103 protein-coding genes, 2 pseudogenes and 1 riboswitch (2 of these 106 running past the window's edge) are annotated in these 115,343 nt (G+C 36.6%); of the genes and pseudogenes, 80 read left to right on the plus strand and 25 right to left on the minus strand.

The genetic code is table 11. The features are described 5' to 3' along the window. From IGJ18_RS00570 to IGJ18_RS00600, 7 genes are all read left to right on the plus strand, one after another. Positions 1-723 carry the 3' portion of a Cof-type HAD-IIB family hydrolase gene (locus IGJ18_RS00570; RefSeq protein WP_161652151.1) on the plus strand. The gene continues 87 nt to the left of window position 1, outside the view, so only the last 723 of its 810 coding nucleotides appear in the window; its start codon lies off the left edge, out of view; its stop codon occupies positions 721-723. Between the two features lie 10 nt (positions 724-733). Beyond that, on the plus strand, positions 734-1,735 hold the full coding sequence (ftsY, locus tag IGJ18_RS00575; RefSeq protein ID WP_010720411.1) for a signal recognition particle-docking protein FtsY: 1,002 nt from the start codon (positions 734-736) through the stop codon (positions 1,733-1,735). Between the two features lie 261 nt (positions 1,736-1,996). After that, positions 1,997-4,276 carry a bifunctional glutamate--cysteine ligase GshA/glutathione synthetase GshB gene (gshAB, locus tag IGJ18_RS00580; RefSeq protein ID WP_438842719.1) on the plus strand — a complete coding sequence of 760 codons (2,280 nt, stop codon included), beginning with the start codon at positions 1,997-1,999 and terminating at the stop codon, positions 4,274-4,276. A 310-nt stretch (positions 4,277-4,586) separates the two neighbouring features. After that, positions 4,587-5,300, plus strand: coding sequence for a hypothetical protein (locus IGJ18_RS00585; protein ID WP_368016479.1), 714 nt, complete (start codon positions 4,587-4,589; stop codon positions 5,298-5,300). A 109-nt stretch (positions 5,301-5,409) separates the two neighbouring features. After that, a complete protein-coding gene (locus IGJ18_RS00590) occupies positions 5,410-6,423 on the plus strand; it encodes a WxL protein host-binding domain-containing protein (RefSeq protein WP_438842720.1) in 1,014 nt (337 codons plus the stop codon). 152 nt (positions 6,424-6,575) lie between these two features. Then, a complete protein-coding gene (locus IGJ18_RS00595; protein WP_438842721.1) occupies positions 6,576-6,782 on the plus strand; it encodes a hypothetical protein in 207 nt (68 codons plus the stop codon). Positions 6,783-6,802: 20 nt separating this feature from the next. Then, positions 6,803-9,178, plus strand: coding sequence for a BspA family leucine-rich repeat surface protein (locus tag IGJ18_RS00600; RefSeq protein WP_438842722.1), 2,376 nt, complete (start codon positions 6,803-6,805; stop codon positions 9,176-9,178). A 219-nt stretch (positions 9,179-9,397) separates the two neighbouring features. Here the strand turns inward: IGJ18_RS00600 and IGJ18_RS00605 are convergent, their stop codons facing one another. Then, complete coding sequence (locus IGJ18_RS00605) at positions 9,398-9,844, minus strand: YueI family protein (protein ID WP_010720405.1); 447 nt, start codon at positions 9,842-9,844, stop codon at positions 9,398-9,400. Between the two features lie 145 nt (positions 9,845-9,989). Between IGJ18_RS00605 and IGJ18_RS00610 the strand changes: the two genes are divergently transcribed. The 5 genes from IGJ18_RS00610 (at position 9,990) to IGJ18_RS00630 (ending at position 15,099) form a co-directional block, all read left to right on the plus strand. Further along, positions 9,990-10,940 (plus strand): ABC transporter permease, encoded by a 951-nt coding sequence (locus IGJ18_RS00610; RefSeq protein WP_010736816.1) that lies wholly within the window; start codon positions 9,990-9,992, stop codon positions 10,938-10,940. Then, the gene (locus IGJ18_RS00615; protein ID WP_409534684.1) at positions 10,933-11,889 is read left to right on the plus strand and encodes an iron chelate uptake ABC transporter family permease subunit; all 957 of its coding nucleotides are present in this window, start codon (positions 10,933-10,935) and stop codon (positions 11,887-11,889) included. The genes IGJ18_RS00610 and IGJ18_RS00615 overlap by 8 nt, the downstream gene beginning before the upstream one ends. Next, positions 11,886-12,641, plus strand: coding sequence for an iron ABC transporter ATP-binding protein (locus IGJ18_RS00620; protein WP_228197267.1), 756 nt, complete (start codon positions 11,886-11,888; stop codon positions 12,639-12,641). The genes IGJ18_RS00615 and IGJ18_RS00620 overlap by 4 nt, the downstream gene beginning before the upstream one ends. A gap of 21 nt (positions 12,642-12,662) precedes the next feature. After that, positions 12,663-13,616 (plus strand): siderophore ABC transporter substrate-binding protein, encoded by a 954-nt coding sequence (locus IGJ18_RS00625; RefSeq protein WP_081128351.1) that lies wholly within the window; start codon positions 12,663-12,665, stop codon positions 13,614-13,616. Positions 13,617-13,893: 277 nt separating this feature from the next. Further along, positions 13,894-15,099, plus strand: coding sequence for a hypothetical protein (locus tag IGJ18_RS00630; RefSeq protein ID WP_438842723.1), 1,206 nt, complete (start codon positions 13,894-13,896; stop codon positions 15,097-15,099). Positions 15,100-15,424: 325 nt separating this feature from the next. Here IGJ18_RS00630 and IGJ18_RS00635 read toward each other — a convergent pair whose 3' ends face one another. Beyond that, positions 15,425-15,721 carry a hypothetical protein gene (locus tag IGJ18_RS00635; RefSeq protein WP_010720399.1) on the minus strand — a complete coding sequence of 99 codons (297 nt, stop codon included), beginning with the start codon at positions 15,719-15,721 and terminating at the stop codon, positions 15,425-15,427. Positions 15,722-15,958: 237 nt separating this feature from the next. Here IGJ18_RS00635 and IGJ18_RS00640 point away from each other — a divergent pair, with 237 nt between their 5' ends. From IGJ18_RS00640 to IGJ18_RS00650, 3 genes are all read left to right on the plus strand, one after another. Then, positions 15,959-16,528, plus strand: a complete 570-nt coding sequence (locus tag IGJ18_RS00640; protein WP_010720398.1) for a GNAT family N-acetyltransferase — start codon at positions 15,959-15,961, stop codon at positions 16,526-16,528. Between the two features lie 72 nt (positions 16,529-16,600). After that, positions 16,601-16,957: an iron-sulfur cluster biosynthesis family protein gene (locus IGJ18_RS00645; protein WP_438842724.1), complete on the plus strand. Its 357-nt coding sequence runs from the start codon at positions 16,601-16,603 to the stop codon at positions 16,955-16,957. 25 nt (positions 16,958-16,982) lie between these two features. Further along, on the plus strand, positions 16,983-17,882 hold the full coding sequence (locus IGJ18_RS00650; RefSeq protein ID WP_438842725.1) for a metallophosphoesterase: 900 nt from the start codon (positions 16,983-16,985) through the stop codon (positions 17,880-17,882). A gap of 159 nt (positions 17,883-18,041) precedes the next feature. Here IGJ18_RS00650 and IGJ18_RS00655 read toward each other — a convergent pair whose 3' ends face one another. Continuing rightward, positions 18,042-19,178: a hypothetical protein gene (locus IGJ18_RS00655; protein WP_438842726.1), complete on the minus strand. Its 1,137-nt coding sequence runs from the start codon at positions 19,176-19,178 to the stop codon at positions 18,042-18,044. Between the two features lie 153 nt (positions 19,179-19,331). Then, positions 19,332-20,066 carry an MIP/aquaporin family protein gene (locus tag IGJ18_RS00660; protein WP_010720393.1) on the minus strand — a complete coding sequence of 245 codons (735 nt, stop codon included), beginning with the start codon at positions 20,064-20,066 and terminating at the stop codon, positions 19,332-19,334. Positions 20,067-20,380: 314 nt separating this feature from the next. Between IGJ18_RS00660 and IGJ18_RS00665 the strand changes: the two genes are divergently transcribed. The 6 genes from IGJ18_RS00665 to IGJ18_RS00690 all read left to right on the plus strand — a co-directional run bounded on the left by IGJ18_RS00665 (position 20,381) and on the right by IGJ18_RS00690 (position 24,761). Beyond that, on the plus strand, positions 20,381-20,797 hold the full coding sequence (locus IGJ18_RS00665) for a CidA/LrgA family protein (RefSeq protein ID WP_010720392.1): 417 nt from the start codon (positions 20,381-20,383) through the stop codon (positions 20,795-20,797). Continuing rightward, positions 20,790-21,491: an LrgB family protein gene (locus tag IGJ18_RS00670; RefSeq protein ID WP_010720391.1), complete on the plus strand. Its 702-nt coding sequence runs from the start codon at positions 20,790-20,792 to the stop codon at positions 21,489-21,491. Before IGJ18_RS00665 ends, IGJ18_RS00670 begins: the two co-directional genes overlap by 8 nt. Positions 21,492-21,554: 63 nt before the next feature. Continuing rightward, positions 21,555-23,090: a helix-turn-helix domain-containing protein gene (locus IGJ18_RS00675; RefSeq protein ID WP_161652145.1), complete on the plus strand. Its 1,536-nt coding sequence runs from the start codon at positions 21,555-21,557 to the stop codon at positions 23,088-23,090. After that, entirely contained in the window at positions 23,080-23,301 is a 222-nt protein-coding gene (locus IGJ18_RS00680) for a DUF2829 domain-containing protein (protein WP_010720389.1), read from the plus strand. Before IGJ18_RS00675 ends, IGJ18_RS00680 begins: the two co-directional genes overlap by 11 nt. Further along, positions 23,298-24,059 (plus strand): 3-oxoacyl-ACP reductase, encoded by a 762-nt coding sequence (locus IGJ18_RS00685; RefSeq protein WP_161652143.1) that lies wholly within the window; start codon positions 23,298-23,300, stop codon positions 24,057-24,059. Before IGJ18_RS00680 ends, IGJ18_RS00685 begins: the two co-directional genes overlap by 4 nt. A 192-nt stretch (positions 24,060-24,251) precedes the next feature. Further along, positions 24,252-24,761: a QueT transporter family protein gene (locus IGJ18_RS00690; RefSeq protein ID WP_161652142.1), complete on the plus strand. Its 510-nt coding sequence runs from the start codon at positions 24,252-24,254 to the stop codon at positions 24,759-24,761. 327 nt (positions 24,762-25,088) lie between these two features. Here IGJ18_RS00690 and IGJ18_RS00695 read toward each other — a convergent pair. From IGJ18_RS00695 to rpsD, 3 genes and pseudogenes are all read right to left on the minus strand, one after another. Continuing rightward, positions 25,089-25,241 (minus strand): annotated as a pseudogene (locus IGJ18_RS00695) (transposase); the annotation flags it as partial. 244 nt (positions 25,242-25,485) lie between these two features. Beyond that, the gene (locus tag IGJ18_RS00700; protein WP_010736828.1) at positions 25,486-26,034 is read right to left on the minus strand and encodes a biotin transporter BioY; all 549 of its coding nucleotides are present in this window, start codon (positions 26,032-26,034) and stop codon (positions 25,486-25,488) included. A 324-nt stretch (positions 26,035-26,358) separates the two neighbouring features. After that, positions 26,359-26,970 (minus strand): 30S ribosomal protein S4, encoded by a 612-nt coding sequence (gene rpsD / locus IGJ18_RS00705; protein WP_010720384.1) that lies wholly within the window; start codon positions 26,968-26,970, stop codon positions 26,359-26,361. Positions 26,971-27,417: 447 nt separating this feature from the next. On the opposite strand from rpsD, the gene IGJ18_RS00710 reads away from it, so the two are divergent. The 7 genes from IGJ18_RS00710 to IGJ18_RS00740 all read left to right on the plus strand — a co-directional run bounded on the left by IGJ18_RS00710 (position 27,418) and on the right by IGJ18_RS00740 (position 35,548). Then, positions 27,418-28,053: a DNA alkylation repair protein gene (locus tag IGJ18_RS00710; RefSeq protein WP_438842728.1), complete on the plus strand. Its 636-nt coding sequence runs from the start codon at positions 27,418-27,420 to the stop codon at positions 28,051-28,053. Positions 28,054-28,074: 21 nt separating this feature from the next. Continuing rightward, on the plus strand, positions 28,075-28,848 hold the full coding sequence (locus IGJ18_RS00715; protein ID WP_438842729.1) for an HAD family hydrolase: 774 nt from the start codon (positions 28,075-28,077) through the stop codon (positions 28,846-28,848). 167 nt (positions 28,849-29,015) lie between these two features. Further along, entirely contained in the window at positions 29,016-29,813 is a 798-nt protein-coding gene (locus tag IGJ18_RS00720) for a TIGR00282 family metallophosphoesterase (protein ID WP_010720381.1), read from the plus strand. Positions 29,814-29,828: 15 nt separating this feature from the next. Beyond that, positions 29,829-30,203 carry a YlbF family regulator gene (locus tag IGJ18_RS00725; RefSeq protein ID WP_010736830.1) on the plus strand — a complete coding sequence of 125 codons (375 nt, stop codon included), beginning with the start codon at positions 29,829-29,831 and terminating at the stop codon, positions 30,201-30,203. Then, positions 30,187-32,799 carry a DNA mismatch repair protein MutS gene (mutS, locus tag IGJ18_RS00730; RefSeq protein WP_438842730.1) on the plus strand — a complete coding sequence of 871 codons (2,613 nt, stop codon included), beginning with the start codon at positions 30,187-30,189 and terminating at the stop codon, positions 32,797-32,799. The genes IGJ18_RS00725 and mutS overlap by 17 nt, the downstream gene beginning before the upstream one ends. Positions 32,800-32,862: 63 nt before the next feature. Then, positions 32,863-34,962: a DNA mismatch repair endonuclease MutL gene (gene mutL / locus IGJ18_RS00735; protein ID WP_088745094.1), complete on the plus strand. Its 2,100-nt coding sequence runs from the start codon at positions 32,863-32,865 to the stop codon at positions 34,960-34,962. A 28-nt stretch (positions 34,963-34,990) separates the two neighbouring features. Continuing rightward, a complete protein-coding gene (locus IGJ18_RS00740; protein ID WP_438842731.1) occupies positions 34,991-35,548 on the plus strand; it encodes a Maf family protein in 558 nt (185 codons plus the stop codon). A 224-nt stretch (positions 35,549-35,772) separates the two neighbouring features. Here IGJ18_RS00740 and IGJ18_RS00745 read toward each other — a convergent pair. The 5 genes and pseudogenes from IGJ18_RS00745 to treP form a co-directional block, all read right to left on the minus strand. Continuing rightward, positions 35,773-35,914, minus strand: a pseudogene (locus tag IGJ18_RS00745) (putative holin-like toxin). 295 nt (positions 35,915-36,209) lie between these two features. Beyond that, positions 36,210-36,332: a putative holin-like toxin gene (locus IGJ18_RS00750; protein WP_161306430.1), complete on the minus strand. Its 123-nt coding sequence runs from the start codon at positions 36,330-36,332 to the stop codon at positions 36,210-36,212. A gap of 313 nt (positions 36,333-36,645) precedes the next feature. Next, positions 36,646-36,765, minus strand: coding sequence for a putative holin-like toxin (locus IGJ18_RS00755; RefSeq protein WP_080704594.1), 120 nt, complete (start codon positions 36,763-36,765; stop codon positions 36,646-36,648). Between the two features lie 319 nt (positions 36,766-37,084). Further along, complete coding sequence (locus tag IGJ18_RS00760; RefSeq protein ID WP_161638016.1) at positions 37,085-37,171, minus strand: putative holin-like toxin; 87 nt, start codon at positions 37,169-37,171, stop codon at positions 37,085-37,087. Between the two features lie 59 nt (positions 37,172-37,230). After that, positions 37,231-39,216, minus strand: a complete 1,986-nt coding sequence (gene treP / locus IGJ18_RS00765) for a PTS system trehalose-specific EIIBC component (RefSeq protein WP_438842732.1) — start codon at positions 39,214-39,216, stop codon at positions 37,231-37,233. 233 nt (positions 39,217-39,449) lie between these two features. Here treP and treR point away from each other — a divergent pair, with 233 nt between their 5' ends. From treR to IGJ18_RS00805, 8 genes are all read left to right on the plus strand, one after another. Continuing rightward, positions 39,450-40,163, plus strand: a complete 714-nt coding sequence (gene treR / locus IGJ18_RS00770; protein WP_063626425.1) for a trehalose operon repressor — start codon at positions 39,450-39,452, stop codon at positions 40,161-40,163. 77 nt (positions 40,164-40,240) lie between these two features. Further along, positions 40,241-40,684: a peptide-methionine (R)-S-oxide reductase MsrB gene (msrB, locus tag IGJ18_RS00775; protein ID WP_034698687.1), complete on the plus strand. Its 444-nt coding sequence runs from the start codon at positions 40,241-40,243 to the stop codon at positions 40,682-40,684. A gap of 307 nt (positions 40,685-40,991) precedes the next feature. Further along, positions 40,992-41,594: a Holliday junction branch migration protein RuvA gene (gene ruvA, locus IGJ18_RS00780; RefSeq protein ID WP_010720373.1), complete on the plus strand. Its 603-nt coding sequence runs from the start codon at positions 40,992-40,994 to the stop codon at positions 41,592-41,594. A gap of 12 nt (positions 41,595-41,606) precedes the next feature. Continuing rightward, positions 41,607-42,608: a Holliday junction branch migration DNA helicase RuvB gene (gene ruvB, locus IGJ18_RS00785; protein WP_010720372.1), complete on the plus strand. Its 1,002-nt coding sequence runs from the start codon at positions 41,607-41,609 to the stop codon at positions 42,606-42,608. Between the two features lie 92 nt (positions 42,609-42,700). Continuing rightward, complete coding sequence (locus tag IGJ18_RS00790; protein ID WP_010720371.1) at positions 42,701-43,282, plus strand: TetR/AcrR family transcriptional regulator; 582 nt, start codon at positions 42,701-42,703, stop codon at positions 43,280-43,282. A 13-nt stretch (positions 43,283-43,295) separates the two neighbouring features. Continuing rightward, positions 43,296-43,760 carry a low molecular weight protein-tyrosine-phosphatase gene (locus IGJ18_RS00795; protein WP_010720370.1) on the plus strand — a complete coding sequence of 155 codons (465 nt, stop codon included), beginning with the start codon at positions 43,296-43,298 and terminating at the stop codon, positions 43,758-43,760. Between the two features lie 136 nt (positions 43,761-43,896). Next, entirely contained in the window at positions 43,897-44,271 is a 375-nt protein-coding gene (locus tag IGJ18_RS00800; protein ID WP_010720369.1) for a hypothetical protein, read from the plus strand. A gap of 160 nt (positions 44,272-44,431) precedes the next feature. Beyond that, entirely contained in the window at positions 44,432-44,767 is a 336-nt protein-coding gene (locus IGJ18_RS00805) for a hypothetical protein (protein ID WP_178306259.1), read from the plus strand. Positions 44,768-45,373: 606 nt separating this feature from the next. Here the strand turns inward: IGJ18_RS00805 and brnQ are convergent. From brnQ to IGJ18_RS00830, 5 genes are all read right to left on the minus strand, one after another. Next, positions 45,374-46,729: a branched-chain amino acid transport system II carrier protein gene (gene brnQ, locus IGJ18_RS00810; RefSeq protein ID WP_010736841.1), complete on the minus strand. Its 1,356-nt coding sequence runs from the start codon at positions 46,727-46,729 to the stop codon at positions 45,374-45,376. A gap of 407 nt (positions 46,730-47,136) precedes the next feature. Beyond that, entirely contained in the window at positions 47,137-48,492 is a 1,356-nt protein-coding gene (locus IGJ18_RS00815) for an amino acid permease (protein WP_034698690.1), read from the minus strand. Between the two features lie 271 nt (positions 48,493-48,763). Continuing rightward, positions 48,764-49,504 (minus strand): amino acid ABC transporter ATP-binding protein, encoded by a 741-nt coding sequence (locus IGJ18_RS00820; RefSeq protein WP_010720365.1) that lies wholly within the window; start codon positions 49,502-49,504, stop codon positions 48,764-48,766. A gap of 12 nt (positions 49,505-49,516) precedes the next feature. Further along, positions 49,517-51,112: an ABC transporter permease subunit gene (locus IGJ18_RS00825; protein ID WP_010720364.1), complete on the minus strand. Its 1,596-nt coding sequence runs from the start codon at positions 51,110-51,112 to the stop codon at positions 49,517-49,519. 249 nt (positions 51,113-51,361) lie between these two features. After that, positions 51,362-51,536, minus strand: a riboswitch (Lysine riboswitch). A 325-nt stretch (positions 51,537-51,861) separates the two neighbouring features. After that, the gene (locus IGJ18_RS00830) at positions 51,862-52,164 is read right to left on the minus strand and encodes a hypothetical protein (RefSeq protein WP_010736843.1); all 303 of its coding nucleotides are present in this window, start codon (positions 52,162-52,164) and stop codon (positions 51,862-51,864) included. A 221-nt stretch (positions 52,165-52,385) separates the two neighbouring features. Between IGJ18_RS00830 and IGJ18_RS00835 the strand changes: the two genes are divergently transcribed. The 6 genes from IGJ18_RS00835 to IGJ18_RS00860 all read left to right on the plus strand — a co-directional run bounded on the left by IGJ18_RS00835 (position 52,386) and on the right by IGJ18_RS00860 (position 57,207). Then, a complete protein-coding gene (locus IGJ18_RS00835; RefSeq protein WP_010736844.1) occupies positions 52,386-53,111 on the plus strand; it encodes an NAD-dependent protein deacylase in 726 nt (241 codons plus the stop codon). Next, on the plus strand, positions 53,101-53,952 hold the full coding sequence (locus IGJ18_RS00840; protein ID WP_081204151.1) for a chorismate mutase: 852 nt from the start codon (positions 53,101-53,103) through the stop codon (positions 53,950-53,952). Before IGJ18_RS00835 ends, IGJ18_RS00840 begins: the two co-directional genes overlap by 11 nt. Then, positions 53,945-54,466 carry a transcription repressor NadR gene (locus IGJ18_RS00845; protein ID WP_034698694.1) on the plus strand — a complete coding sequence of 174 codons (522 nt, stop codon included), beginning with the start codon at positions 53,945-53,947 and terminating at the stop codon, positions 54,464-54,466. The genes IGJ18_RS00840 and IGJ18_RS00845 overlap by 8 nt, the downstream gene beginning before the upstream one ends. Before the next feature lie 257 nt (positions 54,467-54,723). Further along, positions 54,724-55,437 carry a hypothetical protein gene (locus tag IGJ18_RS00850; protein WP_438842733.1) on the plus strand — a complete coding sequence of 238 codons (714 nt, stop codon included), beginning with the start codon at positions 54,724-54,726 and terminating at the stop codon, positions 55,435-55,437. Positions 55,438-55,772: 335 nt separating this feature from the next. Next, positions 55,773-56,015, plus strand: a complete 243-nt coding sequence (locus IGJ18_RS00855) for a hypothetical protein (RefSeq protein ID WP_242694072.1) — start codon at positions 55,773-55,775, stop codon at positions 56,013-56,015. A 115-nt stretch (positions 56,016-56,130) separates the two neighbouring features. Next, positions 56,131-57,207: a hypothetical protein gene (locus IGJ18_RS00860; RefSeq protein ID WP_438842734.1), complete on the plus strand. Its 1,077-nt coding sequence runs from the start codon at positions 56,131-56,133 to the stop codon at positions 57,205-57,207. Positions 57,208-57,351: 144 nt separating this feature from the next. Here the strand turns inward: IGJ18_RS00860 and def are convergent, their stop codons facing one another. Beyond that, positions 57,352-57,915: a peptide deformylase gene (def, locus tag IGJ18_RS00865; protein ID WP_010720354.1), complete on the minus strand. Its 564-nt coding sequence runs from the start codon at positions 57,913-57,915 to the stop codon at positions 57,352-57,354. A 248-nt stretch (positions 57,916-58,163) separates the two neighbouring features. Between def and rpsO the strand changes: the two genes are divergently transcribed. From rpsO to IGJ18_RS00885, 4 genes are all read left to right on the plus strand, one after another. Next, positions 58,164-58,433, plus strand: coding sequence for a 30S ribosomal protein S15 (gene rpsO, locus IGJ18_RS00870; RefSeq protein WP_010720353.1), 270 nt, complete (start codon positions 58,164-58,166; stop codon positions 58,431-58,433). 182 nt (positions 58,434-58,615) lie between these two features. Further along, positions 58,616-60,739: a polyribonucleotide nucleotidyltransferase gene (gene pnp / locus IGJ18_RS00875; RefSeq protein WP_063626433.1), complete on the plus strand. Its 2,124-nt coding sequence runs from the start codon at positions 58,616-58,618 to the stop codon at positions 60,737-60,739. A gap of 234 nt (positions 60,740-60,973) precedes the next feature. Beyond that, a complete protein-coding gene (locus tag IGJ18_RS00880; RefSeq protein WP_010720351.1) occupies positions 60,974-61,231 on the plus strand; it encodes a GlsB/YeaQ/YmgE family stress response membrane protein in 258 nt (85 codons plus the stop codon). 126 nt (positions 61,232-61,357) lie between these two features. Then, the gene (locus tag IGJ18_RS00885; protein ID WP_339087488.1) at positions 61,358-63,352 is read left to right on the plus strand and encodes a KUP/HAK/KT family potassium transporter; all 1,995 of its coding nucleotides are present in this window, start codon (positions 61,358-61,360) and stop codon (positions 63,350-63,352) included. 199 nt (positions 63,353-63,551) lie between these two features. On the opposite strand, the gene IGJ18_RS00890 is transcribed toward IGJ18_RS00885, so the two are convergent. Then, positions 63,552-64,457 (minus strand): hypothetical protein, encoded by a 906-nt coding sequence (locus IGJ18_RS00890; RefSeq protein WP_438842735.1) that lies wholly within the window; start codon positions 64,455-64,457, stop codon positions 63,552-63,554. Between the two features lie 401 nt (positions 64,458-64,858). Here IGJ18_RS00890 and IGJ18_RS00895 point away from each other — a divergent pair, with 401 nt between their 5' ends. Beyond that, positions 64,859-66,184 carry a hemolysin family protein gene (locus tag IGJ18_RS00895; protein WP_088775177.1) on the plus strand — a complete coding sequence of 442 codons (1,326 nt, stop codon included), beginning with the start codon at positions 64,859-64,861 and terminating at the stop codon, positions 66,182-66,184. A gap of 336 nt (positions 66,185-66,520) precedes the next feature. After that, the gene (locus tag IGJ18_RS00900; RefSeq protein WP_438842736.1) at positions 66,521-67,378 is read left to right on the plus strand and encodes a DUF2382 domain-containing protein; all 858 of its coding nucleotides are present in this window, start codon (positions 66,521-66,523) and stop codon (positions 67,376-67,378) included. 122 nt (positions 67,379-67,500) lie between these two features. On the opposite strand, the gene IGJ18_RS00905 is transcribed toward IGJ18_RS00900, so the two are convergent. The 3 genes from IGJ18_RS00905 to IGJ18_RS00915 all read right to left on the minus strand — a co-directional run bounded on the left by IGJ18_RS00905 (position 67,501) and on the right by IGJ18_RS00915 (position 70,302). Then, on the minus strand, positions 67,501-68,886 hold the full coding sequence (locus IGJ18_RS00905) for an MATE family efflux transporter (RefSeq protein ID WP_063626437.1): 1,386 nt from the start codon (positions 68,884-68,886) through the stop codon (positions 67,501-67,503). A 268-nt stretch (positions 68,887-69,154) separates the two neighbouring features. Continuing rightward, a complete protein-coding gene (locus IGJ18_RS00910) occupies positions 69,155-69,478 on the minus strand; it encodes a DUF960 domain-containing protein (RefSeq protein ID WP_010720345.1) in 324 nt (107 codons plus the stop codon). A gap of 215 nt (positions 69,479-69,693) precedes the next feature. Further along, positions 69,694-70,302, minus strand: a complete 609-nt coding sequence (locus tag IGJ18_RS00915; RefSeq protein ID WP_010736853.1) for a 50S ribosomal protein L25/general stress protein Ctc — start codon at positions 70,300-70,302, stop codon at positions 69,694-69,696. Positions 70,303-70,629: 327 nt separating this feature from the next. Between IGJ18_RS00915 and IGJ18_RS00920 the strand changes: the two genes are divergently transcribed. The 14 genes from IGJ18_RS00920 (at position 70,630) to IGJ18_RS00985 (ending at position 83,268) form a co-directional block, all read left to right on the plus strand. After that, positions 70,630-71,346 (plus strand): 16S rRNA pseudouridine(516) synthase, encoded by a 717-nt coding sequence (locus IGJ18_RS00920; protein WP_095454108.1) that lies wholly within the window; start codon positions 70,630-70,632, stop codon positions 71,344-71,346. Between the two features lie 10 nt (positions 71,347-71,356). Beyond that, positions 71,357-72,052 carry a YjjG family noncanonical pyrimidine nucleotidase gene (locus tag IGJ18_RS00925; protein ID WP_010720342.1) on the plus strand — a complete coding sequence of 232 codons (696 nt, stop codon included), beginning with the start codon at positions 71,357-71,359 and terminating at the stop codon, positions 72,050-72,052. Between the two features lie 83 nt (positions 72,053-72,135). Continuing rightward, positions 72,136-72,765 (plus strand): uridine kinase, encoded by a 630-nt coding sequence (gene udk / locus IGJ18_RS00930; protein ID WP_010720341.1) that lies wholly within the window; start codon positions 72,136-72,138, stop codon positions 72,763-72,765. A gap of 144 nt (positions 72,766-72,909) precedes the next feature. Then, a complete protein-coding gene (locus IGJ18_RS00935) occupies positions 72,910-73,509 on the plus strand; it encodes a TVP38/TMEM64 family protein (RefSeq protein ID WP_034698710.1) in 600 nt (199 codons plus the stop codon). 23 nt (positions 73,510-73,532) lie between these two features. Continuing rightward, the gene (locus IGJ18_RS00940) at positions 73,533-74,024 is read left to right on the plus strand and encodes a GNAT family N-acetyltransferase (RefSeq protein WP_010736856.1); all 492 of its coding nucleotides are present in this window, start codon (positions 73,533-73,535) and stop codon (positions 74,022-74,024) included. A 428-nt stretch (positions 74,025-74,452) separates the two neighbouring features. Beyond that, positions 74,453-75,829, plus strand: a complete 1,377-nt coding sequence (locus tag IGJ18_RS00945; RefSeq protein WP_094940636.1) for a hypothetical protein — start codon at positions 74,453-74,455, stop codon at positions 75,827-75,829. Continuing rightward, positions 75,813-76,277, plus strand: a complete 465-nt coding sequence (locus tag IGJ18_RS00950) for a YaiI/YqxD family protein (protein WP_088745039.1) — start codon at positions 75,813-75,815, stop codon at positions 76,275-76,277. Before IGJ18_RS00945 ends, IGJ18_RS00950 begins: the two co-directional genes overlap by 17 nt. Positions 76,278-76,403: 126 nt before the next feature. Continuing rightward, positions 76,404-76,769: a DUF2512 family protein gene (locus IGJ18_RS00955; RefSeq protein WP_034698720.1), complete on the plus strand. Its 366-nt coding sequence runs from the start codon at positions 76,404-76,406 to the stop codon at positions 76,767-76,769. 169 nt (positions 76,770-76,938) lie between these two features. Continuing rightward, positions 76,939-78,015, plus strand: a complete 1,077-nt coding sequence (locus tag IGJ18_RS00960; protein WP_010720335.1) for a D-alanine--D-alanine ligase — start codon at positions 76,939-76,941, stop codon at positions 78,013-78,015. 76 nt (positions 78,016-78,091) lie between these two features. Beyond that, positions 78,092-79,444: a UDP-N-acetylmuramoyl-tripeptide--D-alanyl-D-alanine ligase gene (locus IGJ18_RS00965; RefSeq protein WP_438842737.1), complete on the plus strand. Its 1,353-nt coding sequence runs from the start codon at positions 78,092-78,094 to the stop codon at positions 79,442-79,444. A gap of 322 nt (positions 79,445-79,766) precedes the next feature. After that, the gene (cshA, locus tag IGJ18_RS00970) at positions 79,767-81,278 is read left to right on the plus strand and encodes a degradosome RNA helicase CshA (RefSeq protein WP_010720333.1); all 1,512 of its coding nucleotides are present in this window, start codon (positions 79,767-79,769) and stop codon (positions 81,276-81,278) included. Positions 81,279-81,407: 129 nt separating this feature from the next. After that, positions 81,408-81,758 carry a holo-ACP synthase gene (gene acpS / locus IGJ18_RS00975; protein WP_010720332.1) on the plus strand — a complete coding sequence of 117 codons (351 nt, stop codon included), beginning with the start codon at positions 81,408-81,410 and terminating at the stop codon, positions 81,756-81,758. Positions 81,759-81,773: 15 nt separating this feature from the next. Beyond that, positions 81,774-82,895 (plus strand): alanine racemase, encoded by a 1,122-nt coding sequence (gene alr, locus IGJ18_RS00980; RefSeq protein ID WP_010720331.1) that lies wholly within the window; start codon positions 81,774-81,776, stop codon positions 82,893-82,895. Between the two features lie 10 nt (positions 82,896-82,905). Further along, positions 82,906-83,268 carry a type II toxin-antitoxin system PemK/MazF family toxin gene (locus IGJ18_RS00985; protein WP_010720330.1) on the plus strand — a complete coding sequence of 121 codons (363 nt, stop codon included), beginning with the start codon at positions 82,906-82,908 and terminating at the stop codon, positions 83,266-83,268. Between the two features lie 323 nt (positions 83,269-83,591). On the opposite strand, the gene rpsN is transcribed toward IGJ18_RS00985, so the two are convergent. Continuing rightward, positions 83,592-83,861 carry a 30S ribosomal protein S14 gene (rpsN, locus tag IGJ18_RS00990; protein ID WP_010736862.1) on the minus strand — a complete coding sequence of 90 codons (270 nt, stop codon included), beginning with the start codon at positions 83,859-83,861 and terminating at the stop codon, positions 83,592-83,594. A gap of 222 nt (positions 83,862-84,083) precedes the next feature. Here rpsN and IGJ18_RS00995 point away from each other — a divergent pair, with 222 nt between their 5' ends. From IGJ18_RS00995 to IGJ18_RS01015, 5 genes are all read left to right on the plus strand, one after another. After that, positions 84,084-85,028 carry an NADP-dependent oxidoreductase gene (locus IGJ18_RS00995; RefSeq protein WP_161637979.1) on the plus strand — a complete coding sequence of 315 codons (945 nt, stop codon included), beginning with the start codon at positions 84,084-84,086 and terminating at the stop codon, positions 85,026-85,028. A 258-nt stretch (positions 85,029-85,286) separates the two neighbouring features. Next, positions 85,287-87,992 (plus strand): YhgE/Pip family protein, encoded by a 2,706-nt coding sequence (locus IGJ18_RS01000; protein WP_438842738.1) that lies wholly within the window; start codon positions 85,287-85,289, stop codon positions 87,990-87,992. 560 nt (positions 87,993-88,552) lie between these two features. Beyond that, the gene (locus IGJ18_RS01005) at positions 88,553-90,376 is read left to right on the plus strand and encodes an amino acid permease (protein WP_010720326.1); all 1,824 of its coding nucleotides are present in this window, start codon (positions 88,553-88,555) and stop codon (positions 90,374-90,376) included. Positions 90,377-90,535: 159 nt separating this feature from the next. Continuing rightward, positions 90,536-91,246 (plus strand): hypothetical protein, encoded by a 711-nt coding sequence (locus IGJ18_RS01010; RefSeq protein ID WP_438842739.1) that lies wholly within the window; start codon positions 90,536-90,538, stop codon positions 91,244-91,246. Between the two features lie 196 nt (positions 91,247-91,442). After that, positions 91,443-91,988, plus strand: a complete 546-nt coding sequence (locus IGJ18_RS01015; RefSeq protein ID WP_207413921.1) for a MarR family winged helix-turn-helix transcriptional regulator — start codon at positions 91,443-91,445, stop codon at positions 91,986-91,988. Between the two features lie 77 nt (positions 91,989-92,065). On the opposite strand, the gene IGJ18_RS01020 is transcribed toward IGJ18_RS01015, so the two are convergent. Continuing rightward, on the minus strand, positions 92,066-93,514 hold the full coding sequence (locus IGJ18_RS01020) for a hypothetical protein (protein ID WP_207413923.1): 1,449 nt from the start codon (positions 93,512-93,514) through the stop codon (positions 92,066-92,068). Positions 93,515-94,042: 528 nt separating this feature from the next. Here IGJ18_RS01020 and IGJ18_RS01025 point away from each other — a divergent pair. From IGJ18_RS01025 to IGJ18_RS01040, 4 genes are all read left to right on the plus strand, one after another. After that, complete coding sequence (locus tag IGJ18_RS01025; RefSeq protein ID WP_438842740.1) at positions 94,043-94,657, plus strand: DUF3862 domain-containing protein; 615 nt, start codon at positions 94,043-94,045, stop codon at positions 94,655-94,657. Between the two features lie 419 nt (positions 94,658-95,076). Then, on the plus strand, positions 95,077-96,084 hold the full coding sequence (gene epx, locus IGJ18_RS01030) for an enterococcus pore-forming toxin Epx (RefSeq protein WP_438842741.1): 1,008 nt from the start codon (positions 95,077-95,079) through the stop codon (positions 96,082-96,084). Positions 96,085-96,601: 517 nt separating this feature from the next. Beyond that, positions 96,602-97,633 carry a tRNA preQ1(34) S-adenosylmethionine ribosyltransferase-isomerase QueA gene (queA, locus tag IGJ18_RS01035; RefSeq protein ID WP_010720324.1) on the plus strand — a complete coding sequence of 344 codons (1,032 nt, stop codon included), beginning with the start codon at positions 96,602-96,604 and terminating at the stop codon, positions 97,631-97,633. 750 nt (positions 97,634-98,383) lie between these two features. After that, positions 98,384-101,020 (plus strand): cation-translocating P-type ATPase, encoded by a 2,637-nt coding sequence (locus tag IGJ18_RS01040; RefSeq protein ID WP_438842742.1) that lies wholly within the window; start codon positions 98,384-98,386, stop codon positions 101,018-101,020. Positions 101,021-101,126: 106 nt separating this feature from the next. Here the strand turns inward: IGJ18_RS01040 and IGJ18_RS01045 are convergent, their stop codons facing one another. After that, positions 101,127-104,996 (minus strand): immunoglobulin-like domain-containing protein, encoded by a 3,870-nt coding sequence (locus IGJ18_RS01045; protein WP_438842743.1) that lies wholly within the window; start codon positions 104,994-104,996, stop codon positions 101,127-101,129. A gap of 177 nt (positions 104,997-105,173) precedes the next feature. On the opposite strand from IGJ18_RS01045, the gene IGJ18_RS01050 reads away from it, so the two are divergent. The 9 genes from IGJ18_RS01050 to IGJ18_RS01090 all read left to right on the plus strand — a co-directional run. Next, positions 105,174-105,791 carry a phosphatase PAP2 family protein gene (locus tag IGJ18_RS01050; RefSeq protein WP_095454093.1) on the plus strand — a complete coding sequence of 206 codons (618 nt, stop codon included), beginning with the start codon at positions 105,174-105,176 and terminating at the stop codon, positions 105,789-105,791. 149 nt (positions 105,792-105,940) lie between these two features. Beyond that, the gene (locus tag IGJ18_RS01055; RefSeq protein ID WP_438842744.1) at positions 105,941-108,145 is read left to right on the plus strand and encodes an immunoglobulin-like domain-containing protein; all 2,205 of its coding nucleotides are present in this window, start codon (positions 105,941-105,943) and stop codon (positions 108,143-108,145) included. 360 nt (positions 108,146-108,505) lie between these two features. After that, complete coding sequence (locus IGJ18_RS01060) at positions 108,506-109,273, plus strand: WecB/TagA/CpsF family glycosyltransferase (protein WP_202976900.1); 768 nt, start codon at positions 108,506-108,508, stop codon at positions 109,271-109,273. A gap of 21 nt (positions 109,274-109,294) precedes the next feature. After that, positions 109,295-109,918, plus strand: coding sequence for a hypothetical protein (locus IGJ18_RS01065; protein ID WP_438842745.1), 624 nt, complete (start codon positions 109,295-109,297; stop codon positions 109,916-109,918). 279 nt (positions 109,919-110,197) lie between these two features. Then, entirely contained in the window at positions 110,198-111,196 is a 999-nt protein-coding gene (locus IGJ18_RS01070) for a hypothetical protein (protein ID WP_371300372.1), read from the plus strand. Between the two features lie 39 nt (positions 111,197-111,235). After that, positions 111,236-112,309, plus strand: a complete 1,074-nt coding sequence (locus tag IGJ18_RS01075; protein WP_095454089.1) for a glycosyltransferase family 4 protein — start codon at positions 111,236-111,238, stop codon at positions 112,307-112,309. 4 nt (positions 112,310-112,313) lie between these two features. Then, positions 112,314-112,886 (plus strand): acyltransferase, encoded by a 573-nt coding sequence (locus IGJ18_RS01080; protein ID WP_225792558.1) that lies wholly within the window; start codon positions 112,314-112,316, stop codon positions 112,884-112,886. Continuing rightward, a complete protein-coding gene (locus IGJ18_RS01085) occupies positions 112,883-114,037 on the plus strand; it encodes a polysaccharide pyruvyl transferase family protein (RefSeq protein WP_438842746.1) in 1,155 nt (384 codons plus the stop codon). Before IGJ18_RS01080 ends, IGJ18_RS01085 begins: the two co-directional genes overlap by 4 nt. Continuing rightward, on the plus strand, positions 114,038-115,343 hold the 5' portion of the coding sequence (locus IGJ18_RS01090) for a lipopolysaccharide biosynthesis protein (protein WP_438842747.1). The gene runs 206 nt beyond the window's last position; the window shows 1,306 of its 1,512 coding nt (coding positions 1-1,306); the start codon lies at positions 114,038-114,040; its stop codon lies off the right edge, out of view. It abuts the gene before it with no gap.

Below are 115,343 nucleotides of genomic sequence, written 5' to 3' on the forward strand. Positions count from 1 at the left end.
AAAGCAAAAGAAAAAGGTGTTAAGATCGTTTTATGTACTGGTCGTCCCTTAGCAGCAATGGCTCATTATTTGCAAGAGTTAGGATTAGTGGACGAAGGGGATTATAGCATCACCTTCAATGGTGGTCTTGTTCAAAAAAATGATACAGGAGAAATCATTGAGAAAAAAGTGATGGAAGTTGCTGATATCCATCGTTTATATGATCTTGCGCAAAAATTGGCATTGCCCTTAGATGTATTATCAGATCATGTGGTTTTACAATTACCGACTGCACCAGGGAAGAAATCTTTATACAACACATTAAATAAATTATTGCAGTTTCAACCGGCAAATTTAGCAGATCTGACAGACGCGTTTGTGTTGAATAAAGCAGTTATTGCCTATCCGCAAGCGGAATTAGATCCTAAGATCAAAGAAATACCAGCCGAATTTCATGAACGTTATGAAATCATCAAGACCCGCAGTATGCTTTTAGAATTTATGCCAAAAGGTGTGACAAAAGCTTATGGTATTTCTTTACTAGCAAAAGATTTAGGTTTAGAACCAGCTGAGATCATGGCAATTGGGGATGAAGAAAACGATTTGCCGATGATTGAATACGCTGGAATGGGTGTTGCCATGGCAAATGCCGTCCCATTTGTTAAAGAAGCAGCGAATTATGTTACGTCAAGTAACTTAGAACATGGTGTAGCCAAAGTTATCGAAAAATTTGTTTTAGATTAGGGGGGATCGTATGGGCTTTTTTGATAAAATCAAGCGTGCTTTTACTGGTGAACAACAAGAACCAGAAGAAGTCGAAGTACAAGAGAAATATGATAAAGGGTTAGAAAAAACCAGAAAAACATTTGGCGAACGAATGAATGAATTGTTTGCTAATTTTCGGACAGTAGACGAAGACTTTTTTGAAGAATTAGAAGAAACACTGATTGGTGCGGATGTTGGGTTTGATACGGCTATTCAGATTTCTGAAGCGTTGCGTCAAGAAGTAAAACTGAGAAACGCAAAGAAACCAGCTGAGATCCAAAATGCAATCATTGAAAAATTAGTGGATTTATATGAACAAGAAGGAATCAACGAAGTTAATGAATTAAATCTACAAGAAGAAGGATTAACAGTTATTTTGTTTGTCGGGGTAAACGGTGTTGGAAAAACAACCAGTATCGGAAAACTAGCCCACCAATACAAAAATGAAGGGAAAAAAGTGCTGCTGGCAGCAGCCGATACTTTCCGAGCAGGTGCGATTGACCAATTAGTGGTTTGGGGCGAACGTGCTGGTGTCGAAGTGGTTCGGGGAAATGCTGGTGGCGATCCAGCAGCAGTTGTGTATGATGCGATGGAACGTGCGAAAAGTGAACAGGCAGATGTGTTGTTAGTAGATACAGCTGGACGTTTACAAAACAAAGTCAACTTGATGAATGAGTTGGAAAAAATCAAACGTGTCATTCAACGAGAATTACCAGATGCACCTCACGAAACATTACTTGTACTAGATGCGACTACTGGTCAAAATGCAATGGTACAAGCAAAACAATTTAAAGAAACAACTGATGTCACTGGGCTCGTTTTAACCAAACTAGATGGTACAGCCAAAGGTGGGATCGTGTTAGCCATCCGTAATGAACTTCACTTACCGGTGAAATTGGTAGGGCTTGGCGAAGGAATCGATGATCTTGAACCATTTGAACCTAATGATTTTGTTATTGGTTTATTTAAAGGATTGTTGAAAGAAGAGTAAGCAGTTATTCTTTTTATCAGCAAGAAGAGCATTTAGCTAAAAAATTGAATCTTTTTAGCTAGATGCTTTTTCTTATAGAAAGGTAACGGTAATTCTACATATAATGATGGTATTAGTAAGGTATGGGAGTGAACCAACCCAACCGACGAAGTAAGCGTACATAAAATTGGACAGGCTTTTTTTATATTTTGAAACAATTTCATTCTTTTTCTGGCTATTTTTTACTATAATTAGAGGCATACGAACTGGAGGATAATCAACATGAATTTTAAACAATTACTAAAACATCCTAGTTCACGTCCATTTATCGATCAAGCACGTTTTGGTGTAGAACGAGAAGGACAGCGAGTGAACCTTACAGGAGATCTAACACGTACTGATCATCCAAGTGTTTTTGGCGATCGTACGTTTCATCCATATATACAGACAGACTTTAGTGAAACACAAATTGAATTAATTACACCAGTCACCGATTCGATCCATGAGCTTTTCCAATATATGTCAGCCATTTATGATGTTGCTGCTCGCTCAATTCCTGAAAATGAAATGATCTGGCCTTTAAGTATGCCACCAGCATTGCCAGCAAAAGATGAAGACATCATGATTGCAAAATTAGCAAATTTTGAAGATGTGTTATATCGCCGCTATTTAGCTAAAGAATATGGGAAAAGAAAGCAAATGGTTAGTGGTATCCATTTTAATTTTGAATTTGGAGATGATTTGCTTCGATCGTTGTTTGTGCAACAAACAGAGTTTTCGGAGTTTGCTGCTTTTAAAACAGAGCTATATTTGAAAACTGCGCGCAATTTTCTGCGCTATCGGTGGTTGATTACCTATTTTTATGGGGCATCACCATTAAGTGAAGCAAACTATTTCATTGATAAACCAGCTCCTAATGAGCCAGTTCGAAGTATTCGGAATAGTTCGTATGGTTATACGAATCATCCAAATGTCAAAGTTTCGTATGCTTCAATGGAGCAATATTTGTTCGACATTGAAAAGATGGTTGAAGAAGGAAAACTATCAGAAGAAAAAGAATTTTATACGCCACTTCGTTTTCGTGGTGGTAAACGGGTAGCAGATTTAGCTAAAACGGGTGTGCGTTATATCGAATTAAGAAATATCGATTTAAATCCCAATGCACGTTTAGGAATTGATCAAGAACAAGTTCGTTTCTTACAGTTATTTTTAACTTATATGTTATGGACGGAAGAAAAAGAAGCAGCTGATCAATGGGTAGAAGAAGGAACTAGAAAAAATGAAATCGTCTCTCTTGAACATCCTCTAAATCAAACCGAGTTTATCGAGGAAGGCCGTTATCTTTTAACTGATATGAAGAAAATGGCGCTCGAACTTGAGCAACTAGAGGCACTACCATTGATTGAAAAAATGTTAGAAGAACTGGAACGTCCAAGTGAAACACTAGCAGGAACAATCTATCAAGCAGCAAAAGAAAGTAGTCAACATCAGTTTGCTACCTCTTTGGGTCTTTCTTACTATCAAAAAGCGCATGAACGTCCGTATCAACTCGCAGGATTTAGAGAGATGGAGTTGTCTACGCAAATCTTGTTATTTGATGCGATCCAAAAAGGTATTGAAGTGAAAGTGATTGACGAATCGGATCAATTTTTGCGGTTACAGCATCACGATCATATTGAGTACGTGAAAAATGCAAATATGACAAGTAAAGATAGCTATATCGTTCCCTTGATCATGGAAAATAAAACGGTCACTAAAAAAGTCTTGAAAGAAGCCGGCTATCGTGTGCCAAACGGAGCCGAGTTTACGACAATGGAGGAAGCAGTCAAAGCCTATCCAAGATTTGCAAACAAAGCATTTGTCATTAAACCTAAATCAACGAACTATGGACTGGGCATCACGATTTTTAAAGAAGGCGCTGATTTAGCGGACTATCAAGCAGGACTTGCGATTGCCTTTAGCGAAGATCGTTCGATTTTAGTAGAAGAATTTATGCCAGGCACGGAATATCGCTTCTTTGTGATTGATGGCAAAGTCAAAGCAATCATGCTTCGTAAACCTGCGAATGTCGTCGGAGATGGACAACGTACAGTTGCTGAATTAGTCGCTGAAAAGAATCTTGATCCTTTAAGAGGCACAAATCATCGAGCACCTTTAGAGCTAATTCAATTAGGAGAATTAGAGCAACTGATGTTAAAAGAACAAGGTCTTACCGTTTCTTCTGTTCCCCAGAAAGATCAGGTTGTTTATCTACGAGAAAATTCTAATATTAGTACAGGTGGCGATTCGATTGATGTCACAGACGAATTTTCTGAAAGTTATAAGCAGATAGCTGTTTCTGCAGTTGAAGCTTTAGGCGCAAAAATTAGTGGAATCGATTTGATTATTCCGGACAAAGAGGTAGCACCGGAAAACAGCGCTACTGCTTATGGGATTATCGAAGCTAACTTTAATCCAGCGATGCATATGCACGTGTACCCATTTGCAGGTAAAGGGAGAAGATTGACTTTAGACGTGTTGAATTTATTGTATCCTGAACTTCATATCCTGACTCAAAATTAATCACATTATGGCAAAACTCACTAGCTAAAAAATAACCCATAGAATCCAGAAAATAAGGATGTTATTTTCGGATTTTATGGTTTTTTTTATGCATCGGGTTGCTAAGTACACGATTTATTTTTAAAAGTCATGTACAAATGATCGCCCTGTTTACTACTTTTACTGCTCAGTCTCTTAGATTTTTTTGAAAACAAGTATGAAATCAAAAAAAACGAACAAAAACTGAATCTAGTTTAATGATACGCTTTTTTTGTTCAATCAGGACAGTATAAAAATACCCGATGTTTGAAAAAGAAAGTGAGTGAAATAAATGAAAAAAAGTACTTTTTTAATCAGCACTGGCTTGCTGGCTTCTTTTTTATTAATTAATAATCCAAGGGTATACGCAGCAAGCACAACTATGACTCCGAGTCCAGCAACAGCTGAAACACCTATCAGTGCGCCACTTGAATTACCAACGAATGGTGGGAGTAATCCAACGCCACCAAGTAATACGAAAGATCCTGCCAGCTCATCTGATCCAGGGAATAAATCAAATAATCCTACGGTTGCCTTTGGGATTGCTTATGAACCAGGTACTTTTACAATCCCGTCAACAAAATTATTGGAAACTGGCTCTCAGACGATCCCTGTGACCATGCCGCAAAATTCTGGCACATTTGATGTCGGGGTCAAAGACAAAACTCGGGAAACTATGGGATGGTCTTTAAAAGCACAAGTTGTTTGGGATAATGGAGAAAAAGGAATGTCGATTCAAACTGCCCATACTGGAACTAATGCGAAGGTCAATACTGGAAATGGTCAGTTAGTGGACGCTCCAGCTGGTTCAGTTACTGCTGTGCCTAATGTTGAGATTACATCAGATGCTCAAGTTTTATTGATGTCAGGAACACAGGGATTTGTGCATAATGACACCTATGATTATGGATTAGGACAAGTGTCTCTTAAAATAGCAAATACAAAAACTACGCCAGCAGGGACACATACAGGACATGTCGAATGGAATCTATCGGTTGCTCCATAATTACCTTAAGAAGGGAAAGGACTTACTCTTTTCCTTTTTTTGATTATTGGCAGACCAAGCTTTTGATCAAAGAGCTGCTGATAATCAAAAAAAGGAAGGAAGAACGGTATTGTTAAAAAAAGTGCAATCAATCATCTTATTTCTTATGTTTATGTTTATTGGTACGTTGGATGTTCAAGCAGAAGAAATAATGGGAGGCTATACGATCGAACGTATTCCCAATGTGCATCAAATTGATACTAATTTAGGCTATTTTTATCTATGTGAGCAACCAGGTACACAAGATCAATTGGGTGTTAAACTGATCAATAGTTCAAATCAGGAGAAACGATTAACGGTTAAAGTTACAAACGCAAATACCAATGTGAATGGTTTGTTAGATTATACAGGTACGATAAAAGACAACAAAGATTTGAAATTACCATTGACTTCGATCGTCAAAGCGACACAGTCAGAAGTCAAAGTACCAGCAAAGAGTGAAGTAAAGACCTCTCTTACGGTTACATTACCCAAAGAAAAATTTCCCGGTGTGGTCGTCGGAGGAATCGTGGTTTCTGAGAAAGCTGAAAAAACACCAAAAGACCAGAAAAAAGAAGTATCAATCGAAAATACGTATAACTACACATTAGGAGTAGTTTTAACCAACAATGCAAAAACCAAAATGAATCAACCTATTTCTGTTACTTTAGAAAAAGTCGCTCCGATTTTATCAAATGGAAGAAAAATCATTCAAGCAGATATTTTAAATCCTAATCCTTATATATTTGATCAAGCAACTGTTGCAGGTAAAATTCTTGAAAAAAATACAGATAAAGTCATCAAAGAGCAACAAAAAACAAATGTAAATATTGCACCTTATTCAGTCTATCCTTTTCAATTTGATTGGAAAAAGGATGAACTAAAGGCAGGGACATATGTTTTTACTGGTTCAGTTAAGGCAGGTGGCAAGGAATGGTTATTTAGCAAAGAATTTACGATCAATCCAACAACGGCTAATGATATCAATGAACAGTCGCTTTATCACGTTGTTGTTCCTCAATGGCTCCAAATTAGTTGGATCATTCTCTTTTTAGTCAATGTAGCTGGCATCATCTATCTGGCTATAAGATATAAGAAAAAATAATGAGTACTCATTCTCTTTTTTCGTTTATATCCATTTTTAGAAAAAATAGGAGTATGAATGATTTACTTTATGAACAGAAATAACATACTTTCAAAGGAGGAATCAAATAAGTATAAGTCTTATATTTATTTGATTGGAAGGAGTGGACAATTATGTATACGATACCGATTTTTATTATTTCAACGGGTATTCTCTTCATGGGCGCAGCCATTTACCTATTTTTAATGAATTATAAAAGAGTGATTATAGGAGAAGAAAATAAAACGATTCTTTATCTTAATACACTAATTCTTGTGACTTCAATTAGTTTCATCTTATTAGGCGTTGGATACTTTTTCGTTGTGGCGAAACAATTATAAGTGAAGAGGAGCTGACTGATTTGAGAAAAATAAAATATGTTTCGATCATGATGATTTTGTTAGGAAATATGGTTTATTATGGACAATCAGGCTTTGCGGATAGCCAAACAGCGACTACCGTTGAAAACAACGACTTGAAGCAAGTAGTAGAATCGCCAACAGCAGGAAGTCATGAGGGAGTCTATCAACACATCAACTATCGATTGAATAATTCAGAACTAACACTGTCAGGATTGTCAGACAATACCCAAGTCCCAGCCATCGTGATTAATTCTTCATTTTTAGATGCTATTCAACCAAATATAAAAAAACTAATCTTATCTCCACAATTTTTGAGAGATATCAACAAAAATGAAGTGCATTCTTTGACGGTGTCTGCTGATCTCCCTTTCACCCCTTGCATGGCTAGTGATCATGGGAATAGTGTCAATCTGACACAAGTATTTTCTGGAAACCAAACACTCAAAAATGTTGATTTTGGGCTGACTGATTTTAGTCAGGTGGCTAATACAAGTGAGATGTTTAAAAACTGTACTCAATTACAGTCTGTAAAGATCAACAAACTTGATGCGACTAATCTATCAGGTATGTTTATGAATTGTCCGAATTTAACACAAGTGACAATCTTAGAAAATGAAATGCCAGAAGATTTGAGTGATATGTTTAATGATTGTCCACAGTTAACAAAAATTGAGGGAATCAACAATTGGAAGACAACCATGATTAAAAGTGTCAAAGAATTCGTCACTAATTGTCACGCATTAAAAAATTTAGATTTAAGTCATTGGCCTGTTTCATTACAGAATCAATTGCAAGAACAAAATGAACATTCTATTGAGGGGAGTTATGTAGCGATGCCCCCTGTAGATCAAATAACTTCCTCTGTTACAGCAGCAACCGGTACTGTATCGGAATGGCAATATCAGTTGACGCCACAAAAGGATCGTTATCTTTTAACGAAATACATTGGAAAGAGCCAAGAAATCGTTGTGCCTACAGTAATCAATGGAAAGCCGACTATTTTGAACAATATCAACACTGCAGTTTTCCCTAATTATAAATCGATTACCAGTTTTAAAATTGCTTCGGGGAATAAAGTACCAATTCAAACGACAGATTTAAGATATGCTTTTCAATTTTGGTCGAATTTAAAGGAAGTAGATTTGACGGGACTGGATGTTAGTACAGTGACAAACACAGGAGCGATGTTTGCTAATGATCCTCTTTTAACTAAAGCGAATCTGAGTGGTTGGGATACTTCCCATATTACAGATATGAATTATATGTTCAATGCAGATCGAAATTTACAAGAATTAGAATTAGCAAATTGGGATGTTCGTCAAGTGATGAATATGAATTATATGTTTGCCTATTTGTCTAGTTTAAAAAAATTAGATTTGAGCTCTTTTCAAACAGAGAAAGCAAAGTTTATGAATAGCATGTTTTTTGGCATGAATGAGTTAAATTTATTAGATTTAAGACAATTTGATCTGACGAATGTCACTGATACTACTAATATCTTTACTACAGACAACAAGACTCCACTATTAGTTATTGCCAAAGATAATAAACTATTGAATTATAATTATCTTTCAAATAATCGGATAATCGCTGGTCCTACTTTTGATGCCAACGGGGGGACGTTTGAAGATAATAGTATAACAAAACACTATTTCCAATCTGTTGCGGTTTCTCCTACCGATCCTAAACTACAAATGGCAACACTTGATCAATTCAAAGCTACTCTAGTCGCTGAGAAACCAAATAGCATTTTTATCGGCTGGAACATAAAAGAAGGGGGCAGTGGAAATCAGGTGACAGACTTACTCAATACGACTTATCAAGCCATCTGGTCACCATTACCAGAAATGCCATCTCCTTCAGACAATATGAGACCGGGAACAACAAGTTCATTTGGACTTTCTTATATCCCTAAGAAATTTAGCTTTCTTGAAACACCATTAAAAGAATCAGGAGAGCAATATATTCCATTTATTAAACAAACTTCTTTTGATGTCGGTGTATGTGATGAGAGTCAAACTAATAATAGTTGGTCACTACAAGCGCAACTTGTTTGGGATAGCGCTCAGGAGATTCCAACAAGCTCGATCGTCCTAACTAACCAAGGTATCGTGAAGAAAAATATCAATGATGGAAATGCGCCATTTAATCCTAGTACGGACTTGGTTGATTGTGGTAGTGAAGTCCAAGGTACTATTTCACCAGAAATAAAAACGGATAGCCCAACCGTTATAATGAAAGCTACTCAAGCAATTCATACCTCTGTCTATAATTATGATTTAGGAAATGTCTCGCTCAAAATCACTGATGCAAAGGTAGCACAACCCGGAAATTATACGGGGCACGTTGAATGGAATTTAGTTAATGCCCCTTAAAATTGATTGAATAGTTATGAAGATCAAAAGAAATTAGCTATGGGATAACATAGGTGAAAGATTTTTTACTGAATGAGGTATGTTGTAGATTGAAAATAGTGTTCAACGCCAAAAAAAGAGAAGATACTTAAATTGCTTGTCAATTTTAGTATCTTCTCTTTTTTAGAGATTGTTTTGAGTATCATGCCTTTTATGGGGAATATGACAGTCAGCATAAGCTTAAAATAGTCGTTCCCAAAAGCTTTTTTTCTTCGGCTGTTCTTTTGGAGAAAGAGACTCTTGTTTGGGATATTTCTTTTCTACATCAATGACTGGCTCGTTGACCGCTTCTTTAGCAGCGACTAATAAACCAAAGCTATTGGGATCATCAGATACATAATCATTAACGATCGTAAAGCGTACATTTTGTTTGGTAGCAAGTTGGATATATTGATTCTGGATCGTTAAAGGTAGCGAGCCATTCAGAAGAACCGTAACATCGGGTTGTTTTTCGATTTCTTTGAGAAAGTTTTCTTTGTTTATAGGATCTTTCATCTCAGCTACAGTCATACTTAAATAGCAACGTTCACGGAATGTCCCCATATATTTATGTTGTTCCTCCGGATTAACTAATGGTGTACCATACATCCCCTTATCTAAGTGGCTTTGTACATCATCTTTTGACATCAAAATATCCTCCTTTTCATTGTATAGCTAATAAAAGTATAACATACAAACAATTGAAGTTTGAAAGGAAAAAAAGCGGTTGCTTTTGTTCATCTGTTCACTTAGAATAAGAATGAGAATCATTATCAATTACAGGAGGGATTTGATGCGCTACGGTTGGCTCATAGGGTTGTTAGGTTTACTGACTATCAGCTCATTATTTATTGGTGTCTCAACGATTCAAGTAATTGATTTGCTTCAATTCAAAGGACAAAGCACGCAATTGTTTCTTGCCACTCGTCTGCCACGAACGGTTTGCCTGATCCTTGCAGGAGCAACTAGCAGTATTTGTGGCTTGATCATGCAACATTTGACGCAAAATAAATTTGTTTCGCCTACCACAGCTGGAACGATGGATAGTGCAAGATTGGGTATTTTAGTGGTGATGCTTTTTTTACCAAATGCACCGTTGCTTTTACGTTCATTTACCGCTTTTTTGTTTGCTTTTGGTGGGACACTTTTATTTCTTTTTTTGGCACAAACGTTACCTCAAAAGAATCAACTGATGTTACCATTGATCGGTGTCATGTTAGGTAATATCATCGGCTCCATTGCCACTTTTTTTGCTTATCAATTTCAATTGATCCAAAATATGTCTTCTTGGTTACAGGGGAATTTTGCCACGATTATACGTGGAAATTATGAATTGCTTTATGTAACCGTTCCATTATTAATCGTTATTTCTTTCTTTGCTTATCGATTTACGATTGTTGGATTGGGGGAGTCATTTGCGGTCAATTTAGGGATTGACTATAAAAAAATGCAGTTACTAGGGATCGGTCTCGTTTCTTTGGCTAGTGCGATTGTTTTGATCATGGTGGGAAGTATTCCATTTTTAGGGGTAATCATTCCAAATATCACAGCCCGTTTATATGGAGATCAAGTACATAAAACAATTGGTATTACTGCATTGTTGGGAAGTGTTTTCTTACTTTTTTGTGATATCGTTGCTCGCTTGGTGATCTACCCTTACGAAATCCCAGTAAGTGTGATCGTGGGGATCTTCGGGGCAATTATTTTTCTCTATCTGTTGGTTAGGAGGAAAAAATATGCTTAAAAAAAGGGGCGTATTCATTGGACTGTTGCTTCTTGTCCTCTTAGTGATTATGAGCTATTTAACGATCAACACTTATGGAAATTGGCAATTTGCTTGGGCCTTACGGAGTAAAAAAATCGTTGCTTTTTTACTTGTTGCGTTAGCCACCAGTAGTGCCACGATCAGTTTTCAGACAATTACCCAAAATCAGTTTCTGACACCCTCAGTATTAGGACTAGATTCTCTCTATGTCTTAGTTCAAACGGTCCTTTTCTTTGTCGTTGGGGGTGTGACCATGCTTCAGCAAACAGGGATTGGCTTTTTTTTGACAAATATTGCGTTAATGGTAGGTCTGAGTCAATTACTCTTTTTCTTTTTACTGAAGAGAGGGCAAACGAACTTGTTTTTGCTTTTGATGACTGGTGTCATCTTAGGGACTTTATTCAGCAGCATTAGTACATTTCTACAAGTGGTGATGGACCCAAACGAATATGATTTATTACAAGGGAAATTATTTGCTAGTTTTGGGAACATCCCTAGCCATTATCTAGTACCAGCAACTATATTGATTAGTGGTACATGGCTCTTTTTGTTTTATAAAAGTCGTTATTTAGACGTTTTTCATCTAGGGCAAGAGCAGGCAATCAATTTAGGAATCGATACAGAGCGATTTCAATTTTTAATCCTGTGCGGTGTCAGTCTTTTAACAGGAACAGCAACGGCATTAGTAGGACCATTAACTTTTTTAGGTTTTATTGTAGCGAATGTTAGTTATCGATTATTTGCGACTTATCGGCATCGAGAGTTGTTTTTAGGTAGTTTTTTGGTTGCGTTACTGTTTTTGGTGGGGGGACAACTGCTGGTTGAACAAATTTTTAAATGGAATACCACTGTCAGTGTCATCGTAGAATTTTCAGGAGGACTGTACTTTATGATCAAACTGATTCGAGAAAGGAAGACAATTGGATGATCGATTTAAAAAAGGTCAATAAAAGTTACCATGACAAACGGGTAGTCAAAGATGTCGATGTCTCTATCCATGACCAAAGATTAACGGCTTTTATTGGTCCCAATGGTGCTGGTAAATCAACGGTTTTATCCATGATTAGTCGTTTGATTGCGAAAGATACTGGGGAAATCTATCTTGATCATAACGAAGTGAAAGCCTGGCGATCAAAAGAATTAGCTCAAAAATTAGCCATTTTACGCCAATCAAATGGCATTAGTATGCAAATCACAGTGGAAGAACTGGTAGAATTTGGGCGCTTTCCTTATACGAAAGGCAAGTTGACTACAAAAGATCAACTAATCGTGGCGGAATCTTTGCAGCACTTAGGTTTAACCTCCTTAAAAAACCAGATGATTCATACGCTTTCGGGTGGGCAATTACAACGAGCTTATATAGCGATGGTGTTAGCCCAAGATACCGATTATATCTTACTTGATGAACCGTTAAATAATTTGGATATGAATTTTGCTGTTCAGATCATGCAAATTTTACAACACTTAGTTCGAGATTTAGGGAAAACGATCATTATTGTGCTTCATGATATCAATTTTGCAGCAAGCTATGCGGATGAGATCATTGCCATGAAAAATGGGGAACTGTTTATTCAAGGAGCCACCAATGAAATTATCCAAAAGAACATCTTAGATGAATTATATGAAATGGACATTCGAGTTTGCGAGATTGAAGGACGCAGATTCTGTCTTTATTTTTAAAATAGCAGAAGGAGAATCGGAATGAAAAAATTAGTTGTCAGTTTTTTATTAGTAGCAACAGTAGCGTTAGCAGCATGTGGTAGCAATGCGGGGAGTACTACGACAAATACGAAAACCAGCGGCGGAGAAGTTCAATCTTCTTTGACCGTAAAAGACAGTAACGGTGAGAAAATTGAAGTTAAACAAAAACCTCAAAAAGTCGTCGTCTTTGATAATGGTTCTTTAGATACTTTGGATGCATTAGGAGTGGGGGATAAAGTCGTTGGTGCGGCCACGAAGAATTTACCAGACTATTTGGCAAAATATAAAGAAGTGGATTCCGCAGGCGGACTTAAAGAACCTGATTTAGAAAAAATCAACCAAATGCAACCTGATTTGATCATTATCTCAGGTAGACAAAGCGATTATCAAGAGGAATTAAACAAAATTGCGCCTACTTTATATTTAGCTGTTGATTCAAGCAAGCCATGGGAATCGATACAACAAAATGTTCAAACCTTAGGAAAGATTTTTGATCGAGAAGATCAAGCCGAGGCAGGACTTACCGATTTAACTAAAAAAATCAATGAGATAAAAGAAAAAACAAGTAATCTTGATCAAACTGCGTTAGTGACGTTAGTCAATGAAGGACAATTATCCGCCTATGGTTCAGGATCACGCTTCGGACTTGTTCATGATGTCTTTGGTTTTAAACAAGCAGATGAACATATTGAAGCTTCTACTCATGGACAAAGCGTCTCTTATGAATATGTATTAGACAAAAATCCTGGTATTCTTTTTGTGGTAGATCGTACGAAAGCGATCGGTGGCGATGACAGTAAGGATAATGTCGCTGCGAATGAGTTGATTGCACAAACGGATGCAGGTAAACATCATAAAGTGATTTCGCTACAGCCAGACGTTTGGTATCTAAGTGGTGGAGGCTTAGAATCCATGAAATTAATGATTGAAGATGTTGCTCAAGCCTTGAAATAAAGTAAAAACGAGATGGGACGATTGTTATCGGTCTCATTTTCTTTATATATAAAAAAATATTAGATTCTATAGATGGTGGAGTAATCTTTTTTATAGTCATAACGGGATGTGCTCATATTTATGTAAGCTTAGAACAACTATTTCTTTCTTGAGGAAAAAATTAATGAATATTATATCTTCAACTATGCTATATTTGTTAGCAACTCCCACTAATGAATCGAATAAAGTTTTTTAAATTATTCATCTTAATCTCTACATATGAAAGGAATTGAATTATATGGATGATTATCAACGTCGTTATGAGCTTTTAGCCCTGACCTTAGGGTTAAAACATAATACCAACTTATACTATAGAATGGAAGATGCTGTCAAAGAGTACAAGAGAGACGGTGATACTGGCACAGAGGACGAAGTGATGCTACTTTCTACCTACAAAAAAATGATTGAACAGGATACTGATAGGTTCTTTATTGATGAAAATAGGAAAGAACACATTCTTTCGTCATTAACAAAAACACTAGATTTTTGTAATGCACCAAGTACTACTGCATCGTTACAAATACTGGAAAGTCTTAAAACAAATGATCCTACGTCATTTTTGATTGTACCACTTGCCTATCCTCTTTATTCTGGTAAAGGACATTGTTCTGGATTAATAATATATAAACATGGAAATTGTTATGACGTAGTAATGGTTGATAAAGCGAAACTATTTAATCATCAATTTCCTGTTGGACTTGTAACCATCTATGCTGAAAGAATAGATCAGCTTAATCATGTACTTTATTTAAGTAATAAGTTTGCTCTACCAACGATACAACCTTTCGAAGAATTAAAGAAATTAGTTCACATATCAACAAAAAAGTGTGTTTCTAGGCTTAACGTTGATATGTCACCTCAAAATGTTGGAAACTGCGTTGTTAACGAGGTAGAATCTACACTTAAAGTAGCTCTTTTTAACTGTCAAAAAAGTATTCTGTCATATTCTCATTCTAAACCAACATTGAGACCTAAATGGAACTCTTGCCCTAATTCAACTTTAGAGATGAGAAAACGATTTCTTAAGGCTTTGAAAACTAATAAACATGAACAAAATAAGTCTTTTGACTATATTTTTAACAATTATTATCTGAAGCGAAAAAATCATCCAAAAAATGTAAAATTACAACAGAAGATGATGAAATTAGAAAAAATACGAAGTCAAAGAAAAAATAATATATATAAAAAAATAAAATACATAGTTTTAAAAAGAAGATATAACAATATTTATAAAAGAAATTGGAGGCTTTATAAACGGAATAAAATTGTTGAAGAATTTAAAAAAGATTCTCGTATTGTAGGAATCAACAATGAACAAATGCCACCTTCTATACCTCAATTAAAAAAAATGGGAGATATTCTTACCTTACCTAGACAACAAAGAACTGAGCCTTCGTTACAATCATATGTTGTAAAGCAAGAGAAATACTTTTCTAGAACATAAGCTTGTTTAATAAAAGTACATTTTTTTTTAAGGAAGATTAATGGTTATGGATTTGTATATAGATATATATATTTAGAAGATTTAAATAGGAGAAAAAATGAGACTGTCAGAAAATAATCTGTCAGTCTCTCTTTTGGTTATAAAGCAAGCTATTAGTAGCATTTAGGGAAGTCTGTCTTCAACATAAATTCATTTTCGACTTCATAAGGATTAATTCTAGGTTGATGCTGGGTAAATAATCGTGTGAAAAATTTTTTTATCATCTCGTTCGCCTCCTATGGTGTTGATAAGGATACTAAACGAAACATAAATAAAACTTAAATTTTTATCCTTTTGTTTCAGCTAATGTTTGGTAATTTAAAATTGTCATCGTACGATAAAATTCAGCCGGTAAATGTGCCCACCGTTTTAACAATTGGGAAAAATAACTTTTTCCGGCTTTGATTTTATACTCACCTAGTACCAAGCCAAAAGAAGGCATTAGTTTTTTTGATAATTGTTTAAATGTCGTGAGGGCTTGTTCTTTATCCTCGTTGACAAATAAGGTTTTTACTTCAATATAAGATCCTTCAATATTTTGGGTTTCTTCAATAAAATAGATTTTTTTCGTATATTCTCTCATAGGAACTCCTCCGATATCCATTGTATTTATTGGTTATTTCAACGATAACGAAAAGATGTTAATAAAACGTGAACAAAAAATTATTCTTTTTCAAGCAATGATTAAGGATTTTTTATTTTGAACTTTCCAGTCCTTTATTTTAGGCAGGTTTAAGAATTCTTTCGACGGAAGTAGTTGAAAGTTATAACAAATTTCGCTACAGTTAAGAAAACGAAAAAGCAAAAGGTGAGGATAGCGATGGAACAATTGATCAATCGAAATTTGGTTTTTGCGCAACATCAACGTATTGAAACAGAGCGCTTGATTTTACGCCCCGTTACATTAAATGATGCAAAAGACATGTATGACTATGCTCATGATGAAGAAACGACACGGTTTGTATTTCCAACACATCAATCCGTTGAAGATACGAAAAACAGCATCGCTAATTATTTTATGTCAGCACCTTTAGGGAAGTACGGTATTGAATTAAAAGAAAATCAACAATTCATCGGGACAATTGATTTAAGAGTACAAGAAAATGAAGATAACGCAGAGATCGGATATGCACTGAATAAGAACTATTGGGGAAGAGGATTTGTTCCAGAAGCGAGTCAAGCATTGATAAAATTAGGATTTGAAGAGTTAAACTTGGTTCGGATCTTTGCTTATCACGATGCAGAAAACCCTAAGTCGGGGCGTGTAATGGAAAAACTTGGGATGAAAAAAGAAGGAATCATCCCTGATGCAAGGCGTTTCAAAGGAAAAATCGTTTCAGTTGTCTTGCGAGGATTGACACGACAAGAATGGCAAGCAGGTAGAAGTTGATAAAGGTGTAGCATAAACAAGTTAGTTGCATCTGAGTTGTAAAATCATTAAGCTAAGTTTGAGGTGATAAGAATGGAATTATTACTAACAAATGAAGCAAAAGAAAAATTATTAGCACAACAAAATGAAGATGAACAGTTATTACTTGATATTGAAGACGGAGATGGTCCTTTTGCCGACAGTCGAGTAACTTGTCAGATTGATACATCCTTTCGTTTGATTCTCGTAAAGAAAGAGACAACAAAAGATTTGAGTTTATACTCTGTCAAAGTAGAAACAGCTGTTGGACCAATCTACATCAAAAAAAGTGCATTGATGTATCTAGATGATCCGACGACAATTGCAGTTGAACCGACTTATAAGAGTTTACAGTTAAAAGGCCCCAGTGGATTACTAAAAGGTAATCTTCAAATCATACATCACGAGTAGAAAATAGGAGACAGAAGGTAAGCGTATGGGAAACTTGGCAATTATCAGCGATTTACATGTAGATATCAATCAGTTTAGTGAACAAGAATGGCTGATTTTGTGGAAGGTTCTCACAGACAAAGGGATCACACGGCTTCACTTAGCAGGAGATGTGGCGAATAAAGTCGATCTTTGCCAAGCAGTTGTTGAATTTTTTGCCAAAAAAGGAATTTCTACAACGTTCAACTTTGGGAACCATGAATTGGCAGATGTTGAGGGAGAAGAAATGATGAATCATTTCCCGGATTCTCACTTTTTAAATGAACGATATCTGGCGTTGAATAAGCAGACAGTCCTACTTGGGATGAATGGTTGGTATGATTATCAATTCTCAGAATTAAAAGAAAATAAACAAATTCTGCGCATGAAGAACCTTTACTGGTATGATCGTTTTATTAAACGAGAGGGAACTGACATTGAAGTCAACGCTCGAGTTCTGATAGCAATGAAAAAGTTACTAGACCAGTTAGAAGCAAAAAAACTGGACGTTATTTTAGCGACACATTTTGTTCCTAAAAAAGACTTTATTGTCTATCAAAACGCTCCATACGAACGCTGGAACAACTTAAATGCTTTTTTAGGTTCCGCTTCTTTTGGACAACTATTAGATCAATACGATAATATCAAACAGGTTGTTTTTGGACATACCCATCGTCGTTTTGAAGATAAAATCATTCATGGTACCCGCTATAGTTGCCGTCCTTTTGGCTATTATTATGAATGGCAATTGACGAGGGAGTTTGTACGAGAAAATCACTTGATCGATAGTTATCATCCCATGAAGTTACGCACGCTATTACGAAAACACGACCCAGAGTTTAATCGCTACCGCAATGAACATTTGTACGAAGAGTTTGCAAAAGCCATGACGACCATTTCTTATTAGAAGGGTTGTCATGGCTTTTTATTCCATTGTCAACGAGTGATATCATTTTTTGAAAATAGGGTTAGAACGGTCACGGTCTAACTATTTATTGCGGAGCTAGGCGCTCGTTTATTTTTTCTTGTTGAGCACAATCGGATTATTGATTTCACATTATCCCCTTTAGCGAATGAACTCATCTTTTGGCGTCCTTTTTTCGGTTCTTAATCCGTTAGCTATCCTATTTTTTTCGTCAGTTATTTTTTCAAAAATATTGATCATATTTTTGGTATTGCCAGCTTTTGGATACTTACCCATTTTCGGATCTGCTATAATTGCTTTGTTTAAGTGTATTGGTTTCTCTACTTTTGAAAGGTTACTAGAAGGCGTTTCTTTGAAGATTTCTTGAATTTCTGGATGATCGGCAAATATTTTTTTGTATATTTCATGTATTCTTTTTTTTTCTGTCGTTGTTAAAGGCGAATGTTCATCATTCGCTCGTTTTCTCAATTTGTAAATTTCAAAGAAATAATCAGGAAGAGGAGATTTTATGTATTTTGATTTGATCACAGTTAAAAAACGTTTTTGCATCTCCAAAGTGGACTCGGGAACATCACTCCATTTTAATTTTTTTTTACCTTGTGAAGCAAGAAGGTCATGGCGGCAATGTAAGAGCGCAGTTTTTGCAGTAGCTTCTATTTCTTTGACCACACAATTTCCTTCTTTTTGTTCATGCATCGTATAGTCTAGTGACGAAAAGCTGTTAGAAGAGGAATGGTCAATAATTCTGTACAGAATATCATAACAAGTTTCGAGTTTAGGATGATCTCTCTGTGCAAACAATTCTTTACAAAGGGGAGCCATTTTCTCCGAAGGAATTTTAACCATATTTACAGATGAGTTTGACAGGTGCTTCCTTTTATCCACTAGAATAATTCTATAGTTTTTCGTTTCTTTGTAGATGAGTGCTCCGGAAACATGACCACTTTTTTTATTTTTCTTTATACTATAAGATAAGGGCAAAAGAATAAAATCTCGAGGATCATTTGAAATCATCCGCTTTAAAGTATGAAAAAGTTGTGTGTGACGAGTAAAAGAATAGAAATCCTTGCTTCGGTTGAGTGACTGAATCATTTTTAATTTGTCTTGCTTACGTACAAAAAATTCTTGTTCATCTTGTTGGATCATTTTAATATAAATAGAAAATAAAAGTGGGTAATTCACTTTATCATCTTCCGGAGACCATCTATTATTTTTCTTTAATGATAAAGAAAGAGCAAATATATCAAGATGTCGTTGAAGCTCTGTTTCGTAAGGCATAGGAGTTCCTCCATTTATAAAATAAATAGTAAAGTCTGCAATTTATTTTGCGTTCTTTGCATAGTATGACATAGGTTAAAAGAGGACAGAAATCAATTTTTTCTCCAAATAAAAAAACTTGGAATCGAAGTGATTCCAAGTTTTTTTGATAAATTAAGCCATAAATAAGAATTTGTATAAGAAGACAGCAACGATACCAGCACAAATCGGTGCAACAACAGGTACCCATGCATAACCCCATTGTGATGAACCTTTATGTTTTAATGGTAACAATGCGTGGACTAAACGTGGTGCGAAGTCACGTGCTGGGTTCAAACCAGGTCCAGTAGGTCCGCCGAGAGAAGCAACTAACGTCCATACTAAGAAACCAAGAGCTAAGTGTGCTGTACCAAGATTGTCTTGGAAGAAAGGTGCTTTAGTAATTCCTAGTGCACCAAAGAATAAAACAAATGATCCAAAGAATTCATTAACAAAACCATTGAATTTAGAACCAACACTGTTGATTGTTGAGAAAGTACCTAATACATGGTTTACATCGTCTGTTTGATCATAATAAGGTTTGTAGCAAGCTACAACGATCAATTGTCCAATTGCGGCACCAATCAATTGAGCAGCAATATAAGGTAATACTTCAGCCCATGGGAATAAACCATTTGAGGCAAGAGCAATTGTGAACGCTGGGTTAATATGATTTCCACTGATACCACCAAAAATCATTGCTGGCATCATTACACCACAGCCATAACCTACAGCGATCAACATCCAGTCACTTCCATAACCTTTTGTTCCTTTTAAATCTACGTTTGCTACAGCACCATTCCCAAGAATGATTAATAAAGCTGTACCGATCATTTCCGCCACAAGACGGGTCATAAGTGAATAATCCATATATACCTCCAAAATTTATAAAAATGCAAAAAAAAAGAAACAACAACACAATAGGTGTAGTGCTTCGCATCCGACGTTTTTATTGGTCATAAATAAGTGCAGATAAAAAAATGATTTCTATGTATAAAAGAAATCTGACCAACTTCCAAAACAACGTATGGAACTTTCCCACAAAACACCAACCTTAATTATAAATATACCAAAAAAAAACGATTATATTTTTCAAATATTGTACTTTAGAAACAGCACAATTTGAAAATTTCAGAAAAATATTGTTAGTAAAATGAAAGCTAACAATAAGGAGTGTTTCATAGATGAAATTTTTTCAAGAATTTTTTATTATCCTCTTTTTCTCAGTTTTAGGTGAAGGAACTCGTGTATTGTTCCATTTACCAATTCCTGGAAGTATCCTAGGTATCTTATTTTTGTTCCTAGCTTTTGAGATGCGACTAGTAAAGCCTGAGCATTTAGGAGGAACAGGTGATTTTTTATTAAATAATTTAACGATTTTATTCGTCCCGGCAGGGGTAGGTTTACTTGACTATTTTGGTGATATTGCGACAATTTGGCCTATTTTATTAGGTGCGGTAGTGATCTGTTCGATCGTAACGATGGTCGTAGCAGGCAAAACGGCAGAAGTAGTAGAAAAAATGTTACAATCTGTTCAATTGAAACAAACAAGTAGCCAAAAGTTGCAGAAAATCAAAAGGAAGGAGCAACAAATTGACTGAATTTATTCGTAACCCATTATTTGGATTAAGCTTAACGTTAGGTGTCTACGTATTATCAGATAAATTTTTACGCAAGTATAAATTGCCGATTATCAATCCGTTAGTATTGTCTATTTTAGTGATCATTCTTTTTCTTCATTTTTCTGGAATCAGTTACCAGGATTATAATGTGGGTGGGAATTTTTTGACCATGATGATCACGCCAGCAACAGTTGCATTAGCTATTCCTTTATATAAAAATTTTCATTTGTTAAAAGAAAATTTTTTCCCAGTCATTGCGGCAATTTTAGCGGGGATCGTAGCTAATTGCTTAGTCAGTGTGGGTATTGGCTATTTATTTACATTAAAAAAAGCGATGGTCATTTCTCTGCTACCTAAATCAGTGACAACAGCGATATCTGTTGATCTTTCTCATACGATGGGAGGAATCAATGCGGTCACGCTTGCAATTGTTGTTTCTACTGGTATCTTTGGGTCGTTGATCGCTACTCATATCTTTCGTCTTTTTAAGATCAGCAGTCCGATTGCTAAGGGGGTTGCGTTAGGAAGTACCTCTCATGCGATTGGTACAGCAAAGGCAATCGAATTGGGTGAGATCGAAGGGATTATTTCAGGCTTAGCCATTGGCGTCAATGGCATGCTGACCGTCTTTTTATTACCATTATTATTTCAGTTTTTTACTAACCTGTTTTGATGTTGTTTCCCAGGATTTATGCTACAATGAAAAAAACGTTCTAGCATAAAGGAGTGGTAAAAGTTGTATTTGTCATCTGAATATTTAAAACGATTTGATAAAGACCTTTATTATAAAATTCTCCTGCTGGAAAGTTTCGAGGATCATCAGTGGCACACGATTGCTGAACTGGCACAAACAGTCCAATTAGATGCAAGAAGTGTCGCTAAGTACTTAAACGAATTAACAAAAAATTACCATCAGTTCAACGAGAGCTCTCAAACATTGTTTATGAAAACCCCTCGTTCTGGCTATTCCTTTTATGATACGCTTGATTCTATCGAACATGAGCGTTTTTTGATTTTTCTCGTGCAAAGTACGCTGAAATACCAGCTATTGCACGATATTTTTTTTGAAGAGTTTCATACGATCTATCAATTTGCTCAAAAACAATATATCAGCGAATCAACTGCGCGTCGAAAAATCAACGAGTGGAGAGAACAATTAAAAAATTACGGGATTTATTTACAACGTGGGACTTATGTGGTGCAAGGAGAAGAAGAAATCATCCGGCTTTACCTTCACATGACGTTTTGGCAGTTGTTTCGTGGGAAAATTTGGCCTTTTGTAACGATTTCACAATTAGATGTGAAAAAAATTGCTGAACAAATCATGGCTTTTTTCAATGTTCGCCTTAATGAGATCAAAAAAAGAAGACTAGAGTATATGTTAGGAGCTTTCTTCTTGCGTAAATCTCAGAAGCATTACGTATCGTTAAACGAACGAAAGCGACAACTGATTACTGATAATCCTATGTTTCAAAAATTTTGTCATTGGATGCAACCAGTGTTTCCTAACTATTTTCAAAATGAAGAAGAATTAGGTGCGTTATTTTTAGTTTTGATGACACGAGAAGAGTACTATACGGATGAAGACATCCGAGAAGAAATGTTTGCTTTCCATCGAAGGAGACAAACACCACCCTACCATGCACTTTATGAAGCAAAAGAAGCATTAGCTCTCTATCAAGTGGAACAAGGATTGTCAGAAGAACCCTTAACAAAAGAAGCTGAAACCTATCTTTTTAGTAGTCATTTATTTGCCTATCTTTTTCCAGAAGCTAAGGAAACCATTGATGGGAACGACAGTGACTTTATAAATCATTTGATAATCGAAAATAGTGAAATTATCCAGTGGCTCGATTTGTTTTTTGAGACCGAGCAAAAAGTGGATCAGCTAGCATTTCAAAATACGTCTTTTTTGATGGGGCGGTATTTAACGGTTTTAAAGACAATGGGTGCATTTACACCAAAGTTACCGCAGATCACGATTCTTTTGATGACAGATTTCCCTCTGTTTGAAGAGCAGTTGTTAATAGAAGACTTACATCGTTTTTTTCGAAATGTTTATTGTTTGAAATTTTTACCAACAGATTATCGGGGACGAGAAGTTGATTTATTACTTTCAACGAGCAAAGTGCATCGTAAGCCATGGTCTGATTTAGAATACTTTATCGTGACTGGAGAGTTACAGTTAAACGATTATATCCAATTGTACCAAAAATTTGTGTTGATCCAAGACCGAAAAGACAAAGAAAGGAACGAAATAAATGACATTTGAAGAAATTTTACCAGCATTAAAAAAAGGGAATAAAGTAATTCGAAAAGGTTGGAGTGGTTTTGAATTGTATGTCGTTCTTGTTTCAGGAGAAGAATTTGACGGTTGTCCCGTTACCCCTTACTTTTTAATCAAAACAAGTGACGAAGGATTTTCCAGTTTTGCGCCTACAGTCTGTGACATTTTAGCTGAAGATTGGATCATTGTGGAATGAAAAATAGATACAGTGATCTAACAGAGAAAGTTGTTTTTGTCACTGGAGCAGCTTCAGGTATCGGACAGGCACAAGCTAAAGCCTTTTTAGAACAAGGTTCGCGGGTGTTTGGTTTTGATCAGCAATTAGGCCGAATGGACGATCTATCCCAGCAATTTTCTGAAACCTTTGCTTATTTTTTAGGTGATATCACGGATTACTCATTATTAAAAAAGGCGATTGAACAGTGTCATGAAACGTTTGGAAAAGTTGCGATCTTGCTGAATACAGCAGGAATTTTAGATGAGTACCAGCCATTGTTGGAAACAGATGAAGCTTTATGGGATCGAGTGTTTGCTGTTAATGTCAAGAGTATGTTTCAGCTGACGCACTTGATCCTTCCAGACATGCTTGAGGAAGAAACAGGGACAATCATCAATATGGCATCAATTGCTGGCTTTGTCGGTGGTGGTGGCGGGATTGCCTATACCAGCGCAAAGCATGCGATCGTTGGTTTTACGAAACAATTAGCATTAGATTATGCTTCTCAAGGTATTCGTATCAAAGGGATTGCGCCAGGAGCAATTCAAACACCTATGAATGCAGCTGATTTTGCAGGAAATGGTGAGATGGCAGAATGGGTGGCGAATGAAACACCTGTTAAACGGTGGGCGCAACCAGAGGAAGTTGCTGAATTAACGTTGTTCTTGGCGACCCCTCAAGCAAGCTATATCCAAGGGACGATCATTCCAATCGACGGTGGTTGGTTATTAAAATGATTTTGTCTTTTTTATTGTTTTCAGATAAGCTATGATTAGCGAATTTATTCGCACTACGGCACTTCAGTTGGAAGTCAATTCCCATCCTTTGGTCGTAGTTATTACCAAGAGTTGAGAGAGACGAGATCTTTTGTGGCATTTTTGACCACAAGGATGATCGATTGTATCACGACCTTGTAAAGGAGAAAGAATATGGATCAAAAGAAAATTCGTTCTACTAATCGTTTTGCCACAGCAGAAATTGCTCGAATGGCACTTGTAACAGGCTTATATGTGGCAGTTACATTCGTGTTGTCAGTTATCAGTTTTGGTGCCATTCAAATACGTCTTTCCGAAATGTTCAATTATTTGTCGCTCTATAATAAAAAGTATATTTTGGCTATCACGCTAGGTGTTGCTTTAGCCAATCTTTCCTCTCCATTGGGATGGATTGATGTAGTAGTTGGTAGTATCAGCACCTTACTCGTCTTATTGATTAACTATGAGATAACAAAACGAGTAAGAAACATGAAAATAAAAATGGTGATTACAGCTTTGGTCTTTGCATTTTCTATGTTTACAGTTGCTGGACAATTGAAGCTATTCTATCAATTACCCTTTTTCTTCACTTGGGGAACTGTTGCTTTGGGTGAGCTAGCTTCCATGCTAGTGGGAGGAGTCATCATTTATTGGGTCGGACAAAAAGTAGATCTAAAAAAATAAACGACGATTTAGCTAAGTCTAAAAATAGAAGATAAAAAAGCTTACGATTGAAAGCTTTTAGATTGAAGGGACTGGGACAAAAGTTGTCTCAGTCTCTTCTAGTATCTCTAAAAACGAATAAACGGTGAGACAAAAGTAGCATCTTCGGAAATAAGCCGAAATTTACCAAAAATTTGAGAAGCAATTTTCGGAAATTCCTTCTTATTTCTTGATGCTGAACACTTTTGTCTCAACCTCTTTTTTATATGTCTATTTTCAAAAACAAAAGAAAAATTTGTCTTCTTTTCTTTAGAAAAATACTCTTTTTTCGCTTGATATTTTTTGATTTAGCTTTTTCATATTTAGACAAGCAAAAGTAAGCCCGATTTTCATGTGTATTTTTACAATTCCTATTTGATTGGTATAACGTAATCCATGAAATTCTTTTGTGGTGCTGAATATTCGTTCAATCGTTTCTTCTCTTTTTTTATAGAGATCTTTAAACTTACTTTGTTTTGAAAGCATCGGGTACAGCTCCAATTTATCGTTCTGTTTTAACGTATAAAAAAGACAAAGCACTATAAATAAGTACTTTGTCTATAGTCTGAAAGCTTACGATTGTAAGCTTTTTTTATTTATCAACAATTCAAGGAATTTAGGTAATGTCACAATCAGTTTGAATCAGTGACAATTTTATTTAAAAAATTGTCGTAAAGGAATACAACGTAGTAGTTGTTTTGTCTAGTTATTTATCCATACTAAACAACTGAAGTCGAGACAAACGTTTTTTTAGAAACAGACCTACCGAAGCGGCAGCAATCGATTTGATTGCTTCAGGGATTATAAAAGGAAGAAATCCACTTAAAAATGCAGTGTGAAGAGAAAGACTGCTACTGATCATTAACCAAAGCATGCCACAGCATAATGCGGCTGCTGAACCAACTAAGTTTGCGGATATTGTCAGAGGATAGCGAGAACCGACTTTCTCCATGATAAATCCAATTAGCCAAGACTGGAGGATAAAACCAACTAGATAGCCACCGGTAGGACCGAATAATACACCAATCCCTCCAGACATCCCCGAGAAAACAGGTAACCCAATAAGACCTAATAAAAGATAGATCAAGACGGAGACAGTTCCTGTTCTCTTACCAAGGAAAGTAGCAGTTAAACCAATGGCAAAAGTCTGTCCAGTCAAAGGAATTAGACCTAGAGGGAAAGTGAATTGTGAAAGAACGGCAATGATCGCTGCAAATTCTGCAGCAAGAATGAGTTCTTTGAGTGATTTTGTCATAAGTTCTCCTTTGTTAACCGTTTTTATTTTCTAAGTTAACGAAATTGTATAAGAAAAATTATTTTTTGTAAAGTATATTTTTTAAATAAACGAAGTATTCCTTCAAAATATTAGTCTATCTTCCTTTGAGGATAGGTTATATGTTCAGTTAAACATTGTTTCATTTTGAACTTTTTGGCAAGTCTCAACATATGATTCCAGGAGAGTTACACGGGCGAATCAAATTCAAATAAAGAAGAGAGCTAGAAAAGAGAGAGGGAAATCTACATAAAAAAAGCCCAACTATCGAATAGATAGTGGGCTTGTAAGCCAAAGCTTTGAAAATTATAGGCTTTGGTTGTAGTATTCAACGACAAGAGCTTCGTCGATTTCTGGATATAGTTCGTCACGTTCTGGTAAACGAGTTAATGAACCTTCCAATTTTTCAGCATCGAAGCTTACGAATGCTGGACGACCAACAGTTGCTTCAACAGCTTCTTTGATTGTTGTCATGTTTTGTGATTTTTCACGAACTGAGATCACTTGACCAACTTCAACGTGGTATGAAGGGATATCAACGCGTTTGCCATCAACCATCACATGACCATGGTTAACTAATTGGCGAGCTTGACGACGAGTAGTTGCAAGACCTAGACGATAAACAACATTGTCTAAACGTTGTTCTAGTAAGATCATGAAGTTAACCCCGTGTTTACCTTCTTTGATTTTGCTAGCTTTAACGAACAAGTTACGGAATTGACGTTCGTTCATTCCGTACATGTGACGTAGTTTTTGTTTTTCAGTTAATTGCATACCGTATTCTGATTGTTTGCCACGGCTGTTTGGTCCATGTTGACCTGGAGCGTAAGGGCGACGTGCTAATTCTTTTCCTGTGCCTGATAATGAAATACCTAGACGACGAGAAATTTTCCATGATGGTCCTGTATAACGAGACATTAAAATTTCCTCCAATAAAATAAATTTAGTTTTTGGAGTAAAATAATCCGATAAAAAATTCATAATCGTGTAGTCCATTCTTCAATCTTCACCTTTGCAGCCGCGGTTACGCAATTGAACCCGAATCGGGGCAATGAACTAGGGACGAAATTATTATTTTTCCGCTGCATTATTTTACACAAAGTCCAGTATAAGGGAAACAAGGTGAAACTGTCAAGTACGTTTCTCTTTAAAAACGCTTTACAAACCTTGTTTCACTCTATAAAATAAGAGGGTATCTTTTAAAAGCATGAAAAATAAACGTACCAATCTTAAAAAGAAATAAATGAAGGATCATGCTTGTGTAAGCACAGCCTATTTTCAACCTACAGAGCCACTAAAAGGTAGTGACAGTGATTTTTCAGCTGTCACCTAAGATACGGGCTTGATTTTTCAAGGAGGACTGTCTTGGAACTTTTAGTTTTTCAAAAAAATGAAGAAAAAGCACATCCAATGGAAATGTATATGAGAAATCAGTTCTCATTTGCAGGTGTGCCCAAACCAGAACGTTGGAAATTGCAACAAACACTTTTGCGTGAAAGCAAAGTGCTTGATGTTCCAGACCTTTTTTTCCTTGTTTTCTATTATTATGAAAAAAAAGAACGGGAGTATCAGTACCTGGCGATTGATTTGATTCAACAAAACATCAAACGTTTATCATTGGATGAGTTGGTCGAATTGTCTGTATTGGTACCGGAAAAAGCATGGTGGGATACGATTGATGCTTGGCGGAAAGTTTATGCTACATGGTGTAAACTTCATATGGAACAATTAGAGACGGTTTCTCTTTTGTTTGAAAGAAAAGAAGATTTTTGGCTTCGGCGAATAGCAATTACGTTACAGTTAGGATTTAAAGAAGCTACCAATCAGCTGTTGTTGGATCGAGTGATTACTGAAGATCGCTTCTCAAAGGAATTTTTTATTCAAAAGGCGATTGGGTGGGCATTGCGCGATTACAGCAAGACAAATGTTTCTTGGGTAAAAGAACAATTGACAAAAGAATGGTCTGCTTTGACAAGAAGAGAAGCAAGCAAGTATTTATAAGAAAGTGAGTCGACTAAAAAAATGAAACGTAAATTATTTGCTTTTGATATTGATGGGACGCTACTGGACACAAATAAACAAGCATTAGACAGCACAAGAGAAGCCTTGGATAAGTTACGTAAAGCAGGACATTTGGTAACGATTGCTACTGGGCGTAGTCGTTTCCATGCGCAAGAGGTTATCCGAGAACTAGCATTTACAAATTATATCTTATGTAATGGCGCTGCTGGATTTTTAGATCATGAACAAGTTTATAAAAATTTGCTTGACCGTGAACAATTAGACAATTTTGTCAAAGAAGCACAAGATAAAAATATCGATACTGCTTTTGTGAGTCTAGATAATATCAAACGTTATTCTTCCAATCATGTAGGAATGATGGAAGAGGCAATGCATTCTTTTGGTGCTGTTTTACCTGAACTTGATCAGTACTTTGTGGAAGAACAAGATATCTATCAAGCTTTAGCATTTTTTGATCAGAATTACGATCATCATTTTTCTAGTTACGATAAGATTCGATTTGTTCGTTGGCATGAAAAAAGTGTGGATGTTGTTCCACATGACGGTTCAAAAGCAGCCACGATTTTACACCTAGCAGAACAAGTCGGAATTGCGCAAGAAGATATCATTAGTTTCGGTGATGGCCAAAATGACCGGGAGATGCTGCGTATGTCAGGCATTGGTGTTGCAATGGGAAATGCAGTTCCAGAGGTACAAGCAGAAGCGAAGTTGGTTACTGATACAAATGATGAAGATGGCATTTGGAAAGCATTGAAGCAACTTTCCATGATTTAAATAAACAAGTATAATCTAGGATAGTAAAAAGAACTAGTTGGAGACTGACTTCAGCTAGTTTTTTAGTAGTTTCAGATGAGGGTTACGCAGAGGATTTTTCTGCCCTTTTCTTTCTACAAAAAAACAACTATAATATAGAATGATGTTAAAAGAGAAGAGGAAAACGTGTGCGGGTTTTATTTATTGGTGATGTAGTAGGTTCAATGGGAAGAGATATGATTACAACCTATCTTCCTCGTTTAAAAAAGAAATATCAACCACAGGTCACAATCGTAAATGGAGAAAATGCAGCTTCTGGAAGAGGAATAACTGAAAAAATTTATAAAAAGTTTTTACAAGACGGTGTAGATGTTGTCACGATGGGCAATCATACTTGGGACAACCGAGATATTTTTGAATTTATCGATCAAGCAAAAAAAATCGTTCGTCCAGCAAACTTTCCTGAAGGAACGCCAGGTCAAGGAATGGTATTCGTGAAAGTCAATCAAGTAGAACTAGCTGTAATCAACATGCAAGCACGTTCTTTTATGGTCGACTTAGATGATCCGTTCCGCAAGATGGATCGCTTGATCGCCGAAGCAAAAAAAAGAACGCCAATCATTTTCGTTGATTTTCATGGAGAAACGACAAGTGAAAAACAAGCCATGGGATGGTTCTTAGATGGAAAAGTCTCAGCGGTCATTGGGACCCATACGCATGTACAAACCAATGATGCTCGGATTCTACCGCAGGGAACTGCCTATTTAACTGATGTAGGTATGACAGGTCCTTATGACGGAATTTTAGGTATGCGCCGAGAACCAGTTATCGAAAAATTTTTAACAGCTTTGCCGAAACGTTTTGAAGTCGTTGAACGAGGACGAGGTATTTTGAGTGGCTGTTTACTGGAATTTGACGATGCAACTGGTAAAGCGAAAACCATACAATTAATCCAGATCAACGAGGACCGTCCATTTTTAGAATAGAAAGTGAGACATCTTTTGCATAAAGAGCCGAATATTCAACGAGAAGCGGATAAATTAGCTCAACTTTTAAGTGAACATGAAACGATCATCCGCTACCACGAACTAGAGCGAAAAGTACAAACTAGTTCCTATTTAGAAAAGTTAACGGAAGATATCAAATCTGCACAAAAAGAAGCAGCAAACTATGCTTATTATGGGAAAAGAATAGCAGAAAAAGAAGCGAATGGTCGGGTTGAACAATTGACGAAACAATTTGATCAACATCCGATCGTAGTAGCTTATCGGAAACAATTGCTTGAAGCAAATGATTTATTGCATCATTTGACGAAAATGCTGCAAGATGAAATCAATAATTGGATAGAGGAGGAAGACAATGCCTCAAAAAACTAAGAATACTCCAATGATGGAACAATATTTAAGCATCAAGGCCCAATACCAAGATGCTTTTTTGTTCTATCGTTTAGGTGATTTTTATGAATTATTTTATGAAGATGCCATCAATGCGTCTCAAATTTTAGAGTTAACATTAACCAGCAGGAATCGTAATGCAGACGAACCAATCCCAATGTGTGGGGTACCCCATCATGCAGCACAAGGCTATATTGATATTTTAATTGAAAAAGGCTATAAAGTGGCTATTTGTGAACAAGTAGAAGATCCTAAGACCACCAAAGGGATGGTTAAACGTGAAGTGATTCAATTAGTGACACCTGGAACAGTCATGGATAGTAAGGGACTATCTGCTAAAGACAATAATTTTTTGACAGCAATTGTTAGCCAAGGCAACGAATTTGGATTTGCCTATGCTGATTTAAGCACAGGGGAGTTAAAAACTGCTCATTTGTTTGATGAAGAAGCTGTACTGAACGAAACGACGGCTTTGCAAACAAAAGAACTTGTTTTAGGAAATGAAATTAGTGAAAAACTTGCTGAGCAATTAAAGAATCGATTAGGATTAGTTTTCTCAAAACAAGAAACAAGTGAAGAAAATGCAGAGTTTAATTTCTTAACCAGTGAGCTATCCGATCCACTTGAAAAAGAAGTGACCGGAAAATTACTTACTTATTTAGCAGTGACACAAAAAAGAAGTCTTGCGCATATCCAAAAAGCGATCGAGTATCAACCGGATCACTATTTGAAAATGGATTACTATTCTAAGTTTAACCTCGAACTAAGCCAGTCCATACGTACAGGAAAAAAACACGGCACGCTTTTATGGTTGCTAGATGAAACGAAAACAGCTATGGGCGGGCGTTTACTGAAACAATGGCTTGACCGTCCGCTGATTCAACTCAATCAAATCAAGGCACGACAAGAAATGGTAGCTTCTCTTTTGAATAGCTATTTTGAACGACTTGATCTACAAAGTGCATTGACGAAGGTTTATGATTTAGAACGCCTAGCAGGAAGAGTGGCTTTTGGAAATGTCAATGGGCGTGACTTGATTCAATTAAAGACTTCTTTAGAACAAGTACCGCTGATTCGTCAACTGATCGAAGGGATCGATCAAGGTCAGTGGACTGACTTATTGAAGGAAATGCAACCGATGGCTGATCTGGTTCATTTGATTGATCAAGCAATTCAAGAAGACCCGCCCCTACAAATTACTGAGGGGAATATCATTAAAGATGGTTTTAATGATCAGTTAGATACGTACCGTTCTGCGATGACTAATGGGAAGCAGTGGCTAGCAGAGTTAGAAGCAAGAGAACGTCAGCAGACTGGGATTAAAAATTTAAAAGTTGGCTTTAATCGTGTATTTGGTTATTATATCGAAATCACCAAAGCGAATCTGGCAAATGTTGAACTGGAAAAATACGAACGTAAACAAACATTGGCCAATGCAGAGCGTTTTATCACACCAGAATTAAAAGAGTTAGAGACGCAAATTTTAGAAGCAGAAGAAAAGTCTGTTGATTTGGAATATCAGCTGTTTTTAGCAGTGAGAGAAGAAGTCAAAAAAGCGATCAAACCATTACAAATTTTAGCAAAATCAATCAGTACAGCCGATGTTCTGCAAAGTTTTGCTACGATCAGTGAGCGATACCAATATGTTCGTCCTGAGATGGTCTCGGATCGACACCAATTACTGATTCAAGAAGGTCGGCACCCAGTCGTTGAAAAAGTATTAGGACATCAAGAATATATTCCCAATAGTGTGGATATGGCTGAAGATGAAATGATCTTATTGATAACTGGACCAAACATGTCAGGGAAAAGTACGTATATGCGTCAGTTAGCATTAACTGTTTTAATGGCTCAAATGGGGTGCTTCGTCCCTGCGCAAAAAGCGATCTTACCAATTTTTGATCGGATTTTTACCCGGATTGGTGCAAGTGATGACTTGATTGCTGGACAAAGTACGTTCATGGTGGAAATGATGGAAGCCAATCAAGCGTTGCGGCATGCGACACCAAACAGCTTAATTCTTTTTGATGAATTAGGTAGAGGAACTGCGACTTATGATGGAATGGCATTAGCTCAAGCGATCATTGAATATATCCATCAACATGTACAAGCAAAAACGCTCTTTTCTACACATTACCATGAGTTAACAGTTCTAGAGGAAGAATTACCTCAATTAAAAAATGTACATGTAGGAGCTGTTGAAAAAGACGGCGAAGTAGTATTTTTGCATAAGATGATGGATGGCCCAGCTGATAAAAGCTATGGGATCCATGTAGCGAAAATTGCAGGGCTACCTTCTAATTTATTAGCAAGAGCTGCAGATATTTTGCATACTTTAGAATCAGGAGAAGTGAGCCATCATTCCGTGGCTGTTACAAGTGAGCCGCTTGAAGCAATAGCACAACCAGTAACTGATACTGTATCGATAGAACAAGAAGAAACGCAACAACTGTCCTTGTTCAGTGAATTAAGCGATGCCGAAACAGCAGTTATTTCTAAATTGAAACAAATGAATCTGTTAGAAATGACACCAATGGATGCATTGAATCAACTATATGAATTGAAAAAACAGCTGTAAATCAACGATAAATAAGAAGAGTAAGCTAACTATAAATACTATATAGGAAGAAGGCGTAGAATGATGGCGAAAATCCAAGAATTATCAGAACGCTTAGCCAATCAAATCGCAGCCGGTGAAGTTGTCGAACGTCCAGCCTCGGTAGTCAAAGAACTTGTGGAAAATGCCATAGATGCAGGAAGTAGTCAAATCGATATTTTAGTTGAAGAAGCAGGATTAAAAACGATCCAAGTGATTGATAATGGAGAAGGTATTTTGACAGAAGATGTTGAGAACGCCTTTAAACGTCATGCAACAAGTAAAATCCACAATCGTGACGACCTTTTCCGAATTCGTACGCTTGGGTTTCGAGGAGAAGCATTGCCTAGTATTGCTTCTGTTTCAGAGATGACGGTAGAAACAGCCAATCAAGAAGAAACGCAAGGAACCTATTTAGAGCTTAAGGGGGGTGCGGTAATGGAACACCGCCCAGCTCCTTTAAGGCAAGGAACGAAAATCACAGTCAGCAATCTTTTCTTTAATACACCAGCACGCTTAAAATATGTTAAAACGTTGCATACTGAATTAGCGAATATCGGTGATATTGTGAATCGCTTAGCCTTAAGTCACCCGGCAATTGCTTTTCGATTAGTCCATGATGGGAATAAGATGTTAGCAACTTCAGGAAATGGCGAATTGAAACAAACGATTGCCGGAATCTATGGGTTGAATACAGCAAAGAAAATGTTGAAGATTGAAGCGAAAGATTTAGATTTTGAAATCTTTGGTTATATTTCTTTACCTGAAGTGACTCGTGCTAGTCGTAATTATCTTTCAACCATCATTAATGGACGTTTTATTAAAAATTTTTCCTTGAATAAAGCAATTGTAGCCGGCTATGGTTCAAAACTAATGGTAGGGCGATTCCCAATCGCTGTACTGGAAATCAAAATGGATCCATTGTTAGTGGATGTGAACGTCCATCCAACAAAGCAAGAAGTTCGTTTATCGAAGGAACAGGAATTAACTGAGCTAATTACTCAAGCGATTCAAAAAGCATTGGTACAGGAGAACTTAATTCCCAGTGCAGCTGACAACTTGCGATTCAAGAAAAAGGTTGCTGATCAACCAAAAGCGGAACAAATCGAAATTGATTTATCTTACGCTTTTGAAGAAGCGAAACCTAAGAAACCGCAAAGCTTGAATTTTGATCAAACAACCGGAACATTTTTTGTAGCGGAAGAACAAAGCGAGTTTGTGCATGAATCTGTTGATAAGTCTGTGGATAATGTTGAAAACTCTCCTGTATTTTCTGAAGAAACTACTAGTTATCCAGAAAGCAAAAGAAAAACAGTGGATAACTCTGGTGATATTGTTGATAACTATGTAGAAAAACCAGTGGATAAGAGTGAAAATGAGTTATCCACTGTTGAAAACTTTTCCAACGAGCATGAAACAACAGCTGAAGAAGAAACTTCTTCAGAAACAGTTTATCGTGAGGATTTAGCGCTACATCCAGAGTTTGATTTAAGTCAAAATGGGCGCTCATTAGATCAAGCGATTCAGAAATTAGAAAATGAGCAGGTAACACAACGCTTTCCACAATTAGAATATTTTGGACAAATGCATGGAACGTACTTGTTTGCTCAAAGTCAGGATGGCTTATACATTATTGATCAACATGCAGCGCAAGAACGAATCAAGTATGAATATTTTCGAGAAAAAATTGGCGAAGTTTCTAACGATCTACAAGAACTACTTGTGCCGTTTGTATTAGATTATCCCAATAGTGATGCTTTGAAACTGAAAGAGAAAAAACAATTGCTTGAAGAAGCAGGTATTTATCTAGAAGAATTCGGTCAAAATAGTTTTATCGTCAGAGCACATCCTACTTGGTATCCAGCTGGAGAGGAAGAAGCGATTATTCGAGAAATGATCGATATGTTATTAACAACGGGTAGTGTCAGCGTGAAGAAATTTAGAGAAGCCACAGCAATCATGATGAGCTGTAAACGTTCAATCAAGGCAAATCATTATTTGAATGAAGCTCAGGCGAGGGTTTTATTGAAGGACTTAGCCCAATGTGAAAATCCTTTTAATTGTCCTCATGGACGCCCTGTGTTGATCCATTTTACTAATTCAGATATGGAAAGAATGTTTAAACGCATCCAAGATCCACATTAATGAGCCTCATGAAAAGGAGAAGAAACAGATGAAAATTGTGTTAGCTTCGCAGTCCCCTAGAAGAAAAGAATTATTAGGGCGACTGGTTAGTGCATTTGATGTTCATCCGGCTGATATCGATGAAACACCTTTTGTTCAAGAAAAACCTAAAAATTATGTTGAGCGAATGGCAACTGAAAAGGCAAAAGTAGTCAAACATCAATACGATAATGATGTATTGGTGATTGCAAGTGACACGACAGTTGTTTTCAATGATGAGATCATCGGTAAACCAGCGGATGAACAAGAGGCAAAAGCTATCCTTCAAAAACTTAGTGGGAAAACGCATGAAGTATATACAGCCGTGGTGCTGACGAAAGGTGATCAAGAAGAAAAAATCTTAGCACAAGCTAAGGTGACCTTTTATCCTTTGAAAAATAAGGATATCGAAGCCTATTTAGTAACCGGTGATTATATGGATAAAGCTGGTGCGTATGGTATTCAAAGTTTTGCAGGTGCATTTGTTAAAGAAATTCAAGGCGACTATTACAGTATCGTTGGATTTCCAATCGGTGCAGTTTATCAAGGTTTGAAAAATTTTATGTAGCTGCAGTTGACGAAAATCAGAAATTGAAATGGGATCGTTCAAGTTTGTGTCCGCTACTTTCAGTCATATTTAGAATTGCAAAGTGTATGAGTGATTGGTATAATCAAAACGAAAGAGGAGTTGCGACCAACAACTCCTCTAGACAGCACCGCGAAAGACGGTGGCGGTTGAATTTAAATATTCGACAAAGAATAAGAATAGCCAGTCTCCCGCTAAAGTGACGGCTATTCTTTGTCGTTTTTAAGCATAGTGACGATCAAACTGACTAAAGCGATGGTGAACGTACCAAAGCCAAGTATGGTTTGAACGATCTCATATGCGGACAAAAAGCGAACTCCTTTCATAGATTTTAGTACTTATTCCCATAAGCACCACCACCTTTGTGAGAAGTTGCCACCGTCGATCCACTTTACTGTCGAGTTTATTGTAGCATATTATCGCCACGAGAAACGTGTTTTATAAAACATAAAAACGTTATTTTTATTTAGGTTTTTTTAGAGGAATTCTATCTTTACGAAAGTTGTAAATACCTGAAGGAATTGGTATAATGAAAGCGAAAGAGGAGTTGCGTCCAACAACTCCTCTAGACAGCACCGCGAAAGACGGTGGCGAATTAGTTTAATAGTTCAAAAAGAAATAGCTATACTCGCTAAAGTGACGGCTATTTCTTTTTGTCGTTTTTAAGCATAGTAACGATCAAACTGACTAAAGCGATGGTGAACGTACCAAAGCCAAGCATGGTTTGAACGATCTCGTATGCGGACAAAAAGCAAACTCCTTTCATAGATTTAGTACTTATTCCCATAAGCACCACCACCTTTGTGAGAAGTTGCCACCGTCGATCCACTTTACTGTCGAGTTTATTGTAGCACATTGTCGCCACGAAAAACGTACTTTTTAAAACATAAAAACGTTATTTTTATTTAGGGTTTTTTAAGAGGAATTCTATCTTTGCGAAAGTTGTAAATACCTGAAGTAATTGGTATAATGAAAATGAAAGAGGAGTTGCGTCCAACAACTCCCCTGGACAGCACCGCAAAAGACGGTGGCGAATTTTTATTTTACAAAAAATAGCCAGTCTCCTGCTAAAGTGACGGCTATTTTTTGTCGTTTTTAAGCATAGTAACGATCAAACTGACTAAAGCGATGGTGAACGTACCAAAGCCAAGCATGGTTTGAACGATCTCATATGCGGACAAAAAGCGAACTCCTTTCATAGATTTTAGTACTTATTCCCATAAGCACCACCACCTTTGTGAGAAGTTGCCACCGTCGATTCACTTTACTGTCGAGTTTATTGTAGCATATTAGCGCCACGAGAAACGTACTTTTTAAAACATAAAAACGTTATTTTTATTTAGGGTTTTTAAGAGGGATTCTATCTTTAAGAACGTTGTAAATACCTAAAGTAACTGGTATAATAAAAACGAAAGAGGAGTTGCGACCAACAACTCCCCTGGACAGCACCGCGAAAGACGGTGACCGTTTAATCAGATATTTCAAAGAGAAATAGCCAGACTTCGGTTAAAGTGACGGCTATTTCTTTTTGTCGTTTTTAAGCATAGTGACGATCAAACTGACTAAAGCGATGGTGAAAGTACCAACGCTTAAAGAGTAAAAAATAACCTGAAAAAATTCACTAAAAGAATTTTTTCAGGTTATTTTTCATATAGTAGTATTTTTTATTTTAGTTGCGCTTTTCCAATTTGTTCGCTATGACGAACGAGACCTGTTTGATCTAATGTTAAGGCAGCAACTTTTTCATTATTTGTTAATACAACTAAGATGTCCGTTTTCTTCCCAGCCTGCTCAATTGCTGTGAGGTCCATGTCGGCTAGTTGTGTTTTTGGCGAGACTGAATCGCCTTCTTTTACATGGATCGTAAAAGGCAGCCCATTCAATTCGACAGTATCTAGACCCATATGAACGAGAACTTCCAGACCTTCATTAGTTAAAAGACCAATCGCATGTTGTGTATCAAAAATATTTGTTACTTTACCAGCGACTGGAGCATAAACTTTTTCGTTGGAAGGTAGTACAGCATAACCTTCACCCATCATTTTTTGAGCAAAAACAGGATCTGCTACTTCGGTGATTTCCTTGATTTGTCCATCTGCTACAGCGAATAACTCTTCTGTCGGAGCAGAAACTGCTGTTGCATTGGCAGCTTCAAATTTTTGTGGTGAAACGTTGTTTCCATCAGCTGTTTGTAGTTGTAAGCCAGTTGTGTCTTCTACGGGTACAGCAGGATCGATTTTATTTAAGATCCCTTGACGTCTGAAGATTACGGTTAAACCAAATGGAACAATAACTGCAATGATCATAGAAATGATGAACGGAACCCAAGTTTCTGCTTGGATGGCTAGAATACCAGGTAGTCCACCAACACCAATTGCATTAGCACGTACATTCATCAAGTTGGCAAACATTCCAGCTAAACCTGAACCAACCATTGCGGCAACAAATGGGTAAACATATTTTAGATTGATCCCAAACATTGCAGGTTCAGTTACCCCTAGATAACAAGAAATCATTGCTGGAATCGAGATTTGTTCTTCTTTTTTATTTCCGCGATGTAAGAAAATGATCGCAAGAACTGCCGAACCTTGTGCGATATTTGATAAAGCAATCATTGGCCAAAGATTCGTAGAGCCGAAATCGGCAATCAATTGCATATCAATTGCATTCGTCATATGGTGTAAGCCGGTGATTACTAAAGGTGCATATAAGAAACCAAAGACGGCACTAAATAACCAACTGATTGAAGAAGTCAAGCCAGTATTAACAATATTTGAGATCCAACTACCGATTGTCCAACCCACAGGCCCTAAGATGACATGGGCAGCTAAGACTGTTGGTAGTAGAGAGAACAATGGAACAAATATCATAGAAATCGACTGTGGAATATATTTACGGAAGAAAATTTCAAGATAAGCTAACATAAATCCAGCAAGCATCGCTGGAATGACTTGTGCCTGATAACCAATCATATCAACTTGAGCAAAACCAAAATCCCAAAATGGAATATCAGCCGCAGCTGTTGATGCGACACTATAGGCATTTAATAATTGCGGTGAAACTAACGTAATCCCTAAAACAATTCCTAATATTTGTGTAGTGCCCATTTTTTTCGCGATACTCCAAGTGATACCAACTGGTAAGAAATGGAAAATTGCTTCGCCAGGTAGCCATAAAAAGCCGTTTACGCCGTTCCAAAATTGAGAGTGTTCAACAATTGTTCCACCAAGACTTTCAAATTGGATTCCTTCTAATACGTTCCGGAAACCTAAAATCAGTCCCCCTACGATAATGGCTGGAATCAATGGTGTAAAAATTTCTGCCAAAACAGCGATTGCTCGTTGGACAGGGTGGAGATTTTGTTTAGCAGCAACTTTACTTTGCTCCTTGGATACGCCTTCAACACCTGATACAGCAACGAAGTCGTTGTAAAAGGTTGAAACGTCGTTACCAATAATGACTTGGAATTGCCCAGCATTGGTAAACATCCCTTTCATACTAGGAATATCTTCGATTGCTTCTTCATTGGCTTTTTTTGGATCATTTAAGACAAAGCGCATCCGAGTGGCACAATGACTAACTGCAGCAATATTTTCCTTTCCACCAATTTCCTTTAACAGTTTCTCAGCATCTGCTTGGTACTTTGCCATAGGAATAAACCCCTTTCTTTTTAAACTTGTATACACAAGTTATCTTATCCATACTATACTTGTTTCTTCCTACTATTGCAAGCGTTTTACAAGCGAAAAATGAAAAAATGTAATCGTTACACTTGGCTTAGTGTAGGGATATGTGAAAAGAGGGGGCGATTGAAATAACAAAAAAGCTGTAGTATAGTTTATATGCGAATAAAAGAAATTGAATATTAAGTGGAGGAAATGTAATGAATAAATTTAATGAAATTTTTTTAGATTTAGAGCAAAAAATTTTGGATCAACAATACCCTCCGCATACTTTGCTCCCTAGTGAAAATCAGCTGATTCAAATTTATGGTGTTTCACGAGAAACAATTCGAAAAGCGCTTAACCTGTTAACGACTGAAGGTTATATCCAAAAGAAACAAGGAAAGGGTTCGATTGTTTTAGACCGCAATCGATTTGATTTTCCAATTGCAGGATTAACAAGCTACAAAGAATTACAGGAAACACAACGAATCCCAAGTGAAACCATCGTTCAATTAATCGAAGAAACAGAAGTGGACCAATCATTGAGTGAAATAACAGGCTGGAAGAAAAAAACGCCGGTTTGGCATTTGGTTCGTCAAAGGAAAATCAATGGAGAAGTAGTTATATTAGATCGTGATTATTTATTAAAAAATGTGGTACCAACTTTAACAGCAACACAAGCTGCTGGCTCGATCTACGAATACTTTGAAAATGAATTGCAACTAACGATTGCTTACGCCCAGAAAGAAATTACCGTTGAAGAAGTAACTCCTGAAATCGAAGAGATGATGGATCTACATGGAGATCGCTATGTCGTGGTAGTAAGAGGACTGGTTCACCTCGAAGATACAAGGTGTTTCGAGTATACAGAATCAATTCACCGTTTAGATAAATTTCGTTTCGTCGAGTTTGCTAGACGTCGTAAAGTCTAAGCAATTATTACTATGAGCAGAATGTTTGCTTCTGATACTTTTGTCGTTATGATTAAAAGAAAAAGGAGGCGTTTTTAGTGGGCGATTTCAAGAAAAATGAGCGTGATTTAAAAGAGGAATTATCTCCAATTTCATATGCTGTGACGCAAGAAAACGCAACAGAAAGACCATTTAGTGGGAAATATGATGATTTCTATGAAAAAGGGATCTATGTCGATATTGTCAGTGGGGAGCCATTGTTTAGCTCAGCCGAAAAATACGATGCGGGATGTGGCTGGCCGGCGTTCAGTAAACCAATCACTAGAAAAGATATTAAAGAAAAGGCCGACTTTTCTCATGGTATGCACCGAGTGGAAGTGCGAAGCAGTCAAGCAGATTCTCATTTAGGGCATGTATTCAATGATGGTCCTGCTGAAAAAGGCGGACTACGTTATTGCATCAATTCTGCGGCTTTAAAGTTTATTCCATATGAAGAAATGGAAGAACAAGGATATGGAGAATATCTATCACAAGTTGAATAAGGAAGAGCTTTATTTTTGGGTAAAAAATCTTGAGACAATTTTTGATTGTTTCAAGGTTTTTTCTTATTTATCTTTATTGAAGCGTTGTTTCCTGAATATTGATCCTTTGTTTTGAGGAAAGTGCTGAAACTCTGATCGTTCAAATTAAAATCTCTTGCAAAAAATGTTTATCCTAAAAACCTTGATAAACTTACGTTAAAAAGGAGAAGCGTAGCTCGATCTTCTGTTCTCTTTTTTCAAAAGAAAAAGTATGCTACAATGGAAGAAAATATGCGAACATATGTGTGTGAAAGAAAGAGGATAACAGATGTATGAATATCTTACAGGTGTAGTAACCTTTATCAATCCTTATTATTTAGTAATCGAAACAAATGGGATCGGTTATCAAATTGCATTAGGCAATCCCTATCGTTATAGTAGTAAGCTAAACAAAGAAATCAAACTTTACGTCCATCAGGTCATTCGAGAAGATGCACATCTTCTGTACGGATTTGATTCTTTAGAAGAAAAACAATTATTTTTAAGGTTAGTTAGTGTTTCAGGAATTGGACCAAAAAGTGCCTTAGCGATTATGGCTAGTGATGATCATTCAGGATTGATTCAAGCGGTTGAAACAGGGGATGTGACTTATCTGACCAAATTCCCTGGTGTGGGTAAAAAAACAGCTCAACAAATGATTTTAGATTTAAAAGGAAAATTTGGCGAATTAAGTATCGATACGCCCTTCAATTTATTTGATGAAAGTACAGCACAAGATGCGACGGCATTATCAGAAGCAATGGAAGCTTTATCAGCACTTGGATATAGTGATAAAGAGGTCAAGCGGGTCGAGAAACAACTAAAAGAAGTAGAAAATCTCACAACAGATGAATACTTACGCCAAGCTTTAAAATTAATGATGAAAAAATAAGGAGGGAAAATGATGACCGATGAACAGTTATTATCCCCTGAAACGGGCGAGAATGAATTAAGTTTAGAGAAGACCCTCCGCCCACGGTTACTTTCCCAATATATTGGTCAAAAGAAAGTGAAACAGGAACTCAAAATATATATTGAAGCTGCCCGTCACAGGGAAGAGCCGTTGGATCACGTTTTGTTATATGGTCCGCCGGGATTAGGGAAAACGACAATGGCAATGGTGATTGCGAATGAAATGGCAGTCAATATACGAACAACTAGTGGTCCCGCAATCGAGCGACCAGGAGATCTGGTTGCTATTTTAAATGAGTTGGAAGCTGGTGATGTTTTATTTATTGACGAAATTCATCGATTACCTCGTGTAGCAGAAGAGATGCTTTATTCTGCCATGGAAGATTTTTACGTTGATATAATGGTTGGACAAGGACCAACTGCTCATCCTGTTCATTTTCCTTTACCACCTTTTACATTAATTGGCGCAACAACTCGTGCAGGTATGCTTTCAGCGCCACTTCGTGATCGATTTGGGATCATTTCTCATATGGAATATTATGAAGAAGCTGATTTAAGAGAAATCGTGATTCGTTCTGCTGATATTTTTCAAACAGAGATCATTGAAGAAGGTGCACTGGAAATTGCTAGACGTTCAAGAGGAACACCACGGATTGCTAACCGCTTGTTAAAAAGGGTACGTGATTTTGCACAAGTACAGGGAGATGGCAAGATCAATCAAACCATTGCCGATCAAGCATTAACGTTGTTACAAGTCGATCAGGCAGGTTTGGATTATGTCGATCAGAAACTATTACGTACGATGATTGAATTATATGGTGGCGGACCGGTTGGATTGAGTACGTTATCTGTCAATATTGGTGAAGAAAGAGAAACTGTTGAAGATATGTATGAACCTTTTTTGATCCAAAAAGGTTTCTTGAAACGGACACCTCGTGGAAGGATCGCCACACCATATGCCTATGAACATTTTGGATATGATTATCAAGTATAAAAAAGGATACTTGAATCGACTGTCCATATAAATACTTTTTCAAGAAAATCGTAGAACTAGAAGTCTTTGTAAAGAAGATAGGAGATGATGAGATGGGCGATACACCGCATACTAAGCAATTGATTAAAAACGTATTGATTGATTTATGTCAAAAGCAGTCTTTTCAAAAGATCAGTGTACAGAAAATCGCCCATGAGGCAGGCATCAATCGCCAAACATTTTACTACCATTTTACAGATAAATACGATTTGTTGCGATGGGTGTATTACGAAGATTGTTTATGCTATTTAGATCCTCATTCTCTTTCTTTAGACAACTGGGAAGAGCAAGCATTAAAAATGTTGAAGGCAATTGCTGCACAAAAAGAATTTTATGCGAACACTGTTACCTCTGACCAAGAAATACTGCAAAAAGAGTTTACTGCTGTTATCCAGCAATCATTTATTAAGATTTTTGATCAAATGGATGAAGAAAAGCAGTTATCAAAAGCGGACAAATTGTTTTATGCTCGTTTTTTTTCTTATGGATGTAGTGGGGTTCTAATCAATTGGATTACACATGATTACGAAGAGACGCCTCTAGAAATCGCCGTCCAATTGTTCCGCTTAGCCAAAGATACAGAATTATATTCCTATCGGTTGTATGCAAAAGAAGAGCTGGAAACAAATGATTAGAAGGAGAGCAAACATGACGAAAGTTTTATTTGTATGTCTAGGAAATATTTGCCGTTCACCAATGGCAGAAGGTTTGTTGAAGAAAATGGTAGCTGAAGACGGACAATCTGATCGATTTTTGATTGATTCTGCAGCGACAAGCACTTATGAAGTGGGGCGTTCACCTCATAAAGGAACAAAGAAAATTTTAGAAAATGAGAACGTGGATACGAGTCAAATGATTGCACGCCAAATCACAGAAGAAGATTTTCAACGATTTGATTGGATCATTGGCATGGATCAATCTAACGTAGAGGATTTACAACGGATGGCACCGACCGACGCACAACATAAGATCCATTTATTTTTAAGTCGGGTTCCTGGAAAAGAAACACAAAATGTTCCTGATCCATACTATACCGATAACTTTGATGAAACTTACCAATTATTGACTGAAGGGCTCAAGTATTGGATGCAAGAATGGAAAAAAGATAAATAAAATAACGATATATCTATATAGGTAACGCTTTCTTTTTGTTGCTCAGTATAGATAATATTCTTGTTATTTCGTTAAATCTTAGGTAGAATATAGTTAATTAAGTAACACTTTCTTAGCTAAAGGAGGAGTGCATTCAATGAACGAAGAAACAGTATCACCAATGAAGAAATTGACCAAGTTAGTCACGCATACGTCGTATCAGCTTTTTGATTCTTTTGTAAATGACACTGAAAAAATAGCAGAGAATGTACGTTTGCAAGGAAAGTTTGTTTTAGAGCTGCAAAAAGCAGCTACTCAACATAGTTTAGTGATTTTACAAGTAAGAGCCAATCGAAAAAGTAATAAGTACGAAACGATTTCAGGCTGGGTAGCTACAAAAAATGTTGAAAAAGAAGTAGTCATGATTCGCCTACAAAACAAGGAACAACAAATACGAATGGTTCCAATTGATCAAATCGAAAAAATCACCAGTCTTTCTCCAGCAGGAGATCAAGAGCGGTTATCTAAATAGAAGCAAAAAAAGCGATGGAATAGATTCTTCATTTTCCGTCGCTTTTTGCTTTTTTTCATATGATGTTGGCGAAGAGAAAACTTAAAATCAATACTAGAGCAGTACATAATTAAGTCATGAGGATAGATGGATTTTATCAATCAATAGAGAGGTGTTATGGGTGCCAAAGAATCGTTTGATTAATTATATGACCAAAAATTGGAAGATAGCCGGATGGAATATATTTGATTCTTTATTCCTTTCTGCAGCTGCAATCGTTGTTTCTTTAAATATAGTGTTCGTCCTATTTCCAGATTTGGATAACTATTATACAAACGCATTAAATTTATTTTTGATTGGTCTGATGATGGTGTTTGTTGGCTTGGGAGAATCAGTAAAATCTAAAGTTGGAAAACGAATCGATGTCTTAGTTGGCAGTGTTTGGGTAATTTATTTCTGCCTCTATTACTTTACAGGTTTTCATAATCCTACTTGGATGAATTGGCATTTTTTTTGATACGATAAAACGAAAACCAAGAATGATACTTTGAAAAATTGGTAAGACTATTAGGAATGACAAAAGCTGGCTAGTTGGTGATAGATAAACTAAAACACAAAATGGTTGAGACAAAACTATTTTTCAGGTTTGTCTCAGCCAGTTCTAGTTCAATAAAAAAGTCCTGCTAGCCGGGGAGCTAGCAGGATAAGGAGTTAAAAATGAAAAAGTGTTGTTAGGGTTGTTTGTTGGTATGCTTATATATTACTCAGGAGTTGTGAATTTTTTGTGACGAAAGTTTTTGGAAGTTGGTAATTTTTTTAGGAAAATATATTTCTGCTAGCCATTTGACTAAATAGTTAAATACATCCAATGGATTCATTCAAAAAGTAATTTTGTCAGTTATCTGTTGATTCTAATGACTTAGTAAAAAATTCAGAGCCGAAAATAGAAGTAAAATACACAGGTTCCTTCTTGTATATATAAATAGAGCATATTTGAAGCACTTTTCCACTGTTAGATGCAATCTAATAATGGAAAGTTACTTCAAATATGCTCTGTTCATTTCACAGAAGTGATGATAGCACACCGTTCCTTCTTTTAGAAGAATGATCGTTCTAGATGCCGTTACTCTACAACAGGTGTTTCTTTTTTAACCATACTCCAAATCAAGCCAATTACTAAACCAATCAATGCTGGGACGATCCAACCCATTCCTAATTTAAAGAATGGCAGATAATTCGTTGCGAAGTCTAACAACGTTTTGACAAAGCTGGTTTGCTTGATTCCGTCTGGGCAAGCATTTAAACCGTCTAAAATTGAAGCAATTAGTGTAAAATAAGTGGTCATGCGGTAAACAGCAGGACGTTGTTTAAACAATGGACCCACAAGAACGAGTAAGATCAAGGTCATTGCTAAAGGATAAATAAACATCAAGACAGGTAGTGAAATTTGGATGATATTTGTCAATCCCACAGTAGCGACCAAACAAGCAAGTGCACTAGCTAGTGTCACAAATACAATGTAATTTCTTTTAGGAAAAAGATCAGTAAAGGTTTCTGCAAAAGCAGTGATTAGTCCAATCCCTGTTTTTAAGCAAGCAAGGATCACAATAAGAGCCAGCAAGATGCTGCCATAAGTTCCTAAATAATGATCTGCGATTTGCGCTAAGGCGATCCCGCCATTTGAACTTAAAGCAAATCCACCGAGACTCATTGTTCCCACATAAGCAAGTAATGTGTAGATGATTCCCATCAAAACGATACTGATTGCACCAGATTTGATCGTATCCTTAGCAATCTCAGAAGGCTTTGTTACACCCATATTGCGAATCGTAGTAACAATAAGGATACCAAATGCTAAGGCAGCAAGTGCATCTAACGTATTATATCCTTGAGTAAAACCAGTAAAGAAAGCATGTTCTTGATAACTAGGTTGGACAGTAGCTTGATCGATTGCACCCAATGGATGAATAAAAGCAAGTACCAACAAGATTCCTAGTAAAATCAAAAAGGCAGGATTAAGGAATTTTCCTACATAATCAAGGATTTTAGTAGGCCGTCTGGATAACCACCAAGCAGTGAAGAAAAATAAAATACTAAAAATAACTAAAAATACATGTTGTTGCTTGGCTTGGATAAATGGAGCTAAACCAATTTCAAAAGAGGTAGTTGCTAATCTTGGTAAGGCGAAAAACGGTCCGATGACGAGGTAAAGCAAAACAGTAAAAACCAAAGCATATTTTTTGCCGATCCGTTCTGCTAATTCATAAACCCCTGATGTTTTTGAAACACCGATGGCAATTACACCTAAAAAAGGTAGTCCGATCCCAGTTACTAAGAAGCCAAGATTGGCCCAGAAAACGGCAGAGCCAGATTCTTGTCCCATGTGAACGGGAAAAATCAAATTACCAGCACCAAAAAATAAACCGAATAACATTGAACCGATAAACATACTTTCTTTGAACGTCAATTTTTTTGTCATAGATTTCTCCTTTACTTATTTATACTTTTTTTAAAGTAACAAAAATAACGTAGTTTAGCAATGTTTTTCTAATCAAATAATGAGTATAAAGTATTGATCTTGAGTTGAAATAATCATTATATCCTGAGTGGTTCTGTGAGAGAGTAATTGAAGGGGAGATGTTCTATAAGTAATTGACCAAAAAATCTGGAGGCTGAGCCAAAACTTGCCTCAGTCGCTTCTAGAAGCTCTAAAACCGAATAAATGGTGAGACAAAAGTGGCATCTTCGGAAATTCCTTCTTATTCTTGATGCGAAACACTTTTGTCTCAATCTCATATTCTAAAGATTTTTTGCGGCTTATAAAAAAGAGAGTCCTAACATACTTTTATCAATCTATTTTTTTTAGTATGGATTGTTGTCTGTATTTCAAAGTGATTGTTTCTCGTATTTCATTCGATAAATGATCAATAACCCAATAAACCAAACAGGAGTTAAGAGTAAGGCAATACGTGTGTCTTTGCCAAGAAATAAAACTAGACAAATGAAAATCATGTAGGCAAAAACAAGAAAATTACTATAAGGATAAAAAGGCATTTTGAACGTATGCTCTTTTTTACCTAACATACTTTTACGATATTTTAAGTGAGTGTAAACGAGTATTCCCCAGATAAATAAAAAGCAAGTAGTCGCAATACTGCTGACGAGTGTAAATACTTCACTAGGCATCACATAATTTAGGATAACGGAAATAAAAATCACAATAGTTGAAAAAACTAACGCATTTCCTGGTACACGGTGAGAAGTCAACTGACGGAATTTTTTAGGCGCGCTACCTTCTTGTGAAAGAGAGCGTAACATACGTCCTGTACTGTAGATCGCGCTGTTACAAGCAGAAGCCGCAGCACTCAATACGACTAAATTAATCAAAGATGCGGCTATGGTGATCCCGATTTCTGAAAACACTTCGACAAATGGGCTGTTGTTCGCATCTAAGCTATTCCAAGGATAGATAGACATGATAACGAACAAAGAACCAAGGTAAAAAAGAATGATTCGAATAGGAATATTATTGATAGCTTCGGGTAAGACTTTCTCAGGGTTTTTGGTCTCACCAGCAACCAAACCGACTAATTCGATTCCTGTAAAGGCAAATGTGACCATCTGAAAGGAAAGAATGAATCCTTTCGTACCAGTTGGGAAAAAGCCGCCATGTGACCAGAGATTGGTGATACTAGCAGGTCCAGCACTTGTTTTGTAATGGGTAAGAATCATGTAAATACCAACGATAATAAATGCAATAATGGAAACGACTTTGATCAAAGCAAACCAAAATTCTAATTCACCAAATAATGAAACAGCCACCATGTTTAAACCAAGCAGTAAAATCAGAGCGATCAATTCAGGAAGCCATTGTGGGACTCCTGGAACCCAGTAACGGACATACATCCCGATCGCTGTCAAATCCGCCATAGCGATCGCAACCCAACAAAACCAATAAGTCCAACCTGTTACGAAAGCAACTTTTTTTCCAAGATATTCTGCAACAAAATCAAGAAATGAATGATTATTTGTATTAGATAATAAAAGTTCACCTAAGGCACGCATAATAAAGAAACAAACGCACCCGGTAATAAGATAAGCCAGTAAAATAGAGGGACCAGCTAATTGAATCGTTTTTCCTGCTCCTAAGAAAAGACCTGTTCCGATCGCACCACCAATCGAAATCAATTGAACGTGTCTATTCTTAAGTCCACGCTGTAGTTCTTGTTGCTCTTCAACCATTGTTTAATCATCCTAACTAAAAAATTTGATAATTTCTATATTAATAGAATTTTCTAAAAATTACAACTTAATTCAGAAAATATTCAAAAATTCATTTTCAAACAAATGCAATCAGACCAATCAATCTAAGAAGAGAGGACTGATCGACTGATGAATTAATGAATGGTGTTCAAATAGATTGCAGATAAACATGAGAAAATAGTGAATCATTTCCCAAAAAAGGAAAAGCCTTTATCAAAACGAACCTGTCGTTTCGGATAAAGGCTTTCTTCTATTTTTTTAAGATACGTGATAAAAACTCTTTGGTGCGTTCTTCTTTTGGATGAACAAAAATATCATCAGAGGTTCCTTCTTCAGCAACAACACCTTTATCCATGAAGATGACACGATCAGAAACATCTTTTGCAAATTCCATTTCATGTGTCACGATAATCATCGTTAAACCAGTGTGAGCTAGGTCTTGAATGGTATTCAATACTTCTCCGACCATCTCAGGATCAAGTGCTGATGTTGGTTCATCAAATAACATTACATCTGGGTCCATTGAGAGGGCTCTAGCGATTGCCACACGTTGTTTTTGACCACCTGATAATTGAGAAGGTTTGGCTTCAATATAACGTTCCATTCCAACTTTTTCTAGATTTTCAAGAGCGACTTTACGAGCTTCGTCTTTGTTTCTTTTTAAGACAGTCGTCTGACCAGACATACAGTTTTCTAAGACATTCATGTTATTGAAAAGATTGAACGATTGGAATACCATTCCGACATTTGTTCGATATTTAGGCAAGTTATATTTTGGCGCAAGAATATTTTCGCCATTATACATAATTTCGCCACCAGTAGGTTTTTCTAAAAGGTTGATGCAGCGTAAGAAAGTTGATTTACCAGAGCCAGAAGAACCAATGATGGTTACAACTTCACCTTTATGGATATCCATGCTGATGTCTTTTAATACTTCATTTTCACCAAAGCTTTTTCTTAAATGATTGATTTTAATGATTTCTTCACTCATGATTCTTCCTCCTTATTCCTGCAAGTTGGCGTTGTCAACTTCTTCAATTTTTGTATAGGCTGAAGGACCATCGATTTTTTTCTCCACTACACGCAAGATTCTGGTAATCGTAAAGGTCATAACCAAGTAAATGATACCTACGATTGTAAATGTTTGGAAGAATTGGAAGTTTGCTCCTGCAGCAGAGTTTCCTTGGAAGAATAGATCAGCTACACCAATAACACTTAAGACTGCTGTATCTTTGATATTGATAACAAATTCATTCCCGGTCGCAGGTAAGATGTTACGTAAGACCTGAGGAACAACTACTTTTCGCATTGTTTGTCCATGTGTCATACCAATTGCTTGCGCTGCTTCAAATTGTCCTTCATCGACAGCGAAAATACCACCACGGACGATTTCAGTCATATAAGCACCAGTATTGATCGATACAATGAATAAGGCAGCAATCGTACGATCAAGGGAGATTCCAAAGGCTAATGCTAATCCGTAAAAGACGACCATAGCTTGAACCATCATTGGTGTTCCACGGAATATTTCAATATAAATCGATAGTAGTAGATTTGCTAACTTTTGGAAGAAACGTGTCACGGCATTGTCAGACTCAGGAATAGAACGGAAAACACCGATCAACAAGCCTAAGGTAGTTCCAATAACTGTCCCAATCAATGCAATAAATAACGTAAGTCCTGCACCACGAAGGAACATATTCCCATATTGATCCCAAATCGTTTTGAAATCAGTGAACAAACCAGCTTTTTCTCCCTCTGTATTTGTTGAAGCGGGTTGATCTTTGATTGCTTGATCCATAATTTCTGTACGTTCTTTTTGAGAGATACCGCTAAGAATTTGGTTAACTTTTTGGATATCTGGGTCACCTTTACGCATTCCAATAGCGATTTGGACATCTTCAGGATTTGTTTGAAAACCATTCTGACCAGTAAATTCTAACATTTTTAAATCTTTATTGACGCTAGTTGCTGTTACCCCTTCAGGTCGTTCGCTGACATAACCATCAATCATACCTGAAGCAAGAGCGGTACGCATCGCAGAGAAGTTATCCATTGCTTGTTGCTTTTGCACATCAGGAATTTGATCGATGACATTATAATGGAAAGTATTCAATTGAGCAGTAATCTTAGCATTTGATAGATCCGCCAAACTTTTTGCATTGGCATATTTACTATCTTTTTTGACGACTACAACAAGTTGTGATTCATAATAAGGATCGGTAAAATCAATTTCTTTTTTACGTTCTGCTGTGGGGCTCATCCCAGCAATGATCGCATCGATTTTGCCAGATTGTAACGCAGGGGCTAATCCATCCCATTTGGTTTGCATGATGACTAATTTTTTCCCTAATCCATCCGCAACTTTTTTGGCAATTTGGACGTCATAACCACCAGCATAGCTTTTTTGACCTTGGATCGGTACAGCGTTGTTGGCATCTGTTTGCTGTGACCAGTTGAAAGGGGCATACCCCGCTTCCATACCTACACGGAACTCATCTGTTGGTGTTTTCTCATCGGCATTCACGAAACTTCCTACAGTGAAGAATGAAAAAATAAATGCCATCAATAGGGTAAGTGTAACTGAACTTTTTTTCATAATCTTTCTCCTTTTCTTTTTACACATACGGCTCGACGATTTCATCAGGAATGAAACGGGCGAAGTTCCGCTTCAGCTAACTTAATTTTACTGTCAGATAGACGTACTTATCAAATTAACTGTTTACGCATAATTTTTTTACGAGCGGTTAAACAAATGCGTTGCAGTAGCTTATCAGGAGAAATAAAAAACGACCGCTTCAAGAATATAAAAGGGTCGCTAACATTTCACAAAAGTGATAAACCTCTCACAAAACATAGCGCAACTTAGCATCACTGCTAAGACAGTCCACAAGCTCTTAACTTGTGTCCCAACGTAAACTTCAAGCAAAGAAGAGTACATTTCGGCGATCTTCCCTAGTCCTGCTTCACGGTGTTTGCTTCACTCCACAGGGTTAATGATTCTCGCGACCTCTACCTCATTGATTGAGGTATCTCGTATTCAGTTATTTATACAAAAAATAGTTTACGATAGACAAAGCACTTTGTCAATCTATAACAGAAGTTTTCTTGTGAAGTATTGATAGCTATAGAAAATTTCTATAATTATACAAAAAATAAGAAAAATGATATTCAAAAAGAGCGAGAGTTGTAAAAGAATAATTATTCATTAAATAAATAAAAATTAGGACACGAATCTATTTAAGTGTCCTAATTCCTACTTATTATATAAAATAAAGCAGTCGAAAAGATGAGCTGCTTAGCAATAGCTGACCCAATCAATCATTTTCGATCCTGACTTTCTGTATATTATGCTGTTTTACTAACTACTTTTTTTTCACGACCTAAGATTGCTTGAAGAATAATCGTTACGCCATAAATAGCCAATATTAGATAAATCAGACTTGAATATTGAGTGATTCCCCAACCCCATGTTCGGAAAATAACTAAGGTAATCGCTAAAACGATCGCAGCAAGTACATTGAAAAATGCAAATGCCCAAAGATTTCCATTTTCTTTACGAGCAAGGTAAAAAATTGAAAAATAAATACTTAATGCTAACCAGGCGATACAAGCTAAAATCACGCCCCAGTAAATAATGGATGGTACCATACCAACTCACCTCACTTTTGTTCTATATGCTTGGTTTATCGTACTATTAGATAGCAATAGTGATGATCATATCGAAGAATCTAGCAGTATTGTAGCACGTTTTCATTGGTTTGTCAGTCTATATTGTGAGATGTTTCTCAAAAAATGAAATCGTTTGAATAAAAAGTACGATCAATCAATAAACGAAAGATAGATGTATAATAAGAGAGAGGTGAAAGGAAATGAAAAAAGTAACCGTTGAAGAAGCGGTAGCAACAATAGCCACTAGTTCAAAAATCACTTTCCTAACTGGCGCTGGGGTATCAACGCCTTCTGGTATTCCCGACTATCGATCGTTAAAAGGAATCTATCATGGATTGGAACAACCCGAATACCTTCTAAGTCATGAAGCAATGAACAATGAGCCACAAAAATTTTATTCATTTGTGAAAAAAATCTATCATCCAACAGCAAGACCAAATATTATTCACTTAGAAATGGCAAAGTTAGCCTCAAAAAAGCAAGTTTGGGTAGTTTCCCAAAATATCGATGGATTACATGAAAAAGCGGGAAGTCCAAAACTTGTGAATTTTCACGGAAATCTTTATCATTGCTATTGTAGGAAATGTGGGAACACCGTTTCTTGGGAAACCTATTTACAAACAGATCAACATGCAACATGTGGGGGACAAATTCGACCAGATATCGTGTTGTATGGGGAGGGATTTAATGATGAAGTCATAGAGCGAGCAACATCGGCTGTTCAACAAGCAGAGTTGATCGTCATCGTCGGAACGAGTTTTCAAGTACACCCGTTTTGTGACTTAATCCAATTTCGTAATACGAAGTCTCAAATCTTAGTAATCAACCAAGAGCCAATCCAGTTAGACCAAGAATATGATTTTCTGCAAACGGACGGTGCTATAGTATTTGAAAAATTATCAAAAGGAGCAAATTATGACCATTAGAACAGAAAAAGAAAAAATGATTGCTGGCGAATTATATTTTGCTAATGATCCGGAATTAGTAGCGGATCGTCAATACGCAAGAAGCCAAAGTACGATCATCAACCAAGCAGAAACAGCAGAGCTACGTTCTCAATTACTAAAAGAAACCTTTGGAAAAACGGGAGAAAAAATCTACATGGAGCCAACGATCAATTTTGATTATGGTTACAATATTCGTGTAGGTGAAAACTTCTATGCGAACTACAACTGTACATTTTTAGATGTAAGTACGATCGAAATCGGCGACAATTGCATGTTTGCTCCAAATGTTCAACTTTATACAGCCACTCATCCACTTCATCCAGTGAAAAGAAATAGTGGCTTAGAATATGCGAAACCAATCAAAATTGGTCATAATGTCTGGCTTGGTGGTGGTGTGATTGTTACGCCAGGTGTTACGTTAGGAAACAATGTCGTAGTTGGAGCGGGTTCTGTTGTAACTAAATCTTTTCCTGATAATGTAGTGATTGCAGGTAATCCTGCTCGAGTAATCAAAAAAATATTAGAAGATCAACAACCAGAAAAACTTGAAGACTTACGTCAAACAATCGATCAGATTGATCAACAAATCGTCAAATTACTAGAAAAACGTATGGACACGGTAACGAAAATTGGCGAAACCAAACAAGCATCGAAAAAAGCAGTCTATGACGAAAAAAGGGAGCAAGAAGTATTAGAAAAAATCGCTAGTCGGTTAGAAAATACGAAATATAAAGAAACGATCACAGCGACATATATCGATCTTATGAAACATTCTCGTGATTATCAAAATGAATTGAATGGGGAGAAAGTGGATGATTGATGGAGAAGCACGGCGCAAAGAGATTCTGCATACCCTGGCAAATGAAGAAAAACCGGTCAGTGCCAGCAAATTCGCTTCACGTTTTCAAGTGAGCCGTCAAATCATTGTCGGAGATATTGCGTTGTTGAGGGCATCAGGTGCGACTATTATTGCAACGGCAAGAGGTTACGTTCTTGAAACCAATGAAACACAGAACGGCTTAGTGAGCAAGATTGCTGTCCAACATGGTCGTGAGCAAACAGAAGAAGAGTTGCGCTTGATCGTTGAAGCTGGTGGCGAAGTTTTAGATGTCATTGTAGAACATCCCTTATATGGTGAGTTGACAGGCATGCTTCATATCCAAACAACTCAAGAAATTGAATTGTTTATGAAACGCTATAAAAAAAGTAATGCTACGTTGTTATCTGAGCTGACCGATGGGATTCATCTACATACCATCCGTTATCCAGATACTAATGTGTTGAGAACGATTAAGCAACAGTTGATAAAAGCAGGAATTCTCTATGAAGGCTAATGAAGAGCAGAGTAGTCTGGGATGAATATATAAGAACATTAAATAGTGAATAACTGGTATGATTTGTCCATTTATGAATCGTACCAGTTATTTTATTTTTTTGAAAAAATAAGCGTTCGACTATTTTATTTATAAATTACAATAATACGGAATATGAATAATTCAAGCACTATTCTTCTACATAATAAAAAAATAGTGGGAACCAAGTTTAGCAATAGATGTTTTTAATACATACTAAAGTAAAGGAGTTAAACCAAATGGATAAATTCACTAGCAAAACAGTACAAGGAAATGGTGAAAAGGCTAAAGTCACAGCAAACATCCAAGAAAACGCAGAAGTGAAAGACCAAAAAGAAGTAAATTCACCAAATAATCTACTGAAAACAAGTGGAACAGTAAATACAAATATGCCTTTTATCCAGCAAAAAATAGAAGAAATTTTCACTTCACAATGGGGAATTCAAGCAATAGGACAAAAAGGAGAACAACTATTAAATAAATCAAGATTTTACCGCGTTACATACTTTAAAAACCAGAAGAATCAGAATATTGAGGAAATTAGTAACAAATTCAACGAGTTAAACAAAACAAGTGGAATAGTCAATCCAATTCCGACTTTCATCAATCAAAAGTTAGAAGAAACTTTCCTATTGAACAAGCGTATTCTGGAAATACATGACACAACAGAAATAGATAGTAAGTCAAAGAAATCAATGATTGAGAACTTAGAAAATTCGAAGGATAAGCTTATGGATCAATTAATTAAGGAAGTTAGCGAAGAATTCAACAAATTAACAAAAGAACAATCAAAACAGACATTAAGAAGCATGAAAGAAATACAAAAGGTAAAAAACACAAGACAAAATCCTTTATCTAAAAGGGCAAACTCTTCACCACAAAAAGCAGAACCAGATCCAAAGAAGTCCAAGATAATGCAACAAGTAGGCCAACCGGATCAAAGTCGGTCATGATATCTGAAATGGTTAAGGTAAGATCGTTACACTAAGAGAATAATATTGTAGTACAAGAGTTTACGTACTTGAAACTAATGAAACAAAGAACGGCTTAGCGAGGAAAAGAGTTGCCTGGGCTGAATATATAAGAACATTAAATAATAAATAACTGGTATGATTTATCCATTTACGAATCGTACCAGTTATTTTATTTTTGGGAAAAAGAAGGAAGAAACTAGTTTCATTTTCTAAGTAAAATGGGACAATAGGAAGTTTTGCAGCTGAATTTGTTTTTTGATACTACTTCTTACAGAAGCATTCGTGACATAAATAAAATATAGGAGTTGAAGCGCATGATAGGATGGATCTGTCAGTTTGAAGATGTGATTCGCTTTTTGGATGATGAAATTAGCGTAAATTTAAAGCAAGCTAACTTACGAATAGCAACATTCAATGCATGTTCAAATAAAAATCAGACTGAAATAAGCCTCCTAAATAAAGGGGAGGATGCTCAATCTAAGCTAATAAAAGAACAATCTCAACGCTTGTCTATGAAAAATTATGCACAGAAAGATATTAGTTATCTATCGAAATAAAAGCTTGCTGAATATGCAAATATAGCAGAACAGCGAATCATCGAATGAAAGACAAAGAATTCTGGAGATAAAGTACTGGAACAACAAGCTAGTTTTTGGAAGGGGTACAATAAAGTTGCTATCTGAATTAAAGAGTATTGAAATGTTGGAAAAGCGGAAAAGAAATATAATAGAATTCCCCTTTTTATACGAACAAAGCACCGTTGAACAAACGATCAGTTGGTTCGATGAAAACTGGGGATCGGATTTCGATAGAAGTGGGCGTACAAAGGCTCTCTTAAAAAAGAACCTTACCATTTGCCAAGAGGATCTAGAATTTAGAGCACAAGCAGATAAATTACAAGATGAGGTGAATAAGCGACCTGTTTCAGAAATAAATGCATTTTTAAGAGCAGTGGCAGAACGAATAGTTAAAATACAAACAAAACTACAAGAAATCGAATTAAACTCTTCTGAATTTGACTGGCGGGACCTAGATTCTGCAAAAAAAGAATTAGAGAAGTGGAAAGGTTTCGTGGTGGAAATATACAAGTCGCAGGCTGTTCTGATACAACCTGATCTATATGATAAAAATACAGTTGAGGATAAAATAAAACAATTGCCGAGTAATAATGCCACGCTCTTTAATTTGATGGCTAGAAAAAGATGCGAGAAAGATCTTGCGTTACGATCTGAAGCAGAAACAATAATTGAAAATATAAAATGCAAAAATACTCCAGAAATAGTACATATATTAAAAAAAATAGAAGGTCAAATTGAAAAAATTAAAGTTGGGATCAATAAATTAAAAGTATCAAATTCTGAATTAGAGACAGAAATTACTAAAAATCAATTAATGCAAAAAGATGAGCTAATAGGAGAACGCAAAGATCAATTAAAAATCTTGACTCAGCAACTTCGTGCTCAGCGAGAGAATCAATGCTATGCGCAACAGAACGGAGAACAACAGTTAGACAAATGGATGGAAATGATTGGTGAAATAAAACGTTGGGCAAAAACAAACAAGATAGACCTATTGGAGTTGGAAAAGAATCTGACGTTAAGCCCATCTCCAGAGAATCTAGGGCAGAAAAAGATAGTAGAAGGCACAACTAGAGCGGGAGGTAAACTTGAACGACAAGAAGAAAAGTTGGGAGAAAATAGACATAGTAAAGACAGAAACCAGTTTAATGGACAACGAACACATCGCTGATTCTTAGTAATATAAAAAAGGAGTGGGGCTCCCCTCGTCAAAAAGCAACATCTTCGAAAAAATGAGTAGCGATTTCCGAAGATGTTGCTTTTTAGTTCAATTTCTTACGAATCATTTAGATTGAAATACAACTTTCAATCATTTTTATTCAATCACCAATACGCCTTCTTTAAGGGCAAATGGATTCTTTTCGTTGATATGGTCGTAGAACATCACGCCGTTGATATGATCAATTTCGTGTTGGACAACGATTGCCTCATAATTTTTCAAGCGGATTTTATGTTTCTCGCCATTCATATCTGTATAAGAAACCGTGATCTTAGCGTGGCGGACTACGTAGCCAGGTACTTCTCGGTCAACAGATAAACAGCCTTCTCCTTCGCCAAGGCAAGCATCTTGAACTGAGTGACTAAGGATTTTTGGATTATACATTACCGTACTTAGCGTGGGTTCTGTTACTTCTGGATCAGGGCTTGGCACGTGTACAGCAATGATGCGTTTAGAAATATCTAATTGAGGAGCAGCTAAACCAACCCCTCCACGTAAGTTTAATTCTTCCGCTTTGATTGGATCTTGGCTATTTTTCAGGAATTCGAGCATTTCTTTTCCTAGGTCGATATTTTCTTTGCTTAATGGGAGAGCAACTTCTTCAGCTACTTCCCGCAAAGTAGGATTTCCTTCACGGATGATATTATCCATTGTGATCATGGAATATGTACCCCTTTCTTTTTAGACAGTTATACGTCTATTTTCGCATTATAGTTTAACATAAAATTTAAAAAGTAGGAGAAAGTTTGTTTAAAAACTAAATTTTCTTAATGATTCTTCACTTGATTTCTCCCGTAGATTCAGGTAAAGTATAGCTGTATGCGTAAGGCATATCGCCTGTTACTTGGTTAAGCGAATCACCAACGTTTTACTCAGTCACAGGGGAATAATCGAAAGAGGTGAAAGAAATGGCAATTTCAAAAGAACGTAAAAATGAAATCATCAAAGACTATGCACGCCATGAAGGGGATACTGGTTCTCCAGAAGTACAAATCGCTGTATTAACGGAAGAAATCAACCACTTGAATGAACATGCACGTATGCATAAAAAAGATCATCATTCATACCGTGGCCTAATGAAAAAAGTTGGTCACCGTCGTAACTTGTTAGCTTACCTACGTAAGACCGATGTACAACGTTACCGCGAATTGATCAAACGCTTAGGTCTACGCCGTTAATTTTGACAAAAAGAGTGGGGTTCAAATGAATCTCACTTTTTTTACTGTAATACCTAATACAACCATTCTCGAAAAAAGCATGATAGACTCCTACTAACCAAATGAAAGCTGGATAAGCGACGTTTGGCGGTTTTCATTTGTTTAGTAGCGTCTTGCTTTCACGAGAAAGAAAAGGAGTAATTATGTCAGAAAAACAAATATTCAAAACGACATGGGGAGGCCGTCCCTTACAAATCGAAGTCGGTCAATTAGCAAAACAAGCGAACGGAGCAGTTTTAGTTCGCTATGGAGATACTGTAGTTTTAAGTGCGGCAGTTGCTTCAAAAGAAGCAAAAGATACTGACTTCTTCCCGTTGACGATCAACTATGAAGAAAAGATGTATGCTGCCGGTAAAATTCCTGGAGGATTTATCAAGCGTGAAGGTCGTCCAAGTACAGAAGCAACTTTAACGGCTCGCTTGATCGACCGTCCGATCCGCCCAATGTTTGCGGATGGCTTCCGTAACGAAGTTCAAGTAACCAACATCGTGATGAGTGTTGAAACAGATTGTTCACCTGCGATGGCTGCAATGCTAGGTTCTTCTTTAGCATTATCAATTTCAGATATTCCATTTGATGGACCAATTGCTGGTGTCGAAGTCGGCCGTGTGAATGGCGAATATGTCTTGAATCCAACAGTTGAACAAGCGGAACAAACAGATATTGAACTAAGTGTTGCAGGTACAAAACAAGCAATCAACATGGTTGAAAGTGGTGCGAAAGAAGTTTCTGAAGAAGATATGCTTGGAGCATTACTATTTGGTTTTGATGCAATCAAAGAATTAGTTGCTTTCCAAGAAGAAATCGTCCAAGCTGTCGGCAAAGAGAAAATGGAAGTTTCTTTGTTACAAGTAGATGCAGATTTGAAAAAAGAAATCTTTGATGCTTCTTATGCAACGATGAAAACGGCTGTTATGACAGAAGAAAAACTAGCTCGTGAAGACAATATCGAACAAGTAAAAATCGATATTCGTGAAGCTTATGCCGAAAAATTTATCGGGCATGAAGAGGAAGATCAATTACTAAAAGAAGTAAAACAAATTACTGAGGACTTAGAAAAAGATGTAGTTCGTGAATTGATCACGATCGACAAGATTCGTCCTGATGGGCGTAAATTGGACGAAATCCGTCCACTAGCTTCAGAAGTAAGCTTGTTGCCACGGGTGCATGGTTCAGGTTTGTTTACTCGAGGACAAACTCAAGCATTATCTGCTTGTACGCTTGCGCCACTAGGTGAACACCAAATTATTGATGGACTGGGAGTAGAAGTTAGCAAACGATTCATCCACCATTACAACTTCCCACAATTTTCTGTTGGTTCAACAGGGCGTGCGGGATCACCTGGTCGTCGTGAAATCGGACATGGTGCTTTAGGTGAACGTGCGCTAGCACAAGTGATTCCTTCAGAAGAAGATTTCCCTTATACAATCCGTTTAGTGGCAGAAGTTTTAGAATCGAATGGTTCTTCTTCACAAGCAAGTATCTGTGCTGGGACATTAGCATTGATGGATGCCGGTGTACCAATCAAAGCACCAGTTGCAGGGATTGCAATGGGACTTGTTTCAGATGGCGAAAACTATACAATTTTAACAGATATCCAAGGATTAGAAGATCATCTGGGAGATATGGACTTTAAAGTGGCTGGAACTAAAGACGGGATAACTGCTCTACAAATGGATATTAAGATCCAAGGGATTACGGAACAAATCCTAAAAGAAGCGCTAGCCCAAGCAAAACAAGCACGTATGGAAATCTTAGAAGAATTGACTTCAACGATTGCAGCACCTCGTGAAGAATTAAGCCCATATGCACCGAAAATCGAAATGATCCAAATCGACCCTGCGAAGATCAAAGATGTGATCGGTAAAGGTGGCGACACAATCAATGGTATCATTGAAGAAACTGGTGTGAAAATCGATATCGATCAAGATGGTAAAGTAAGTATTGCTTCATCTGATAAAGAAATGATCCAAAAAGCAATCAAGATCATTGAAGACTTAACCAAAGAAGTAAAAGTCGGTGAGGTTTATCTAGGAAAAGTAGTTCGTATTGAAAAATTTGGTGCTTTCGTTAACTTGATCAAAGGAAAAGACGGATTGGTTCACATCTCTCAACTTTCAAATGACCGTGTCAATAAAGTAGAAGATGTAGTCAAATTGGGTGATGAAGTCCTTGTCAAAGTAACTGAGATTGACAAACAAGGTCGCGTAAATCTTTCTAGAAAAGCGATGTTAACAGAAGATGGTTCTGAAAAAGAAACAAAATAATCGTTTAAGCGATAAAATAGCAAAAAGAGTAATCTGAGGGTTGAAATGCCTACGTCAGTGAAAAATACTTGTTTTTGCTACATTGAAAAAGAAGGAGTGAGACAATGTCTTACTCCTTCTTTTTATAGCTAAAATCCCTCTGGAAAGTTTACTTGGATAAAAGCTATTCATAATCTTTGGTCTAATTTTCAAAATAACGTAAAATAAAGGTGTATTTTTTAAGGAGGGAACGAGATGCTTTATTTTTTTCTGACTTTGATCGTTGGTGGCGTTTTAGGTCTGTTCGCTGGATTGATCTTAAATGAGGATGTACCTGGCGGTGTCACTGGAAATGTAGTGATCGGTTTTTTAGGAAGCTGGTTAGGAGAATTTGTTCTTGGTGAATTAGGTCCCTCGATCAAAGGATTCTACCTCATCCCTTCATTGCTAGGAGCTCTTTTTTGTCTCGGTGTGTATTCATTTTTAGCAGACTATATCCGTCGACATTACTAAATGAAATCTTGTATAATGATTTGACACTTCGTAGGGGTCTCTAGTTAAGTAAATCACATGAAATAAAAGATCAATGATTTGTGAAGAAAATACGATAGTGAACGAAAGTAGAAAAGAGGGGGACAATTGACAACAAAACACAACACTAAAAAAATTTCAATGGCTGGTCTATTAGTTGCGATGGGCGTAGTTTACGGAGATATTGGAACGAGTCCACTATATGTAATGAAGGCCATCGTAGAAGATAACGGAGGACTACGAGGTATCAATCCTGAATTTGTCCTTGGTTCGGTGTCATTGATTTTTTGGACACTAACATTACTTACCACAATCAAGTATGTGGTGATTGCGTTAAATGCCGATAACCACGGTGAAGGTGGGATTTTTTCTTTATATACACTGGTCAGGAAAGGGAGCAAATACTTGATCATTCCGGCAATGATCGGTGGAGCTGCTTTACTTGCTGATGGAGTATTGACCCCAGCGGTGACTGTCACGACAGCAATTGAGGGGTTAAGAGGTATCCCACAATTTTTTGATCGATTCGGTAACAATCAAAATATTATTGTCATTATTACATTAGTCATCATTTTCGTATTATTTATGGTTCAACGATTCGGTACCGAGATAGTAGGAAAAGCGTTTGGTCCGATCATGTTTTTATGGTTTACTTTTTTAGGTGTGATGGGTTTAATAAATTTCAGCCAAGACTGGACGGTGATCCGAGCGTTGAACCCCTACTACGCGATTCGCCTACTTTTTAGTCCAGACAATCGATTAGGTCTCTTTATTTTAGGAAACATCTTTCTGGCTACGACAGGGGCGGAAGCATTGTATTCTGACTTGGGGCATGTGGGGAAATTAAATATCCGTTTAAGTTGGCCTTACGTTAAACTTTGCTTAGTATTGAATTACTTCGGACAAGCGGCTTGGTTACTGAATATTTATCAAAATCAAGAGGTGCAACAAATCAATAATCTCAATCCATTTTTCCAAATGTTACCTAAAGGTTGGTTGATTATTGGCGTTGGGTTTGCTACGATCGCTGCGGTCATTGCTTCACAGGCTTTGATTACTGGATCATTTACATTGGTATCAGAGGCGATTAAGTTAAAACTCTTACCACGCTTGAAAATCATGTACCCAGGAAACAGTATCGGTCAGATGTATATTCCCGCGGTTAATTTGATTTTATGGTTGGCTTGTTCGTTGATCGTGGTTACTTTCCGGACATCACATCATATGGAAGCAGCCTATGGACTTTCAATTACTGTCACGATGTTGATGACGACGGTACTTCTTTATTTCTATTTAATCCAAAGCAACTATTCCAAATGGTTCGCCTGGATTGTGTCTTTCTTTTTTGGTGCGATCGAGATCATCTTTTTCATCTCAAGTATCGTGAAGTTTTTCCACGGAGGGTTTGTTGCGGTGTTGATGGCGATCATTATTTTAGCTGTCATGTTTATTTGGGAACAAGGAAATATCATCCGTGAGTCTGCTGCGGAAGATGTGGCATTAAAAGATTACATTCCACAATTAGCGGAATTAAGAGATGATCACTCATTGCCACTTTATCAAACTAATGTGGTGTTCTTAGTACCAGATATGGCCGAAGGAAAAGTTGGTAGACAATTTGTCTACTCGATTCTGGACAAACGACCAAAAAGAGCACGTGTATATTGGTTCGTACATGTGGAAGTGACGGATGAACCTTATACGAAAGAATACCAAATCGATATGATGGATACTGATTTTGTCGTACAAGTGAATCTCTTCTTAGGATTCAGAGTACAACAAGAAATCAATGTCTATGTTCGTCAAATCATTCATGATTTGATGAAACAAGGAAGATTACCAAAACAACCGCAGACTTATTCGTTAACTCCGGGAAGAGAAGTCGGTGATTTCCAATTTATCTTGATTGATGAAGTGATCTCAAATGTGACGACTCTCAGCAAATGGGAACGACAAATCATGCAAGCAAAACTTGCAATTAAAAAAATTGCGACCACGCCAGAAACTTGGTTTGGCTTGGAGTATAGTGAAGTAAAGCATGAAACAGTACCGTTACTAATTGGTGTAACAAGAAAAACGTGGTTAAAAGAACGGAAAAGTTAAACTTTAGCGAATAAAGTATTTACGTGAGGTTGTGACAGAAGTGTCTAGCTTTGAGAAATAAGCCGAAGAATCCGAAAATAGTTTCTCATATTTTTGGAATTCTTCGGCTTATTTCCGATAGAGCTACTTCTAGAACACCGTTTATTCATTTTTAGAGCGAAGAGTAAACTTTATGTCCTAGTCTCACTATTTTTAGTGATTAACGTTGTGGAGAGGTTTTATCTTTTTCCGTATTACTTAAAGGCTCGCTAGGGACACTATTTATGGCTTTTTCTGTCAAGTTTTTTATGCAAGATTTATTATGTAAGTCATTTTCCACTGTATTTGGTTTTATGTAAGTATTATAGATATAATCTTTCATATTGTTTCGTGTTTGTGGATTATTTTGGGTACTTGATAGTTTGTCTCTATTTTTGTCGGAATTCGCTATAATATTTGTTTGATTTGCTTCAATTATCTTTTTTGTTATAGTTTCTCGATCCTTTATTTCTGGCGAGTCAAGGTTAGCCATGATAAGTTTGATACTTATGGGCGTATAGCTTAATTCAGCTAAACATTCCAAGGTTTTGCTTAATTCACCTGTGTTAAGCATTTCTTTGAAATTGTCAATAGTTTTTAGTAACTCCTTGTTGGATGAAAAATCGGTTGACTTCTTTGATTTAGAAGCGTTAATTATTTTTTCTGTTTCAGCTATTCGATTGATTGATTTTGGTAACTGAAGGTTAGTCGTGATCATTTTGGTGACCGCTTTTCCATAGCCGAATGTAGCTAGAGCAGCTAAAGTTTCTGTTGGTCCATGAACTTTAAGCATCGCATTCCATATGTTGATAGTATCTAGTAACCTATCTTTGGATATGAACACCTCGGCGGTAGTGTTTTTGTTTGAAGGAAGAACTAGCTTTTTCATAGATGTTCGATTGCTTGGTTTTGGTAACCGAAGCTTATCCGCAATCAATTTGATGTCCGAATTTTTATAGTTGAATGCAGTTAAAGTCTCTAAAGTTTCGTTTTTTCCGTAAACTTTAAGCATTGCCTTCCATGCGTTAATTGTGTTTAGTAATTCCTGGTTGGATGAAAAATCGGTCGTTTCATTTGATTTATCCACATTATTTGGCATAAAATGATCTCCCTTAAATTATTTTTTATTAAATTCATTGTAAAGTAATGATTCGGATATAGGGGATTTTTTTTTTCTTTAATAAGAATTTTTTGGTTTTTTAACAAGAGTTTGCAAGATGTTCACTAATGTCTAGTAAAAGTTGCCTCTTCTTATTTAAGAATGACAAATATTGCGAAAGTAAAAGAAAAAAATGACATTTAATCACTGATTTATCTATCGTATTTATCAGATAGTTATCGCAAAAATGAAAAGAAAAATCAAAAGTAGGAGACCTTATGTGAAGAAAATCGTTCGTTTAAAAAGACGAAGGAATTGTTTTTTAACCTATTTTCCCAAAAAAAATTCAAAAAGAGGTACAATGGACATGAAAAGAGAGGTGGGAAGTTATGGTACTTAATTTTGCCATATTATTTTTGATGATTGCGGTGACTTCTTTTTTTGTAGCTAGTGAATTTGCATTAGTTAAAATCAGACGTTCACGTTTAGAACAATTAGAAAGAGAAAATGTAAAGAATGCCAAATTAGCATTACATGTCACGCATCATTTAGATAACTACTTGTCGGCTAGTCAATTAGGAATTACCTTGACTGGGTTGATCATTGGTTGGGTTGGCGAAGGCTCAGTGGCGGCGTTACTAGAGCCTTGGATCGGTCGATTGCCGTTTAGCTCAGCATTGAGCGGAACGATTTCTGTCGCGTTAGGGTTTATCTTAGTGACATATATCGATGTGGTGATCGGAGAACTTTTACCTAAAAGTTATAGTATCGTGAATACAGAGCAAGTGGTCTTATTTGTTGTACGTCCGTTGCATTATTTTTATAAAGCAATGTTTCCTTTTATTTGGGTATTGAATCATTCTGCTGCGGCTTTAGGAAAAGTATTAGGTGTGAAATTAGTTTCAGAAGGAGAAGAGACATTATCTCAAGAAGAATTGACGTTAGTGGCTATGAATTCTTATGAAAAAGGAGAGTTGACGAAAGAAGAGTACTATTATTTAGAAAATGTCTTTGAATTTGATGATACGTTGGCAAAAGATATCCAAGTGGATCGAACCTCTATGCAGGTTTTTGAAGCTGGTGAGACAGTGAAAGATGCGATTCAAGCTTCTATTCAAAGAGGTCATACCCGCTACCCCGTTATTTCTGGGTCAAAGGATCACGTCCTTGGTTATGTTACTTTACCAGATTTGATTAAGCAGTCGTTTAAAGACGATCAATTAACAGTGGATGAGTTGGTGGAAGAACCAATCGTTACTTCGGAAATGATTCCCATCAAAAAACTGTTGACGATCATGCGTAAAAAAGGAAAACATATTGCTATTTTAAAAGATGAGTACGGAGGAACGAGTGGTTTAGTGACGATTGAAGATATTTTAGAAGAAATCGTGGGGGAAATTCGGGATGAAACGGATTTGGATGAAGCATTGATAGCGAAACAAGCAGATGGGAGCTATATTGTTTCAGGAAAATTGACGTTAGATGATTTTGGTCGTTATTTCCACGTTACGATCCCTGAATTTGAAGAGTCTACTTTTATCACACTATCTGGATTTATGTCGAACCATGAAAAAAACATCAAGACAGGTACAGTGATCCAAATTGATTCTTTTCAATTTACGGTGTTAGAATATAACCATACACATGTGGACTATTTTAAAATCAAAAAACAAGAAATAGCAGAAAACAGTATCGATTCGAATAAAACAGAATGAAGAATCTGGGATAAACAAAATCCTACATTTCACGATCAAAAAAAATGAGAGAAGTAAGACAAAACATTCTAACCACTACCAAAAACGAATAAACCGATGTTTACACTTTCTTTTTGTCCCTTAGTCGGAAGCTTCCTACTCATTTTGGTGGACGGATCTCTTGATCATAAGATTTTAAACGATAGAACTGATGCCAATCCATTCGACTTAGCTGAATGGATTGGCATCTTTTTTACTTTGTAAACCATATATTTGTTCTAAAAAAAAATATCCGATAGAATAGATCTGTAAGCGGAATCACTAAATACAGACATACTATTAACAGGAGGGATTCACATGAATGAAAGAAATCTAACAGTTATTGGTAGTTACAGTACGAGGGAAGAAGCTTTATCAGTGATCGAACAATTGCGTGATGAAGGATACGATCGAGACGATATCATTATCTATACGACAAAAGATGCTGCTCAAAATTTTGGTTTTTCTGGTTTATCAGGAATTGATGTAGAAACGAATGTGGATGAGGTTGAAGGCACGCATGAAGAACACTCGCTATGGGAACGGATCAAAGATACGTTCACTTCTAACACCTATGAGGAAGATTCGTATACAGAAAAAGCGGATGATTCTGTTAACGATGATCCATTGTATTCATACAAAGAGGATATTGCCGCTGGGAAAATAGTGATTACGGTTAAAGATTACAAAGCGCCAAATGAAGCAGTTGTTGAAAACGATCGGACTCAAAATATGCCCGATCCAACGGATACACTAAATACAAATAATGAAAATATTCAACTCAAAGAAGAACAGTTAGATGTCAATACCCATGACGTGACAACTGGGGAAGTTGATATCCATAAACACGTTGTTAATGATACTAAAACAGTGGAAGTCCCTGTGAAGCGTGAAGAAATCGTTATCGAAAGAAAACCAGTAAATGCTGAAGCAAGCGATAATATTTCAGATGATTCTTTGGAAGACGAAACGATTACAATTCCTCTTAAAGAAGAACAAATTGATGTCAATAAACATACTGTAGTACGTGAAGAGGTAGGTATTCACAAAAAAGAGCATGAAGATATGAAACAAGTGACGGAAAAAGTAAGTCGTGAAGAGTTGGATATTGATACAAAAGGAGACGTTCGAGTAGAAGATACGGATGAAAATACTCGTAAAAATGATCATATATAATAATTGATCGCTAAAATCATCTAACCAGACTCCTTCGTTTTTTGAACGGAACATCATGTAAATTGCTAATAAAAAAGACATTTCTGCTTATCTGATCGATGAGAGAAATGTCTTTTTTTCTTTTATTGGATACTATTGTACTGGATTTCAGGATCATCCATAGCGTATTGTTGTTCATTCTCGAAAGATTTAAGTTGTTTCATTGAACGCAAGTAAGAGTATAGTAGAACAGCGACAGATCCTGCCCAAGCAAGTGGTGAAGCAGCTGCAGCACCCGTATAACCAAGTAAACCAGTTAAAATGATTGCTGCAAATGAACGCATGACTAATTCCATCATTCCTGCAAGTGTTGGAATCTTACTTTGACCAAGTCCTTGTAGTGTGTAACGTAAGATAAATAAAATCGCTAAGATCCAATATAAGGAACCATTGATATTGAAGTAAGTTTGAGCTAATTCAAAGACACGAGTCTCTGTCGGTGAAACAAACAACTGCATAAGTGAATGACCGAAGAAAATCACGATCGCACCTGCAACAACACTAAAGCCAATACTCATCATAAGTGTTTGCTTAACACCTTTTAAAATTCGACCATATTCTTTTGCACCATAATTTTGAGCAGTAAATGTTGCAATAGCAATCCCAAAGGACATCATTGGTTGGTTAGCAAATTGGTCAATTCTGCTGGCTGCTGCTTGAGCGGCTACGACATCTGTTCCTAAACTGTTCAACGCAGCTTGAAGGACAATGGCGCCAATGGCGATGATGGATGATTGAAAAGCCATTGGAAGAGCAGCGTTTAAATGAACACGAATCTCTTCTTTATCAAAGTGAAAATCTTTTTTACGTAATTGCAACAAAGGAATTTTTTTCTTGATATAAACTAAACATAGTAGGCTTGAGCAAACTTGGGCAATAACCGTTGCAATTGCTGCGCCTTCGACACCCATTCCAAAAGAAATGATGAAAATCAAATCAAGCACAACGTTGACAACCACTGCAATAATCAAAAAGAAAAGTGGTGTCCGGCTATCTCCAAGCGCGCGAATAACATTTGAAAGCAAGTTAAAACTCATAGATGCGAAAATCCCTAGTAAGATGATTGAAATGAACGTTTGTGCTTGGTCAATAATCTCAACGGGCGTTTGCATCAATTGCAGCATCGGACGAATAAATACTAAACTAAGGACGGTTAATGCAATAGTGACAACCAAACTGATAACAACACTTGCAGCAAAACTTTTCTTAAGACCACGATAATCTTTTGCACCATAACGCTGAGCTGTGATGATCGCTAATCCAGCAGTAAGACCTTGAGCGAAGCCAAGGATTAAAAAGGTCAAGCTTCCGGTTGCACCAACAGCAGCCAGCGCATTTTTCCCTAATGTTTGACCAACGATGATCATGTCGACCATGTTGTAAAATTGCTGAAAGACATTACCAATAAGTAAAGGAACGGTGAACATTAAGATTAGTTTAGCTGGACTTCCTTTTGTTAAATCGCGCATTTTTTAAACTCCTTATTGTCTATAAAATTTAGTTAGTAGTATATAGTGTTTATCCTGAGATTACTAGGTAAAAATGAAATAATTTTGATAACTTTCAATGTATTGCAGATTCATTTTCAAAGATATTTTCAATGATGTGCATTATAAAACAAGCCAAGAATTGAATCGCTGAATAAATTCAAAGAATGAAACTCAAAGAATAAATTCAAAGGATCAACTACTTGGCCTGGGCGTACAAATCAAAAGGGACAACGAATGGTTGTGAACCTTAATACTGTCTTATCTCGCTGGGTAAAAGAATGGTTTCTCTAGTACCATCATCATAAGCATATACTTGGCTTGGAAAACTTGATGAATAGTGAAACGGTAAATCGATTCCCATCTCAACATCACTACCAGCTTGCGAAAAATGCATAGTTACTTTTCCATTATTGTCGATTAAATCAAAGGCTAACATATTATCTAAGGGGATAACTCCCTTAAGGTCTAGGTCAATAATAAACCAGATACTATCAATCAGTTCATCTGGTAAACTTGATACAACACCTACAGAGGCATACCGGTTACGACTACTGTCAAAACTTTCAAACATCTGTTTAACCTCCTTCGTTTTATCGAATAGACATGTTTTATTTCTTCATTTAGGATAAACGATTTACTGTAACGATGGTTCATTCTAATAGACTTTTTTTAAAAATGCAACAAAAATCGTGTACTTTTTTTCAAAGTATAAGTTTTTTTTAAGGAGAGAAAAAAACGTGCCAAAAGCGAAGGTTGCCAACGCTTTTGACACGAACAAGTCACTTGTTATTCTTCCGTTGAACCAATAACTTCTGGTTCGCTTTCTTCATCAGTAGTTTCAGCTTCCTCAGTTGGAGCTGCTACTGCAGCAATTTGTTCTTCACCATCAGAAACGACTTTATAATCGTTGTTTTCAGGTAGATCGGCTACTGTGATTGCATCGCCTAGATTTAGGTTTGTTACATCAACTTCGATACGTTCTGGTAAGTTGCTTGGTGTAGCAGAGACGATCACAGTGTAAAGGTTTTGTGCTAAGACACCACCAGCTTTCACACCTGCAGCTTCGCCAACAAGAACGATTTCAGTTTCGACTTCAGTTTCTTCTGACATGTTCACAGATAGAAATTCCACATGTTCAAAATGGTTGGTAAAGGTATTCGTTTGGACTTTATGAACCAACGTGTTGACTTTTTTTCCATCAATCGTCATTGTGATTACTGTATTTGCGCCATTTTCACGTAATAATTTACTGAATATTTGTCCATCAATAGCAATCGGAGTACTTTCAACATTGTACCCATAAACAATAGCTGGAACTTTACCTTCATGACGCAATTTATTTCTCAATGAACGGGGACGTACTTCTCTCTTACTTACTTCTAATGATACTGACATAACCAAAATTCCTCCTTAAAATGTGACTGTCGGCAACGTAGACCAACAGATTTTATTTAAGTGAACTTTCGACGGCTATTCTCGTGCACATTATTGGCTAGGGCGCTTAAAAAACGCAAAAAGATAGATGCGCGCATCTACCTTTAGAAAGTCAGGATTCAACTTTTCTCCACCAGGTCATTACGCTGTGTATGAGAAATCCAATTCACTTTACTCTTTAACCGTAGCGCGAATCTGAATTTAAGTCAAGGAATAACAATGGCTTTCTTATTTGCATCTACTCTCTTTCGGGTTATAATGCTTGTTAGGCTAAGAAAGGAAAGCACCATGCGTTTAGATAAATTAATTGAAGAAACTTTACAAACGACTCGAAAAGAGATGAAGCGTTTATTTGCATCAAAACAAGTGAAAATTGATGGTTGTGTCGAATTTTGCCAAAACCGAAATGTGGATAGTTTGATTCATGAGATCGAAGTCTCAGGTAAGCGTTTAACGACAAACGAAGTCTATTACTTATTGAATAAACCGAGTGGTGCTGTGACTGCAGTTAAAGACCAAACAAAAATGACCGTGCTAGACTTGATTGCTTCAGCGGATCGAACGAAGCCGCTCTATCCTGTCGGACGCTTGGATCGTGATACCACAGGACTACTATTACTGACATCAAATGGTCAGTTGGGATATGAAATGTTGCTGCCTGATAAAAAAGTCTTCAAAACTTATGAGGCGCAGATCAATGAACAAGTGACAGCTTCAGATATCGAAGCTTTTCAAGCAGGAATTGTTTTTGAGGGTGGCTATCGTTGTTTACCTGCACAATTAACAATCATGGAAACATCCAAAAACAGCAGTCGAGTACGAGTAACGATACAAGAAGGAAAATTTCATCAGGTAAAAAAGATGTTCCTTGCACGTGGTAAAAAAGTGACAAAGCTAAAGCGACTAATGATGGGACCTTTGCAGTTAGATGACCAACTTGCTGAAGGTGCCTATCGTTCACTGACATTAACCGAATTAAAGCAATTGAAAATATATTTTAAATAGGAGAGAAAAAATGAATTATCATACTTTATTATTCGATGTAGACGATACGTTACTTGATTTTCAGATGACAGAAGCAAAAGCATTAAATGAATTATTTGCAGAGCAAGGAATTGAATTGACACCAGAAGTGAAAACAAGTTATAAGGCATTAAATCATCACTTATGGCGTGAATTTGAAAAAGGGAATATGACGAGAGAAGAGGTTACCGGGAGTCGTTTTGGACTACTATTTCAACAATTTGGTAAAACAGTTGATAGTTTAGCTATGGAGAAAAGATACAGACATTACTTGAATCAGGGGCATGATTTGATTGAGGGAAGTCATGAACTGCTTCAGACGTTATCTTCACAAGCGGATCTTTATATTGTGACAAACGGGGTATCGAAAACGCAATATCAACGTTTGACTGATGCGAAAATGTTGGGCTATTTCAAAAAAATTTTTGTTTCAGAAGATGTGGGCGCCCAAAAACCAATGAAAGAATTTTTTGATCATGTCTTTTCACAGATTCCTCAATTTGAAAAAGAAAAAACAGTTATTATTGGCGATTCATTGACCTCAGATATTAAAGGAGGGAACTTGGCAGGAATTGATACGATTTGGTTTAACAAAAATCGGTTGCCGGAAATTCCAGAAATCGTACCGACTTATCGGATTGATTCGTTAGCAGAACTTTATCCTCTTTTGGAAATCGAGAAGCATTAATTTTCAGAAAAATATAGCATTTTCGTGTATTTTCGCTATAATAGATAAGAATGTAAAAACGGATATGAAAGAGGTTTTAGTCAATGACAAAAAGCAAGCCAATTATCATTGGTGTGACGGGTGGATCAGGAAGCGGTAAAACAAGCGTAAGTCGTGCCATTTTCAATAATTTCCCAGACCATTCCATCATGATGCTTGAACAAGATTCTTATTATAAAGATCAAAGCCATTTGAGCTTTGAAGAACGATTGAATACGAATTATGATCATCCCTTTGCCTTTGATAATGATCTGCTGATTCAGCACGTGAAAGAACTACTGAACTATAACGCCATTGAAAAACCAGTTTATGATTATGTTGCACATACAAGAAGTCAAGCAACAATCATCCAAGAGCCTAAAGAAGTAATTATATTAGAAGGCATTTTGATTCTAGAAGATGAAAATCTACGTGACTTGATGGATATCAAAGTATATGTAGATACAGACGATGATATCCGTATCATCCGCAGAATCAAACGAGATATGGAAGAACGTGGCAGAACGTTGGATTCCGTGATCGAACAATATTTGACTGTGGTTAAACCGATGTATCATCAATTCATCGAACCAACTAAGCGTTACGCCGATATCATCGTGCCAGAAGGTGGCGAAAATCACGTAGCGATCGATTTGATTACGACGAAAGTTGCTAGTTTTTTGGATCATAAATAAAACAAAGAAACCAATAGGATAAGTCGAAGAATCATGAAAATAGGAGAAGCTATTTTCGATTCTTCGACTTATTTATCAAGTGAAACGTTTACTTTTGCAACGATTCTTAATGAAAAGTAGCGCTAAAAGGTGGAGAGACTGAAAATGAACGATCACAATCATTTACATAAATATATCCGAATAATCCCGATTATTGGCTTATTGTTCTTTTTGGTGTTAATCATTTATGCTTATCAACATGGGATCTTTCGATCAACCACTTCTTTGCAACGCTTCATCCAACAATTTGGGGAGTATGCAGTAGTGATTTTTATTCTCCTGCAGATCATTCAAGTGATCATCCCAATACTACCTGGAGGAATTTCTTCAGTGGCAGGCTTGTTGATGTTTGGGAATGGCTGGGGATTACTTTATAGCTGTATTGGATTGATTATCGGTGAAGCCATTGGTTTTTTATTGGTTCGTTATTATGGCGTTAGTTTTGTACAACTTATTTTATCGCCCAAAAAGTACCAAAAATTCGACCAATTACTGACACAGAAAACGAAGGATATCAAAAAAGTACTGTGTTTGACCATGTTGATTCCTTTTGCGCCTGATGACTTGGTTTGTCTGGTCGCAGGGTTAACTAAAATATCTTTTAAGGAATATATCCAAATTGTCCTATTATTGAAACCTTGGTCTGTCGGTGCGTATAGTTTGATTATGTTGTATCTGTTCCAGAAAGCACAAGGAAATTTTTAGCAGTAAGAGAGGAAAGAAAAAGAATGTTAGAAAAAGTCAAGGTAACCTCAACTGAAATTGACGAGTTGGTATCAGTAATCAAGGAAGTTTGGCCAGAAGCATTTGTTCCGATCATTGGGCAAGCACAAGTGGACTATATGCTGGCTACCTATCAATCAAAACAACAGATTGAAAAAGAAGTGGCGGAAGGTGTGCAGTATTTTCTCTTAAAAGAGCAAGGGCAAACGGTCGGATATACCGCCTATGAGGTAATAGCCTCCAAAATATATTTGAGTAAGTTATACTTAATGAATCAATTCAGAGGGAAGGGATTGACGTCGGCTCTTTTTCAGTGGTACGAAACTATCGCTAGAGAACAAGGAATCAAAGAGATTTTTCTACGTGTCAATCAAGGCAATGCTCAAGCCATCGCCGTTTACCTTCATCAAGGTTTTGAAATGGCTGGTGAACTGATCTCGGATATTGGTCAAGGATTTCAAATGGTCGATTATCAAATGAAAAAAAGACTCGCATAACTTTGGGATATGTGTTAAAGTAACGACATGCGACGGGTCGAGAAGGCCTCTGGTTTACAGATGCGCCTAATTGATTTTGGAGACACAAGATCATGATGTGATCACTTGCCGGAATGCAAGGGTGTCGGGCAAGACTTTTGTGGAGAAGGGCTTGTCTGCTTGAGTTCACAAAAACTCAAGTACCAGTAAGATAGGACATTAGTCAGAAGAGATTCTGGGTAATGTCCTATTTTTTATGGGCAATCTTTCGTGGTTTGTTTGGCTTGAGTGTTACTATTACTGACAAGAAGACGTGTCGCAATAGGTTATCGCTCGTTATAAGTCGGAATTCTTAGTTGAGAGTATTGGCTAAAATTGGTTTCTACTTATGATTAATGCTAGAATGAATGAAAAATAAGTTTTGTAATTACTCGCTAAGGAGTTTTTTTATGTTCGAGAAAATCAAACAATTTGGTCGTAATTTTACGCAATCAACACCTTTTATTTTAGCTAATACGGTTATATTTATTCCTTATCTTTTATTTCTGAATTTGAGCGATGGGGCTAATTGGGCTTCGATTTTACCGTTTACCTTATTTTATACTTTCCGTATGACGGGATTGTTTTTGATCCGCAGTATTCGTTTAGGTCTAGATAGTTATACATTACTGATGATTGCTCTTTTGATGGGAGGGGCGGGTTCGTTATTAGGGATCTTTGGTGTGCTCTATTTCCCCTTGTTTTATTTGTCTAGTATTTTATTGGGATTTAGTGCAGCTTGGCTACTTCCAGCAAATGTGACTGTTAATTACCATGAAAAGCGACAGGGTTTTACGAATATGACAGGCAAAAAATATATCTTTGCGCTACTATTATTGGTTTTGCTTTTTCGCTCGATCGAGTTGTCAGGTACGACCCAAATCGTTGTGACGTTAGGGCTTTATACATTGTTTTATATCATGGCTTATCACACCATCAGCCATTATCCTAGATATGAATTGGATTTTAAAGAGATGAAAACGACGATTTTTGTCACGAAAGAATTTGTGCTGTTCATTGTGTTTTTTGTCTTATTGTTTTTGCTTCGAAATGCACGCTTGCTCGTTGAGCCAGAACTGTTTGATCTTACAATTTATGTTTTTCTCTTTTTATTTGTTTTAGCCGCTTTTTATTTAGGGCGAGGCAAAAAAAATTGGCAGTTTCCAAGTTGGCTCAATCTCATGAATTTTTTGAGTGGAATGGTGGGGAACTTTCTCTTTTTGTTTAGTACATTTTATGTAGGAGTTTTGTATGGATTTGATCATTTAGCCACTTATATGTATCTACCTTATATTGCTGGAATGGTCGTCGCTAAGCTGATTGGTAATCGTATCTTACGTAGTTTCCCCTATCCTCCAGTGATCGTCCAGTTGATCGGACTATCTCTCTCTTTATTGATTTTATTGATCCCGACTGCGTTTGTGATTGGATTGTTTTTCTTAAGTTTTTGTCATGCTGTGATCAGCGGTTGGTTAAATCGTGTGTGTTATGACACTGATACGGATATTCCCATGGATCAACGAGTCATCATTAAATTTACGACACAAAACAAAGGGAGTGTGGTCCATCAGTTTCTCTTGATGGGGCTATTATTAGTTCTTACCCGTTGGCTAGAACTACCTGTTGCAGTGTTGTTGCAGTTGACTGACAAGTTAAGAGTTCCTACGATCAGTGTGCAATTAATGGAATACGCTAAGTGGGGGAACATCAGCTGGTTACTCCTTGGTGTGCTGGGTGTTTATCTATTATGGAAACGAGAGGTGCGACATCATGCGAATACTGATTGATGGAGATGGTTCGCCGGTTAAGGAAGATGTAATTGAAATTGCTGGTTTGTATCAAGTGGAAGTCATGATCGTGACGAGCGTGGCTCATTACACCCATAAAGAATATCCAGCGTATGTTCATTTTGTGTACGTTGATCAAGGCGCAGATAGCGCAGATTACCGCATTGTGGGCTTGATTCGCAAAGGAGATATTCTAATCACACAAGATTATGGGTTAGCTTCTTTAGTTTTACCAAAGAGGGTACGAGTGTTTCATCAAACGGGTAAAGAATTTAGTGCAACAACGATTGACTCCTTGTTAGAACAACGTTACCAAAGTGGAAGGTTGCGCAAAGCAGGTCTTCGAACTAGAGGACCTAAACCTTTTACCACTCAAGATCATCAAAACTTTAGACAGGCATTAATTCAAGCACTTGAACAAGTCAAGTTATCTTCAAACAATGAGTAGCGACAATAGGTTTGTTTTCCCCTCAATTAGTACGATATCTTTGCTTGTATTGTCTTTAAAATGATAAAATAATTAAAGATATTTTATTATCTAATTTTTTTCTAATCTGAGGGGAGAGAGTGGAAAATGAAACATGTAAAAGCATTAATTGTAAAAGCAATCATGATTTGGGCGATTTTATGGATCGTATTAACAGGATTATACGGAGTTAGCTTCATGGATTCGACAATTGTTGGGGTCATTATCGTTGTGATGATTTATGTATTAGGTGATTTACTCATTCTGCGAAAGGTGGGGAATATTGCGGCGACGATCGCAGATGCCGGTTCTTCCGCAGTCATTTTGTGGGTATATCTTTATTTTATGAATGATATGACGAACATCTGGATGAAAGTTTTGATTCCTGCTTTATTAATTGGCATAGGAGAATGGTTCTTCCATAAATGGTTGTTAAATCAAGGGATTGTCCCTGATGAACGAAAGATGGAATAGATGAAAAACAACAATCGAAAAAGAGGCGCAGGCAGCGATGCCGTGCCTTTTTTCTTGATTTAACAAATAAGTTTATCGACTTTTTGAAAAATAAGCTGTTTGATTCTTTTGATTTTGTGCTAAAATATGAAGTAAAAGTGAAAGATATTGGATACGGGAGGACAATCTTTTGAAGATTACTTTACTATATGGTGGACGCAGTGCAGAACATGATGTTTCAGTTCTTTCAGCGTTTTCAGTCTTAAATGCTATTTATTATACGTACTATCAAGTTCAACTGATATTTATCAGCAAAGAAGGTCAATGGGTGAAAGGCCCTTTGTTAACAGAGAAACCAGCGAGCAAAGAAGACTTACATTTGACATGGGACCCAAGCGGAAAAGTGACAGATGGCTTTACGGGAAGAGTGATCAATCCTGGAGAAATCAAAGAAGAAGGAACGATTGTTTTCCCTGTCTTACACGGACCTAATGGTGAAGATGGAACGATTCAAGGATTTTTGGAAACATTGAACTTGCCATATGTCGGCGCTGGCGTTTTAACAAGTGCTTGTGCAATGGATAAGATCATGACCAAATACATTTTGCAAGCGGCAGGGGTACCACAAGTTCCTTATGTCCCTGTTTTGAAAAATCAATGGAAAGAAAATCCTAAAAAAATCTTTGATCAATGTGAAGGGTCTTTGCTTTACCCAATGTTTGTCAAACCAGCAAATATGGGTTCAAGTGTAGGGATCTCTAAAGCGGAGAACCGTGAAGAACTGCAAAATGCGCTTGCATTAGCTTATCAATATGATTCTCGTGCGATCGTTGAGCAAGGGATCGAAGCACGTGAAATTGAAGTAGCTGTTTTAGGGAATGAAGACGTGCGTACCACATTACCTGGTGAAGTAGTCAAAGATGTTGCATTCTATGATTATGATGCGAAATACATCAACAATAAGATTGAAATGCAAATCCCAGCTGAAGTACCGGAAGAGGTCTATCAAAAAGCGCAGGAATATGCAAAAATTGCGTATACAATGCTAGGTGGGAGTGGCTTGAGCCGTTGTGATTTCTTCTTGACGAATAAAAATGAACTATTCCTAAATGAGTTAAATACAATGCCTGGATTCACGCAATTTAGCATGTATCCATTATTGTGGGAAAACATGGGCTTGAAGTATGGCGATTTGATCGAAGAATTGATTCAATTAGGAATCAATCGTTTTAATCAACGACAAGGTTTTTTTGAAGCAAACGAATAGACAATTAAAAATAGAAGCTGGAGCGAATGTCATTCACATTTGTTCCGGCTTCTAAATGCGAAAAGGCGGGTTTTTTATGAAACTAACAGTACAAGAAATCGCTCAAGCTGTAGGAAGCGTAATGAATGATTTAACGGAAATCACAGGTGTGGAGTTCGATAGTCGCAAGATTGAAAAAGGTGGGTTGTTCGTGCCGCTAAAAGGAGCAAGAGATGGACACGAATTTATCCAACAAGCCATGGATAATGGAGCGGTTGCTACTTTTTGGAGTCTGGAACCGACCAAAGCACCTAGTGGGATTCGAGTGATTCTTGTGGATGATCCACTAAAAGCAATGCAAGATCTGGCGAAGTACTACCTAGCGAAAGTTGGGGCTGAAGTGGTGGCAATTACGGGAAGTAATGGGAAAACAACGACAAAAGATTTGACTGCTTCAGTTTTAGCTCAAAAGTACAAAACCTATAAAACACAAGGAAATTACAACAATAATATTGGATTGCCTTATACGATTTTGCACATGCCGATGGATACCGAAAAAATCGTTTTAGAAATGGGGATGGATCATGCCAGAGAGATCACTGAGCTTTCTTTGATTGCCCGACCTAAAGTAGCGGCTATTACGATGATTGGTGAAGCACATATTGAAAACCTTGGCTCACGAGCAGGAATCGCGCAAGCAAAAATGGAGATTGTTGATGGTTTGAGAGAAGAAGGGCTGTTGATTATCCCAGAAGAAGAACCATTATTGAAACCTTTGACTGAAAGTTTGACCCAAAAAATTGAAACGTTTGGATTAAATACAGGGGAGCTACAGGCGGAGGTAACGAGTGAAGAGAAAACAGCCACACATTTTATCGTCAATGATGAATCGTTCATGATTCCTCTTCCTGGAAGTTATAATGTCACCAATGCGTTGATTGCTTATGCTGTTGGGCAATTTTTTGGTCTGCCAACGGAAGCCATCCGTCTAGGTTTAGCAAGTGTCACAGTGACGCAAAATCGTACGGAGTGGCTAAGTGCTGGAAATGGTGCGGGGATTCTAAGTGATGTCTATAATGCGAATCCTACAGCAATGGGATTGGTCTTAGATACTTTTGCCAACTTACCAACAAAAGGGAGAAGACTTGCTGTACTTGCGGACATGCTGGAATTAGGACCAGATGCTTTGAAGATGCACGCAAGTATGGCTGAACATCTTGATCCAGCTGATTTTGCGGGAGTTTATTTATATGGGCCCCAAATGAAAGCATTATATGAAAAGTTGAACGAAAAGTATCCAGATTTATACGTACAATATTTTGAAACAGATAAAGAACAACTCATTGCAACGGTGAAAGAAGAAATACGTCCGGAAGATAGCATCGTTTTAAAAGGAAGCAATGGAATGGGATTGATTGATGTCGTTAAACAATTGCAAGGAATGAAATAATAAACTGCAAACTTGCAGAAAATAAGAAATTATGCTAGAATAACCTATTGCCGAAAGATGAAGAGAAATTGGACTGGTTCTTTCGTTTATGTAAATTGCTAGAGCCAGATGTCATAACAATGATAAAGCTGAACGCGACCCGTTTGGCTTTTCTAATGCCTAAACTTCGCAAAGTGATTTTTCGGTGGTGCCACAGGGGCTAAGAATGAGTAAAAACGTACGTGGCCACTGTCAAAAAGAACCAAACACTTTGACCGAACAATCGACGGGGTAGCAAAAATTAAGCTACATCCTCAGTTAACAACCATATAGGAGGATTCATTTGAAATTTAAAGAATTAGAATTATCACCAGAATTATTGAAATCAGTAGAGCGTGCTGGTTTTGAAGAAGCAACACCGATCCAGTCAGAAACAATCCCTTTAGCATTGTCTGGAAAAGATGTGATTGGACAAGCACAAACAGGGACTGGTAAGACGGCTGCTTTTGGTTTGCCGATGTTAGAAAAAATCGACACTAATCGCCACGAATTGCAAGGGTTAGTCATTGCACCGACACGTGAATTAGCGATCCAAACACAAGAAGAGCTTTATCGTCTTGGTCGTGATAAAAGAGTACGTGTACAAGCTGTTTACGGAGGCGCTGATATCGGTCGCCAAATCCGTGGATTGAAAGATCGTCCACATATTGTCGTAGGAACACCTGGACGTATGCTGGATCACATCAACCGCCACACATTGAAATTAGGAACAGTGGAAACATTAGTTCTAGATGAAGCAGATGAAATGTTGAACATGGGCTTTTTGGAAGATATTGAAAGTATTATTTCAAAAGTACCTGAAGAACGCCAAACATTATTATTCTCAGCAACAATGCCACCTGCAATCAAAAATATCGGCGTGAAATTCATGAAATCACCAACACACGTGAAGATCAAAGCGAAAGAAATGACAGCTGACTTAATCGATCAATATTATGTTCGAGCAAAAGAATACGAAAAATTCGATATCATGACACGTTTGTTCGATGTCCAAACACCAGAACTTACGATTGTTTTTGGTCGTACAAAACGACGTGTTGATGAATTGGCACGTGGATTAGAAGCTCGCGGTTATCGTGCAGAAGGAATCCATGGGGACCTTTCACAACAAAAACGAATGAGTGTTTTACGTTCATTTAAAAATGGTCATTTAGATATTTTAGTTGCTACGGATGTAGCTGCACGTGGTTTGGATATTTCAGGCGTGACTCACGTCTACAACTATGACATTCCACAAGATCCAGAAAGTTATGTTCACCGTATCGGACGTACAGGTCGTGCGGGTAAAGGCGGGATGTCAGTGACATTCGTTACGCCAAACGAAATGAGCTACCTACATGTTATTGAGAACTTAACGAAAAAACGGATGGCTACTCTACGTCCGCCAACTGAAAAAGAAGCATTCAAGGGACAACTAGGTGCTGCAGTGGAACAAATTGAAGCTAAGCTTGAAGAAAACGGCTTAGACAAGTATTTGCAAACAGCAGATAAATTGCTTGAAGAGTATTCTGCACAAGATTTAGTAGCTTTGTTACTAAAAACGACTGCGAAGGATCCTTCTGATGCAATACCAGTTAAAATCACTCCAGAACGTCCATTGCCAATGCAGAAAAAAGGCTATAATAAAAATGGCAAACGTGGCGGCGGAAATAACCGTAATCGACGCGATAATAACAACTACCGTGGCAACAAATCAAAAGGTGGCTACAGTAAAAATAATAACCATCAAAAAGATGGCGGTAAGCGTCAAAACGATAAAAAACGTGGATTTGTGATCCGTACAAATAACGATTAATAATAAATGATAAGCTTCTCTTTTTTAAGAGGAGCTTTCTTTTTAGTTATTTATGGACATATTGGTGGTAAAATACCGAGAATTTGGTAGAATGAGAGTGTTCTAAAATTTTTGAAAAGAGTAGAGTCTATGATTAAAGGAATTGGGATTGATGCAGTTGAGTTACCAAGGATTGCAAAGATCATCAAAGAAAAACAAAATTTTATCGACCGAGTGTTGACGCCAAATGAAATCGAGCAATTTCAAATCCTGCCTTTTCACCGACAAGTAGAATTTCTCGGAGGGCGTTACGCTTGCAAAGAAGCTTTTTCAAAAGCGTGGGGAACTGGTATTGGTAAGGTGACGTTTCAAGAAATTGAAATTTTAAAAAATGATGCAGGACAACCTGTAGTCACAAAATCACCTCATTCAGGTACTTGTTTTGTTAGTATCACGCATACGGATGAATTAGCGTTTGCACAAATTATTTTAGAAGATTAGAAAGAAGGAAAAATCATGGTTGTCGCTTGGCACCGACCTACAAGAGTCATTATACATACAAAAGCTATTACTGAAAATGTCAAAAAAGAATTAGCTAGATTACCAAAAGGAAAAGAGCTATTTGCTGTAGTCAAAGCAAATGGTTACGGGCACGGAGCAGTCCAGACAGCAGAAGCTGCACTGGCTGGAGGTGCTACTGGATTTTGTGTGTCTAATCTAGACGAAGGGATTGAATTGCGGGAAGCGGGATTCACACAACCTATTTTAGTATTGAATATGATTCCCATTGACGCATTGACTTTAGCGGTTGTCCATGATTTATCGATCACTGTAGGAAACAAAGAATGGTTAGAACAGGCTGTTGAATATCTGCAAGAAAGAAAGCTGAAACATGCGTTAGCACTTCATTTGAAAGTTGATACCGGCATGGGACGGATTGGTTTTTTGACACCTGAAGAAGTCGTAGAGGCAGTTTCATTTATTCAAGAAAGTGCTGTATTGGAATGGGAAGGGATCTTCACCCATTTCTCAACGGCTGATCAAGCGGATGAAACGTATTGGCAACAGCAACATCAACGTTTTATAGAGACAATCGATGCATTGCCTGCTTTACCTAAGTATGTTCATGTAAGTAATAGTGCTACTGCTTTATGGCATGATGAAAAAATTGGTAACATGATTCGTTTTGGTGTAGCAATGTATGGGTTAAATCCTTCAGGGCATGCACTGCCAGAACCGTATCCATTGGAACCCGCACTAGAGTTAGTTTCTGAGTTGATCCAAGTGAAACGTTTGGCTAAAGGTGAAGGCATCGGCTACGGGGAAACCTATATTACCGATCAACCAGAGTGGATCGGGACGATCCCGATTGGCTATGCGGATGGCTGGTTACGAAACATGCAAGGCTTTTCCGTCCTAGTGGATGGAAATTTATGTGAAATTGTCGGACGTGTGTGTATGGATCAAATTATGATCCGTTTACCTCAGGAAGTTCCACTGGGAACAAAGGTTACTTTGATTGGTAAAAATCAGGAAAAAGAGATATCGATGCAAGCAGTAGCGGATCAATTAGGTACGATCCACTATGAGGTAGCCTGTGTACTAGGAACGCGCATTCCTAGAGAATATGAAGAGTAAGGAGAATCCTATGGTAAAAAGAGGAGACATTTATTTTGCTGACCTTTCTCCAGTCGTGGGTTCAGAACAAGGCGGGACACGACCTGTCTTAGTTATTCAAAATAATTTAGGGAATCATTTTAGTCCAACGATTATTGTGGCGGCCATTACTGCCAAAATGGCCAAACCTAAATTGCCTACGCATATTGGAATAAAAGCAACTGGTACTGGAATCGAACGTGACTCTGTCATTTTACTTGAACAGATCAGAACAATTGATAAATCAAGATTAAAAGAAAAAGTTTGTCATTTAGATCGAGGAATTATGTCAGAAGTCGATCATGCACTTAAAATCAGTGTAGGTATCGAAGCATTGACCCCTGTCGCTAAATAAGCACATTATGCCTTTACATATAAAAGGAACAAGCTAATTATCTTGAATGTCAATCAACAAAGGTTATAAGAGAAATCGTTGGATCTGAGCGTTAATGATGTCAATCGCTATACGGTCGTTTCTGACTCTTAATAAAAAATGCTGGATAATGATAAGAAAAAAGTTGAGTCAGCATTGTTCAACTTATAAAAAAGCCGTAAGGACCAAAAATAGTTTTCCTATCTTTAGTCCTTACGGCTTTTTTTATATGTGTTTGATTAGTTTATCTTATTCAGAGAGTGACTGCTATTTTGCCAGAATATCTTTCGTCTGTCTAATACTAATTACCAACTAGCTTTTTTGACACCAGGGATCAGTCCTTGATGAGCTAGTTCGCGAAATTTCACACGAGACATGCCGAATTTTCGCATATATCCGCGAGGACGTCCATCGATCAAGTCACGGTTTTTCAAACGCTCAGGGCGTGCATCTAAAGGTAATTGACGTAAGGCTTCATAATCTTTATTCGCTTTTAACTCTTGTCGTAAATCAGCATAGCGGGCAATCATTTCTTGTTGTTTTCTAGCTTTTGCAATTTTTGATTTTTTTGCCATATTTTCCTCCAATAATCTCTTTAATTTTTCAAATCGTAAAAATTACGGTTTAGTGTAGATACCTTAACATAGTGTGAGAAATAAAACAATTATTTTGTTTCTAAAAATGTTTAGTCCTTCTCTTGTTCTCTATGAAAGAGAAAGACCACCGATGCGATTAAAACAGTTTTTTTGTCAAATAGTGGTGTTACACGTAAACTAGAAGAAAAGGAGGGGGTAGAGATGCGTAGGTTTGCTATTAGTGGTTATGGGCCAGCTGAAAAGGTGTTTCAAGAAATAGTAGACACACCAAGGGAGGTCACGCCAAATCATCTTCGTGTGGAATTGAAAGCGTTTAGTATCAATCCTTATGATGTCGCTTTGCGTTCAGGAAAGATGAAGGAAGTTCGAACCTTAACATTCCCTTACGTATTAGGGAATGATGGTGCAGGAATCGTGACGGAAGTAGCAAGTGACGTCGATTCATTTGCTGTGGGGGACCGTGTAGTCGTTCATCCTGTGTCAGGTGCTTACGGTGAAGAAATCGTCTTACCAGCAAGTAAAGTGGCTAAAATACCAGATGAAATGAGTTGGGTAGAAGCGGCTGCAATGGTAACGACGGGGATCACTGCTTACAATGTGATTAATCATCTGCTAACGATCCAACCAACTGACACGGTAATGGTGACCGGAGCTTCAGGAGGCGTAGGAACTAGTTTGATCCAATTACTTCATCAAAAAGGGATTCGGACGTTTGCTAGTGCATCAAAGACAAATGAAGAATTAGTCCGAAGTTTAGGCGTTACTCATTTTTCTTCTTATGATCAAGAAAATCCTGAAGAAGTATTCAGTAATCAAGCAGATATTGTGATCGATGCGACGAAAGGAAGCATCGCGGGAGACATGGCTATCAAAATTATGAAAGAAGAAGGTCATTATGTTGCGTTGAACGAATTGCCTTCCCTTGCATCTCGTCAGAAAAAAAATGGGTTTTATGAGACTTTTGTTCCTAGAAAAGAATACTCAGATCAAGAAGCTTTGACTCATTTAATTGCCGCATATAAAACAGGAAATTACCAAATTTTTGTAGCAGAAGAATTAGCTGCAACTCTTGATCATTTAATCTGGGCACACCATCAACTTGAAGGACACCCCTCTGCAGGTAAAATCGTATTAACTTATGATTAGAGCTGGGCTGGTAAAAGGAGCAAACTTTTTCTGGATGCGTTTTCTTCTTCTGATTTTTAGCATGAAAATTTCTTTCTGCTTTATTTAATGGTAAAGTGGTACATGTAAAATTTAACTATTTCTTCAATTCTATGGTCAGACAATCGGACAGTTTGACTATTATGTCTAAATTATCGAGCTTTTTGAAAAAAGGGAATTGAAAATTACATGATTTACATGGTAAAGTAATGCAGCTGAAAAAAGAAGAAGGGGATATTTATGCGGTCAATCAAAAACACATTAAAATTATATCTACTTGACTGGAAAAGAATTTTTAAAAATCCAATTGCTACACTTTTGATCATTGCAATTATGATTATCCCTTCATTATATGCGTGGTTCAACATCAAAGCGTTATGGGATCCTTACGGAAATACCGGTGAATTGCCTATTGCGGTTTACAGTGCAGATCAACCGGCAGAATTTCGAGGGAAAGAAGTCGCAATTGGGAAAGAAGTGATCAAATCACTTCATGACAATAAACAACTCGGATGGCAATTCGTTGACTCAAAAGCAGAACTGGAACAAGGGGTTCGTTCTGGGAAATATTATGCAGGAATCTACTTACCGAAGGATTTCTCAGAAGACTTGTTAAGTTTTACGAGTGGAGAAATCAGAAAGCCAAAAATCGAATACACGGTGAATGAGAAAATCAATGCGATCGCTCCTAAGATCACCGACAAAGGAGCTTCTGCGATCCAAACACAGATTACGGATGAATTTATCAAGACAGCTAGTTCAACGTTATTGAAGGTCTTTAACGAAATCGGTTATGACATTGATTCGAATCTAGTAAGTATCAATAAGGTCAAATCAATGATACTTTCAACGGATGAGAACCTTGATACGATCGATGGCTATACGCAACAAGTACTCGATTTACAAAAACAACTACCTTCTATTAAAGAAAAGTTAAACAAAGCCAATGAATTTGTGGACTATCTCCCACAAGTCGATGAAATGGGACAAAAAGTGGTTGCACTGAATGATAAAATGCCACAGCTCCAAGAGCAAGCGAAAATCATTTTAGATTTACAACAAAAAATACCGGAAATCCAAAATGCAGGTCGACAAATTGCTGAGATCGATCAGGATTTTTCATCGATCCAAGAAACGATGGATCAAGGAATCACTGAAGCGAAACAAGGGTTATCGATCATTCAACAAGTCCAAGAAATCTTACCTGACGTTAAGAAATTAGAAACACAAGCAAAAGATCTAGCTACTCAAACAAAATCAGGTGCAGAGCAGTTAAAAGATGCATTACCAGGTATCACAACGAGTGTGAATACAACGGTACAATCGATTAGTCAGGTAGCAACATCTATTGATTCATTTACAGCGAGTGTCGATCAGGCAATTGCAGATAATCAATTGACGGAAGAAGAGAAGGGAAACTTACTCAAATTATTGGATAATCTCTACAATAGTTTACCAGCACAGCAACAAGCGATTGATCAGTTGATTACCTTTTTGACACAGTTACAGAATCAAACGGGTAATACCAAACTTCAAAAAATAATTGATACATTAAATAGTATCAAACCAGTTTTAAGCGGCTTACAAAATCGCCTACCAGCGTTGAAACAAGCCATTCAAGAAGGAAATATCGATAACGTAAGAAATATCTTAGGGCAAATTCAAACTGCTGCTAAAAATGTCAATAACTTGATTTCTGGAATCGATGTGAACCAAGTCAGTTCAACCGTTGATTCACTATTAAATCAAGTCATCAGTACGATTGAAACAGCTCAAGGTGCGTTAAGCAAGGCTGACCAAATCGATTTTGATTCGCTGTTAAATTCAACAAAAGCAACAGTGACCAATGCAGTGGCAATATTAGAGAAGTACCAAAAAGAAATGCCAGCGATCGGACAAGAGATCCATGATGCAAACACCATGTTGAATGGTAATATGGAAACGATCGTCAATGGGATCAATAAAGGAGCCGATCTGTATAATAATGATTTGCCAGTGTTAGCCAACAAATTGAGTACAGCTGCTAACTTTATCCAAAATGACTGGCCAACGATCAAAAATGAAATCACAAGTACGATGACAACAGCGAATGAAAAAATGCCACAAGTTGAAACGGCAGTAAATGCAGCAGCTGATTTGATCAATAATGATTGGCCAAACATCAAGACAGGTATCCAAAAAGCAGCAGATGCTATTCGTAAAGGAGAAAAAGAAGTTGATCTAGGAGAAGTGATCAAATTATTGAAACTAGATGCCACGAAAGAGAGTGACTTCTTTACGCAACCAGTAGAATTAAAAACCAATACGATGTATCCAATTGCAAACAACGGATCGGCAAGTACGCCGTTTTATACAGCACTTTGCTTGTGGGTGGGAGCTGTCTTACTCTCAAGTGTAGCGACAACCGATTATTATCTCGGTAAAAAAGAAAGAAACAATTTTACAAAACGAGAACAATTTGTTGCTCGAATGCTCACGTTCTTAACGATGGCTATCGCACAAAGTTTGATCGTTACTTTAGGAAATATCTTTTTATTAGGTGTAGATGTCCATAATCCAGTTTACAGCGTGTCCTTTGCCGTTTTGATCTCGCTAGCCTTTATGATGATCGTGTATGTTTTAGCGGCGCTATTTGATAATGTTGGGAAGGGACTTGCGATCATTATCCTCGTGCTATCGATTTCTGGTGGAGGTGGGAACTATCCTATCCAAGTATCAGGGAAGTTCTTCCAAATGATCAATCCATTCTTGCCATTCACTCATGCGGTTAATCTATTACGAGAATCAGCAGGAGGAATCTATTGGCCAAATGCTGCAAATGCGATTTGGATCATGATTGGTCTATTCGTTAGCTTTGGTGTTATTGGAACGGCTGTTGCGCCTTATGTCCAAGAAAAAATGGTCAAATGCAAAGAAGCAGCACATCAGAGTCATATTTTCCACTAGTAGTTAAAGCAATAACCAGTTTGAAAAAAGAAGACCTTGTTAGACAGAAATAGTCATGTATTTTCGTCTGACAAGGCCTTTATTTTATTAACAGAGCTTAGGTGATCAGAGGAGCTATTTTTTTCTTTTTGTAGAAACAACGAGTTTAATTGAAAAAATTGAAAATAGAAAAGTAAAGTTTGTTATGGCTGATTCCACAATGATTGATGATTGCTAGAAAAAATCACAGTCCGTTTACTTATTTTTTGGAAAGTGCTGGTTGTTCAAGTTCTACGAAAAGTAAAAGTTTTTATTGAATAGGAAAGAAAAATCTCGATGAGTGAGATGTTACATTTTTTGACAGAAAAGGAAAAAAGTCGTTGAAATGTAAGGCATTTGCTAATTTAACGTACGATTGAAAAAAATACTGTTTTTTTTCTAATTTTTTTCAATTAATTTTATGAAAGTTTATTGACTTTTATATTATGGGAGCGTACTATAACATCTTGTTTAAGATAAATTTTTTTTAATTTTGACAATAATAATTTTGAAGTAAATATGTGTGTAAAGGAGTAAAAAAATTGGACTACTTAAAAAGGTTGTTAGTAGGTAAGCCGTTGAAATCTGCTGAAAACGACGAGCATAAATTAACTCGTTTTGCCGCGTTAGCATTGCTGTCATCGGATGCCCTATCATCCATTGCTTACGGTACAGAGCAGATTGTGGTTGTTTTAGTTGCCTTGTCAACTGCAGCCATTTGGTATTCACTGCCAATTGCAGCATTTGTTATTATTCTATTGATTTCATTAACTCTCTCTTACCGTCAAATCATTCACGCGTATCCTCAAGGCGGAGGGGCTTACGTCGTCAGCAGTGAAAACCTTGGGAAAAATGCCGGGTTGATCGCTGGAGGTTCCTTGTTGATCGACTATATGTTGACGGTAGCTGTTTCCGTGTCAGCTGGTGCCGAAGCGATTACCTCGGCAATCCCCGCATTGTATGGTCACCAAGTAGCAATCTCAGTTGCAATCGTATTGCTCTTGATGATGCTGAATTTACGCGGGTTAAGGGAATCGGCTTCTTTCTTGCTATTCCCTGTTTACACGTTCATCATTGTGATTACGTTGCTAATTGCGGTCGGACTGTTTAATATCATTACTGGTGCCGTACCATTACATGCAACAGCCTTACCTGGAGCTGCAATCCCAGGGGTGTCGATCGCATTGATTTTGCGAGCATTCTCTTCTGGTTCTTCTTCTTTAACAGGGGTTGAAGCAATTAGTAATGCCGTACCATTTTTCAAGAAACCTCGAGCAAAAAATGCAGCAGCAACTTTAACAATGATGGCTTTGATCTTAGGCTTCTTCTTTGTCGGTATCACGTTCATCAACTATTGGTATGGGATTGTACCTGAAAAAGAAGTTACTGTATTGTCTCAAATTGGGAAAGCTGTCTTTGGCCATGGCGTATTGTATTATGTATTACAATTTGCTACCGCTTTGATCTTGGCGGTTGCTGCCAATACTGGATTCTCTGCATTCCCAGTATTAGCATACAATTTGGCAAAAGATAAGTTCATGCCACATATGTATCAAGATCGTGGCGATCGTTTAGGGTACTCAAATGGGATCATGACATTAGCTTTTGGTTCGATCATTCTCTTATTTATTTTCCATGGTTCAACGGAACGCTTGATTCCGTTATACTCGATCGGTGTATTTATTCCTTTTGCGCTATCGCAAACAGGAATGGTCGTTAAATGGAAAAAAGAAGGAAAGAACTGGTTAGGAAAATCTATTGCAAATATCACAGGTGCGTTTATCTCTTATGCGATCATTGCGATTTTGTTCGTTTACCGCTTAGGTGATATTTGGCCATTCTTTATCATCATGCCAATTGTGATGTATATTTTCTATCGCATTCATGATCACTACAAAAAGGTAGCAGAACAGTTGCGACTTGAAACGGACGCCAAGTTACATGACTATGATGGAAATACCGTGCTGGTTTTAGTAGGAAATGTCACACGTGTTAACATCGGTGCGATCAATTATGCTCGTTCGATCGGGGATTATGTGGTGGCCATGCACGTGTCATTGGATGAAGATATAGCAAAAGAAAAAGAAATTGAAGCAGACTTTAAGAAACATTTTCCTGATGTCCGTTTTTCAGTTGTTCATTCTTCTTATCGTTCCATTGAAAATCCAATTATCCGCTACGTTGATCTGGTAAGTAAAAATGCCGCAAAACAAAACTATACGACGACAGTATTGATTCCACAGTTTGTACCAAACCGTCGTTGGCAAAATATCTTACACAATCAAACAAGTTTACGATTAAGACTTCGTTTATCTTGGCGAGAAAATATCGTGATAAGTACGTATAGTTATCATTTGAAGAAATAAATGTTAAAGACAAAAAAATGCTTGAGTGAGAAACTCAGGCATTTTTTTATTTATTTATTTTATAATTACAAAAAAAATAAATAAAAAAGTGTCACTTAATTGATGTATTTTTTTAGTAGAACATGTTTATCCAATTTATTTGAAGGAGCTGAAAAGACAATGGCACAATATTATAGAAATACTAAAAATGGGAAAGTCTTGACGGAAGATCAATATAAAGAAATCAAGGATCAAATGGGCAACTTTCAAAAAGTATCTGACGATCAACTCAATAAGTCAGAAATGTTGATGGCTAAAATTGCTTCAGGTGATCTAAATGATTATTCTTCTTTTTATGAAATGGAAGATCTAGCTCTGGATCCAAACATCGAAGTAGAGCCGGAAAATACACTAATAGTGATCAACATGGCGGAAGATGTTCACTGCTTAGAAGTGTTCAATAAACTTAAAAGAAATGATCTAAAACCAGATGTTGAGGTTCAACAAGTGATGTTAGCTCAACGCGCGTTTGACGAAAGAGGATTCACAGTGATGGATTTTGAGAATCTTTCAGGCGAAAAGAATGAGTGGCGTGATAGTATTTTAGGTATTATCATTGGCTTTATCGGTGGTCCATTAGGGGCGATTTTTGGCTGGGCAATTGGCGATGTCATTGGTTTTGGGCAAGCGCATCATGCAGAGAAAAAATCTGAAAATGTTTTTCATTATGTGGCGAATTGTATTCCAAAAGGTAAGGAAGGAATTTTAGCTATAGTCAAAGAGATCGATCAAGAAAAGCTGAATCAATTAGTGGAAACGGAATTTGGCGGAACAGTTGAGCGATTCGAAATGACTCATATAAAAGAAGCCATCCATTCTTTAAAAAAGTAAGATAAAACAAACGTATAAGTAAACATACGAAGAAGAAATGTCTGCTTTCGGGTAAAAATGAGTATTAATTAAATTTGATAGCAAAAAAGAACAAAACAGTCAACGATCCATCGTTCGCAGACCGTTTTGTTCTTTCATGTTTTCTCCCATATGTCCAGATGATTATAGGAAAGTTAAACGAATAACGAGGTGAAAAATGACTAAGACAGATATTTTAGAAAAATTATTGATTCTTACCCAGCAGCCGAGCATGGTGTATATGAATCATGTTGATGTAAAAAATGATCCGATTTTTGAAACAATGAAATTGCTTAAAGTGACAGATAAAATGACTGCTGGAAAAATTGCGGAAACGCTCAATATTCCATCTTGTGTCGTGACCCAGATTATTAAAAATTTGGAGTTGGTCGGTTCAGTGCAACGAGTGAAAGACCCCAGAGATGCTCGAAGCACGTTCATTGAATTGACGGTGCAAGGTAAAGAAAGCATGGAGCAACATGAAATGTTTTCACTCATGATTCGTAATAAATTATTTCGTGGATTTACAGAAGAAGAACTGAAATTATTCAAAGAATATTTACTACGGATAGAGAAAAATGCAACAGAAAAAACGTTTATTGAAAAAGTTTCGACTATTTCTTCAAACGACAAAAACTGGGAATGCTTTGGTAGAATTTCCGTCAAATTGAGTAAGCTATGTAAGCGTACGCTTAGTTCGGTCATCCAACAAAACAGGGAGTGAAAATCATTCATTGTTCTTTTTGAATTTTTTAGAGAGTGAAGAATAGTGTTGAGAGACTAATCTCTGATGATAGTTATCTATTTAACGAGATTTAAATCTTTTGTAATTTGTTTCAGTTGGATCCTAGTTTTTTTCAATGAAATGGGATAAATCACTGTTTTAGGAGTTTCAAATTCTGGTTGATAAGCAGCAACATCACAGAGAACTACTCTCATGTTTGGACTAAACTGTTCATCAGGAAGTTCATCTAACGTGCGAAAAATCCCTGAGTTCATCTCAATGTTATTCTCTCCTAAGCAATCAAGGAATTGTGAACGATAAAATAATTGTTTGATGGGATTTTCTGCTACGATAAAAAATTCTTGCTGTTGTTTTTGAGGCACTTGTCTTGTGCTCAATAACAGATTTTTTACAAACATTCTAACTAAATTGTGATTCCACCTAATGTTAATGTTGTTTTTCTTTTTCCAGCGATTTAAGACTTTCAAGATGTGAGTATAAAACTGTTCTTCTTCCTCTGTTAATAGGTAAAGTTTTTCAGGTAGAAAGAGCTGACCATCTGCCCAAAAAGTTCGTACGAATTGTAGAAAAGTTTTTTTGAAGAGAAAGTCATTTGTAACATTGATCCCTGTTTTCTTGATTAGTCGTGACATGAGGTCATTGAGTAGGGGATTGCTAAACACAAAGTTTTTATAGACGGCTTCAATATCTTTTTTTAGCAGATTCATATTTTTATTTGTATAGTTTCGACTATTGAATAAATAAAAAATATAATACACGTCGTCGTTTTGTAAGTCTAATACTTCATTTTGCTTTTTAAGTCCTTGACGAATAAGTTGAAACAACAATTTTGATTCAGCCGCTTTTTTGTCTGCGCTACTGAAATGCAAAGGTGTATCTTTTCGACCTAATGCGATCTCAATCCCTCGAATGATCAAAAATTTTTCATCATCTGAATAGCGTCTTTTAAAAAAATGTGTTTCAACATAATCAATCAACTGTAGGGAAGCCTGAATGATCTCTGGTTCTTTCCTTTCATAGCTTTCCCAATTGATATATCTCACTAAAGCAAGCAGGATATTTCTAGTATCAAATTCAGGGATGAAAACTTCTTTGTACTTTAAATAATTATTTTCTTTAAAAAAGTCTAATACGATCTTTTTACTCACATAAACTTTACTTAAAGAAATATACTCAAGATTGGCAATTTCAATACTTGTAAAATTTCCTTGAAAATAATAATCTAAGAATTTTAAAAAATAAGATTGTGCATACAAAAATTGAGTTAGCTCAGCAAGTGCAATTCCTTTTTTAAAAATAATTTTATAGACAAGTTTTTTTCTTCGGTGTTCTTCGATACAATATTCTAAGGAATTAACTAATTTTGCTAAATCTTTTAGTAATGTCGGCGTAGTTACTCCTAATAACTTCGCAGTTTGAGAAATACTTATTTCTTGAAATTCAAATAACTGCTCGCATAAATACACTTCTCGCAGAACATTTCGTTCAATATACTTTTCGATCACACAATCATCGTCCTTTCCAATTTTAGTAGATTTATTTAAACATACTCAGTCTCTTATTTTTTTTCTAATTCAGGAACGAAACTCGATAAACAAGTGAGAAATAAAAAATGAACATTATTAATGCAAGGATCATTTTGGAATCATGGAATAAAAAATAAATGAAATAAGTAGATCTATGAAAGTGGAAAGGGTTAATGGTAAAAAAATGGATGAAACAAACGATAAAGTGGAAAAGTATTGAAAATAAGAATAGTCATATTTTCATCCCATTATTAAAAAATAGGAGATCCTGGCTAAGTAGCTGTTTCTAATAGATAAATATTATTGTATGATTCTATTTTTGTTATATTTTTTTAAATTTTATTTATTTTTTTAAAAAATAAATAAACGAAATCTTTGCTTTTAGAGGTCTGGTTGATTGTCTTTTCTCTTATTTATTATTCAATATCATTAATTTAATTTAAATAAAACAGTTATTTTATTTTTTATATTATACTAAATGTAGTTATTTAAAAGGAGGGATATATTTTGAATAAATCTAGTAGCATTATTATTGGAGTAATTGTTGTGATGTTCTTGCTAGGCATAGGGGCTTTCTTTTTTACGAAGCATGAAGACAAGAAGGAAGTAGCTGAAATTACTAGTTCAGTGAAAAGTTCAGCCAAAGAAATGAAATCAGAATATGATGAATTAAAAATTGGTGCGAATGTGAATGATGTGAACAAAAAATTAGGCTCTCCTCTTTACACAGAAGCTTCAACAGATAGTTCAGGTAATGCCGCAACGGTTTATACTTGGGGAAGCAATAAAAGTGGCGAATTAGGAGCAAAATTGATTGTCAGCGCAGAAAACAATACAATCGTTGAAAAAGCTGTATCTGGAATTTACGTTCCTTACAATAAAAATAAAGTGGTTTCCGCTAGCAAGTTTGAAAATATTCAACTAAACAAAGATTTTACAACGAAAAAAGCCATTCAGGAATTTGGTGAACCAAATGCGATATCCGAATATAAAAATATTAACGGGAAAACAACGCAAACTTATACTTGGGAAACGAATACGACTGGACCAGTGGGGTCATACTTCACTGTGATTTTCACAAGTGATGTGGCGACTTCTAAAAACGAAGTTGGGTTGACTTAATCTAGGTATATAAATGATGGAAAATCATAATTGGAGAGGGAATCTATTGCTAAAGCAACTAAATGGTCGATAGATTCCCTCTTCTGCTTCGTTTGGAGATGCTGAATAAGCTATATAAAGGGAAAGTATGGACGAAGAGAGCAAAATTATAATTTTTAATCCCAATTAATAATAAAAAAATTCTATGCGAAAAAATACATAAATAAAAAAATGCATATGTTGAAAATTTCACGTATACATGTTCGAGTTGCAATTTTATAAATAAAAGGCATAAAGACTCAAAGTATACTGATTGTATAAATTAGTCCTGAAAAGAAGTAAATTTTTGGATGTGGCTATTTTTATATTCTCCAGTGTGAGGTGACGAAATTAGTGTTAGTTTATAAATTTGGATTTAGTGAAAGAAGAGGAGGATTACAATGGTAAAACTAAAGAAAAAGAATCATAAAATTTGGATAAGTATTGCAGTCCTGTCTGCAATGCTAACGACGGTTCCCGTATTTGCTGATTTTAATGAAGATAATATTTTAGGAACGACCACCAAAGAAATTGACGAACATGGAAATGTCAAAACGATCATCACTGTTAAAAACCAACAAGTTGAAAGCTATACATCTACAGATTCAGGAACAGCAAAAAATCGTTCAACGATGACGGTGAATGCGAACTTTTTGAACGATAAATACTCGAATGAATTGACCACTATCCTTTCATTGAATGGTTTTATTCCTTCAGGCCGTAAATTTATCTTTCCTAAAAACAACACTTGGAAAGGAGAGATGATGTGGCCACAGAGATATTCAACGGCTGTTTATAATATTCCATTAGATAAATCTGTAAAAATCACTAACTCTACACCGGACAATACGATTAGAAGTAAGGAAGTATCAAATTCAATTACCTATGGTATTGGTGGGGGAATCAAAATGGAAGGGAAACAGCCAGGGGTTAATTTAGATGCCAATGCAGCGATTACCAAAACAATCTCTTACCAACAACCAGATTACGAGACAACAAAAACGACAAGTACAATCAACGGTGTGAATTGGAATACAGATTTTACCGAAACGAGAGATGGCTACACAAGGAATAGTTGGAATCCAGTTTATGGAAATCAACTGTTCATGTACGGACGATATACTCATGATGTAAGAAATAATTTTACACCAAATTACCAATTATCCAGCTTGATCACGAGCGGTTTTTCACCAAGTTATGGATTAGTTTTACGTGCGCCAAAAGATGTGAAAAAATCTCGGATCAAAGTGATATTTGCCCGACGTTCAGAAATTTACCAACAAAATTGGGATGGTGCAAATTGGTGGGGAAACAACTTTTACGATAATAAAAGGCCTAATTCTCTAACCAGAGTGACGTTAACATTTGATCTTGATTGGCAAAATCATCGTGTAACATTTATTCAGTAATAGTTAAAAACAAGGTTGTAAAATGGTTCAGTCGTTACAAGACTTGATTAAGTGGTAAAAAATATTTAGTAAAGATTATAAATAGCTTGAAACTAAGAAACAATCTTTTAAGTAGCAAAGATCAGGAAAGCATCATTCAGCTCCGTTGAGTAAGAAAACATTTTTTGAAACAGCTTTTCTTGTTTTGAGAGATTTTGGCTTATTACAAAGGGCTGTTTTTTATATAGGATTTATTTCTAGTTTATTTCGAAGAGAGTAAGAACCGATAGTTAAAAAATGAGTTTCTAGGCACACACTTATGTTTCATATTGCGTTTTATTAGTGAACATGTGCGGTCTGATCACTGCCTCTATTTAGACTATTTTTTCTAAGTATATGTAGCTTCTCTTTAGTTAGTCATTTTTTGCTACGAATACTTGGCTGTAGTTGAAAAACGAAACATAAAGATAGAGGTTTTGCCAAGGTAACAATAAAAATGTTAGAATGACAAAGCAGAAGAGAGAAAGTGAGTGACGATATGTTAACAACAGAAGATTTTGACTTTGATTTACCAGAAGAGTTGATCGCTCAAACACCCCTAAAAGACCGCGACCATTCTCGGTTACTAGTTTTAGATCGTACAACTGGGGAAATGTCGGATAAACATTTCCATGACATCCTAGAAGAATTGCATCCAGGAGATGCGCTAGTGATGAATAATACACGTGTGTTGCCAGCTCGTTTATATGGTGAAAAAATTGAAACAGGTGCACACCTCGAAGTATTACTTTTGACAAATACAGAAGGAGATACTTGGGAAACGTTGATCAAACCGGCAAAACGTGCGAAGGTAGGTACACGAATTACATTTGGTGATGGTCGTTTACAAGCAGTTGTCAAAGAAGAATTAGAACATGGCGGAAGAATCATTGAATTTGAATACGAAGGTATTTTTCTTGAAACGTTGGAATCATTGGGCGAAATGCCTTTACCTCCTTATATCAAAGAACGTTTAGAGGATCCAGATCGTTACCAAACTGTTTATGCAAAAGAAAACGGGTCAGCAGCAGCTCCTACAGCTGGATTACATTTTACCAAAGAATTGTTAGCAGAAATCGAAGCAAAAGGGGTAGAACTCGTCTATTTGACACTTCACGTAGGGTTAGGAACATTCCGGCCGGTCAGTGTGGACAAGATTGAAGAACACCATATGCACAGTGAATTTTATCGTCTAACAGAAGAAGCAGCAAGTCGCTTAAATCAAGTCCGTCAAAATGGTGGCAAGATCATCGCCGTAGGAACGACTTCGATCCGTACACTTGAAACGATTGGAACCAAATTTGATGGTGAAATCAAAGCAGATAGTGGTTGGACAGATATTTTCATCACACCAGGTTATCAATTTAAAGTAGTAGAGGCCTTTTCAACAAACTTCCATTTACCAAAATCAACGTTAGTCATGTTAGTGAGTGCCTTTGCTGGACGAGAATTAACATTAGCAGCTTACCAACATGCTATTGATGAACGTTATCGTTTCTTTAGTTTTGGCGATGCAATGTTTGTCAAATAAAGATAAAAAAGCTGTTTCCATACGATTAAACAAAATGGCAGTAATTAATTGCCCATTATAAATTATCAGTTAAAGAATCCTCAACTAGAAAAATGGGTTCTTTGACTGATTTTTTTCTATTCTTTGTTTTAGTTGAAATTAAAAAGTGTAGGAGACATGGATTCGTTTCTTACAGAAGATAAATAAACTCAGGAGACAAAAAAAGCTGGGCTCTCGATAAGCCCAGCTCTTCGTATGCGGAAGGAATCAAATAAACAAAATAAGTGTAACTTTCCATGATCCATGCAAAGTACCGTGTTGAATTTCTTCTTGATAAACAAAAAATCTTGTTTTTGTTACATCTTCAACAGTTGAAACATCTCTTGATTCTATTCAATTTTCAGATATTCATGTTCTTCTTTTTTACGTATCATGTTACTTCTGGTTTAGATACTGCATGATCTAACGCCTCATACGCATTCACTATTTGTAAAAGATTATACTTCACATGACCTCATTGGTGAAACCTGTACCTTTTAACAACTTTGTTTGCTTATACTAATCTATCGAGAAATTCTTTTGTTTATTTGATGGTATCCTCCTTCCTTACACTTATAATATAGCACACTTTGTTAGCGGTTGCAAAAAAGAAGCTCACGAGATATGCTTATTTTAGAGAAGCAATAAGCGGTATAGTTGAATAAGGCAATTTAACAATGGTATAGTAAAATAAGTACCTTTTTTGTGTGCTTAAAATAAAGGAGGAATAGGATGGATGATTTTAAGAAAACAGTGAAAGAAGTGGAGAATGAAACAAAAACAACAATTGAACAGGGGTTAACGACCCAAGAAGCAGAAAAAAGAAGTCAAGAACAAGGGAAAAACAAATTTGAGGAAGCGCCTAAAGAGTCATTGGCAAAAAAGTTTTTACGAAGTTTATCTGATTTTACTACGATTATTTTACTTGTAGCAGCAGTCATTTCTTTTTATACTGCCTTTGCCACCGAACATGGGGATTTATTTGAAGGACTGTTGATTATTGCGATCGTAATCATTAATTCAGTATTAGCTATCGTACAAGAAGGAAATGCCGAAAAAGCGTTGGAATCTCTTCAAGATATGAACAAGCAAACTGCCACAGTCATCCGAGATGGCAAAGTTGAAAAAGTGGACGCTGAACACCTAGTTGTGGGAGATGTTCTGGTCTTGGAATCTGGCTCAGCCATTGCGGCGGATGCTCGATTAGTTGAAACCTCGCAATTAAGAGTAGAGGAATCTGCACTGACTGGTGAAAGTGAAGCGGTCGAAAAAGATGCAGATTATGTGAGTCAAGAAGATGATGCCTTAGGTGATCAAATCAATATGGTGTTTAAAGGGTGTACAGTCGCAGCTGGTCGTGGGAAAGCAATTGTGACCGCTATCGGGATGAAAACCGAAATGGGTAAGATTGCTGGACTTTTAAATGACAACACTGCTCAAAAAACACCATTACAAATTCGATTGAATCAACTAGGCAAACGCATCAGTTTTATCGCATTAGCTGCTGCAGCGTTAGTGTTTATTATTGGTGAACTCCAAGGAGAACCCTTACTGGAAATGTTTATGACATCCATTTCTTTAGCTGTCGCTGCGGTGCCAGAAACATTGACAGTTATCGTTACATTGACTTTAGCATATGGTGTCCAAAAAATGGCGAAGAAACATGCCATTATTCGTCAGCTCCCCGCAGTTGAGACTTTAGGAACAGCCAATGTGATTTGTTCAGATAAAACGGGAACGCTGACACAAAATAAAATGCGTGTCCGCCGAGTTTGGAGCAAAGAAGATGAAGTGACTGATGTAGAGGACTCAATGACCAACAGTGCGATGGAAATTTTGAAGATGGCTGCTCTTTGTACCGATGTGACGGTCGAAAAAGAAAATGATGAATTGATTGTCAAAGGAAACCCTACAGAAGCCGCGATCGTACGAGCGGTTGAAGAAAATTATCACACAAAAGAGGAATTAGAAGAAAAGTACCCGAGAGTGGCAGAACTACCCTTTGATTCAGACCGTAAGATGATGACAACGGTTCATCAAATGGGTGAAAAATACATTTCAATTACGAAAGGCGCTTTTGACGTCCTAGCTTCGCGTTTTACTTCAGGAGACATTGAACAGGCCACGATCGTCAATGACAGTTTTGGGAAAAAAGCTTTAAGGGTCATTGCGGTAGGTTATGCTACCTATGAAGAAGAACCGCAAGAAATCACTTCAGAAGCATTAGAAAAAGATTTACGTTTGATTGGTTTGATCGGTATGATTGATCCGCCTCGTCCTGAAAGTAAAGGAGCAATCAAACGAGCGAAAAAAGCAGGAATCAAAACAGTGATGATCACCGGAGACCATGTGGTAACGGCTAGCGCAATTGCCAAAGAATTAGGTATTTTAACGAATCCAGCCGAAGCACTGTCGGGCTCAGAACTACAAGCACTATCTGATGATGAATTAGACGAACGTGTCAAAGACCTTTCTGTCTATGCTCGTGTTACGCCGGAAGACAAGATCCGGATCGTTAAATCATGGCAACGAACTGGTGCAGTAGTTGCTATGACTGGAGATGGTGTCAACGATGCACCCGCTTTAAAGGCAAGTGACGTGGGGTGTGCAATGGGAATCACTGGAACTGACGTGGCACAGAGTGCATCAGATATGATCTTGACCGATGACAACTTTGCAACGATCGTCGATGCGGTTAGTCAAGGACGTTCCGTCTATCAAAACATTCGTAAAGCGATCAACTTTTTGTTGAGTTGTAATGTCTCAGAAATTTTTATTGTGTTGATTGCGATGCTAGTGGGCTGGGGAGCACCGTTTACAGCAGTTCAATTGTTGTTTGTCAACGTGGTTGCTGATGGGTTGCCTGGATTTGCTTTGGGGCGTGAACCAGCAGAAAAAGGGATCATGGACGAAGCACCGATTCCTAAGAATGAAGGGATTTTTGCTCGAGGATTATTACAAAAAATTGCGATCAATGCGACTATATTTACGATCGTGACTCTGTTTGGTTATTATTTGGGAAGCTATGTCGATACCATTAGCCCTTGGGTCGATGCAGGACAAGAAGTGGGACAGACGGTTGCCTTTTTAGTCTTAGCATACTCGTCAATCCTCCATGTATTCAATGTGCGTAGCAGTCAATCAATTTTCAAAGTGAACTTAGCAACGAATAAATCATTATTGGAAATGGCAGTACTTTCATTGGTCATCACTACGGTCATTGCCCTATTATCGTTTACCCAAGAACTATTTGGCTTAGTGCATATTAGCTTAAATCATTGGTTGTTAGTAGGCTTTTTATCAGTTGTACCTGTGGCTGTGAATGAGTTGATCAAATTTCATCAATTACCTGAAGCAGAAGAAGAGTAATATGGGCGTACAAAGAGCAAATATTTGCTTGATTCTTACTAAATAGCAAAAAACGGTCAAAACAGCTATGGATGTTTTGACCGTTTTTAGTTCGGAGTCCTTCATTTTATTTATTTAAAACAAGCATTCCGTGTTGTACCGTATAGGTATATGTTCCAGAATTGTTTGATTTTAAATCTGGGTGATTGACTATGAAGCGTGTACCAGCTTCTTTATGAGTGATTGTCACTGTATTGCCATCTTGCAAATGAATCGTATTCACTTTGGCTTGTTGATTGATATTACCAATATAGTCTTTGTCAAAAATAATGTTGTTGCCATGTTTGATTGTAATGTGCGCATATTGTCCTGTAAAGTAGGCGTGAGGTTGCCCAGCGTTTGTGCGTAATGTGGCAATGCCGTGAGTAACATCTAAGGTAGCAAAGAGCCAATTTCCCAAACCTTTCAATGATAATTCTTGTAATTGGTTGAAGGCATTAGTCAATTTTTGCAAAAGAGCTTGTTTTTGTGGACTATCAGGCAAAGTCTTGACTTGTTTTGTTGCATGATCGATATCTTTTTGCATAATTGTTGGTTTGATTAGCGTATCACTGTTGTTTTCAAATAACTGATTGACTGTATTTGTTACAGGAGTCAGATTATCAATTACTAGTTGTCCTTTTTCAACAACATAATAGTATGTTCCCGAATTATTTGGTTTTAGATCTGGATGATTAACTGCGAAACGTGTACCAGCTTCTTTATGGGTGATGATCACTGTATCGCCATCTTGCAAATGAATTGTGTCCACTTTAGCTTGTTGATTGATATTGCCAATATAGTCTTTGTCAAAAATGATGTTGTTACCATGTTTGATCGTAATGTGCGCATATTGTCCTGTAAAGTAGAAATGGGGTTGTCCAGCGTTTGTACGTAATGTGGCGATGCCGTGAGTAACATCTAAGGTAGCAAAAACACTATCTCCCAAACCTTTCAATGATAATTCTTGTAATTGGTTGAAGGCAGTAGTTAATTTTTGCAAAAGAGCTTGTTTCTGTGTGCTCTCTGGCAAAGCATTGACTTGTTTCTTTACCTGATCAATATCTTTTTGCATAATTGTTGGTTTGATTAGCACATCACTGTTGTTTTCAAATAACTGATTAACTGCTACAGATGCTTCTTTAAGATAGCTAGCTAAGTCGATGTTAATCATGCCATTATCTCTGACAAAGATATAAGGATTTTTAAGGTAGCCAGTAGTTGTCTCCAATTCAAGAGAGTAAACACCATTTGGCATATCGTTTAAGACAACTAGACCTTTATTTAGTGTAATTTCTTTATACACCTTGTCACCATCCATAATACGCATTTTTACTCCATCAAATAGATTTTCATCAGTAAACTTCAAAGTAACATTACTTTTTAGATTTAAAGTACTTAACTCTTGATTTGTAACTAGCGATAAAACCGAACTTAATCGATTCGTTTGTGTCAATTGTTGAATGGCTTCATTTAATTTGTTATCTGGAACGACTTGTGCTAAATGAGCTACGAGTGCATCACCATTTGCTTTTGCCTGTTTTTTAGCATTTTCAGAAACTTTTAATCCCCAAGCTGTTAACACTGCTGAAAAATCATATTTTTTTGGTGTACCGAGGTTTTCTACTAATAAATCTGGCAATGAATAATCTTCTGCGTGAAAACCAGGTGTATTGGCTAATTTACGGTATTGTTCATAAAAATTTTGAAGTCCCACATTGCCAGCTTTGTCTAAGAAATTAGATAAAATAATCAACTTCATTCTGAGATCTTGACTGTTAAAATTGGGAGAGGAACTGGTAATCACTGTTTTTAATCGATTTTCAAGTACTGATTTATCGCCATAATTGTATAACCAAGAGTTTTTATCAGCTGCCGCTTTTCCCATATGTTTGTAATCATAAATGACACCATAGAGGTTATTCCACACCTCACCAACGGACATACCCCGATTCATAAAGCTGCCTTGATACCCATGGCCCGTTTCATGAAGTGCACCCCAGCCATCAGATAGCCAAGCATCAGCTGAGGTACTTGTTTCTGCAGCCCAGAGACCGCCATAGTAAAGCCCGCCAGCTCCGTGAGCATCTGCCTTATAAAAGTAACGGCGTTCAGAAGAACGATTCAATGGATCAGGATTATTGTCAGACAAGCCAATCAACTCGTTATAAAAACCGATAATATTATTATCATACATATCAATTACTTGATTTAAATTTTTGTTTAATGCTTCAGTTTTGTTTAGAACGGGTAAAAAGGTTTGGAATCTTTTTCCTTGGATCAAAGCATACCCATTCGTTTCATTCCATTCTTTTTTAAAGTTTGCTAAATTTGCCCCTTTGCTGTATTTAGGCAGAGTGAAACTTTGTCCGTTGACTGAAAATTCGATGGTCGGTTGTTCGCCATTTGCTTGGTTAAAAGGTGTATCGACAAATGGGACAGCTAAAGCTTTGGCTGTAAGAGAAACGTTGCTTTTTGAGAAATCAACGGCAGATTCAGTCTGAGAATCATTCGTCAATAAGCGTAAGGTCAAATTACCTGTATAGTTTGGATTTGTCTGTTTGATCGTAATCGTTGCCCCTTTAGCTAATTGGATACCTAAATCTTGACGATCATGGCCTTGTCCCATTAGAATCCCTGCATTTGCGGTATTTGCTGGGTAAGGTGTGGTATAGATAAGTTGTGTGTGACTATCCTCAGAGATCGAAACTTCTTTTGTTACTAGTTGTTTGTAATCCTTATTGTACAAGACAATAGTTACCTTATCCTTTTTTTTTAAACCAGCTTGGTAGTATTTGAACTGTCCTTTAGGTAAGCCAGTCATTGGAATTAATCCTTGTTTCTTGCCGTTAACAATGACCTGCATGTAAGCAGCACCCGATCCCGCAAAGTTACCAGAAATAAATTGGGTTTTCCCTTCAATGTAAGGGGCGACTTTGGTGACTTTGACGACTTCCGTACTTTTTATGGTTACCGTACTTTCAGCGACTTGTCTATAATCAGCGTCGAATAATTCAATCGTCACTTTATCAGCGGCTTTTAAGGTACTTGTGAAATAGTTAAAGGTCCCTTTTGGTAATGTCTCTGTCGAAACTATGGTTTGTTTTTGTCCATTGACTGTGAGACGCATATAAGCCACTTCGTCACCGGTGTACGTTCCTGTAACATTTTGGCTTTCTCCTTCAGTGTAGGGGGTGATTTCAGTGATTGTTACTTTTTTTGCACGTTCGACAGGTACATTTTCAGTGGCTACTTGTCTATAAGAAGCATCAAATAATTGGATTGATACTTGATCAGTCGCTTTCAAATTATCTGCGAAATACTTGAAGGATCCTTTAGGTAACTTTGTAACATCGATTAATTCAGTTTTCTTATTGTTAATGACTAATCGCATATAAGTGACACCATCCCCAGTATAAGTTCCTGTGACAAAGGAGGTATTGCCTGCTACATAAGGGTCAATCTTAGTGATTTTAACAGGTTCCAATCTTTTGATTGTCAAGGAGGCTTCGCCCAACAAGGAATAATTCACATTAAATAATTGGATACTGACGAGATCGGTGGCTTTCAGTCCTGAAAGATAATATTTAAATGTTCCTTTAGGTAATCCTTTTGTTGATAGCAAAGTTTTCTTTTCGCCATTGACGACAATTCGAATATATGCCGGCTCTTTCCCAGTATACGTCCCAGAGATAAATTGACTTTCTCCCTCAACATACGAGTCTATACCGGTGATCTTAAATGGGGCCTGTGTAGCAACGATTGTTTGTTGCTCCCTTGGTTGGATAGAAGCAGTTTTTTTAGGTTGCTCTGTTGTTCCTTTTGGAGTCGTTTCAGCTGCATAGGTGATGGCTGTTCCTGTACTAGCTAAACTCGAAAGCAGTAGGATACTCGTGGCAGAAACAGAAATAAATTGTTGTTTGATTGTTTTCTGTTTTCTCTTTTTTTGATTCGACATACAAAACGTCTCCTTTTATTTATATAAGTTTCGTATTTTCATATTAAAAGAGGATGCAAGGAATCTTTTACTTGTTTTTGAATCTTTTCTATTAGAATTTATGCTAAAAAGAAAAATCAACAAGAGAATTTTATTATGATTAAACGAGTTCTAAATAAAATGAAAGGAACTATCTAAATGAAAAAAATAAAAATGAATGAAGATTTCTATTTGTATCTAGGGATTGTCTTGTTTTTTTTGATGGAGCTTTTTTATTATTTAAAACCATTAACCAATTTTGAGGTCTCATTAATGATTGGATTACGTGAGAATCTCTTTCCTTTGCATCCGATACTTTTAGGAATTGCAAAATACCTGAATCTTTATGTGCTAACAGTCGTGATTGTTGTACTTCTTCTCTTGCTAAAGAAGCGAACAATTACTTACTGGCTGTTAGGAAATATTCTATTTGTTGGACTATGTTTCAATTATTTACTAAAAAACCTTTTCCGAAAAGAACGACCAACAGGATTATCTCTGATACAAGCACATTCTTTTAGCTTTCCCAGTGGCAGTGTCTTAGTAAGTACGTTATTATTCGGTGGCTTATGTATCGTTGCTTCACAATTGATAAACAAGAGAAGTTATCGTTTGTTATTCCGTGCAATGATGGTTCTATGTATTTTACTTGTGGACCTAAGTCGTATTTATGTTGGGGTACATTATCCAACAGACGTACTAGCAGCAACCTGTCTAGGATTTTCTTCTCTTTTGATTTCAAAAGAGCTTATGGCAAAAAGAACAAATAAAAAGTAAAGATCTATTTTTATATTTTTTAAAATTGTTTTTTATTGATTATAATTTTAAAGAAAAAGCCGGGATCAGTAAATGTTATTATTCATTCAGTGTAAAAAATGCACTACTAAATACATCACTACTAATTAAGTTAAGGAGGATTCATGAAAATGAATTATAGAAAAAGTTTATTCATTACTTTATTGTCTGTGTCAGTTTTGGGTACAGCAACGAATGCCAATGTTTTTGCAGACCAACAAAGTGAAAAACCAGGCGTAACGCAGCCAGCTAAATCAAATGAGAAAGGAGCAACAACTGCTTCTTCGTCATCAGCTAAAACACCCGCAGTAAAAGCAGCAGAACCTACGAAACAAACAGGGAAAGCTGCCCAAAAAAATGTCACCATCACCTTAAATCCATATGTGGTCGGACGTAGTTTAAATATTACTGGGAGCTATGATGGAACAAACGCAGTTTATTTGCGTGCAGAAGTGAATGGTCAAAAGAAAGCACTAGTATCTTCAAAAGAACTAGCAAGTGGTAAAATCAACTACTATGTTGGCAACCTAAAAGCAACCGATAAAGCTGAGATCGTCTTATTCAATAAAGACTACCAAGAAATTGGTCGTCAACAAGTAACGATTAAGGAACCAGTGAAAACACAAATTACTTTAGAGCCATATGTGGTTGGTCGTAGCCTAAATATCACTGGGAACTACAATGGAACCAATGCGGTTTACATGCGGGCAGAAGTCAATGGACAAAAGAAAGGACTTGTGTCTTCAAAAGGACTAACTAGTGGCAAGATCAGCTACTATGTCGGCAATTTAAAAGCAACGGATAAAGCTGAGATCGTCTTATTCGATAAAAACTACCAAGAAATTGGTCGCCAACAAGTATCCTTTACGGAACCAGTCAAAACAGTGGTTACGTTAGACAAATATGTGGTAGGAACAAGTACAACTATCAGTGGGACTTATAACGGAACCAATGCGGCGTATATGCAAGCTGTTGTAAATGGTAAAAAAGAAGCCCTTGTCCAATCAAAAGAATTAGCAAGTGGCAAAATTAATTACTATGTCGGTAAATTAAACACAGGGGACAAAGCCGAAATCGTTTTATTTGATAAAAACTACCAAGAAATTGGTCGTCAACAAGTAACAATTGAGGGTCCAGCTCAAGTTTCAATGACATTAGATAAATATATCATTGGACGCAGCACAAATGTTACCGGAACCTATAACGGTACAGATGCGAAATTTATCCGAACAGAAGTCAATGGTAAAAAAGAAGCCCTTGTCCAATCAAAAGAATTAGCAAGTGGGAAAATCAACTACTATGTCGGCAACTTAAAAGCAGGTGATAACGTGGTCATCGTGCTATTTAACAACAAATACGAAGAAATTGGCCGTCAGCAAGTGACTTTAGTAGAACCAGTGCCAATCAAATTCACTTTAGACAACTATGTATTAGGTGACAGTAATAGTATCACTGGTACGTACGATGGAACAAACGCTGTCTACATGCAAGCAGAAGTGAATGGTAAAAAAGAAGCTTTGGTAAAATCAAAAGAGTTAGCTAGTGGGAAAATCAACTATTATGTTGGCGAATTAAAAGAAACGGACAAAGCCGAAATCATCTTGTTTGATAAGAATTACCAAGAAATTGGCCGTCAACAAGTCAATATTGTGAAACCAGCACAAGTGAAAATGACATTAAATAATTATGATATTGGTAAAAGTACAGCTATTACCGGAACTTATGAAGGCACGAATGCTGTTTACATGCAAGCAATCGTGAATGGTCAAGCAAAAGATTTAAAAACTTCAAAAGAGCTAGAAGCTGGTAAAATTAACTACAACCTAAGTGGATTGAAACAAACGGACAATGTCCAAATTGTTTTATATAATAAAGGACATCAAGAAATTGGTCGTCAAGTCGTTCCATTCTCTGTAAATCAAGTGTTTTACTTTAACGGGGTGCATTTAGGTAATGAAAGCAGTGATACTAGAGTAACGTTAACTGCTAAGAACCAACATGTGGTTATTCAAGAAGTGTTGCCAGCAGGTCATACAGCACAAGTTCATCCTGGATTTGGTTCCCAAATTTACTTTTCTATTGCAATCAAAAATCCACAAGGACAATGGATTACTCATTTAAATTGGTCAGGTGATTATTGGTCAGGCCACGTTGTGAACGGCTCATACGATGTGCCAAATGGCAGTACAGTACAAATCTCTCATAGAGAAGCATCTACACGTTTTAACACAAATGATAACTCAGCGTTAAAAAATAAAGCTGGGATAACTTATACCTATAAAATGGAAAACAATCGTTTAGTATTAGTAGGTGTATCTCAAGATTATTTGGCATAATCATTTAGCATTGAGATGTGTCATCCTAAATTAAGTATAAAAAGAGGTTAGGATTAAAAATAAATCCTAATCTCTTTTTTTCTTTTTATATTAAGAAGAAAGTTTTTTTGTAAGTGATAAAAGAGATAGACCGGTATTTTTTAATAGTAAGCAATAGTAGTAGAGATGCTATTACAAAAAATGAAGTGACTAGCTCTTTTATAGATTTTAAGATGATGGATGTATTTTTTTATCGATGCTATTTAATGCAATATTTTTATCACAATAAGAGAAAAGAATAAAAAATAAAGAAAAATTCGCTTACTTCCTTTTTTATACTTAAATAGATTTTGAATGTGCGAAAAAAGGAGGAGAGAAGAGATGGAACAATTGTCGAGAGAAACACTGTTTGATGTGCAAATTGATGCAGTCACAATGGAAGAAATGATTACGGCCATCAATGACAAAATCATGGAAAAAGAACCGACCCACATTTTAGGCATCAATGCCGATAAGATCAATGAATTACAAAAAAATGAAACATTACAACAAGTGGTTCAAAAAGCTGAAATCATTCATGCTGATGGGGTATCGATACTGCTAGCTGCTCATTTATTGAACAAACAAGTCCCAGAAAGAATTGCAGGAATCGATTTGATGCAACGGCTACTAGAGCTAGCCGAAGAGCGTCAATATACGGTGTATTTTTTAGGGGCAAAAGAAGAGATAGTCAATCAAATGAAAAAAAAACTGCTAGAATACTGGCCTAAACTTCTAGTTGTGGGCGTAAGGAATGGGTATTTCTCAGAAAGTGAATGGAAAAACGTTGCATTGGAAATCAAAGAAAGTCATCCGCAATTGGTTTTTGTCGGTATTTCTTCTCCTAAAAAGGAATATGTGATCGATTACCTCTTAGGGGAAGGGATTAATGCAGTTTTTATGGGCGTAGGAGGTAGCTTTGATGTATTGGCTGAAGAAATAAAGCGTGCCCCATTATGGGTACAACACTGTTATTTAGAGTGGTTATTTCGGATGATCCAAGAACCAAGAAGATTGTTCAAACGATATATGATTGGTAATCTTAAATTTTTGAAATTAACAGTAAAAGAAAAAATCAAATCAACGAGAAAAAATAGATTTGTTAAGTAAAGAGAGTGGTGAACAGAAGATTTGGATAAAAAAGAAGTTATAGCATTATTAAAAAAAGCGATCATCCCAGTCATTGTTGTTGCTTGGGTATCAGCTTTTATTAGTGTAGTTGCGATTAAATATTTTAACTTACTACCAGAAACTTATGTGGTACAAAGTCAATTAGTGGTCAATCCTAAAATATCAGCAAAAGAAGATAGTGTAAAAAGTATGGATCTTTTAAAATATAACGAGAACTACAGCTTACTTGTCTACAGCTCTTCTTTTCTTGACAAAGTGGCGAAACAATTCGATACCCCACAATATAATAAAGACCCTTTAAAATTAAAACCGAAAATCAAAGTCTTGTATTCTCCAACTTCACAAGTACTTACTTTGCAAGTCAATATGGATGATGAAAAAGAGGGAATTAAATTAGCCAATATCATGTTAGAAGAATTACGTAAAGAAGGAAATAAACTTTTTTCTCATAGTGATTTAACCGTATTAAGTCAGGCTGTAACAACTAATAAAATCAGTTATAGCACAAGCTTACTTTTGATGGTATTAAGTTTCATTTTCTTTATGCTTTATCTATCGATTATCTTGTTATATCAATACAAGAAAAAGCACAAACATAATAAAAATAAAAAACGAAGAAGATAAGAAAATTTGGTGTGGTAAATGACAAAATTAAGATTGAATAAAGTAATTCTAATCGTTTTTCTCCTAATGCCGATTGTAGAATCTCTGAATGGGTATTTTTATGGTAAAGGTATTTCTGATATCTATCGTTTTCTTCTCATGATTTTGATCCTTGGATATTTTATGAAATATGGTCAACGTCTGTCGTGTTATATGCTTAAATTCATGTTCCTTACGTGTATATTTCTACTTGTTTTAGTTATCCAGTTTCTTTGGTTTCATAAAAACCAAGGAGTATTCATGGCAGATATCAAAAGTGTTTTAAGAATATTATTGGCGCCAATGTATCTGGTTTTCTTTTATGAAGCATTACACGCAAAGGATATCAGTAGGACAGACCTGAAACATTTACTAATAGGTTATAGCTTGTTGTATAGCTTATTAGTAGTTATTCCATATTTACAAGGTACTGGATATGTTAGTTATGATTTTGACGGCAATGGTTTGATGTCAAAATCATCAGAAGTAAAAGGGATAGGTTGTAAAGGCTATTTTATCGAACTCAATTCATTGATTGCTATATTAAGTGCGTGTTCTTTCTTTATAAAAAATATGATCATCAAGTTTATTAACAAAAAACAAAGTAATCAGTTGCTTCTAGCCACCGTGATCTATATTTTATTGATTGCTGCTTTGTTTATTACAGCGACAAAACTAGGGATCGCTCTTGCATTTTTATGTTCAGGTATTCTGATTATTCAGATATTACAATGCAATATCATAACCAAACAAAAACTATTTATCGTGCTGTTCATTAGTTCATTTTTGGTTATTCTCCGATTGTTACTAGGGAATTTATTTACAGAAGTTCTTTCTAGGTTGGATTATTTTTATGGGCAATCAGACGGTGATCTTTTAAACGTGATTACCAGTAATCGATATAGTTACTTGATCGAAAGTTTGAAGGAAATTGATCAATCGGGTCATAGCACATTTATTGATTTCTTTGGAGCAGGTTACTATTCTTCCTTTTCTTTAAATGGCTTTAAGCGAAGTATTGTCGAAATGGATTGGTTTGATTTGTATTTTTCATATGGAATTTTCGGGTTCGCTTCATATTTATACTTTTTTAAAGATGCTGTTTTCGCGTTGTTTTCCTCCAAAAGGAATGAGATGAAAAGTATGTTGCTTATTTTTCTTTTGTATAGTTTCTTAGGAGGGCACATTATTGTTAATTCTATGACCGCTACTTTTTTAGCTATTTGTTTGAGTTATTCAAGTGATATCTATGAAATTTAGGTTCATTTTTTCATAAAAAATATAAATGAGGTCCAGAGCATGATACTGATTATATCGAATATGTATCCATCAAAAAAATATCCTAATTATGGTGTGTTTGTGAAAAATTTTTATGATGAATTGTCACAAACAGAAGAAGCCAGAATTGTCTATTTGACGAAGACCACGAACAAGTGGAAAAAAATAATCTATTATTTAAATTTTTATCGCAAGGCTTTTAGCCAATATGTGTTTGGTCATTATGAAGTCGTTTATGTACATTACGCTGGTTACAATGCACCACCTATTTTGTTGGCAAGATTATTCAATAAAAAAACGAAGTTGATTGTCAATGTCCATGGTAGTGACGTCACACCAGAAAAAAGGTTAGAAGAAAAAACTAATTTTTTAACCAAACATCTCGTGAAACAAGCCGATTTGACTGTGGTACCTTCTAGCTACTTTGAAGAGATCGTGAAAGAAAAATATGGCGAAGTATCTCCCTTATTCATTTCACCTTCTGCTGGGATTGATCTTCGTCTTTTTAATGATCAAAGTAAATCGGTCTCGCAAGAACAACCATTCACTATTGGTTATGTCAGTCGGATCGATAAAGAAAAGGGCTGGGATCTTTTATTGTACGCTTTCCAACAATTACTTCAGAAAAATCAGCGATTACGTTTGATTATGGTAGGCGATGGTGCCCAAAACGAAGAGGCAATCGCTTTGATCAAACAACTAAAACTGGAAGATCATGTTGAAAAAACCAATTGTTTGTCACAACAAGAATTAGTAGATATCTATTCTTCTTTAGATGTCTTTGTATTTCCAAGTACTCGTGCAGGCGAAAGCTTAGGCTTAGTTGGTTTAGAAGCAATGGCTTGTGGGACACCAGTAATCGGTAGTGAATTAGGTGGGATCAAAACTTATCTGGAAGATGGAGAAAATGGGTTTCTATTTAAACCAGGGGACCAAGCGGCATTGGTAGCTGCAATTAATAAGTATCAATCATTGCCAATAGAGGTCAAGCAACAGTTTTCAAAAAATGCTGTTGCGACGGCAAAAAAATATGATCGTAAAAAAGTAAATGATCAATTGATTGACAAAATTATTGAAGTTTCTGAGAAGAGGTAAGACGTTGAAAGGCATTTACTATTTATTGTTTTATTTGACTAATTGTTTTATGGTCCCGTATCGATTGACTTCAATTGATTTTCTTTATCGGAAGACAAGGGAATGGCTGGCTAGAAAGTTGTTTAGTTTTGCTGGTCAAGATGTTGTGATCCGCCCAAAATTAAAAGTATCCTATCTAAGTGAAATTTCTATTGGGGATCGGTCTTCTTTGGGGGATCGAAACATGATTGTTGCTGCTGGTGGTCTTGAGATCGGTGTAGATGTGATGATCGGTCCTGAAGTGATGATTTTTACCCAGAATCATGAGATTACGCCAACTGAAGTGAAATTGATTGAAGGAAACATAGAAATGAAAAAAGTAACGATTGCAGATGATGTTTGGATCGGTGCTAGAGCAATTATTTTACCAGGTGCGAAGATCGGACGTGGAACAGTGATAGCGGCAGGAGCTGTGGTTCCTGGAAAAGAGTATCCAGAAAATGTTGTTTTAGGTGGTAATCCAGCCAAAATAATCAAAAAAAGAAGTTCGATAAAAGAAACTCAACGAAAGAACGAAATGAAAGGAGTATTCAGGTGAAGAAAATAGGTATTATCACGCTAAATGGTGAATTTAACTATGGCAATCGACTCCAAAATTTTGCTTTACAAAAAGTTTTGGAAGGATATGGAGTTGAAGTAGAAACAATAGTGATCAGACCAAGCAAATTCGATAAGTTGAAAAAAGAATGTTGGATCGGTGAAATCCGCAGTATCGATGACCTTGGACAAATGTTCAAGAAAAACATATCAAAGATTACGCTAAAAAGTATCAAACGAAGAAAAAATTACCAAGCAATGCAAGCAGCAAAATGGTCCACAATTGAACAATTCAGTCAAAAAAAAATCAAGATGTTGCGAGTAGATAAAAAATATTTGAACCAATTATCGTTACATTTTGATTTGTTTATCGTCGGGAGCGATCAAGTCTGGAATCCCAATATTATTGAGTTTGATCCAACCCATTTTCTCGACTTTGCACCATCAGAAAAAAGATATAGTTATTCTGCCAGTTTTGGTGTTGATCACTTACCCTCTAAACCAACGCTTTTAAAACCTCATTATGCTAGTTACCTAAAACAAATGAATTATATTTCCGTACGAGAAGCTTCTGGAATGAGGATTGTCGAAGAATTGATCGACAGAAAAGTGGATGTTGCTCCTGATCCAACGTTATTATTGAGCAAAACTGAATGGCAAAAAGAGTTAGCGATCACTGAGAATCAAGAAGAACAGTTTGTGTTGATTTATTTTGTTAGCGAAATTTCTGTAGAAATCATGCAGGAAATCAATCGGTTTGCGAAAGAAAAAAATTTAAGGATCTTTCAAATCATGGGCGATACTTTTGGGAGTGACCGAATCATCGTTGACCCGCAGCAATTTGTTTCGATGATTGCCAAAGCCCGATATGTATTCACGGACTCTTTCCATGGAAGTGTCTTCTCAATTATCATGCAAACGCCGTTTTTCGTTTATGAGCGAACGGATCATAAAGGAACTTATACTCGTATCGAGCATTTGGTAGAAAAATTTTATATGAGATGTGCATTGGTTTCTTTAGGCGATCATTTAACAGAAAAAGAGACGTTGTTTGATTTTGATCGTGCAAAGATCGTCCTTGAGAAAGAACGAGAACGTGGAAAGCAGTTGATCGAACAAAATATTTTAACTTTTAGCAAGGTTGAACAGTAGATGACAAATCGAAGTAAAGGTATTGTTTTATCTTATCTGACAGTAGTTGTAAAAAATCTTTCATTATTGTTTTATACTCAAATATTATTAAAATTTTTAGGGAAAAGTGAGTATGGACTCTATCAAATCGCAAATTCTGTTATTAGCAATTTAACGTTACTAAATTTAGGTTTTTCATTTGCTTATATCAAATTTTATACAGGATTTGCGGTGAAAAACGAGGCAAAAAAAATCCAAAAACTGAATGGGACCTATTTGCTTTTTTTTACCGTGATTTCTCTATTGGCTGGGGTGATTGGCGGAATACTTGTCCACAATAGTCCTTATTTTTTAACTTCTTCTTCCATTGAAGAACAGACAAAATTAAAGAATTTGATGCTGTTTATGATTCTTAATGTCGTATTGACTTTTTTGAGCGCTACCTTTGAATCGAATATCTTAGCTAATGAACGTTTTGTTTTTCAGCAGATTAGACAAATGTTTCAATCAGCTTGTTTGCCATTACTTACTGTCCCAGTTTTGTATTTTTTTCATACCGATATCGTCACGATCGTGATTATCCAAACGGTGATCACGTTAGTGAGTTTGTTATGTAATGTTTACTTTTGTATCCAAAAACTTCGGATGAGAATAACATTTAAACAGTTAGAATTTTCATTTATGAAAGAAATCGGTATTTTCTCATTTTTTATTTTTTTGAATCAGTTGTTCAACCAGATCAACGATAGTGCACCAGTTTTTACGCTGGGAGTTTTAGCAAATACTAGACAAGTAGCGGTTTATTCGATCGTGAACCAGTTAAAAGCCTTGTTTTTAACATTTTCTCAAGTCTTGACAACCATTTTTATTCCAAAAGTCAATCGATTAGTTCATCAATCTAATGATGATCGTGAGTTAACACATCTCATGATTAAGATCGGGCAGTATCAGTTGTTAGTTCTCGGTTTGTTTTTAGGTGGTTTCATTCTATTAGGAAAAATGTTTCTATTCTTGTGGTTAGGTGAGGGGTTTGACGAAGCCTACTACTTGTTGATTTCGATCGTGATTCCATTACTGATTCCATTATCACAGAATATTGCGATTGAAATTCAACAAGCACGAAATCAACATTTCTTTCGTTCGATCATGTTGACGATTTTTTCTTTTTTGAATATCGCTATCACTGTTGTATGTGTCAAGCAAGTTGGAATCAACGGTGCAACAATTGGGTACATTTTTAGTTTGGTCGTCGGTTATGGCTTCGTCATGAACTGGTACTATCATAAAAAAATGAATTTGAACATGATGTTGTTTTGGAAAAAAATGC

This window comes from Enterococcus sp. AZ078 (assembly GCF_051714985.1).
GTDB lineage: Bacteria > Bacillota > Bacilli > Lactobacillales > Enterococcaceae > Enterococcus_B > Enterococcus_B hirae.

Excerpts from the sequence above, each read along its gene's own strand:
- IGJ18_RS00840 (WP_081204151.1), top strand. The coding sequence starts at position 53,101 with ATGACCATTAGAACAGAAAAAGAAAAAATGATTGCTGGCGAATTATAT.
- IGJ18_RS01040 (WP_438842742.1), top strand. The coding sequence starts at position 98,384 with ATGGATGATTTTAAGAAAACAGTGAAAGAAGTGGAGAATGAAACAAAA.
- IGJ18_RS01015 (WP_207413921.1), top strand. The coding sequence starts at position 91,443 with ATGACTAAGACAGATATTTTAGAAAAATTATTGATTCTTACCCAGCAG.
- IGJ18_RS00655 (WP_438842726.1), bottom strand. The coding sequence starts at position 19,178 with ATGCCTTACGAAACAGAGCTTCAACGACATCTTGATATATTTGCTCTT.
- IGJ18_RS00920 (WP_095454108.1), top strand. The coding sequence starts at position 70,630 with ATGCGTTTAGATAAATTAATTGAAGAAACTTTACAAACGACTCGAAAA.
- IGJ18_RS00820 (WP_010720365.1), bottom strand. The coding sequence starts at position 49,504 with ATGAGTGAAGAAATCATTAAAATCAATCATTTAAGAAAAAGCTTTGGT.
- ruvA (WP_010720373.1), top strand. The coding sequence starts at position 40,992 with ATGTATGAATATCTTACAGGTGTAGTAACCTTTATCAATCCTTATTAT.
- IGJ18_RS00685 (WP_161652143.1), top strand. The coding sequence starts at position 23,298 with ATGAAAAATAGATACAGTGATCTAACAGAGAAAGTTGTTTTTGTCACT.
- IGJ18_RS00830 (WP_010736843.1), bottom strand. The coding sequence starts at position 52,164 with ATGGTACCATCCATTATTTACTGGGGCGTGATTTTAGCTTGTATCGCC.
- IGJ18_RS00940 (WP_010736856.1), top strand. The coding sequence starts at position 73,533 with ATGTTAGAAAAAGTCAAGGTAACCTCAACTGAAATTGACGAGTTGGTA.
- gshAB (WP_438842719.1), top strand. The coding sequence starts at position 1,997 with ATGAATTTTAAACAATTACTAAAACATCCTAGTTCACGTCCATTTATC.
- IGJ18_RS00815 (WP_034698690.1), bottom strand. The coding sequence starts at position 48,492 with ATGGTTGAAGAGCAACAAGAACTACAGCGTGGACTTAAGAATAGACAC.
- IGJ18_RS00790 (WP_010720371.1), top strand. The coding sequence starts at position 42,701 with ATGGGCGATACACCGCATACTAAGCAATTGATTAAAAACGTATTGATT.
- IGJ18_RS00610 (WP_010736816.1), top strand. The coding sequence starts at position 9,990 with ATGCGCTACGGTTGGCTCATAGGGTTGTTAGGTTTACTGACTATCAGC.
- IGJ18_RS00880 (WP_010720351.1), top strand. The coding sequence starts at position 60,974 with ATGCTTTATTTTTTTCTGACTTTGATCGTTGGTGGCGTTTTAGGTCTG.
- IGJ18_RS00630 (WP_438842723.1), top strand. The coding sequence starts at position 13,894 with ATGGATGATTATCAACGTCGTTATGAGCTTTTAGCCCTGACCTTAGGG.
- IGJ18_RS00955 (WP_034698720.1), top strand. The coding sequence starts at position 76,404 with ATGAAACATGTAAAAGCATTAATTGTAAAAGCAATCATGATTTGGGCG.
- mutS (WP_438842730.1), top strand. The coding sequence starts at position 30,187 with ATGCCTCAAAAAACTAAGAATACTCCAATGATGGAACAATATTTAAGC.
- ruvB (WP_010720372.1), top strand. The coding sequence starts at position 41,607 with ATGACCGATGAACAGTTATTATCCCCTGAAACGGGCGAGAATGAATTA.
- IGJ18_RS00680 (WP_010720389.1), top strand. The coding sequence starts at position 23,080 with ATGACATTTGAAGAAATTTTACCAGCATTAAAAAAAGGGAATAAAGTA.
- def (WP_010720354.1), bottom strand. The coding sequence starts at position 57,915 with ATGATCACAATGGATAATATCATCCGTGAAGGAAATCCTACTTTGCGG.
- IGJ18_RS01045 (WP_438842743.1), bottom strand. The coding sequence starts at position 104,996 with ATGTCGAATCAAAAAAAGAGAAAACAGAAAACAATCAAACAACAATTT.
- IGJ18_RS00650 (WP_438842725.1), top strand. The coding sequence starts at position 16,983 with ATGGGAAACTTGGCAATTATCAGCGATTTACATGTAGATATCAATCAG.
- IGJ18_RS01010 (WP_438842739.1), top strand. The coding sequence starts at position 90,536 with ATGGCACAATATTATAGAAATACTAAAAATGGGAAAGTCTTGACGGAA.
- IGJ18_RS00665 (WP_010720392.1), top strand. The coding sequence starts at position 20,381 with ATGAAATTTTTTCAAGAATTTTTTATTATCCTCTTTTTCTCAGTTTTA.
- ftsY (WP_010720411.1), top strand. The coding sequence starts at position 734 with ATGGGCTTTTTTGATAAAATCAAGCGTGCTTTTACTGGTGAACAACAA.
- IGJ18_RS00755 (WP_080704594.1), bottom strand. The coding sequence starts at position 36,765 with ATGAAAGGAGTTCGCTTTTTGTCCGCATATGAGATCGTTCAAACCATG.
- IGJ18_RS00740 (WP_438842731.1), top strand. The coding sequence starts at position 34,991 with ATGAAAATTGTGTTAGCTTCGCAGTCCCCTAGAAGAAAAGAATTATTA.
- IGJ18_RS00700 (WP_010736828.1), bottom strand. The coding sequence starts at position 26,034 with ATGACAAAATCACTCAAAGAACTCATTCTTGCTGCAGAATTTGCAGCG.
- treR (WP_063626425.1), top strand. The coding sequence starts at position 39,450 with ATGAATAAATTTAATGAAATTTTTTTAGATTTAGAGCAAAAAATTTTG.
- IGJ18_RS00900 (WP_438842736.1), top strand. The coding sequence starts at position 66,521 with ATGAATGAAAGAAATCTAACAGTTATTGGTAGTTACAGTACGAGGGAA.
- IGJ18_RS01060 (WP_202976900.1), top strand. The coding sequence starts at position 108,506 with ATGGAACAATTGTCGAGAGAAACACTGTTTGATGTGCAAATTGATGCA.
- IGJ18_RS00910 (WP_010720345.1), bottom strand. The coding sequence starts at position 69,478 with ATGTTTGAAAGTTTTGACAGTAGTCGTAACCGGTATGCCTCTGTAGGT.
- IGJ18_RS00605 (WP_010720405.1), bottom strand. The coding sequence starts at position 9,844 with ATGTCAAAAGATGATGTACAAAGCCACTTAGATAAGGGGATGTATGGT.
- IGJ18_RS00925 (WP_010720342.1), top strand. The coding sequence starts at position 71,357 with ATGAATTATCATACTTTATTATTCGATGTAGACGATACGTTACTTGAT.
- IGJ18_RS00750 (WP_161306430.1), bottom strand. The coding sequence starts at position 36,332 with ATGAAAGGAGTTTGCTTTTTGTCCGCATACGAGATCGTTCAAACCATG.
- IGJ18_RS00645 (WP_438842724.1), top strand. The coding sequence starts at position 16,601 with ATGGAATTATTACTAACAAATGAAGCAAAAGAAAAATTATTAGCACAA.
- brnQ (WP_010736841.1), bottom strand. The coding sequence starts at position 46,729 with ATGACAAAAAAATTGACGTTCAAAGAAAGTATGTTTATCGGTTCAATG.
- IGJ18_RS01000 (WP_438842738.1), top strand. The coding sequence starts at position 85,287 with ATGCGGTCAATCAAAAACACATTAAAATTATATCTACTTGACTGGAAA.
- IGJ18_RS00800 (WP_010720369.1), top strand. The coding sequence starts at position 43,897 with ATGAACGAAGAAACAGTATCACCAATGAAGAAATTGACCAAGTTAGTC.
- IGJ18_RS00585 (WP_368016479.1), top strand. The coding sequence starts at position 4,587 with ATGAAAAAAAGTACTTTTTTAATCAGCACTGGCTTGCTGGCTTCTTTT.
- IGJ18_RS00915 (WP_010736853.1), bottom strand. The coding sequence starts at position 70,302 with ATGTCAGTATCATTAGAAGTAAGTAAGAGAGAAGTACGTCCCCGTTCA.
- IGJ18_RS00690 (WP_161652142.1), top strand. The coding sequence starts at position 24,252 with ATGGATCAAAAGAAAATTCGTTCTACTAATCGTTTTGCCACAGCAGAA.
- IGJ18_RS00950 (WP_088745039.1), top strand. The coding sequence starts at position 75,813 with ATGCGAATACTGATTGATGGAGATGGTTCGCCGGTTAAGGAAGATGTA.
- IGJ18_RS01055 (WP_438842744.1), top strand. The coding sequence starts at position 105,941 with ATGAATTATAGAAAAAGTTTATTCATTACTTTATTGTCTGTGTCAGTT.
- IGJ18_RS00615 (WP_409534684.1), top strand. The coding sequence starts at position 10,933 with ATGCTTAAAAAAAGGGGCGTATTCATTGGACTGTTGCTTCTTGTCCTC.
- queA (WP_010720324.1), top strand. The coding sequence starts at position 96,602 with ATGTTAACAACAGAAGATTTTGACTTTGATTTACCAGAAGAGTTGATC.
- IGJ18_RS00850 (WP_438842733.1), top strand. The coding sequence starts at position 54,724 with ATGGATAAATTCACTAGCAAAACAGTACAAGGAAATGGTGAAAAGGCT.
- rpsO (WP_010720353.1), top strand. The coding sequence starts at position 58,164 with ATGGCAATTTCAAAAGAACGTAAAAATGAAATCATCAAAGACTATGCA.
- IGJ18_RS01070 (WP_371300372.1), top strand. The coding sequence starts at position 110,198 with ATGGCAGATATCAAAAGTGTTTTAAGAATATTATTGGCGCCAATGTAT.
- IGJ18_RS01050 (WP_095454093.1), top strand. The coding sequence starts at position 105,174 with ATGAAAAAAATAAAAATGAATGAAGATTTCTATTTGTATCTAGGGATT.
- IGJ18_RS00635 (WP_010720399.1), bottom strand. The coding sequence starts at position 15,721 with ATGAGAGAATATACGAAAAAAATCTATTTTATTGAAGAAACCCAAAAT.
- IGJ18_RS00995 (WP_161637979.1), top strand. The coding sequence starts at position 84,084 with ATGCGTAGGTTTGCTATTAGTGGTTATGGGCCAGCTGAAAAGGTGTTT.
- rpsD (WP_010720384.1), bottom strand. The coding sequence starts at position 26,970 with ATGTCTCGTTATACAGGACCATCATGGAAAATTTCTCGTCGTCTAGGT.
- IGJ18_RS00595 (WP_438842721.1), top strand. The coding sequence starts at position 6,576 with ATGTATACGATACCGATTTTTATTATTTCAACGGGTATTCTCTTCATG.
- IGJ18_RS00795 (WP_010720370.1), top strand. The coding sequence starts at position 43,296 with ATGACGAAAGTTTTATTTGTATGTCTAGGAAATATTTGCCGTTCACCA.
- IGJ18_RS00965 (WP_438842737.1), top strand. The coding sequence starts at position 78,092 with ATGAAACTAACAGTACAAGAAATCGCTCAAGCTGTAGGAAGCGTAATG.
- IGJ18_RS00905 (WP_063626437.1), bottom strand. The coding sequence starts at position 68,886 with ATGCGCGATTTAACAAAAGGAAGTCCAGCTAAACTAATCTTAATGTTC.
- IGJ18_RS00625 (WP_081128351.1), top strand. The coding sequence starts at position 12,663 with ATGAAAAAATTAGTTGTCAGTTTTTTATTAGTAGCAACAGTAGCGTTA.
- IGJ18_RS00935 (WP_034698710.1), top strand. The coding sequence starts at position 72,910 with ATGAACGATCACAATCATTTACATAAATATATCCGAATAATCCCGATT.
- IGJ18_RS00855 (WP_242694072.1), top strand. The coding sequence starts at position 55,773 with ATGATAGGATGGATCTGTCAGTTTGAAGATGTGATTCGCTTTTTGGAT.
- IGJ18_RS00640 (WP_010720398.1), top strand. The coding sequence starts at position 15,959 with ATGGAACAATTGATCAATCGAAATTTGGTTTTTGCGCAACATCAACGT.
- acpS (WP_010720332.1), top strand. The coding sequence starts at position 81,408 with ATGATTAAAGGAATTGGGATTGATGCAGTTGAGTTACCAAGGATTGCA.
- IGJ18_RS00715 (WP_438842729.1), top strand. The coding sequence starts at position 28,075 with ATGAAACGTAAATTATTTGCTTTTGATATTGATGGGACGCTACTGGAC.
- epx (WP_438842741.1), top strand. The coding sequence starts at position 95,077 with ATGGTAAAACTAAAGAAAAAGAATCATAAAATTTGGATAAGTATTGCA.
- IGJ18_RS00835 (WP_010736844.1), top strand. The coding sequence starts at position 52,386 with ATGAAAAAAGTAACCGTTGAAGAAGCGGTAGCAACAATAGCCACTAGT.
- IGJ18_RS00660 (WP_010720393.1), bottom strand. The coding sequence starts at position 20,066 with ATGGATTATTCACTTATGACCCGTCTTGTGGCGGAAATGATCGGTACA.
- treP (WP_438842732.1), bottom strand. The coding sequence starts at position 39,216 with ATGGCAAAGTACCAAGCAGATGCTGAGAAACTGTTAAAGGAAATTGGT.
- mutL (WP_088745094.1), top strand. The coding sequence starts at position 32,863 with ATGGCGAAAATCCAAGAATTATCAGAACGCTTAGCCAATCAAATCGCA.
- IGJ18_RS00895 (WP_088775177.1), top strand. The coding sequence starts at position 64,859 with ATGGTACTTAATTTTGCCATATTATTTTTGATGATTGCGGTGACTTCT.
- rpsN (WP_010736862.1), bottom strand. The coding sequence starts at position 83,861 with ATGGCAAAAAAATCAAAAATTGCAAAAGCTAGAAAACAACAAGAAATG.
- alr (WP_010720331.1), top strand. The coding sequence starts at position 81,774 with ATGGTTGTCGCTTGGCACCGACCTACAAGAGTCATTATACATACAAAA.
- IGJ18_RS00945 (WP_094940636.1), top strand. The coding sequence starts at position 74,453 with ATGTTCGAGAAAATCAAACAATTTGGTCGTAATTTTACGCAATCAACA.
- IGJ18_RS00985 (WP_010720330.1), top strand. The coding sequence starts at position 82,906 with ATGGTAAAAAGAGGAGACATTTATTTTGCTGACCTTTCTCCAGTCGTG.
- IGJ18_RS00620 (WP_228197267.1), top strand. The coding sequence starts at position 11,886 with ATGATCGATTTAAAAAAGGTCAATAAAAGTTACCATGACAAACGGGTA.
- IGJ18_RS01075 (WP_095454089.1), top strand. The coding sequence starts at position 111,236 with ATGATACTGATTATATCGAATATGTATCCATCAAAAAAATATCCTAAT.
- pnp (WP_063626433.1), top strand. The coding sequence starts at position 58,616 with ATGTCAGAAAAACAAATATTCAAAACGACATGGGGAGGCCGTCCCTTA.
- IGJ18_RS00825 (WP_010720364.1), bottom strand. The coding sequence starts at position 51,112 with ATGAAAAAAAGTTCAGTTACACTTACCCTATTGATGGCATTTATTTTT.
- udk (WP_010720341.1), top strand. The coding sequence starts at position 72,136 with ATGACAAAAAGCAAGCCAATTATCATTGGTGTGACGGGTGGATCAGGA.
- IGJ18_RS00845 (WP_034698694.1), top strand. The coding sequence starts at position 53,945 with ATGATTGATGGAGAAGCACGGCGCAAAGAGATTCTGCATACCCTGGCA.